Origin of the sequence: Ralstonia sp. Ralssp135, from assembly GCF_047304345.1 — a bacterium.
Classification (GTDB): Bacteria; Pseudomonadota; Gammaproteobacteria; order Burkholderiales; family Burkholderiaceae; genus Ralstonia; species Ralstonia chuxiongensis.
The window spans coordinates 1-114,139 of the sequence record NZ_JBGLYZ010000009.1; the positions used below are offsets into that span (position 1 = coordinate 1).

A 114,139-nucleotide genomic window follows, 5' to 3' on the forward strand; every position below is an offset into this window, starting at 1 on the left:
ATGAACCCGAACATGCTCGTGCCCCACTGGTTGTCGGCGGCGCGCCAGAGGCTGCCGCCCGGCGAGGTCGCGGTGGGGGCGACGTTGTTCTGGTAGTCGATGCCGCTGGCGACGCGGCCGTACAGCGTGACGTTGGTTTGTGCATGCGCGGCGCCAGCGGCCGCGCACACGATTGCCGCGCAGAGCGGCCAAGTTACTCGTTTCTTCATTGTCATCTCCTCTCTCTGGTGTCATGCCGGCCACGGCCGGAATTGCTTCTACTGCTGTTGCTGTTGCAAATCGAAAATGCGGCTCATCGGTATCCACTTCTGCCCCGCGGGCGTCCAGGGTGTGGGCGCCTGAAACTGCCACATCAGCGCTTCCCATTCGCGGATCTTCGGGTCCGTGTCGGTGGCAAGCGCCATGCGCTCGGCGTCGTAGATGGCGTCGTCGGTCTCCATGAGCATCACCATGCGGGTGCCCAGCCGATAGATCTCCATGCCGGTCACGCCATGCACGCGCAGGTGCCGCGCAACTTCCGGCCAGATGCGTTGATGGTGGGCTTCGTACGTGGCGATAAGCGCCGCGTCGTCTTTCAGATCCAGAGCAAGGCAGTAGCGCATGGCAACCTCAGGTCAGGGCGCGGTCGAGGTGCGTGTAGCCGCCGTCGACAAATACCCACTGCCCCGTCGTGTGAGACGCCTGTGCAGAGAGCAGGAAGACCGTGGTACTGGCAATCTCGTCGGCGGTGGTCATGCGATGGCCGAGCGGAATCTTCGATGTAATTGCTGCGAGCTTGGCATCGGGGTTGTCGAACGTGGCGATCCAGCGTTCATACAGCGGCGTCAGCACCTCGGCCGGAATGACCGCGTTGACGCGCACACCGTCCGGCGCCAGCGACGCCGCCCATTCCCGCGTGAGCGACAGCTGTGCACCCTTCGCGGCGGTGTACCCGCTCGTATTGCCTTGCCCCGTCAACGCCGTTTTCGACGAGATATTGACGATGGCCCCTCGGCTCGCTTTCAGGTGCGGCAGGCACAGATGTGCCATGACGTAGTAATGGATCAGGTTCTTTTCCAGCGAGCGCACGAAGGCGTCGCGGCCCGCGTCCAATCCCACGCTGTCGTTGATGCCGGCGTTGTTGACGAGGCCATCGATATGTCCGAACTCGCGCACGGTTTCGTCCACCATGCCGCGGCAATCGACCTCATCTTCCAGGTCGAACTGGAAGAAGCGTGCCTTCGGCTGCCGACGCATCAGCTCGGCTTCAAACGCAGGCGCCATTGGGCTCTTGCCACAGATGACGGGGATGGCCCCTTCGGCCGCCAGTTGCAGCGAAATGGCCGCGCCAATGCCGGCTGCGCCGCCCGTGACGATTACGACTTTGTCTTGCAGATGCAAATCCATGGTTCAAGCCTTGAGTTGCAGGTTGTAGCAGCGGGCGGCGGTGCCACCCCAGAGGTCGGCGCGTTCAGTGGCGCTCAGCCGCTCTTCGGCCCAGACATGCAGCACGTCGTACACCGTGCCGTACGACGCCGCCAATTGGCACACAGGCCAATCCGACCCAAACATCACGCGGTTGGGACCGAAGACGTCGAGTGCCACGTCAAGGCATTGGCGCGCGTGCTGAACGTCGCGCACGGTCACGCCTTTTCGCCAATCGGCTTCGGTCAGCAGGCCGGAAAGCTTGCAGGCGACGTGCGGCATATCTTTCAGTGGCGCAAGCGCAGCCCGCCACCTTGCCAGTGCATGCGCATCACGCTCGAACGCTTCAAGCGGCGGCTTGCCCAGGTGATCCAGCACCAGCAAGTGGCGATCGTGCCGGCCGCAGAAATCCACGGCGGGCTCCAGTTGGTGGCCAAACACCAGCACGTCGTACGTGTAGCCCCAAAGCTGCAGTAACGCGACGCCTTGTTCGAAAGCTGGGTCCGACAAGAACGCCGCGACGTCGGGCTCGTCCTGCACGGTGTGCCGGAAGCCGACCAGTTTGTGCTCACCGCTCCTGGCTTCGAGGCGAGCCTCAAGATCGGCGGCATGCAGGTCTTCCCAGCCGACCACGCCGACAATCCAGTCGTGCGCAGCGGCGAGGCCCAGCAGAAAATCCGTCTCCTCTCGCACGCCGCGCGCCTGCACGGCAATCGCAGCGTCCAGGCGTTGCGCGCGCAGCTCGGGCAGCAAGTTGGCAGGCAGGCGGTCTTCGGCCAGGGCTTCCATGCCGGGGCCGATCCATGAATACGCCTCGGGTTGATAGCGCCAGAAATGCTGGTGCGCGTCTATTCGTGGCACGGGCAGCGCGGGTACCGTCATCGCATCAGCCCCGGAAGCGGTATCGCTCAAGCGATGCCGGTTTCATCGTGATGGAGAAACCCGGTGCCTGCGGCGGCAGATAGGCGGCGTTTCGCACCACGCAGGGGTCGACAAAGTGCTCGTGCAGGTGGTCGACATACTCGACAACACGCCCTTCGCGCGTGCCTGACACGCAGATGTAGTCGATCATCGACAGATGCTGCACGTACTCGCACAGGCCCACACCGCCGGCATGCGGGCACACCGGCAAGCCGTACTTGGCGGCCAGCAGCAACACGGCCAGGATCTCGTTCACACCGCCCAGCCGGCATGCGTCGATCTGCACAACATCGATAGCGCCGCGCATGATGAACTGCTTGAAGAGAATGCGGTTCTGGCACATCTCGCCGGTCGCCACCTTGACGGGGGCGACGGCTTCGCGAACCTTACGATGACCTTCCACATCGTCCGGGCTGGTCGGCTCTTCAATGAACCACGGCTTGGCGAAACCGAGTTCGCGCACCCAGTCGATGGCTTCCTTCACCTCCCACACCTGGTTGGCGTCGATCATCAGTTCACGGTTGGGCCCGAGCACTTCGCGTGCGATCGAGACGCGGCGAATGTCGTCCTTCAAATCACGCCCCACCTTGAGCTTGATATGGCGGAAACCGCTGTCGACGGCCTCGCGGCAGAGGCGGCGCAGCTTGTCGTCGTCATAGCCGAGCCAGCCGGCGGACGTGGTGTAGCACGGGTAGCCTTCCTGCTCCAGCGTGCGGATGCGGTCGGCCTTGCCCGGCGCCTGCTTGCGCAGCAGCTCGAGCGCTTCTTCGGGCGTGATGCCGTCGGTGATGTAGCGGAAGTCGATGCAGCGCACGAATGCTTCCGGTGTGAGATCGGCTACCAGACGCCACAGCGGCTTGCCTTCGGCCTTGGCCCACAGATCCCATGCGGCATTGACGACCGCGCCCGTGGCCAGGTGGATGGCGCCTTTGTCCGGGCCGATCCAGCGCAACTGGCTGTCGGACGTGACATGGCGCCAGAAGCGGCCCATGTCTTCACGAATCCAGTCGAGATCCAGGCCTTCCACCAGATGACGCATCGCCTCGATGGCGGCGCAGCACACCTCGTTGCCGCGCCCGATGGTGAAGGTCAGGCCGTGGCCTTCCAGGCCCGGCTGGTCAGTCTCCAGGATCACGTAGGCCGCGGAGTAATCCGGGTCCGGGTTCATCGCGTCGGAGCCGTCGAGATGCTGGGAAGTCGGAAAGCGCACGTCCAGCACGCGCAGGGATCGGATGATGGTCATGAGTATCGTGTTCGGGATTGCGGAATGCGTGCCTTCAGCCTTGCGCGTTCACCGTGCGCTGGCGCTGCTCGCCCAGACCCTCGATGCCCAGGCGCATCGTCTGGCCGGCGCGCAGATAGACCGGCGGCTTCTGCCCCAGCCCCACACCCGGCGGGGTGCCGGTGGAAATCACATCACCTGGCTGCAGGCTCATGAAGCGGCTCAGATAGCTCACCAGATGCGCCACGCCAAACACCATGGTCGACGTCGATCCGTTCTGGTAGCGATGCCCATCCACCTCCAGCCACAGATGCAGCGCCTGCGGGTTGGGCACCTCGTCTGCGGTGACGAGCCACGGGCCGATGGGGCCAAAGGTGTCGCAGCCCTTGCCCTTGTCCCACGTGCCGCCGCGCTCGAGCTGGTATTCGCGCTCCGACACATCGTTGATGACGCAGTAGCCCGCCACATGCGCGAGCGCATCTGCCTCGCTGATGTACCGGCCGCCCTTGCCGATCACCACGCCAAGCTCGACTTCCCAATCGGTCTTCACCGAGCCCTGCGGAATTTCCACGTCGTCATTCGGGCCGCAGATGGCGCTGGTCCATTTGCCGAAGACGACCGGCTCGGCCGGCACTTCGGCGCCGGTTTCAGCAGCATGGTCGGAATAGTTCAGCCCGATGCAGATGAACTTGCCCACGTTGCCCACGCAAGCGCCCAGGCGCAGGCCGGCTTGCGGCGTGCCGTCGACGATGGGCAGGCGGCTGATGTCCAGCGTGCGCAGGTGAGCCAGGCTCTCGGGCAGCAGCGCCGCGCCGCCAATGTCGTCAATCACGGCCGACAGGTCGCGCACTTGCCCTTGCGCATCGAGCAGGCCGGGCTTTTCCTGGCCCTTGGGGCCGTAGCGGAGGAGTTTCATCGTGTTGTCTTTGTGGACTGCAATCAATCAAACCAATCAGTTGGACCAGCCGCCGTCGATCACGCAGCAAGTGCCGGTCGTGAAGCGGGACTCATCCGAAGCCAGGTAGGTCGCCAGCGCGGCAATCTCGTCTGCCGTACCGACGCGGCCCATCGGCTGGCGCGCAACGAACGCTGCGCGGACGGCGTCGATCGGCACGTTCTGTTCCTGCGCCTGCGTGGCAATGCGCTGCTCGAGCGAGGGGGACTCCACGGTGCCAGGGCAGATGGCGTTGCAACGAATGCCGCGCGCCACAAAGTCGGCGGCAATCGCCTTGGTCATCCCGATGACAGCGGCCTTGGTCGTGCCATACACGAAGCGGTTCGGCACGCCCTTCACGCTTGATGCGGCAGAGGCCATGTTGATGATCGATGCGCCGCCGTTGTCCAGCATCTTCGGCAACAGCGCACGCGTCAGGCGGTACATCGACGTCACGTTGAGCTGCCACGAGAACGCCCAGTCGTCTTCCGAACATTCGAGGATGCTGCCGGGGTGCACGAAGCCCGCGCAGTTGAACAGCGCATCGAACGCGGCTTCTTCGCGTGCCAGGACGGCAACGGCATTGGCGTCCGTCACATCCAGGCGCAAGGTGCGGACGCCGGCGGTCTCTGCCAGCGTGGCCAACGCCTCTGCGTTGATATCGGTGGCGAGCACCTGCGCGCCCTCTTTTGCAAACATCATCGCGCTCGCCCGGCCAATACCCTGCCCAGCCGCCGTCACGAGGATGCGTTTTCCTTGGAGTCTCATTGCGTCTGCGTTCCGGCGCGGGCCACGTTGGCGGTGGCCCATTCCGGCAATGGAGTTAAAACACTGCGCCGTTCAGGAAAGGGATTCAGCCGGCATGGCGGCGAACGACGCTCCGCCACGCCCCTTGTTGCGATGAATCGTCAGTACAGGACGTTCTTGGCCTCGGGCGAATCGAGGTTCTGCTTGTTGACCATCATCACGCCCGTGTCGACCTGCTTCTGTACGGGCTTCTTCTCGATCACGCTAACCACCGTGTCGATGCCCTTGTAGCCCATCTGGTACGAGCTCTGGACGGCGATTGCGCGGATCGTGCCGTCGCGCACGAAGCCCTGCAGGTCCTGGTTGCCGTCAAAGCCGATAGCCGCCACCTTGCCGCTCTTGCCCGACTGCTGCAGCGCGCGCCCCATCCCGACCGCCGTAGGTTCGTTCGCACCAAAGATGCCCTTCAGATCGGGGTTGGCGGCCAGCACGTCGGTCGTCTGGTTCAGCGCCGTGGCCATCTGCGATTGCGAGTAGAACGGCCCAACGATCTGCAGCTTCGAGTGCGCCTCGATGTATTTCTTGAAGCCGCCCACGCGGCCGATTTCGGACCCCGCGCCCGGCACATAAGACATGATCGCAATCTTGCCGGTCTGGCCGACAGCGTCGATCATCGCCTTCGCGCACAACTCACCCGCCTTCGCGTTATCGGTCGACAGGAACGACTGGTAATACTGCTTGCCGGAATCGGACACCATCGAGTCGATCAGCACCACCGGAATGTGCGCCTCCCATGCCTTCTTCATCGCCGGCACCAGCGCGTCCGGGTCTGACGGCGCGAGGACAATGCCCGCGACATGTCGGTTGACGGCGTTCTCGACCATGTTCACTTCGTCGGCAATGGCCGATTCTGCTGCGGGGCCCTGGAAGGTCATCGTGTAGCCCTTCGCCTTGCCCATGGCGGCCGTCGCGCCCTTCTGAACGTTCTGCCAGTAGTTGGAATTTGCCGATTTCACGATCACGGCTATTTCACCGCCTGCCGCCTGCGCATAAGCAGAGAACAGTGCACACGTTGCTGCAACCACCGCCAGTACGGAAAACTTCTTCATGTCTCACTCCTTGGTTTTGGTTTGAACTTCTCGACTCACAACTTGCGGTTTCTGAGCTGATCGATCCAGACGGTGCCAAGGATGACCACGCCGATGATGATCTGCTGGATAAAACTCGATACGCCGTTCATGTTGAGCCCGTTGCGCAACACGCCGATCACGAACGCGCCAATGGCCGTGCCCGAGACCGTTCCGACACCGCCCATCAGCGACGTCCCGCCGATGACGGCGCTGGCAATCGCATCAAGTTCGTACATCACGCCTTCGTTCGGTTGTGCCGTCACCAGGCGAGACATCAGCACGCACCCGGCCATCCCTGCCAGCAAGCCCGATAGCACATACGTGAACAGCTTCACGCCCTGCACGTTCACCCCGGACAAGCGCGCCGCCTCGGCATTCGAGCCGACTGCATAGATGTGGCGACCCAGTGAAGTGCGTGAGAGCAGCACGGAGACAGCGATGAACAGCGCAAGCATGATCACCACCGGATAAGGAATGCCGGGGAAGACCGTGTCCGGGAAGCCGTCTGCCCCGATGTGCGAGATGCGGAACAGCGCGCCGTTGCCGAGTTCGCCGAAAGCATCTCCCAGGCCCGAGACAGGACGGGCGCCCGTGATCTGCAGAGCCACGCCGCGCGCCACCAGCATCATGCCCAGCGTGGCAATGAAGGGCGGCAGGCCCATCCTGGTGATACAGATACCGTTGACCCATCCGCACACGCCGCCAACCAGCACGCCGGCCAGCATGGCAATCGGAACAGGTACGCCCATCTTGACGAGCAAGGCCGCCACCACGCCAGCGAGCGCCAGCACCGAGCCCACCGACAAGTCGATGCCACCGGTGATGATCACGCACGTGGCGGCTACGCCCAGGTAGGCAATCGACGTGACCTGCAGCGCGACGGTCATGAAGTTGCCGACCGAAAAGAATGCTGCGCTGGTTGCAGAAAACGCAATCACAAGCGCCACCAGGCTACCGAGCGCTGCAAACTTTTGGATCAGGTCCCGATGGTGTTGCTTGCTCTGCTTTTTCACGGCCTGCGGCTGATCTGATGTCATTTCAAGCATGTGTTCTTCCTGATGCGTAATGCAGAATTTCTTCCTGGTTTGTCTTCCGTGTTTCCAGGACTGCGGTAATGCGGCCTTCGTGAAAGACGGCAATTCGATCTGTCATGCCCAGCAGTTCCGGCAGCTCCGAGCTGATCAGCACGACACCGACACCGTCTGCGGCGAGTTCGTCCATCAGCCCATAAATCGCGTACTTGGCGCCGACGTCGATGCCCCGCGTCGGCTCATCGAAAAACAGGATGCGCGAACCGCGATACAGCCATTTGCCGATCACGATCTTCTGTTGATTGCCGCCTGAGAGATTGCGCACCGTCTGCCCGACGGACGGCGTGCGGATGTTCAGCTCGCGCACGTAGCGCTGCGCCACGGCGGTCTCTTCGGAAAAGCGCAGGAAGCCATGCGATGAAATCGCCCGGACATTGGCCAGGGTGATATTCACGGCCACCGGCATCGACAACGCCAGACCATCCTTCTTTCTGTCTTCCGACAAGTAGGCAATGCCTTGCCGGATGGCCTCGCGCGGCGAACGGATCGTGACCGGCGTGTCGCCCAGCGTGATCGACCCGGAATCGAGCCGTTCCGCTCCGAAAATGGCCCGTGCCACCTCCGTGCGCCCCGCGCCCATCAAGCCGGCAAAACCGAGAATCTCGCCCTTGCGCAACTCGAACGACACCGGCCCGAAGACGCCTGCGCGGCTGAGTGCGTTCGCGCGCAACAACACCTCGTCGGTCGGCACCGATTTGCGCGCGGGGAACACATCGTCGAGTGAACGGCCGACCATCCGCGCGACGATCTCGTTGACACTGGTGGAAGCAAAATCGCTCGTGGAGATATGGCGGCCGTCACGGAGCACGGTCACGCGATCGACGATCTCGGCCATCTCGTCAAGCCGATGCGAGATGTACAGAATCGCCACGCCATCGGCGCGCAACTCCTTGATGATGCGAAACAGCTGAACGGTTTCGGATTCCGTGAGCGAAGACGTGGGCTCGTCCATGATCAGCACACGCGCGTTGAGCGAGAGCGCCTTGGCAATCTCCACCATCTGTTGCTGCGCGATCGACAGCGCGCTGACCAGCGTGGTCGGCTCGACGGCCAGCCCGATCCGCTGCAGATAGCTGCGTGCGTTGGTGTTGAGCTTGCGGTAATCAATGAACGGGCCGCGCTTGGGCTCGCGTGCCAAGAAGATGTTCTCCGCCACCGACAAGTGCGGCACGAGATTCAGCTCCTGATGGATGATCGCAATGCCGGCCGCCTGCGCCTCGGATGTCGACGCAAACCGTACCGCTTCGCCCCGGTACGAGATGACGCCATCGTCTGCGATGTACTGGCCGCTGATGATCTTCATCAGGGTGGATTTGCCAGCACCGTTTTCGCCGCAGACAGCATGGACTTCGCCCACGCGCAGATCCAGATCCACACCATCCAGCGCAACGACGCCGGGAAAGCGTTTGCCGATGCGCTGCAAGCAAAGAATCTCTTGCGGCATCGACGATCTGGAGCTGCTTACGTGCGTGGGCACGGCATCAGCACTGCTCATCGTGGTCTCCGTTGTGTTGCGAGGCTCTGATCTTCCGCTCGACGCACTGGTAAGTCCAGTTCGGAGCGATTCGAGTAAGCCAAGCATTTTTTGGTCAAGCCAATATCACTTATAACGTACCTGCCTGACCACTAGTGCAAACCCTGAAGTGTTGCTGGCACCAGTCTAGACAACGACTGGCGGTGCCCATGCTAGACTCGAAACACACCTATGCGCGACAACACGCGCACCAAAACACACACCACAATGAAGCAGACAGAGCCAAAGCGGCTTTACCAATCTGTAGCCGCGCAGATTCTCGCGCTGATCCAACAGGAAAAGCTCGGACCGGGCACACGCTTGCCTCCGGAGCGCGAACTGGCACAGACGCTAGGCGTATCGCGCCCGTCGCTGCGCGAGGCGTTAATCGCCCTGGAGATTGGCGGCCAGGTTGAGATCCGTATGGGTTCTGGCGTGTACGTGCAAGAGGCAAGCGCGGCGAGCGAGAGTGCGGCCATTCCGTCGCTGGGCGAAAGCCCCTCCGAACTGATGCAGGCCCGAGCCGTGCTTGAAGGCGACGTGATCACGCTCGCCACGGGGCGCCTGACGGCGGCCACGCTCGACAAGCTCCAGCGCACCATCGACCGCATGAAGAAACTCGCATTGGGCGGGAAGTCGCCCACCGATGCCGACCGCCAGTTCCACATGCTGATTGCGGAGACCGCCGGCAATTCAGTTCTGAGCCGATTCGTGGCCGAGCTGTTCGATAGCCGCCATGACCCGCTGGCCATGGCCATCCGCGACCATGCAGAGGGCGAATCAAGCTGGCATGCGGCGGTGCACGAGCACGAAGAGATTCTCAAGGCGCTGCAGGCGGGCGATCCCATCGCGGCGCAAACCGCCATGCGGGCGCACTTGAAAGCGTCCGAAGAGCGCTGGATCGCGGGCGCCATTCAGCAAGACAGCGCACAGTAGCCGCGCTCACCCCATGCGCGGTCCGCTCGCGGCCGCGCAACCTCTCCCCGGCACCCATGCCGCTCCGCCCCAATGCGGCCTGACCAAATTTCAGGCCGCCTCGCCTTGACCCCTTGAAAACAAGGTATTTTCAGCATCAGGGTTTCCCCCATCAAGGATTTTCTCTCAAGATGTTAAATTGGTCTGACCAATAGGTGAGACCTGTTTGGCATGACCACTTGCCCAGGATGCGGGGAGCGACTCCCTCAACTTGGCACAGTGCGCGCGCAATCAGACGTCACCTCATCACTCAAGGAGACCGGAAGGTGACCCAACGCTTGCCATTACTACGCGCGCATACACAGCCTCTTCAGCAGCCCAGTCGAACGAAGACGGGCGGCGCGACTTCGACCGGAGCCGCATCATGTTGACGGTCGTTTGCGAAACCCCAGGCACCCTGCTCGCGCTGGACCGGCCGGTCCCTAGCCCCGCCGAGGGCGAAGTGCTGCTGCGCGTCAAACGCGTGGGCGTGTGCGGTACCGATCTGCACATCTTCACGGGCAACCAGCCCTATCTCAATTACCCCCGCGTGATGGGGCATGAGTTGTCGGGAATCGTCGAACAGGCACCGCCCGACAGCGCGCTTGCCAAGGGCGACGTGGTCTACGTGATGCCCTACCTGTCATGTGGGCACTGTGTCGCGTGCCGCCAGGGCCGGACAAATTGCTGCGTCAACATCCAGGTGCTGGGGGTGCATCGCGATGGGGCGTTCACTGAATACCTGAGCGTGCCGCAAGCCTTCGTGCACAAGGCGGACGGCGTGAGCCTGGATCAGGCCGCGATGGTGGAATTTCTGGCCATTGGCGCGCACGCGGCGCGTCGTGCCCAGGTGCGCGCCGGGCAGCGCGTGCTGGTGGTAGGCGCCGGCCCGATCGGCATGGCGGCCATGATTTTTGCCAAACTGCGCGGCGCGACGGTCACGGCGCTGGACTCCCGTGCGGATCGCCTCGGCTTTGCGGTGGAGCAACTTGGTGTGGACGCCAGCGTTGCGCTGGGCGATACCGACGAAGCGCAACTCGGTGCGCTCACGGCCAATGAGTTCTATGACGTCGTCTTCGATGCCACGGGCAATCCGAAAGCCATGGAGCGTGGCTTGCGCTTTGTGGCACATGCCGGCACCTATGTGCTGATCTCTGTGGTGGCGGCCAACATCTCGTTCTCCGATCCGGAATTCCACAAGCGCGAGACCACGCTGCTCGCCAGCCGCAACGCCACCACCGAAGATTTTGAGACCGTGCTCGACGCCATGCGCGCGGGCAAGATTCCGACCGCGCTGAACACCCACCGCATGGCGCTGGCGGACGTGCCCAAGCACTTCAAGACGCTGCTCGACCCCGCCGCTGGCGTGGTGAAAGCCATCGTGGAGTGCTGAGCGCATGACCGAGCCGATCCTCCAGTTCGGCACAAGCCGCTTCCTGCAGGCGCACGTCGACTTGTTCGTGTCGGAAGCGCTCGATGCGGGACAGGCGCTGGGTGGGATGACCGTCGTGCAAACCACATCCAACCCGGCCAGCGCAGCGCGTGTGGCGGCGCTGGCAGGCGGCGCGGGTTATCCGGTGCGCATTCGCGGCTTGCAAGACGGCACACCCATTGAGCAGACCGTCACCTGCCGCGCCGTCCGGCGTGCCCTTCAGGCCGAGGCCGATTGGGAACGACTGCGCGAGCTCATGGCAACAGACGTGCAGGTGGTGATCTCCAACACGGCCGACCAGGGCTACCAGCTCGACCCACGCGATGATGCCAGCCTGATCAAGCAGCCATCGCGCGTGCCACACAGCTTCCCCGCCAAACTGGTGGCGCTGCTGCTCGGCCGCTGGCTGCGACAGCCGCAGGCACCGCTGTCGCTGTTTCCGTGCGAACTGATCGAGCGCAACGGCGACACGCTCTGCGAGACTGTCTGCACGCTGGCACAGCAATGGGCACTGCCCGCCGCGTTCGTCGATTGGCTGCGCACGCATTGCGTGTGGGCCAACTCGCTCGTGGACCGCATCGTCTCCGAGGCACTGCACCCCGTGGGCGCCGTGGCGGAACCGTACGCGCTGTGGGCCATCGAGCGCCGCCCCGGGCTGGTGCTGCCATGCACGCATCCGGCCATCGTGCTGACGGATGAGCTGGATCACCACGAGCGGCTCAAGCTCTTTCTGCTCAACGCGGGCCACACTTTTCTGGCCGAGCGTTGGCGCGAAGATGCGCATCCCTCCGATCTGACCGTCGTGCAGGCCATGGAAGACCCGCGCCTGCGTCCGGAGCTGGAAGCCCTGTGGCGCGACGAGATCGTTCCTGTATTCGCCGCCCTGCACAAGCGCGAAGCCGCCGAGGCCTATCTCGTCATGCTGCGCGAACGGCTGTTGAACCCCTACCTTGCCCACCGCCTCGCCGATATCGCGCAGAACCACGCGCAGAAGAAGCTCCGGCGCCTGGCGCCCATCGTCGCGCTGACGCGGCAATTGGGCTTGCACCTCGCCCAGCCGCGCCTGAACGCCGCGCTGGCCAATCCGAATTGAACCTGCGAAGCACCATGTCCGACTCATCCATCATTCTTCTTGCCCCCGACGACGACGTAGCCGTCGCGCGTGTTGCGCTGGCGCCCGGCGCGGCACTTGACGCTGCGGTGACCACGCGCGATGCCATTCCCGCTGGCCACAAGGTCGCGTTGCGCGACATCGCAGCGGGGCAACCGGTGCACAAGTATGGGCAGGTCATCGGCGTGGCCACGGCGCCCATCCGCGTGGGTGAACACGTGCACGTACACAACGTCGGCATGGCCAACTCCGCCGCCGAGCACACTGTGGGCCACGCGTATCGCGCCACCGTGCCGGTCGACACGCCCGCCACGTTCGAAGGGTACGTGCGGGCAGATGGCCGCGTCGGCACGCGCAATTTCATTGGCGTCATCTCCAGCGTGAACTGCTCCGCCACCGTGTGCCGGCATATCGTGCAGGCGGCGCAGGCAGAGGTGGCCGCATTCCCCAACGTGGATGGCATTGTCGCCATCACGCACGGCAGCGGCTGCGGCATGGCCGGCAACGGCGAGGGGCTCGAACTGCTGCAGCGCACGCTGCGCGGGTACGCCGACCACCCCAACTTTGCCGGCGTGCTGATCGTTGGCCTCGGTTGCGAAGTCAACCAGGTCGCCCCGCTCGTACAGATGCTTGGGGCGCGCACGCCGGGCTTGTTTGCCTCGCTGACGATTCAGGAAGAAGGCGGCACGCGTGAGGCGATTGCTGCCGGCTTGGCCATGCTGCGCGACATGCTGCCGATCGCGAACCAGGCGCAACGCAGCACCGTCCCGGCAAGCCACCTGACGGTGGGACTGCAATGCGGCGGGTCGGACGGCTACTCGGGCATCAGCGCCAACCCCGCACTGGGCGCAGCGGTGGATCTGCTCGTGCGACACGGAGGCACCGCAGTGCTATCTGAAACGCCCGAGATCTATGGTGCAGAACACCTGTTGACTGCACGCGCAGCAACGCCTGCCGTGGCCGGTGCGTTGATGGATCGGCTGGCCTGGTGGGAGCATTACACCAGCACGCTGGGCGCCGACATGAACAACAACCCTTCGCCCGGCAACAAAGCCGGCGGCGTCACGACCATCCTGGAAAAATCGCTCGGCGCGGTCGCCAAGGGCGGCAGCAGCGGGCTGATGGCCGTGTATGAATACGCCCAGCCGGTGCAGGCGCACGGCCTCGTCTTCATGGACACACCCGGCTACGACCCTGTCTCGGCCACGGGCCAGGTCGCCGGCGGCGCCAACCTGATCTGCTTCACAACAGGCCGGGGGTCCACCTATGGCTGCAAGCCGGTGCCTTCGTTGAAGCTTGCCACCAACAGCACGCTCTATCGGCACATGGAACTCGACATGGACTACGACTGCGGCGGCATCGTCGATGGCCGCCTCAGCATTGCGCAAGCCGGCCAGGCGCTGTTCCAACTGATGCTGGCCACCGCCTCGGGCAACCACACCAAGAGCGAACTCAACGGTTTGGGCGACAACGAGTTTGTGCCGTGGCAGCTTGGCGCGGTGATGTAAGGCAAGTCATAACAATGCTGCGTAGGCCACCTGAAGCAACCCCGCCACGATGGCCACAGCACCAATGCAGCGGGCTACGCGGTCTCCGGCCGGCACCAGGCGCTCCAGCGTGATCGCCGCTGACACCGCCGCCATTGCGCGCAGATCCATGACGCCGATCACAATCAGGATTGCCGTCAAGCCCGCGCAAGAGCTGGCGCAGCGCATGCCGAGGCGTAAGCCATATCGCCATGCCGTACTGCCCAGCGCAGGCGCTGCTCGGCACCCTGCAAGCTGCCGCGCCTTCCATGCGCTGAACTGCAGTGCTCCCGCCGCAAGAACGACTGCGCCGCTGGCAGCCGGCAACGTGCGCGCTAGCACGGGCCACGTCATTTCAAGCTGGGCCACCGCGGCGCCCAGCGCAAAGACCATCGCGCCGATCAGCCCCCACACGGCAAAGTACGCCGTGCCTGCCAACGCGGTGTGCGCATCAACATTCGGCTTGCCCGCCACGTGAAGCGCAACGCGATACCGCCGCAGCATCGGCAGCAATGACGGCAGCATCATCGCTACCATCATCACTGTCCACATGCCGGTAAACGACGCGGAAAAACTCCACCACGTCTGACCGCACATCGGCATCCAGGCCATTGGCATCTCGCCCATGGCCGACATGGAATCGCACCAAGCCACCGTCGCTGCCGCGCTGGCAATGAACAGCAATGCCGAGACGGCCAAGAAGCCGCGCTCGGACACTGCTTGCTCGCGTGACAGTTCAACGCTGCTGAGCGTACTCGTCATGGCGACGCCACCAGACACCGGTTTCGTTGCGGCCCAGCGGCGCGCGATCGAGCCACTGGTATGCGCCCCACAAGCCATCGAGGCCGCGCGCGTAGGTGGAATATGTGTGGTACACGACGCCGTCTTCCAGCACGAACGCGCTCATGCCGGGCCGGTCGCGCACGTAGGTGGGCGCATCGGTGCCGCACATGCTGGCGAACTCCTGCACGGGTTCAGGTAAGTCGGATGCGTCCATCACGTGGCTGCCGCGCACGTAGTTGTAGTCGGAGTTGCCGGCGCGCTGCTGCTCCTCCGAGATCGAGACGTTGAAGTCGTAGTTGAAATCGCTGCCGACCGACGACACCCACGGAAAGGTCCAGCCCATCCGCTCGCGATACTCGATCAGCTTGGCCAGCGGCCCGCGCGACACCGCGAGCAGCGTCACGTCGTGACTCGCCAGATGCGTGACGAAGCCGTCAAAGCCATCGGCAATCATCGAGCACGATGGGCAGCCCGCCTTATAGTCCGGCCCGAACATGAAGTGATAGACGAGCAGTTGCGAGCGCCCACCAAACAGATCGGCCAGCGAGGCGCTGCCTTTCTCGGTTTCGAAGCGGTAAGTTTTGTCAATGCGGACCCATGGAAGTGCCTGCCGGCGGCGCGCGAGTTCATCGCTGCGGCGCGTCAGTTCCTTCTCGGCCTTGAGCAGCTCAATGCGCTCTGCCAGCCAGGTTGCGCGGGTTGCTGTGGGGTGTGTTGCACTCATGCTTACCTCCGTTTTGGGTGAGTGGTCGTGTGCTAGATTAGGCGCCGACCTCAAACGGCGGGAGTGACAAGTGTGGCGGGATTCGAATGGATTCATTGATCACGGCTGCAGCCCGCGCACTCGCTGCCGGTGACCCATTCGGAGCACTGAACCGCGTCGCCTTGCGTGACGACGCGGCCGCACTGGCCTTGCGCGGCATCGCCATGGCGCAGCTCGGTGACTTGGCGCGCGCCAAGCTGTTGCTGCGTCGCGCGGCTCGCGCATTCGGCTCTCGGGAGGCGCTGGCACGCGCACGCTGCGTCGTCGCGGAAGCCGAAGTCGCCCTCGCCTCGCGCGATCTTGGCTGGCCCGCCAAAACCCTCGACGCGGCACGCGCCACGCTGGAGGCCCATGGGGATCACGTCAACGCAGCGCATGCGCGGTATCTCGACATCCGTCGCCTGCTGCTGATCGGCCGCCTGGACGATGCAGACGCCGCCCTTTCCGCGCTCAATCCGGCGCGTCTTCCACCGGTATTGCGGGCGGCTCATGCGCTCGTCGTCGCGGGGATTGCCATCCGGCGCCTGCAGACGACTGCCGCGCGTGCCGCCTTGGCCGACGCTGATCTCGCGGCGCGTCAGGCCGGTATCCAGACGCTCACCGCTGAAGTGGAACGTGCCGCGCTTGCCCTGAGCGCACCGGCTGCGCGGCTGATCTCACGCGGCGAGGAACGTGTCCTGCGCCTTGAAGATGTCGAAGTCCTCTTTGCATCAGACGCGCTCGTGGTGGACGCGTGCCGGCTCGCCGTGCGGCAAACCGATGCGGTCATCCCGCTCGCCACGCGGCCCGTGCTGTTCACGCTGGCGCGTGCACTGGGCGAAGCGTGGCCGGAAGACGTGCCCAGAGACGCCCTCATCGCCCGGGCGTTCCGCACCCGGCATCCCGACGAATCGCACCGTGTGCGCCTGCGCGTAGAGATCGGGCGTTTGCGCACCGCGCTTGGTGCGTTAGGCACGGTCAGGGCGACCCGGCATGGATTCGCACTCCAAGCGAATGCGGCACAGAGCGTGGTCGTCCTCGCGCAACCCGTCGACGAGCAATATGCCGCGGTGCTGGCCTGTCTGGCCGATGGGGAATCGTGGTCCAGCTCCGCATTGGCGTTGGCGCTTGGTGCCAGCCAGCGCACCGTACAGCGGGCGCTCGACACATTGGCAGCCGCGGGCAAGGTGCAGTTCTTCGGACGCGGGCGGGCGCGCCGGTGGGTGACGCCGCCGGTACCCGGATTCGCGACCACCTTGTTACTCCCCGCACCGCTGCCAAGTGACTAGGATAAAGACTCCACAACCGAATCCAGCGAGCCCAACATGAAACGCTCCACCGCCGAACTCGTGCGCGAATACGGCCCCTTCCCTGGCGCAGAGAACGTCGGCGGCGTGACCTACGATGGTCAACACGTCTGGTTTGCTGCCGGCGGTCAGCTAAAGGAACTCGACCCCGACAGCGGCAAGACGCAGCGCTCCATCGACGTGCCAGCCCATGCCGGTACCGCGTTCGACGGGCGCCACCTGTTCCAGATCGCCGAAGACCGCATTCAGAAGATCGACCCGCAAACCGGGAAGGTGTTGGCCACGATTCCCGCGCCGGGTGCGGGCGGAGATTCAGGTCTCGCCTGGGCCGAAGGCACGCTATGGGTCGGTCACTACCGTGAGCGCAAGATCCGCCAGATCGATCCGGACACTGGCAAGGTGTTGCGCACCATCGAATCCAACCGCTTCGTGACTGGCGTCACGTGGGTCGACGGCGAACTCTGGCACGCCACGTGGGAAGGCGATACGAGCGAGCTGCGGCATATCGATCCGCAAACCGGCGAAGTGCTGGAGCAGCTTGATATGCCGGCGGGTATCACTGTGTCAGGGCTCGAGTCGGATGGCGCCGATCAGTTCTTCTGCGGCGGCGGCACCACCGGAAAGATTCGCGCGGTACGGCGACCCCGCAAGCAGGCGGCATAGGCGCGATACCGCCACACGGAAGGAACGAGGCCCGCTCAAATGCGGGCCTTTTGTTTGCGTGGCCCGCGCATAACATTACAGCTTAACTGCACAGTTAAACTGTATTGATGCTATGCTCGCGGCATGGCTAAATCACCCTCATTCACCGATCCCGCGCCGCCTGGCGCGCTGGCCGGCGATCTGCGCATTGCGCTTGGCAAGCTGTCCCGTCGCCTGCGCGAACAAGTCCATCCGAACGATCTCACCCACGCGCAAAAGTCGGTTCTGCTGCGCCTGGACCGTGATGGCCCAGCCACCGTGTCTGCACTTGCGCGCGCCGGCAGCGTGAAGCCGCAGTCGATGCGGGTCACGGTTGGGGCCCTGGAAGCCATGGGCGCGGTTGCCGGCAAGCCCGATCCGACGGATGGCCGGCAAACGCTCATCGAGTTGACGCCGGGCTTTCGGAAAGCACTCAAGGAAAGCCGCGCTGCGAAGGACGATTGGCTGTTCCGCGCACTGCAGGCGCAACTGTCCGCCGCCGAGCAAGCTGAGCTGGCGAAGGCCGTGACGTTGCTGCAACGGCTCGCAGAGTTTTGAGCCTCTTTTACTGTTCCTGATCCGGAGCGTCGACATGGCATGGCCCCATCTCATCTCTTGGTTTTTCGGCGGCGCCTTCTTCGCCAACGCCGTGCCGCATTTCGTCTTCGGTATCGCAGGCAAACCATTTCAGAGCCCATTCGCAACGCCACCCGGCGAAGGTCTTTCGTCTTCTACGGTGAATGTGCTGTGGGGCGCGTTCGATCTGGCCGTCGGTTACGTCCTCGTTCTGCGGGTTGGTGATTTCCACCTGCGAAACACAACCGATGCCGTTGCGATCGGGTTGGGCATCGTGGCACTCGGCGTGCCGATGGCACGGCGCTTTGGCCGGTTCAACGGCGGCAATCTCGGCGGCGATCTGCCGCAACGCCAATGAACACATCGGCAAGTACGCCAACAACCGGCGTCTTCCGCTCACTGCGCGTTTTCAACTACCGCTTGTGGGCCGTGGGGTCGCTGGTGTCCAACGTGGGCACGTGGATGCAGCGCACCGCACAGGACTGGTTGGTGCTGACACAGCTCACGAACCACAACGCTTCTGCAGTGGGTACGGTGATGGCGCTGCAGTTCGGCCCGCAGCTTCTGCTATTGCCGTGGACGGGCGTTGCCGCAGACCGCTACAACCAGCGCAAGCTGCTGATGGCCACCCAAGCGACATCGGGCGTGCTGGCGTTGATTCTCGGGCTGCTGACCGTGACGGGCATCGTTCAGCTCTGGCACGTCTACCTGCTGGCGTTTCTGTCCGGCTGCGCATCGGCATTCGATGCCCCGGTGCGCCAGACGTTCGTGGCGGAACTGGTGGGCGATGGCGATCTGCCCAATGCGGTCGCGCTCAACTCGACGTCGTTCAACGCGGGGCGCATGGTCGGGCCAGCAGCGGCGGGCATGGCCATCGCCACCATCGGTACAGGCTGGGCATTCCTGGCCAATGGGCTTTCGTTCATCGCGGTGCTGACTTCGCTCTTCTTCCTACGCAAGTCCGAGCTGCGCCCGAACGCGCGTGCACGGCGCTCTCAAGGCGGTTTTGCCGAGGCCATCCGCTACGTGTGGGCCCGCCCCGATCTCAAGGCCATGCTGGTCATGCTGTTCCTGATCGGCACATTTGGGCTGAACTTCCCCATCTTCATCTCGACGATGGCAGCGAGCGTCCTCCACTCAGACGCGCGCGGCTACGGCGTGTTGTCGTCGATGATGGCGATCGGCACGATGTCCGGCGCGTTGTTCGCCGCGGGACGTAAGCAGCCGGAGTTCAAGTCACTGCTGATAGGCGCTGCGATATTCGGGCTGGGGTGCACGTTGGCGGCCATCGCACCGGGCTATTGGCTGTTTGCGGCGGCGCTGGTCATCACCGGCATGGCGGCGCTGACGTTTACCAACACGAGCAACAGCCTGATGCAACTCTCGACCGAACCTGCCATGCGCGGCCGGGTGATGGCGTTACGCGTGGCCATCGCGTTGGGCGGCACCCCGATTGGCGCACCGATTGTGGGCTGGGTGGCAGACCATCTCGGCCCGCGCTGGTCACTTGGTGTGGGAGCGCTCTCGGGACTGCTTTCGGCAGCGGTTGCCGTCTATGTGATGCGACGGCAGATTCACCTGCCGCGGCAAGAGCCACCGACGCTGGAGCAAAGTGCGTCTTGAATACTTTGATGTTGCCGCGAAAAAAAACCCCGCAGAGCGGGGTTTTTCTTGGCAGATGCGACCGATCAGATCGCCTCGATCTTCGTAGCAGCCGGGCCCTTTTGGCCAACGCCTGCAACGTAGCGCACCTTCTGACCTTCTTGGAGGGACTTGAACCCGTTGCCCTGAACTTCAGAGAAGTGAGCGAAGAGATCGTTGCCGCCTGCGTCCGGGGTGATGAAGCCGAAGCCCTTGGAGTCGTTGAACCACTTTACTGTGCCGGTTTCCATGTTGGATATCCTAAAAAGTTCTGCATGAGCCTGTGCTCACCAGGCACGACAATCAAGGAAGAAACATGGAGCAAAGGAAGCACCGCTTGGCGTGACAACCCAGAACATCGGAGTAACTGCTTGAAGATCCTGCGAGGATGGTTTCTACAGACATTCCAGACCCGCGTCAACAAATAATTAGATAAGCTTCACCTTTGACCCACCCCGCACCCCCACCGCTGAGTCAGCACGCCACAGTGGGCATGCGCTCTTGAGAGACCCATCGGCATGACACTCTGCTCGGCTTGCGCCGCAATCGAACTCCATAAACGCGGCGCGCCAGGCCATGCTTTGCTGAGAATCACCGACACGCAGCGCATCAAATCGCCCTCCGCGCGCGCAATCACCGTCAGCACGTTCTCGTGTCCCACATGCGGTGCGCGATGGGTCTATCGCGATGAAAAGAACGTGGACAACCAAGGCTGGTCGCTGGAAGCCTAGACGCGCTGCAGGGCAGTTTTTCTCATGGCGGAATGGCATGTGTTGTCCACGCGTGCCACCGCACCCCGAGGCGCCGGGGCATATAGAACGCTACAGCCTCTCTGCGTCTCGCGTAGGGGCCCGTCCGGTAGCAGGCTAACCGCGTGGCAGACCCCGAATAAGACGTGATATCGGCGCCCTCTGGCCGTACCGCGCACCCAATGCACCGGAAATCTGCCGCGGCTCGCAAGGCGCCTACGAAGGCAGTGCCGCATCAGTACTTGCATGCGGCACCGCCCCGTTTGTCGAGCCGAAGTCGTTCCGGAACACGCCGTCACGCTGCCTTCACAGCGCGTTTGGCGCCGTCCTCCCATTAAGCACCGCAGCGATGTTGTCGAGTGCGGTGAACCCCATCTGATCGCGCGTCTCGATCGTCGCGCTCGCCATATGCGGCGACAGAAACACATTGTCGAGTGCGGCAAAGCGCGGATCGATATTGGGCTCGTTCCGATAGACGTCGAGCCCGGCTGCGAACAGCCGCCGCGACGCCAATGCATCGCACAGCGCATCCTCATCGACGAGACTCCCGCGCGCTGCGTTGACGAACACCGCGCCGTCGCGCAACAAGCCGAACTCGCGGCGCGTCATCAACGGCGTGCCGCCGCCAGGCACGTGCAGCGTGAGGATGTCGCACTGCGGCAGCAGCGTGTCGAGATCCGCGCAATAGCGCGCGCCGGCCTCGATCTCGGGCGGCGCGGGCCGCCGGTCTGTATAGACGATCTGCATTCCGAAGCCGCGCGCACGCTGTGCGACCGCCCTGCCGATCCGGCCGAAACCGACGATCCCGAGCGTCTTTCCGTTCACGCGCATGCCAAGCATGTCCGTCATGCCGAACGACTTTCCCCATCCCGCGCGCACGATGCGCTCGTATTCCGACGCGCGCCGGCACGCGGCGAGGATCAACAACATTGTGAAATCGGCAGTGCAGTCGGTCAGCGCGTCGGGCGCGTTGCTGACAACGATGCCGCGCGCGCGCGCGGCCGCCACGTCCATGTGGTCGTAACCGGCGCTCGCGTTCGCGATGATCTTCACGCTCGGCGGCAATGCCGCGATGTGCTCGGCCTGCAGCCCCGATTTCTTACCGATCAGCACCGCCGGCGTCTCGTGGCGGTTGCAGAATTCGACGACGGACGGCGCGTCCATGTCGGCGTCGGTCACATACGCGTGGAATTCGGCTTCGGCACGTGCGGCCACCGCCGCGGGAACCCGTCGCGCTACTAGGAGACGGGGGCGATTGTTGTCAGGCATGGTCTCGTCCTTGGGTCGGAAAACGGAGCACAGCCTACGAAGCAGGGTCGGCGCGGGTCAATATTGATTGTTTCGATCAATGTATGTGCGTGGCGCGCCGCCGCGGTCTTTCGGCCTCACTCCGGCGGTGTCGTGCACCGCCCATCCGGCCGCGCCAGTCCGCGAGCGACGTCTCGCCGAACTCAGGAAAACCCTGACGCCGCCCCGTCGCGACGGGGCCGTTGATATTGATTGAAAGAATCAAGATTGCTGGGGAATCGTCACCGCGCAATGCTTTTTGCATGTTCAACGCACTGAAGACGAGGTCGTGAAGATGCAGGCAGAGAAAAGAATCGCGGCGGTGACAGGCGCCGGCACCGGCATCGGCCAGGCGGCGGCCGTCGCGCTGGCGCGCGCCGGGTTCAGCGTCGCACTGCTCGGCAGGCGCATCGAACCGCTGCTCGAAACGAAAGAGATTATCGAACGGGCCGGCGGTGTGGCGGCGGCCATTCCGACCGACGTTTCCGACGAAGCATCGGTCGACGCCAGCTTCGCGCAAATCGCGCACGCGTTCGGGCGCCTTGACGTGCTGTTCAACAACGCCGGCCGCAACGCGGGCGCCGTGCCGCTCGACGACTACTCGCTGCAATTCTGGAACGACGTGGTCGCGACCAACCTGACGGGCGTGTTCTTGTGCGCGCGCGCCGCGTGGCGCCAGATGAAGCGCCAGATGCCGCAAGGCGGCCGCATCATCAACAATGGTTCGATCTCGGCACACACGCCGCGCCCGAACACGATCGCGTACACCGCCACAAAGCATGCGGTGCTCGGCATCACCCGCTCGCTTGCGCTTGATGGCCGGCCGTTCAACATCGCGTGCGGCCAGATCGACATCGGCAATGCCGCTACGTCGCTGACGGAGCGAATGGACAGCGGCGTGCTGCAGGCCGACGGCCGCGTCGCGCCAGAGCCGCGCGTCGACGTCGCGCACGTCGCGAACGCCATCGTGCAGATGGCGAGCCTGCCGCTTGAGGCCAACATTCTGAACATGACGATCATGGCCAGCGCGATGCCTTTCGTCGGACGCGGCTGACCCGACGCGCGCCGGCACACACAAGAACCATACGCCGGCCCATCCATCAGACAACAGGAGACAACATTGAAAACTGCAGAAGAACAGGTTCCGGTCATGCGCGAGTTCGACGCGCACGCAGGCGCCGCCAGGCGATCGCGGGTGCGCTACGGCGTGCTGTCGATGCTGCTGGTGGCGACCGTCCTCAACTTCGTTGATCGCTCGGCGCTCGGCATCGTCGCGCCCGCGCTATCGAAGGATCTGGCGCTCACCCGCGTGCAGATGGGCGAGCTGTTCGCCGTGTTCGGACTGGCCTACTCGATCGCGCTGCTGCCCGCAGGCGTGCTAGCCGACATGCTGGGCTCGCGCGTCGCGTATGCGCTGTCGCTCGTTGGCTGGTCGCTGGCCACGCTGACGCAAGGGCTCGCACACGGCTACCACATGCTGCTCGGCTCGCGGCTGGCGATGGGAGCACTCGAGGCACCCGCGTTTCCGTCGAACGCGCGCGCGGTCACGATGTGGTTCCCGGTCCAGGAACGCGGCTTCGCAACGAGCGTGTACGTGATGGGCCAGTACATCGGCACGCCGCTCTTCACCGGGCTGCTGTTGTGGATCTCGTCAGCGTTCGGCTGGCGGGCCGTGTTCTTCTCAACGGGTGCATTCGGCATCCTGTTCAGTGTCGTCTGGTATCGGTTCTATCGCGATCCGTCACGGCATCGCAGCGTCAACGCGGCCGAACTGCAGTACATCACTGAAGGGCGCCCCGTGGTGACCGCGCGCGATCGCTTCGAATGGCGCGTGGCGCTGCGCCTGCTCGGCTACCGGCAAATCCTCGCGATCTGTCTGGGCAAGTTCTGCAACAACACGCTGCTGGTGTTCTTCACGACCTGGTTCATGACCTATCTGGTCGAGGAACGGCACATGTCGATGATCAAGGTCGGTTTCTTCCAGGCGATGCCGTTCATCGGCGCGACGCTCGGCATCCTGATCGCAGGCTATCTGTCCGACCTCTGCATCCGCCGCGGCGTGTCGATGTCGTCGTCGCGCAAGGCGCCACTCGTGATCGGCACCTTCCTCGGCGCGTCGATCGTGCTCGTCAACTTTGTGCACTCGAATGGGCTTGTGATCGCGATCCTCACCGTCGCGTTCTTCGCCCAGGGGATCGGCTCGATGTCCTGGGCCGCCGTGTCTGAGATTGCGCCTAAACGCTATGTTGGGCTCACCAGCAGTATCACGAGTCTCGCCGCGAATATCGCAGCCGTCACCACGCCGCTGATGATCGGCTACGTGACGCAGCACACCGGCAGCTTTTTCTGGGCGCTGAACTTGATGGGCGCGATCTGCCTGGTCGGCACACTCTCGTATTCGGTGCTGCTCGGCAAGCTGTCGCGTATCGAGCTCTAACCCCGTACATGCCATTTGTCTGCCAAGCGCCGACCCCTTCACCCGCAGACCACGACCATGATCGAATTCAAATGGGACCACCTGCAACTCTGCGCGGCCGATGCGGAGGCCACCGCCGCATGGTTCGCGCGCTGCCTGAACGCCGAAATCGTGCGACGCCCCGGTCGCGTCGACCTGCGAATCGGCGCCGTCAACCTGTTCATCACCGCCCAGCCGGACGCGCGTTCGGCGACCGTGACGGAGGGGCGCCGCGTGCAAGGCATCGACCACTTTGGCGTGCTGGTCGATGATTTGGATGCCGCCTACGCGCACCTGGTCGCGCACGACGCCGAGATCGTCCAGCCCATCACGCGGATCCGCGCGGGTGTGCGCGGCTGTTTCGTGCGCGCGCCAGGCGACATCCTCGTCGAAGTGCTTGAGCGGCGCCCAACTGAAATGACATTCAACTGAACCCGGTCTATAGTCGGCGCAAGCGGCCGGACACCGGCCGCATCGTCATCACGACTCCCCATATGCAGAACTGGATCACCCTGACGGAAGCGGCGCGGCGGCTCGGCGTGCGGGCGCAGACCGTCTATGCGTATGCGAGCCGCGGCAGTATCGCCGTGATGCAGGACCCCAACGATCCACGCAAGAGCCTGTATCGCGCGGAGGACGTGGTCACGCTGTGCCGCAAGAAACAGGTCGGCCGCAAGCGCGCGGCGCTGGCAGCCAGCACGATCTTTGGCGCTGAGCCGTGCATCTACAGTGGCATCACCACGTTCTCCAAGGGCCGCGCCTGGTATAGGGGCCGCGACAGCATTCAGCTCGCGGATACCGCCACGCTGGAGGAAACGGCCGCTCTGCTCTGGCAGGCCACCACGCCCGTGTCGTTCGACGCGCCCGCGATCGCGCTGCCATCCGGCGAGCGCGATCGGCAATGTGCGTTCTCGGTACTCGCGATGCTGGCCGCGCACGGCCACTCGACGCTCGGCCGGCTCGACAGCGCTCTGCACATCGAAGCGGGGCAACTCGTCGCGATCGTGTCGAGCGCCTTCGGCGCTCATGGCGATGTCGGTGCAAGTCCGCTCCCGACCCATCAGCGGCTCGCAGCCGGCTGGGGCCTTGACAGCCATGGCGCGGACCTGCTGCGCCGGGCGATGGTGCTGGTTGCGGATCACGAGATCACGAGTTCGGCATTCGCCGCGCGCATCACCGCGTCGACCGGCGCATCGCTCGCCGGCTGCCTGCTGACCGGGCTCGCGACGTTGTCGGGCCCGCTGCACGGCGACGCGTCGGGGCGCGTGCGCGCGGTGTTCGACGATGTGCAGAGATTGGGCGCCGCGCACGTCGTCGATCACTACCTGAAGTCAGCGATCCCGATTCCCGGCTTCGGTCATCATCTTTACCCCGATGGCGATCCGCGCGCGGCCGCGTTGCTCGCGCGGCTCCATCCGCCCGCAGAACTGGCGCATTTCGTCGACAAGGTTACGGAGCTCACCGGCCAGCGGCCGACCATCGATGTCGCGTTCGCGATGTTGTCGGTGCAGCTTCAGTTGCCGTGCGATGCGGCGTTCGGCTTGTTCTCGATCGCGCGCAGCGTCGGGCTGCTCGCACACTGCATCGAGCAACTCCGCGTGGGCAAAGTGATTCGGCCGCGCAGCCGCTACACGGGGCCTGCGCTAGACGAGCGGCATCTGCGCCCCGACATTGAGGACGAAGGCAAATTGCCGAAAGCCGGTGTGATCGAGAAGAATCGGGTGTTCAAGATAGTGGAGTAAGGCTACCTAGCTCCGCTCGGTCGAATCTGTCCGCAATCTCGTACAGAGTTGCACGAGGCTTAAGGTCGCCAAGTGAAAATTCTCACATTGCGTGAGATTGGGTGAAAGCGGTTGAGGCATCATGAGACGCCTCAACCCTTGTCGCACTTGGCTTTCTTGCGATGTTCGTCCCTGCCTGAAACGGCATGAGACGATGCTAGATCACTCCCACTCGATCGTCGCAGGCGGTTTACCCGACACGTCATACACGACCCGGCTCAACCCGCGCACTTCATTGATGATGCGGTTCGACACGCGGCCCAGCAGCGTGTACGGCAGATGCGCCCAATGTGCGGTCATGAAGTCGGTGGTCTGCACAGCACGCAGCGCGGTCACGTAGTCGTACGTGCGACCATCGCCCATCACGCCGACGGACTTGATCGGCAGGAACACCGCAAACGCCTGGCTCGTCAGGTCGTACCAGCTCTTGCCGACATCGCCTTCACCGCACAGGCCGGCGGCCGCGTCCTGCGCCGTGGCCTTGGTGCCGCGCAGCTCTTCGATGAAGACAGCATCGGCGCGGCGCAGCAGGTCTGCGTATTCACGTTTGACCTCGCCCAGAATGCGAACGCCCAGACCCGGCCCCGGGAACGGATGGCGATACACCATCTCATGCGGCAGGCCCAGCGCAACGCCAAGCTCCCGCACTTCGTCCTTGAACAGATCGCGCAGCGGCTCGAGCAGCTTCAACCCCAGCGTTTCCGGCAGGCCGCCCACGTTGTGGTGGCTCTTGATGGTCGTCGCCTTCTTGGTCTTGGTGCCGCCCGATTCCACCACGTCCGGGTAGATCGTGCCCTGCGCCAGCCACTTGGCGTTGCTGAGCTTCTTGGCTTCGGCCTGGAACACTTCCACAAACTCGCGGCCGATGATCTTGCGCTTGGCTTCCGGGTCCGTCACGCCGGCCAGGTGACCGAGGAACTGCTCGGAGGCATCCACGTGCACAACCTTGGCGTGCAGGCGGCCAGCGAACATGTCCATCACCATCTTGCCTTCGTCCAGGCGCAGCAAGCCGTGATCGACGAATACGCAGGTGAGCTTGTCGCCAATCGCACGGTGGATCAGCGCCGCTGCCACCGACGAATCAACACCGCCCGACAGGCCGAGGATCACCTCCTCATCGCCCACCTGCTCGCGGATCGCCTTGACGGCTTCCTCGATGTGGTCGCGCATGACCCAGTCGGGCTTGGCATCGGCAATTTCCAGCACAAAGCGCTCGAGCAGCGCACGGCCTTGCACGGTATGCGTAACTTCCGGGTGGAACTGCACGGCGTAATAGCCACGCGCCTCATCGGCCATGCCGGCGACCGGGCAGCTCGGCGTCGAGGCCAGCAGCTTGAAGCCGGGCGGCAGTTCCGTAACCTTGTCGCCGTGACTCATCCAGACCTTGAGCATGCCGTGGCCTTCCGGCGTGGCGAAGTCCTGGATGTCCTTGAGCAGACGGGTGTGGCCATGCGCGCGCACTTCGGCGTAACCGAATTCGCGGTGGTCGCTCCACTCCACCTTGCCGCCCAGCTGCACGGCCATGGTCTGCATGCCGTAGCAGATGCCGAGCACAGGCACGCCAAGGTCCCACACGGCCTGCGGCGCGCGCAGTTGATGGTCTTCGTACGTGCTGGCGTGGCTGCCGGACAGGATGATCGCCTTGGGCGCGAATTCGCGCACGAAGGCGTCGGACACGTCGTTCGGGTGAATCTCGCAGTAGACGTGTGCTTCACGCACGCGCCGCGCAATCAGTTGCGTGACCTGCGAGCCGAAATCAAGGATGAGGACTTTGTCGTGCATGTTGTGGAGGAATGGAATCGGCAATCGTGTCGACTTCAGTGCCGGGGCCGTAGCCCGGAGGCGGCATGTAGCCAGGTTCTTTGCGCTGCGCCTTTTCTGCGCGCTCGCGTTCGCGCGCTGCCGCGGCGTCTTCGCGGGCCTTCTGGGCGCGCACGCGCTCATTAGTGCGTACGCGGCGCGAGGCGGGAATCTGCACGGCGGAAAACGCCGCCAGCACCGCAGCAAACGTCGGCAGCCAGATGCGGCCGGCGCCGTCCACAGGCAGGTGGAAGAACAGCAGCCAGGCAATCACCAGCACGGCAACAGCCAGGTTCACATGTCCGACCACCTGCGCCACGGCGGTCGTCAGTTGCCCGTTGACGGTGGCATGCCACAGCAGCCAGGCCACGCCAATCAGCGTGACGCCGAGCAGCTGGCCGTACATCGCCGGCTCCGGCTGCGGTAATTGCAGCGCGCCGAAAATGGACGTCATTGGTGAAGCCAGCAGGACGAGACCGACGCACAGTGCGACAGCCGCATCCAGAAACAGAACGAGTCGCAAAAGCGCTTTCATCATCGTCTCCAGTTGCGGGCGGCCGCCCGTGCTTCGGCCACCGGTTAATTCGGCCGGAGCGCCCGCGCGCCCCGGCGGCAGTACTGCTTGCCTTCTATCTTGTATGCGGTGATCGGCAACCGATCAGTCGCGGTGATAGTTCGGCGCTTCCTTCGTGATCTGCACGTCGTGCACGTGCGATTCGTTCATGCCAGCGGCGGTGATCTCGACAAACTGGGCTTTCTCGTGCCATTCGGCAATCGAGGCACAACCGCAGTAGCCCATCGACGAGCGAACGCCACCCGTGAGTTGATGCACGATCGGCAACGCGGAGCCCTTGTACGGCACGCGCCCCTCGATACCTTCCGGCACGAGCTTATCGACGTTGGCGGTGTTGTCTTCCTGGAAGTAACGGTCGGCGGCGCCGTCCTTCATCGCGCCCACCGAGCCCATGCCGCGGTAGCTCTTGTACGAGCGGCCCTGGAACAGGAACACCTCACCCGGGGATTCGTCGGTGCCGGCAAACATGCCGCCCATCATCACGGTGTGTGCGCCGGCAGCCAAGGCCTTGGCGACATCGCCCGAGTAGCGGATACCGCCGTCAGCGATGAGCGGAACGCCGGTGCCCTTCAGTGCCTCGGCCACATTCGATACAGCAAAGATTTGCGGCACGCCCACGCCAGCAACGATCCGCGTCGTACAGATCGAGCCCGGGCCAATGCCAACCTTGACGCCATCCGCGCCGTGGTCGACCAGCGCCCTGGCTGCGTCGCCCGTGGCGATGTTGCCGCCAATCACCTGCACTTGCGGGTAGTTGTCCTTGATCCAGCGCACGCGACTCAGCACGCCCTGGCTGTGGCCGTGCGCGGTATCGACCACGATCACGTCCACGCCGGCCTTGACCAGCAAATCGATACGCAGATCGTTATCCGGACCCACGCCCACCGCCGCGCCCACGCGCAGCGAACCGCGTTCGTCCTTAGAAGCCAGCGGGTATTCGGTGGCCTTCTGGATATCCTTGACGGTGATCAGGCCGCGCAGCTCAAAGGCTTCGCCCACCACCAGCACGCGCTCCAGGCGGTGCTTGTTCAGCAGGCGCTTGGCCTCTTCCAGCGTGGCACCTTCCTTGACGGTGACGAGCTTCTCGCTCGGCGTCATCTTGGCGCGCACCGGGGCGTCCAGTTCCTCTTCGAAACGCAGATCGCGGTTGGTGATGATGCCCACCACCTTCTTGCCTTCCAGCACCGGGAAACCCGAAATGCCGTGCTGTGCCGACAGCGCCATCACGTCGCGGACCTTCATGTCCGGACCAATGGTGATCGGATCGCGCAGCACGCCCGATTCAAAGCGCTTGACCTTGGCGACTTCGCGCGCCTGTTCTTCGGGCTTCAGGTTCTTGTGGACGATACCGATGCCACCTTGCTGCGCCATGGCGATGGCGAGCCGCGCTTCCGTAACCGTATCCATGGCGGCGGAGACGAGCGGAATGGCGAGTTCGATCGAACGGGTGAGCTTGGTGCGAAGGGACGTATCGCGGGGCAGGACGGCCGAATAGGCCGGGACGAGCAGCACATCATCGAACGTGAGTGCTTTCTGGACAAGACGCATAGCAATTTCCTCTAGGCGCAAAATCGGATTATACGGGAATTCGCCCCACGGTTGTAGAGACCCGTGCTATGCTCGATAAATTTTTCTTCGCGCACGCACCTCCAGCGCCCTGCGCCGCCAGCAGCCGCGCGGAATCAGCCTCGCGAGTGTTCGAATGGGAATTGGCGTATTGTGCGCCCTGCTGGCCGGGGCGATGTGGGGCATGGTCTTTATTGCACCCCGCGCGCTGCCCGCGTTTTCACCGTGGGAACTGACCCTCGGCCGCTACCTCGCCTACGGCGCGATCGCAGCCATTGCCGCTGCCCCGATCCTCCCCCGCATTGCCCACAAGATCACCCGCGCCGATTGCCTGGCGCTGTTCAGGCAGTCCTGCAGCGGCAACCTGGTTTACTTTGTTTTCGTGGCGTTTGGCGTGCAACTGGCTGGCGTTGCACCCACCTCGCTCATCGTCGGCATCCTGCCCATCACGGTGACGATGCTTGGCCGGCGCGACCATGGCGCCGTGCCGCTCTCCCGGCTGATCTGGCCGCTATTGGTTGTCGCTGCCGGCATCGTCTGCATCAACGTCGATCTGTTCGGCCATGAAGCGGCAACGGCAGCCGCCAACGTCCGGCCGGTCTGGCAACGCATTGCCGGCATCGCTTGTGCCGTGGGCGCGCTTTGCAGCTGGACCTGGTACGCCGTGGACAATGCCCGCTACCTGCAGCGCAATCCGCATTTCTCCAGCAACGAATGGTCTGCGTTGTACGGCATTTCCAGCGGCATTCTGTCGGCGGCTTTGACCTTGGTGGCCCTGCTCGCGGTCGGTACGAGCTGGGTGAATGCCGACGGGCGCGTCTGGGGCACGTTCTGGGCGGTCAATGCTGCCGTGGCGCTCGGCGCGTCGCTGATCGGCAACAATCTGTGGAACATCGCCTCCCGACGGCTGCCACTCACGCTGTCGGGCCAGATGATCGTGTTCGAGACCCTGTTCGCGCTGGCATATGGCTTCGTGTATGACGGCCGCTGGCCGCGTCCGCTTGAGATGGCCGCAATCGCCTTGCTGATTGCGGGTGTCGGCTGGTCGGTGCGCTTGCACGCCAACAACAACTCTGCGTAAACTGGGCGCCTTGCCGGGGGGCGAGTCGACAGGCCAAGCCAGGCCGTCGGCCTAAATTGGCGAGTGGCGATCACGCCACCAGGCTCCCGTGCGCGTCGAGGGGCCGCCGTCGGGTCGGCCAGCGCGCCGTCGGCAGTCCACGAACGAGAACTCCATGAAACGACTGCACGTCCTGTTGCCTGCCACCGCTGCCCTGATCGCCCTCGCTTGCCCGGTTGCCCAGGCGCAATGGGCTTGGCAATGGCGCGATGACAAGGGCCACATGGTCTACAGCGATGCCGCACCGCCGCCGTCGGTGCCGCCCAGCCGCATCATCCGCAATCCGAACAGCCGCACGGCTACGGCGTATGAAGCGCTGTCCGCGCCGGCCTCGGGCGTCAAGGCGTCGGACCCGAACGCGGCGGCCAAACCCGGCCAGCCAGCCTCGGGCGTCGCCGCATCCAACCCCGATGAAGAGCTGCGCAAGCGTATGGCCGATCGCGCCAAGAAAGAACAGGACGAAGCAAGGCAGGCAGAGGCCGCCCAGCGCAAGCAAGCCGAATGCGCACGCCTGCGCAACGAAACCACGTATATGCAGGATGGCCGCCGTGTCGGCTCGGTGCAGGCCGACGGCTCGATCGCCTATATGGATGACAATCAGCGTGCCGCAGCCGTCCAGCGCAACCAGGCTGCCCTGAGCGCCAACTGCAACTGATCGCCCGTTACTCGAGGACGTCGTCTTTGGGCGGCGCCTCGTTGCGCAGCCACTTCAGCCCTTCGCGCGTGCCGGTGGCCCGCACCTTCTGCACACGCCGCCGGCGTGCAGTTTTCGGATCGGCGATCAGCGGACCCAGGATTTCTACCCGATCGCGCGCATGCAATGCGGCATCCGGCGTCTTGCGCTTGCCGTAAACGCCCAGCCGGCAGGTATCGATGGTCAGATCCAGGCCGTTGAGCACGCCGGACGCATGCACGGCGTCAGCCACCGTCGCCTGCGCCGGCACTTGTACGTTGACGAGCCGCGGCGGCGTGACCGTCGCCAGGCAGACCATCACGTCGATCACGGAATTGGATTCAGGACTCGCCATACACCGCCTCAGCGCGTTTGACGAATGAGTCGACGAAGGTGTTGGCAATCATGCTGAACACCGGACCGATCAGCTTTTCCAGAATCACGCTGGAAAACTCGTAATGCAGGTGGAAGTTGATCTTGCAGGCGTCCGCGCGCAACGGCGTGAAGATCCAGAAACCGGTGAACGACTTGAAAGGCCCATCTGCGAACGTCATATCAATGCGCGTGGGCCGCGCTTGCACGTTACGCGTGCGAAAGAACTGGTGAATGCCCTTGAAGGCGATGTCCACTCGCGCGTCGAGTGACGTTTCCGTCTGCTCGTAGATTTCCACCCCGCCGCACCATGGCAGGAAGTTCGGATAGTCCTTGACGTCGGTGACTAGGTCGAACATCTGTTCGGCCGAGTAGCCTATCAACACGGTTTTTTCAACATCTGCCATGCGTCATCCGAAAGCTTTGCGTGCCGCGTCCCGGCTGGGATTGCGGCGGATTTGTTAAACTCGCCATTTTATCGCAGCGCATGCAGGGATCGTCACCCCAAGGCGCGCACCGCATATTCCAAAAAATGACCATCGCCGACAACAAAAAGGCCTTTTTCGATTACTTCATCGAAGAGCGCTACGAAGCAGGCATGGCTCTTGAGGGCTGGGAGGTGAAAGCCATCCGGGCCAACCGTGCGCAGATCAAGGAAGGCTACGTCGTCATCCGCAACGCCGAACTGTTCCTGATCGGGGCCCATATCAGCCCGCTGCAATCGGCCTCCACGCATGTCAATCCAGACCCCGTGCGCACTCGCAAGCTGCTGTTGCACGCCGAAGAGATCAAGAAGCTCATCGGCAAGGTGGAGCAGCGCGGCTACACGCTCGTGCCGCTCAACCTGCACTACACGCGCGGCCGCGTGAAATGCGAAATCGGCCTCGCTAAAGGCAAGAAACAGTTCGACAAGCGCGAAACCGAGAAAGACCGCGACTGGCAGCGCGAAAAAGCCCGCCTCATGCGCGAGAAGGCTTGAGCCCTCTGGCTTCCCGACTTTTATGCGGCCGGCCGTTGCTGCTTCACAATCGTCAACGCTGACGCAATCATCGTGCTCAGGTCGCCCATGTTGCCCGGCACGATGAGCGTGTTGCCCTGCTTGGCCAGGTTGCCGAACGCGCTGACATACTCTTCCGCCACCTTCAGGTTGACGGCATCGACACCGCCCTCGGTGCGAATGGCCTGACCGATCTTCTGGATCGCCTGGGCGTTGGCTTCTGCCACCGCCAGAATCGCCGCCGCTTCGCCCTGCGCCTTGTTGATCGCGGCCTGCCGTTCCCCTTCTGATTTTTGGATGGCGGCCTCGCGCGCACCGGATGCCAGATTGATCTGCTCCTGGCGCTTGCCTTCGGATGCGGCGATCAGCGCACGCTTTTCACGCTCTGCCGTGATCTGCGCCTGCATGGCGTGCAGGATTTCCTTCGGCGGCGTCAGATCCTTGATCTCGTAGCGCAGCACCTTCACGCCCCAGTTCGATGCGGCCTCATCCAGCGCATTGACCACGCTGTGGTTAATGAAGTCTCGCTCCTCAAACGTCTTGTCCAGTTCCAGCTTGCCGACAACCGAGCGCAGCGTCGTCTGCGCCAGCTGCGTGATGGCGATCACGAAATTGCTCGATCCATACGAAGCCCGCATCGGGTCGGTCACCTGGAAATACAGGATGCCGTCCACTTGCAGCTGCGTGTTGTCCTTGGTGATACAGATCTGGCTCGGCACGTCGAGCGGGATTTCCTTGAGCACGTGCTTGTAGGCCACGCGATCGACAAAGGGCAGCACGATATTGAGCCCCGGCGAGAGCGTCGCGTGATACTTGCCCAGTCGCTCCAGAATCCAGGCGTGCTGTTGCGGCACGATCTTGATGCCTTGCGCGATGAGCACGATGGCGGCAAACAGGACGATGATCGCGAGAGTCCCCAGCTCGAACATAGAACCTCCGTGGTTGGGCTTGTTGGTTGTTTTTGGTTGTTGTTGGTGGCTACCTGGGCGCGACGACAAGCACGTTGCCACGCACTTCGACGATCCGGAATTCGCCAGCGGCGGCCGATGCGTGCGGTGCAAGTTCGACATCCCATGCGGCGCCGCGATATTGCACGCGCGCGCGTCGCTCGGGTGACCAGGCATCGACGCGCAACGTCTCGCCGATGTCCAGATTGACGTTGCGATTGCGCGCGGCATTTTCCCGCGTGGTGCGCCCGTAGCGCGTGCGCCGCAACCCGACGATGCCGAACACCGCCACGATGGCGGCCACGATGGCCTGGGCAGGAAACGCAAGGCCGATCAGCGCGGCGAGACCGCCAGCGACCAGGCCGATTGCCACCATCAGCAGATAGAACGTCCCCGTCATCAGCTCGCCGATCACGAGGAGCACGGCCAGAGAAAACCAGACGGTCTGAGCCGACATACTCCCTCTCCCGGAATCCCATAAAAAAAACCCCGCGACGCTGCACGTCTGCGGGGGCATGTCGCTCGGCCCCCGCCAGCGTAGGACGCCATCGGGCACTTCGCGTTCTTGTTGGCGCGTACCCGTCAGGATACGCGCCTTGTCTTACGACACTCTAGGTCGGAATTAAGCGGAACCCAGCTTCTGCCACGTGGCGATCACCGAATCCGGGTTCAGCGAGATCGACGAGATACCTTCCTTGGCCAGCCACTCGGCAAAGTCCGGATGATCAGACGGGCCCTGCCCGCAGATGCCGACGTACTTGTCCATCGACAGCGCCGTGGAAATGGCACGCTGCAGCATGAACTTGACCGCCGGATCACGTTCGTCGAAGTCCTTGGCCAGCAACTCCATGCCGGAGTCGCGATCCAGACCCAGCGTGAGCTGCGTCAGGTCGTTCGAACCGATCGAGAAGCCGTCGAAATGCTGCAGGAACTGCTCGGCCAGGATCGCGTTGGACGGCACTTCGCACATCATGATCAGGCGCAGGCCGTTCTCGCCGCGCTTCAGGCCGTACTTGGCCAGCAGCTCGACAACCTTCTCAGCCTGGCCGAGCGTACGCACGAACGGCACCATCACTTCGACGTTGGTCAGGCCCATCTCGTCGCGCACGCGCTTCATGGCACGGCACTCCATCTCGAAGGCTTCAGCGAAGTCCTCAGCGATGTAGCGCGAGGCGCCACGGAAGCCCAGCATCGGGTTTTCTTCGTCCGGCTCGTAGCGCGAACCACCGATCAGCTTCTTGTACTCATTGGACTTGAAGTCCGACAGACGCACGATCACAGGCTTCGGATAGAACGCCGCTGCGATGGTGGCAATGCCCTCGGCCAGCTTGTCGACATAGAACGCACGCGGGCTGGCATGGCCGCGAGCCACGCTTTCCACGGCCTTCTTCAGGTCGCTGTCGACCTGCGGGTAGTCGAGGATCGCCTTCGGGTGAACGCCGATGTTGTTGTTGATGATGAATTCGAGACGGGCCAGGCCCACGCCGCCGTTCGGGATCTGGCAGAAGTCGAACGCCAGTTGCGGGTTGCCGACGTTCATCATGATCTTGGTGCTGATCGTCGGCATTTCGCCACGCTGGACTTCCGTGATTTCGGTTTCCAGCAGGCCGTCGTAGATCTTGCCTTCGTCGCCTTCGGCGCACGAGACCGTCACGAGCGTGCCGTCCTTCAGCAGATCGGTCGCATCGCCGCAGCCGACCACCGCCGGCACGCCCAGCTCACGCGCGATGATGGCCGCATGGCAGGTACGGCCGCCACGGTTGGTCACGATGGCCGAAGCACGCTTCATCACCGGTTCCCAGTTCGGGTCGGTCATGTCGGCAACCAGCACGTCGCCGGGCTGCACACGCTCCATTTCAGCCGGGTCGTTGATCACGCGCACCGGGCCCGTGCCGATCTTCTGGCCGATGGCGCGGCCGGTGGTCAGCACCGGTGCCGAGCCCTTCAGGCGGAAACGCTGCTCGACCTTGCCGTGCGACTGGCTCTTCACCGTCTCCGGGCGAGCCTGCAGGATGTAGATCTTGCCATCCTTGCCGTCGCGGCCCCACTCGATATCCATCGGGCGGCCGTAGTGCTTCTCGATGATGACGGCGTACTTGGCCAGTTCCGTCACATCCGCATCGCTGATGGAGTAACGGTTGCGGAGTTCGCCCGGCACGTCGACGGTCTTCACGCGGCCTTCTTCGCCCGGCGCGGTGAATTCCATCTTGATCAGCTTGGAGCCGATCGAGCGGCGGATGATCGGGTACTTGCCGGCGGCCAGCGTCGGCTTGAAGACGTAGAACTCGTCGGGGTTGACAGCGCCCTGCACCACCGTTTCGCCCAGACCGTAGCTGGAGGTGATGAAGACGACATCCTGGAAGCCCGATTCGGTGTCGATCGTGAACATCACACCCGAGGCGCCGCAGTCCGAGCGCACCATGCGCTGGATGCCGGCTGACAGGGCCACCACGTCATGGGCGAAGCCCTTGTGCACGCGGTAGGAAATCGCACGGTCGTTATACAGCGAAGCAAACACGTGCTTGATCTTGTCGAGCACGTCATCGATGCCGAGAACGTTGAGGTAGCTCTCTTGCTGGCCGGCGAACGAAGCATCCGGCAAGTCTTCGGCGGTGGCCGACGAGCGCACCGCGAACGATGCCTCGGCGCCTTCGCGGGCCGACACGCGAGCGTACGACTCGCGAATCTCCTGCTCCAGACGCGGCTGGAACGGTGCGGTAGCGACCCACTCGCGGATCTCCTTGCCGGCGACAGCCAGCGCCTTGACGTCGTCGACGTCGAGGCTGGCCAGACGCTGCGAGATGCGCTCGGTCAGGTTGTTGTGTGCAAGGAAATCGCGGAATGCCAGTGCCGTGGTGGCAAAACCGCCCGGAACGCGCACGCCGGCGCCATCCAGCTGGGAGATCATCTCGCCCAGCGAAGCGTTTTTACCGCCAACGACCTCAACATCGGTCATCCGCAATTGCTCGAACGGCAGCACATAGGCGCCGTCTTGCGACAGGTTAGTCATACAAGCCCCTAAACTAAGTGAAAAACCGGTCGGATGCGCACGGGGCTTTGTTCTTGTCGTCTGGCCGCGCGAATCGCTTGGCTAAATCATCCGGAAGCCCTGCCAGGACTGCCGCAGTGGCATTGCCCGGGAGGCGATTGGCCCGAATTGCTTAGCTAAACGATCGCCGCTATTCTACCGTGCCGCAGCACGATTTCCTGCCGGCGTGCTGGAAAAACCCCTCGTTTTCGATGACCGACCTCGCCTCCGCATCTCCCAACCGCACACCGTTCCGCACCGTTTTCATCGTGTCGGATGGCACCGGGATCACCGCAGAAACGTTTAGCCACTCGATCCTGGCGCAGTTTGAGATGAAATTCCGCCAAGTCCGGATCCCGTTTGTCGACACGATCGACAAGGCGCACGTTGCAGTCGCAAAGATCAACGAGGCATTTCACGTCGAAGGGGTGAGGCCGATCGTCTTCACCACATTGGTGGATGCCGAAGCAAACGAGATCGTCCATCGGGCCAAGGCCACCATCCTGGACATGTTCCAGACCTTCATCGAGCCGCTCGAGAGGGAACTGAACCTCAAGTCCACCCACGCCATCGGCCGGTTTCACCAGAACGCCGACACCGAGGCGTACAAGAACCGCATCGAAGCGATCAATTTTTCACTTGCGCACGATGACGGCCAGTCACACAAGAACCTGGCCGAGGCGGATGTGATCCTGGTGGGGGTATCGCGCAGCGGCAAAACGCCGACCAGCTTGTACCTGGCAATGCAATACGGCGTGAAATCAGCCAATTACCCGCTCATTCCGGACGATTTCGAGCGCGGCAAGCTGCCCACGGTGCTGTACAACTACAAGAACAAGATTTTCGGGTTGTCGATCGACCCTCAGCGCTTGTCGGAAATCCGCAATGAACGTCGCCCAGGCAGCAAATATGCCGCGTTGGAAAACTGCCGCTATGAGGTCAACGAAGCCGAATCGATGATGCGGCGCGAGGGCGTCAAGTGGCTGTCGTCGACGCACAAGTCGATCGAGGAAATTGCCACGACGATCCTGCAGGACATCAAGATGGATCACAACAACTACTGAGCGCGGTACTCCCAAGTCTCAAATAAAACGGCCGGCATTGCACCGGCCGTTTTGCTTTTCTGCGGCCCAGATCAGGCGCGATCGCGCACCCAGTTGCCGCCGTGCGCGGCGGCTTGCGCTGCTGGCGATGTTTCCAGGTAGGCCAGCGCCTGCTCGGTCGAGCCCTCATGATGCGGCGTATAACTGGGTCGGAAATAGCGCAGCGCGGCCCCCAGCATTTTCCAGAACGATGGCAGGCAGTTGCGCCGCGAGCCATGCCACCAGCCACGGATAAAGCCGGGAAACTTGCCCGCGCCCGGATCGCGTTTGTACATGAAGCGGAAGCCCGTCACCAGGAAGTACAGCAACAACAGGATCGTGGTCAGCATGTGGAAGCAGCGTTCGAGATACGAGCCGCCCATGTGCCGGAAGATGTCGAACGCGACGGTGCGGTGCTCAACCTCCTCTGCACCGTGCCAGCGCAGCAGGTCGAGCATGACAGGATCGGCGTGGGCGGCATCCAACCCCTTTGCGTTGAGCACCCAGTTGCCCAGATAGCCGAAAAAGTGCTCCAGCGCAGCGATGATGCCGAGCTGCTGCCGCAGCCAGAAGCGCGTGTGGCCGATCTTCAGGCCCAGCGGCTGTTCGCCTAGCACCTTGGAGAACAGCCAATCGAGGCGTTTGGTGAAGGGCTGGGTATCGATGCCGTGGTCTTTGTAGTAATGCGCAAGCACACCGCCGTGCGAGCGCGAGTGGACGGCCTCCTGGCGCAGGAATCCCTCGGCGTCGGAGCGCAGCTTCGCGTCGGTAATCAGCGGCAACGCCTTGTTGTAGACACGGCAAAACCATAGCTCACCGGCGGGGAACAGCAAGTTCAGGATGTTGATGATGTGCGTGCTGGACGGGTCGCCCGGAATCCATTGGATGGGCGTGTCCTTCCAGTCGAAACGGACGTGGCGGGCCTTGATGAAGTAATCGGGCGCGGTCATGGTGGTCTCCTGATGTTCTTGTCTGCGCGGGCTCAATGCCCGGCCATGCTTACGCGCGCGATCAGCCGGCTGAGCCACTGCGCATAGCGCGAGATGAAGCGCGACGAATGCGCCTCGATACCGATCGTGACAACGGGCTTGTTGCGCTGAACCGCCCTGAACATGGCTTTCGCCACGGTCTCGGGCTTGAGGCCGCGCAGCTGGTAGAGCTTGGTCGCGCGGGCGCGCAGTTGGGCCTGTTGCGCCTCGGTCGTGCCGGTGTAGACGGTGGAGGCCATGATTCCCGTCTCCGCAAAACCAGGGCAGATGGCAGACACGCCGATGCCCTGCCCGGCCAGCTCACCGCGCATGCATTCCGACAGCATTAGCACCGCGGCCTTCGTCGTCGCATAAGCGGCAAGATCGCGCGATGGCGCAAAGGCAGCCGCCGATGCGGTGTTCAGGATGTGCCCGCCCTGCCCGCGCGCCACCATCTGCTTGGCGAACAGCCGGGCGCCATGGATTACACCCCACACGTTCACGTGCAGGATGCGCTGCCAATCGCGCTCGGACGTGTCGACAATGCCGCCCGCCATGCCGATGCCCGCGTTGTTGACGACGATGTCGGCGCCGCCAAGGTCCTTGCCGACCCAGTCGACCAGCGCTTCCATTTGCTCGGTATTGCCGACATCGACGGTGCGCGCCCACGCCTTGCCGCCGGTAAGGCGGATGAGTGTGGCCGTGCGCTGGGCATCTTCGGCGCGGATATCGACAGCGACGATCGCCGCACCCTGCTCCGCGAATTCCAACGCCGCGCAACGACCGATGCCGCTGCCAGCTCCAGTGATAACGGCGAGTTTGCCGGAGAGCGGTTTGAGCTCGCCATGCTGACGCGCGCGTTGCAGCGCTTCGGATTCCGGCTTGCCCTCGGCATGCTCGATCAGGTCGCGCGCCATTTCCGCCATGCGTGTGGCATGGGTAACCGGCAACCAATGCCGCGCCACCACTTCGCGCCGCCAATACTGCGGCACCCAGCGCGAGAGGTCTTCGGACAACGCGGGGCTGACGTACTTGTCCAGCGTCGGCACAATGACCTGCACCGGCGCATGCGCGACACGCTTGCGCGGTGTGAACAAGCTGCGGATGAAATTGGCGCGATACAGCGAGACACCGTGCACGCCGTCACCGGTCTGCGTGGCACGCGGCACGATGGCGGTCTTCTCCACGCGACGCAGCACACGCGGCCACGCGCACCCGAGCCACAGGCGCCAACTCAGCTCTGGCACGATGGGTAAATGGAACAGCAGCACGTACCACGAGCGCACGAGCTGCCCCAACATCTTGCCCAGCGACGACGGCGTCGGCCGCAGCAGCCGCGCGCGCATCCAGTAACCCACGTGGTCCAGGCAAGGCCCTGAGCACGATGTGTATGACGCGATGCGTCCGCGCAGGCGCTCCTCCGTCACGAATTCCCATGACTGGATCGAACCCCAGTCGTGCGCGATCAGGTGCACGGGCTTGCCTGGGCTCAGCGTATCGATCACGGCGATGAAGTCGTCGGTCAATCGCGCGAAGGTGTAATTGCGTATCCCCTTGGGCGAACTCGACTTGCCGGCGCCGCGCACGTCGTAGGCAACGACGTAGTAATCCCGCGCGAGCAGCGGCGCCATCTCGTGCCAGACCTCGCTGTTGTCGGGGTAGCCGTGCACGAGTACGACGGTTGGATGCGCCGGGTCGCCCCAGGTCTTGACGGCGAGCGAGACGTCGCCGGATTGCACCGTGCGCTCCGAATGTCCTGTCGGTAGAACTACGGCGACCGGCTCAAACAACGCCAGCGGAGCCTCTTCAAGAAGCGTTTTCATATGAGCCTCCTCGCGCGTCAGGCGGCGCGCTGCTGCGCAAGCTGGCGTTGCTGCCAGCGGCGCACGTGCGGCAGATCGTCGTCGAGCCAGTAGGCGTCGTCTTCGGTAATGACGAGCAGCTCTTCGAACTTGGCACCGACGCCATGGAAACCCAGGTGCGGCTCAACGGCCCACAGGCCCGGCACCGGCGCGTGCTCAGATCGACGGTCGATCGACCACAACGGCGACCACCCTTCCTGCTTGCCGCTGCGCACCTGGTCGAGGATCAGATTGCGCGTGGCATTCAACCCGAAGCGCGCAACGAAACGCGGTTTGGATGGGCTCTCCAGCTTGGCCACGCGATGCGCCAGAACCTTGAATGGATATGCCTTGTGGCGCGGCTCCACGCCCTGCTTCATGCAAAGCTGGTCCACCGCGCGTGCCACGTCGGCCATTGATCGACGCTCGCGGATCAGGCGCACGATCAGTTCGCGATGCGCCATCAGATCGTCCTGCAGTTGTTCGAGGATGGCGTTCTCGCCAAGGCACATGGCGTAGCCCACATCAGCGATCACGCCATTGCGCACGGGCGCCACGTCGAGGATGACCGGCATGTTCTCCTCCAGCCGCCGCGACGACGGAAAGAACGCCAGGTTGAAGCCGGCCATGTGCGTCAGGCCCGAAAAACCCTGGAACGCAGTGCGATCGCCAAACCAGGCGAACGGCTTGTGCAGCCAGTCGTGGACGCCACGGTCGCCGAGCCACTCAGTGAGCAGCTTGGCTGCATCCTTCTCGGTCATGCCGGGGCGCAGCATGCCGCCGACGGCCTCGACGCACGCGTAGGCGAGTTGCTGGATTTCGCGAAACTGGGCGAGTTCGTCGACATGGACGCGCGCCAGGGTGGGGTTCGGCATGCCGGTCTCCTTGAGTGTGGGTATCGGGGGTGCTCAACGGCACCGCGCTCAATGTTCCATTACTCAATGTCAAAGTCAATGCGGGACTTTTCTGGCGTTTGAAAACGCCGTGTGACCGGTAATCGACAGAAAAAAGAGGGACTTAGCCCGCGCGGCGTTGTCGCACGGCCTCGAACAAACAGATCGCTGCTGCGGCAGCCACATTGAGCGATTCCATGCCGCCCGGCTGCGGAATCGTCACCGGCGTCGTCACGGCAGAAAGCCATTCTTCTGACACGCCCGCGCCCTCGTTTCCGAACACCCAACCGACGGGCGCCTTGAGCGGCACATCAAACACAGCCTGCTTGGCGTGTGAGGACGTCGCCAACAGCGGCACTTGGAGGCGCGAATGCACGCTCTCGAACGTGCAGTGTTCAACGATGTTCAGGTGGAAATGCGCACCCATGGCCGCCCGCAGCGTCTTGGCCGACCACGCGAACGCGCAGCCCGGCGTCATGAACACATCGCGCACGCCGGCGGCGGCCGCACAGCGCAAGATTGAACCGACGTTGCCGGCATCCTGAATGCCATCAAGAATTACGCAGTCCGCATCAATGATTTGCGGCAACTGGCCTTCCGGCGTCTCGACCAAGGCCATCAGATCGACGCCGTTGACGACGGTGGTGAGCTGAGCAAACAGGTTGTCTGCCAGCAGGATGACGATTTCCGGATCAACGCGATCGAGCACCGCAGCCACTTCCGGATGCCGGATATGGCGCTCGGAAACCAGGCATTGCGTTGGCATGTGGCCCGCATCCAGATACGCCGCAACCAGATGCACGCCATCGAGCACGGATTGTCCCGCGCGCCGACGATGCTGCGTCGAGCCCGAAAGCGCCTTGAGATGCTTGAACACCGCGTTATCGCGGGAAGTGATGTGCTTCACGAATGGGCCCAGCAGAAGAAGGTCAGTCGTCCCAGGCGCTGCCTGCAGCGGTGGTTTCGATGCTGATGGCGCTCATGCCCTCCAGCGCACGACGCACGGGCGCGAACGAGCGGCGATGATGAGGCGTCACGCCATGCTGGTCGATCGCCGCCAGATGTTGCGGCGTGCCATAGCCGGCATGGACGTCAAAACCGTAGAGCGGAAACTCGATATGCAGCGCGGCCAATTGACGGTCACGCGTGACCTTCGCCAGGATGGAGGCCGCCGAAATGGCCGGCACCAGCGCATCGCCCTTGACGATGGCCTCCACCGCGAACGCCACCTGCGGGCACCGATTGCCGTCCACCTGCACGAGATCAGGCAGCGTGCCCAGTGCGGCCACGCCCTGCACCGCACGCTGCATGGCCAGCATGGTCGCGTGCAGGATGTTGATGCGATCGATTTCCTCGACGGTGGCTTCGGCCACGTGCCAGGCGAGCGCCTTTTCGACGATCTCGTCGTACAGCGCCTCGCGCTTCTTGGCGGTCAGGATTTTGGAGTCGGCCAAGCCTTTAATTGGCTTGCGCGGATTGAGAACGACCGCCGCAGCCGTCACTGGTCCGGCCAAAGGCCCGCGTCCGGCCTCATCCACGCCGCAGAGGATGCGACGCGCGCGCTTGGCCGCCGGCTCTTGCGAGAGCAGCAGGCCAAGCTGGTCGGGATTGGGTTTGCGGGACGCCATGGGCTCAAAGCTTACCGCGACTGCGCAACAGATCGACCACGACTTTCGCGCCGATCTCCGCCATGTTCTGCTTGAGCGTGAGGTGCATCTGCGTGAAGTGCTCACGCAGGAACGTGGCGTTGCCATGGTCGCTCAGTTGCAGCAGCGTTTCGCGCGCGAGTGCCTCGGGCGTCGCGTCATCCTGCAGCAATTCCGGTACGACAAAGCGGCCGGACAGGATGTTCGGCAGCCCCACGTACGGCAGATAGCCCTTGCGCTTCATGATCTGCGCCGTCAGCCAGGGCACCTTGTAAGTGATGACCATCGGCTTCTTGTACAAGGCCGCTTCCAGCGTGGCCGTACCGCTGGCCAGCAGGATGACGTCAGCCGCTTCCATGGCGGCGTGCGACTGGCCATCGACGACCCACAGATGCAGGCCTGGGTGCTCCGCGCGCATCGCATCGATACGCTCGCGCAGCGTCGCATTGGCCGCCGGCAGCACAAAAGCCAGATCCGGCTCGACCGCCTGCATGCGCGACATCGCCGCAAACAGCGTCGGCCCGAGATGCTTCACCTCGGAATTGCGGCTGCCCGGCAGCACCGCAACGACTTTACGGCCTAACGGCAGGCCAAGGCGCGTACGTGCGCCCTCTACGTCCGGCACCAGCGGAATCTCGTCCGCGAGCGGATGCCCGACGTACGTGGCGGGAATGCCGGCCTTGGCGTAAATCTCAGGCTCGAACGGGAACAGGCAGAGGATATGGTCGACAGCGCGGGCAATCGTCTTGATACGGCCGGCACGCCACGCCCAGATCGACGGGCTCACGAAATGCACCACCGGCACACCCGCCTGCCGCATGGCGATCTCGACGTTGAAATTGAAGTCCGGCGCATCGACGCCGATGAATGCCAGCGGCGGCCTAGCCAGCAGATCCTGTTTGAGTTCCTTGCGGATGGTAAGAATCTCGCGCAGCTGGCCGAGCACTTCCACGTAGCCGTTGACCGACAGCTTGTGCATCGGCCAGTTCGACTGGAAACCCTGCTCCGTCATGCGGGCCCCGCCGATTCCGTTGTAGGCAATGTCGGCAGGCAATTGTGCGTGCAATCCCTTGAGCAGAAGCGAGGCCAGCAAATCGCCGGAAGCCTCGCCTGCCACCATGCCGATGCGGCGCACCGGCGTGGCGTTCTGAAGCTGCTCGCTCAACGCACGATGCCGCGCTTGGTGGCGGCAATGAAATCAGCAAACGCGGTCAACACCTCACGCGTGGGGGCGTCGTCCGTCTGAGCAATCTGGGCAGCGATTTCCGCCTTGGCCTGATCAAAGCTCAGATCGCTCTTGTAGAGCAGCTTGTACGCTTGGCGCAGACCGGTGATCTGCTCGGCCGTAAAGCCACGGCGGCGCAGGCCTTCCACGTTGATGCCGTGCGGTGCGGCCTTGTTGCCACCCTTGTCGCTTGCGGCGATCACGAACGGCGGCACATCCTGCACCAGCGCCGATGCTCCACCGAGCATGGCATGCGCGCCGATACGCACGAACTGGTGCACGCCCGACATGCCGCCGAGAATCGCCCAGTCACCGACTTCCACGTGACCCGCGATCTGCGCGTTGCTCGAGAACACCGTGTGGTTGCCCACGCGGCAATCGTGCGCGATATGCACGTAGGCCATGATCCAGTTGTCGTCACCGATGGACGTGATGCCGGCATCCTGCGCGGTGCCGGTATGGATCGTGGTGAATTCGCGGATGGTATTGCGATCGCCGACGATCAGCTGCGTCGGCTCGTCGCGATATTTCATGTCCTGCGGGCGGCCGCCCACCGATGCGAAGTGGCCGATGCTGTTGTCGCGACCCAGCGTCGTGTAGCCCTCGATCACCGTGTGGTGGCCGACGCGCGTGCCTGCACCCATCCGCACGTTCGGGCCCACGACCGTGAACGCGCCGATCTCGACGCTCGAATCCAGTTCGGCCTTCGGATCGATCTGCGCGGTTGGGTGGATCTTCTGTGCTTGCGTCATGCCTCGCCCTTGGACTTGTCTTCGCGCACGGCACACATGATTTCGGCTTCCACAGCGACTTCACCGTCAACCTTGCCGTACACCTTGAACTTCCACATACCGCTCTTCGAGCGCAGCAGTTCTGCCGTCATCACAAGCTGGTCGCCCGGCGTCACCTGGCGCTTGAAGCGTGCACCGTCAATGCTCACGAACAGGTAGAGCTGGTTTTCCTTGCGCTCGTGATCGGCCTCGCCGAAAGTCAGCAGCGCAGCGGTTTGCGCCAGCGCTTCGAGCATCAGCACGCCCGGCATCACCGGATGGCCGGGGAAGTGCCCGTTGAAGAACGGCTCGTTGAACGTCACGTTCTTGATAGCCGTAATCGACTTGCGCGGCTCCAGCGAAATCACGCGGTCAACCAGCAGCATCGGGTAGCGATGCGGCAGCAGGTCGAGAATCTTCTTGATGTTGAAATCACTGACGGGGCTGGGGGTCGCGCTCGTCGCATTCGTTGCTTCGGTCATGATTGTTGCTGCAGGTCTTTGACCCGCTGTTCCAGTTGTTGCAACCGTTCGCGCATGCGCGTCAGGCCTCGGACGATGGCCGCGTTACGCTCCCAGTCGCCATGCGGCATGAATGGGAAAACGCTGGTGAAATGGCCACCGGGCTTGGTGATGGATTTGGTAATGGAGGTGCCGCCCGAGACGGTCACACGGTCCGCAATCGTCAGATGGCCGGCAAAATTGGCCGCCCCGCCGATGATGCAGTAGCGCCCGATCTTCGTGCTGCCCGAAATGGCAGCGCAGCCGGCGATAACGGTATAGGCGCCCACGTGCACGTTGTGCGCGATCTGCACTTGGTTGTCGATCTTGCAGCCCTGCTCGACCACCGTATCGGCCATCGCACCGCGGTCGATGGCGGTGTTCGCGCCGATCTCCACGTCGTCGCCAATCACGGCCCGACCAACCTGCGGAATCTTCACCCATTCGCCGCCCTGCGGACCGAAGTCGGGTGCAAAACCGAAGCCATCCGCGCCGATCACGACGCCGCTATGCACAATGCAGCGCGCGCCGACCATGCAGCCGTGGTAGATCGAAACGTTCGCGTAAAGCAACGTGTCATCGCCAATGCGGGCACCGGCGCCAACGAAACTGTTGCCGGCGATGCGCACACGCTCGCCGAGCACCGCGCCGGCTTCGATGGTCACATTCGGGCCAATGGAGCACGACGCCGGCACCGTTGCGCCCTCTTCCACGCTGGCCGTCCGGTGAATGCCGGGCACAACCGGGCGCGCCGCCAGCGCGACAAAGCGCTGGGCGACACGAGCAAACGCAGCATACGGGTTGGCTGCGATGAGCCAGTTCCGGCCAGCAGCATGGCCTTGGCTTTCGAGCGTTTCCAGATCACGGGGCGACACGATGATCGCCCCCGCACCGGAACTCACAGCCTGATTGAGGTACAGCGGATTGGAAAGAAAAGCGAGCTGATCGGCGCCCGCTTGATCCAGCGGCGCGATCGACTTGACGATCAGGCCTGCGTCACCCTGGACGGTCGCACCGAGCGACGCAGCAAGTTCACCAAGCGGAAACGACATGCGAACAACCTCATTTGGCCGATTGCGAATTCAGCGCCTTGAGCACTTCGTCCGTGATGTCGATGCGCGGGTTCACGTACACAGCTTCCTGCACGATCAGGTCGTACTTGCGCTGCTCAGCGATCGAGCGGATCACGCGGTTGGCGCGCTCGAGCACCTGGGCCAGCTCTTCATTGCGGCGCTGGTTCAGGTCCTCACGGAATTCGCGCTGCTTGCGCTGAAAATCACGATCCAGGTCCGACAATTCACGCTGACGGCGGGTGCGATCGGAATCGGCCAGCACAGCCGACTCCTTGTCCAGCTTGTCGGACATGCCCTTGAGCTTGGCAGCCATGTCCTGCAGCTCGCGGTCGCGCTTGGCGAACTCGGTTTCCAGCTTGGCCTGTGCGGCCTTGGCAGGCTGCGAGTCGCGCAGGATGCGCTCGGAATTGACAGCAGCGATGCGCGCTTCCTGCGCCGTGGCCGGCAGCGCAAAGCTGGCTGCGGCAAGTGCGGCGAAAGCAGCGGACACGCCCATGCGGGACAAGGTGATGCGCGTGGATTTCATGATGAATGCAGTCATTAGAATGCAGTCCCGATCTGGAACTGGAAGCGTTGCGTTTGATCTTGGGTCTTGCGTTTGATCGGGAAGCCCATGCTGATCTTGAGCGGGCCGATCGGTGACAGCCACGACAGACCGAAACCAGTCGAGTAGCGCATGTCGCCCAGCTTGTACGGCTGACCTTCGGCGAACACGTTACCGTAGTCAAAGAAGGTGAACAGGCGAACGGTGCGGTCCACGCCCGAACCCGGCAGCGGGAAAATGAACTCCACATTGCCGACGAACTTGCTGGCGCCACCGATGGCCACGCCGTTGGCGTCGCGCGGGCCCAGCGTGCTGGTTTCGTAACCGCGCACCGAGCCAATACCGCCGGCGTAGTAGTTCTTGAACACCGGGAAGTCCTTGCCGCCGTAACCGTGGCCGTACCCGATTTCGTTGTTGAACGCCATCGTGAACGACTTCGACAGCGGGTAGAAATACTGGTGCTGATAATACGCACGGAAGTACTGCAGATCGCCGCCCGGAATACCGAACTCCAGATTGGCCTGCTGATAGCGACCACGCGTTGGCACCAGAGCGCTGTCACGCTGATCCTTCGACCAGCCGATGGTGATCGGGAAGTTATTGGTGATACGGCCGTTCTTCGCGACGTAGTTCTGGTAGGCCAGCGGCGTGTTGGCCGTCACGTCGATGGTCGTGCGCTCGTAGCCGATGCCGAAGAAGACGGTATCGGTTTCCGAGAACGGCACGCCGAACTTGACGTTGCCACCCTGTTGCACGACACGGTAGTCCTGGTCACCCGTGTAGTACAGCGGGCGGTACGTGCGGTAGTACAGCTCGGTCGAACGGCTGATGCCATCCACAGTGAAGTACGGATCGAACTGCGTCACGGCAATGGTGCGGTTCGACTTGGACGTGTTCACATCCAGGCCCAGGCTCGTGCCGGAGCCGAACACGTTGTCCTGACGGATACCGGCCGACAGCACCAGCTTGTCGGTCGACGAGAAGCCCACGCCCAGGTTGATCTGGCCGGTCGGCTTCTCGGTCACGTTGACGTTCACATCGACCTGGTCGGTCGTACCCGGCACGTCTTCCGTCGTGATGTTCGCATCGGTGAAGTAGCCTGTGCGGTTCACGCGGTTCTGCGAAAGCTGCAGCTTCTCGCCATCGAACCACGAGGCTTCCATCTGGCGCATTTCGCGGCGCACGACTTCGTCGCGGGTCTTGCTGTTGCCGACAACGTTCACGCGACGCACATACACACGGCGACCCGGATCGACCACCAGCGTGAGTGCAACCGTGCGGTCCTTCTGATTGATCTGCGGCTGCGGGTTGATGGTGGCGAAAGCGTAGCCGTACGTGCCGAGCAGGTCGGTAATCGACTTGGTGGTCGACGACAGCTTGGCCGAAGAGAAGACATCGCCCTGCTTGAGCTTGATGAGCTTCTCCATCTCGGCCTGCTTGCCCAGCAGTTCGCCGGTCAGCTTGATGTCCGATACCTTGTACTGCTCACCCTCGTGGATGTTCAGCGTCAGGTAGATGTCCTTCTTGTCGGGCGTGATCGACACCTGGGTCGACTCGATAGCGAATTCCAGGTAGCCGCGATCCAGATAGAACGAGCGCAGCGCTTCCAGGTCAGCCGTGAGCTTCTGCTTGGAGTACAGATCGTTCTTGGTGTACCACGACAGCCAGTTCGGCGTGGACAATTGCATCTCGTCGCGCAGGTCGCCTTCCTTGAAGGCCTTGTTGCCGACGATATTGATCTGGCGAATCTTGGCGGTCGGGCCTTCGTCCACCGTGAACGTGATCGACACACGGTTGGCATCGACCGGCGTAACGGTTGTCGTCACCTCAGCCGCGTAGTAGCCGCGCGAAACATACTGGCGCTTGATTTCCTGCTCGGCGCGGTCGATGAGGGACTTGTCGTAGTAACGGGCCTCAGCAACACCCACGCCGCGCAGCGTACGACGCAGCGCTTCCTTGTCGAACTCCTTGAAGCCGATGAACTCGAGCTGCGAGATCGCCGGACGCTCTTCCACGCGCACCACCAGCACATTGCCTTCGGAGCGGATCTGAACGTCCTTGAAGAAGCCGGTGTTGTAGAGCGCGCGAATCGATTCGGCGCCCTTCTCGTCGGTAAAGGTCTCACCCACCTTCACGGGCAGATAGCCGAACACGGTGCCCGGCTCGACGCGCTGCACCCCCTCCACGCGAATGTCCTTGACGACGAACGGCTCCACTGCATGAGCCTGACCGGCAGTAACGGTCAGCACGGAAGCCGCCAGCACGCTGAGCGGGAAGCGATGTTGTCTGATCAATCTAATCCCCTAGTTGGATTCAATCGGAATCCACTTCTGAGTGTTTTCAAAACCCTGAGTTGCCCGCTCACGCCGGTGGCAACGAAGGGGCTGACCGACTCAGTTTGAATACGGTCTAGCCACGAGTCAGAAACAACCGACTCAAATCGTTGTACAGGGCGAGCGAAGTGAGAAGCAGGATGCAGGCGACGCCGATCTTCTGAAGGACTGCTTGCCAGGATTCCGGCACGGGTCGGCCAGTCAAAAATTCCACGCAATAATACAGCAAATGCCCCCCATCCAATACCGGAACGGGCAATAAGTTCAGTACGCCGAGACTGACACTGATCAACGCGAGAAAGCTCACAAACGTCTGCCAGCCAAGGCTTGCCGCCTTGCCCGCAAAGTCAGCCACCGTGATCGGTCCGCTCAGGTTCTGCAGCGATGCCTGACCGACGATCATCTTGCCGAGGACCTGCAGCGACAGCGCCGAAGTCCGCCAGACCTCGCCCACGGCATGACCCAGGGCGGCGACCGGCTCATCCCGGATCATCGCCGTTTCCACCTTCTGGTTGAGCTGCGCGCCGAGCTTGCCGATCTTCGGGCCAGTGGGGTTCTTGGGATCGGTGTCTGCATCTGGGCGAACGGGCAAGGTCATGGGCTGATCGTTGCGCAGAATATCGATCGACGCATTCTGCTCGGGCATGGCGCGGATCTGGCGGATGAGGTCCATCGCCTGATCGGCGGGCTGACCCGCGAAGCGAACGATCTGATCGCCGGCCCGCAACCCGGCGCGTGCCGCGGCACTGGCGGGCAGTACGTCGACGATGGTGACGGGGCCGCCAAGCAGGCGCAAACCAATCTGGTCAATCACGTCGGCCTGGGGCGTACGGGCTGCGCTCGGCAAACCATGCAAGCGAACGGTGCGCTCGGCGCCATCGGCACCGCGCACTTGTACAAGCGCGTCGCGGCCCGCGATGCCAGCCGAATACAAGCGCATGCGAACATCGCTCCAGCTGCGCACGGGAGCAGGTGTTTCATCATCCGTACCAATGGCGATCACGCGGTCCTTGGCACGCAGGTCGGCCTGAGCGGCAATGCTGCCCGGCGGCGGAGCACCAAGGATAGGCAACGGCTCGATTGCGCCCACCCACGCCAGCACTGCATAGAGCGCAATCGCGAGCAAGAAATTGGCGATCGGGCCAGCAGCCACGATGGCGAATCGCTTGTAGACCGGCTGATGATCGAAGGTGCGCGGCAGATCTTCGGGGAGGATGGGCGGGTCTTTCTCGGGGTCTCGCGAGCCTTCGCCCAGCATCTTGACGTAGCCGCCGAGCGGAATGGCGCAGATCGTCCATTCGGTGCGGTCAGGGCCGCGACCCACACGGCGGAACAGCACTTTGCCGAAACCAACGGAAAACCGGAGCACTTTAACGCCGCACAGACGCGCGACGCTGTAGTGGCCCAGTTCGTGAATGACGATCAGTACCGCGATCGCAAAGACAAACGCTAAAACGGTCTGCAAAACCTTCTCCGGATGCACTGAAGGGCATGTGCGGGGCTAGCCCCGCACGAAGCCGCTATGTTACCCGCTTGCTCTGACGGGGCGCTTTCAGGCGGCCGGCAGTTGCGCGCATACGGTCGCGATATAGCGCTCGGCCTGCTGACGTGCTTGGGCGTCGGCCGCAAAAACGGTGTCGAGCGAGTCGGCGGGCACGATGGAAGTGCGGGCGAGCGTATCGTCCACCACGGCGGCAATCTCGGTGAACCGGATGCGGCGCTGCAAGAATGCTTCAACAGCCACCTCGTTGGCTGCGTTCAGTGCAGCAGGCGCCGTACCACCGGCGCGCAATGCGTCAAAAGCCAGCGCCAAACACGGGAAGCGACGCAGGTCCGGCGCCTCGAACGTGAGCGCGCCCGTCGTAACGAGATCGAGCAGCGGAACGCCGGCTTCGATGCGTTCGGGATATGCCAAGCCGTAGGCAATCGGCGTGCGCATGTCTGGATTGCCTAGCTGCGCCAGCACCGAGCCATCGTCGTAGCCGACCATCGAATGGATGACACTCTGTGGGTGGATCAGGACTTCGAGATGCTCGACCGGAACGCCGAACAGCCAGTGCGCCTCGATCACCTCCAGCCCCTTGTTCATCATGGTGGCGGAGTCGACGGAGATCTTGCGCCCCATCACCCAGTTCGGATGCGCGCAAGCCTGGTCTGGCGTGACATCCGCAAGAGAATCCACCGCGCGCGTGCGGAACGGACCACCGGATGCCGTCAGCACGATGCGCGACACGCCACGCGCGAACTGCGGAACTTGCTGCGGCAAGCATTGGAAGATGGCGTTGTGCTCGCTGTCGATCGGGAGAACGGTGGCGCCATGCTGACGCACGGCGTCCATGAAGAGCGCGCCGGACATCACCAACGCCTCCTTGTTGGCAAGCAGCACGCGCTTGCCGGCGTGCACGGCGGCAAGCGTCGGGCGCAAACCTGCCGCGCCAACGATGGCCGCCATCACGGCATCGCAGTCGGGGTGGGCGGCCGCCTCTTCCAACGCTTCAGTGCCGGAACGGATTTCGATGCCGGCAGCATCTGCGCCTAGCTGATCACGCAAGGCATCTGCCGCAGCCACCGAACCCAGCACAGCCATCTTCGGGCGAAACTCACGGCAGAGCACCGCGAGCTTGTCAGTCTGTGCGTTGGCAGTCAGCGCAAAAACACTGTATTTGTCGGGATGACGGCGCACCACGTCGAGCGTGCTGTCGCCAATGGAGCCGGTGGCGCCAAGAACGGTCAAACGCATCATGTTCAGACGCCTCAGGAAATCAGCAATGCAGCCAGCGGAAACACCGGCAGCAGCGCGTCGATGCGATCGAGCACACCGCCATGGCCGGGCAACAGGCGGCTGCTGTCTTTCATGCCGACCTGACGCTTGAGCAGGGATTCAAACAAATCACCACCGACGCTCGCGGCTACCAGCAAGATGGTCAGCGCCAGGGCGGCGACCGCGCCGCGCTGGTCGAACTCGTGGGAGAACCACGTCGGGGCAAACCAATGCGTGACGCCGGCCACGGTGGCAATCACCGCAACCAGCACGGCACCACCGATTGCACCTTCCCAGGATTTTCCGGGGCTGATAGTCGGAGCAAGCTTGCGGCGACCAATGGCCTTGCCGACAAAATAGGCGCCCACATCAGCCGCCCATACGAGCAACGCGACAGAAAGCAGAAACGCGATGCCGTGCGTGCGCAATTCAATGGCGCCATGCACGAACGCCGGCAGCATCACCAGGCCCAATAGCGTGAACACGACGCGGCGCGTGCCATGCAATTCGCGCACACCGCCCGCCAGCAACCCCCAAGCGATCACCCACGCGATCACCGCGCCATGGAACAGCGGCTGCACATCACCCCGAACCGGAATGTCATGCCAAGCGATCGTCAGCATGACGACAACGACCGCATAGAGAATTGGCCCCCACGAGCCCGGCAGGCGCACGAGACGCCCCCACTCCCACGCGGCGAGGGCGGCAAACACCGTCACGAGCCCGGCCAGGCCGGCGGGCGGCGCGAAAAACAGAATAGGCAGGATGACAATCAGCAAGCAGACAGCGGTAATGACGCGAGTCAGCAGCATGTGTCAGGCTCCGGCGGATAGCGCGGGGGGAACATCGGGCTCGAGCTGCGCGCTGGTGCGGCCAAAGCGGCGCTCGCGGTTGCGATACCACGCAAAGGCGCGATCGAGTTCTGCGGCATCGAAGTCGGGCCAGTAGCGATCGGTGAAGTACAGCTCGGAATAGGCAAGCTGCCACAACAGAAAGTTGCTGATGCGCTGCTCGCCACCGGTACGGATGAAGAGATCCGGCTCCGGCGCGTAAGACAGCGCCATGTACGGCGCGAGCATCTCTTCCGTGATGGCGTCGGGTGCAATGCCCGGCTGCGCCGCCAACAAGGCGCGCATGGCTTGCAGGATGTCCCAGCGCCCACCGTAGTTGGCGAGAATCGTGACAGTCAGACCGGGGTTGGCAGCCGTCTTGGCCTCAGCTTCGCGAATCAAAAGCTGGATGCGCGGGCTGAACGCAGATAGATCGCCCACCACGCGCAGGCGGATGCCGTTGTCATGGAGCTTGCTCACTTCGCGGCGCAAGGCCGTCATGAACAGCTTCATGAGGAAGGTGACTTCCTCGGCAGGACGACGCCAGTTTTCGGAGCTGAAGGCAAACAGCGTCAGGTAACCGACGCCACGGCGTGCCGCTGCTTCAACGGTTGCTCGTACGGCGTCGAGGCCGCGGCTATGCCCGGCCACACGCGGCAGATGCCGTTCGGTGGCCCAGCGGCCGTTACCGTCCATGATGACGGCGACGTGGCGCGGCGTATCGGCGGTGTCAGGCACCGCCAGTGTCGAACTGATATGCATGAATCGGGCTTCCCACCACTTGCGCCCAATGCGCCGGCGGCGGGAGACGGCCTTACACCGTCATGATTTCCTTGTCTTTCTCGGCGACCAGCTTGTCGATCTCGGCGACGAACTTGTCGGTCAGCTTCTGAACGTCGTCTCCGCCGCGACGCTCGTCGTCTTCCGAGATGGCTTTGTCCTTCACCAGCTTCTTGAGCTGTTCGTTGGCATCGCGACGCAGGTTGCGCACGGCCACCTTGGCATCTTCGCCCTCGCCCTTCACGACCTTGGTCAGTTCCTTGCGACGCTCCTCGGTCAGTGCGGGAGTCGGCACGCGAATGATGTCGCCCATGGTGGCGGGGTTCAGACCGAGGTCCGCTTCACGGATGGCCTTTTCGACGGCCTGCACCATTTTCTTTTCCCACGGCTGCACGCCGATCGTGCGTGCATCCACCAGGGTCACGTTGGCAACCTGGCTGATTGGCACCATCGAGCCGTAGTAATCGACTTGCACGTGATCGAGCAGACCGGTGTGGGCACGGCCAGTGCGGATCTTGGCCAGATCCGCCTTGAGAGCCTCGATCGACTTCTGCATCTTCTGCTCGGCATTCTTTTTGACATCGGCGACGCTCATACTTCCTCCGAACGATAACGGCGGTCTGCCAACTTGCGCCCCGGAAAACGACACAGGGCACCGGCAAGACCAAAAAGACAATAGGCGATTTTACATGGAAGCCGCTCGCCAACGCCATTTACGCAGGGTCAGCGAACGGTAAAAAAGGTGCCTGCAACCAGGCTTGCCGCTGCCTTTAGACGTGCACCAGCGTGCCTTCGTCTTCACCCAGAATCACGCGCTTGAGCGCGCCCGGCTTCTGAATCGAGAACACCTTGATCGGCAGCTTCTGGTCGCGGCACAGCGCGAAAGCGGTCGCATCCATCACCTGCAGGTTGCGCGAGATGGCCTCGTCGAACGTGATGGTCGTATAGCGAGTAGCGCTCGGATCCTTCTTCGGATCTGCGGTGTAGACGCCGTCCACCTTGGTGGCCTTTAGGACGATCTCGGCACCGATTTCCGAGCCGCGCAGCGCGGCGGCGGTGTCGGTGGTGAAGAACGGGTTGCCGGTGCCGGCGGCGAAAATCACGATCTTCCCTTCTTCCAACTGGCGAATCGCGCGTGGACGGATATACGGCTCGACCACTTGGTCCAGGCGCAGCGCCGATTGCACACGGCCTTCGAGGTTGGCATGGCGCATGGCGTCCTGCAGGGCCAGCGCGTTCATCATGGTGGCCAGCATGCCCATGTAGTCGGCCGTGGCGCGGTCCATGCCGGCGGCTCCGCCTGCAACACCGCGGAAGATATTGCCACCGCCGATCACCACTGCCACCTGCACGCCCAGCTTCACGATTTCAGCGATGTCGTTGACCATCCCTTCGATGGTGCTGCGGTTGATGCCAAAGGCATCGTCGCCCATCAGGGCTTCGCCGGAAAGTTTGAGTAGAACGCGCTTATAGGCAGGCATGGAGATCCTCGTGACGATTCCTGGTACGGGAAACAGGAAAAGGGAAATGACGCTGCGGATATGACAACGACGTGCAAAGCGGGGACTTCGCACATCCCGCAACCTTCTTGCGCGGAAGCCGTCAGAAAACATCCCCGACGATGCCCGCGCAAGCAGGCTGCACCTGCAAACAGGGCACCTTTCGGTGCCCTGTTTGTTCGGCATTATACGGCTGCGCCAATGGTGGAAACGACACCTCCCGGCCTGCGCCGGAGTGTGAATCGCCGCACCATCGAAAACGGCCGTCGCAGCATTACGCTTGTTGCTTGGCGGCGGCCACTTGGGCAGCCACTTCAGCAGCGAAGTCGTCTTGCTTCTTCTCGATGCCCTCGCCCACCACGTACAACGTGAAAGCCTTCACGGTCGTGTTGGCAGCCTTGAGCATCTGCTCAACGGTCTGCTTGTCGTTCTTCACGAACGGCTGGTTCAGCAGCGAGACTTCCTTCAGGTACTTCTGCACGCTGCCTTCCACCATCTTGGCAACGATTTCAGCCGGCTTGCCCGATTCGGCAGCCTTCTGCTCAGCAACGCTGCGCTCCTTGGCGACCAGCTCAGCCGGCACATCGTCAGCCGACAGCGACACCGGCTTCATAGCGGCAGCCTGCATTGCTGCGTCCTTGGCCGCCACTTCGTTGCCCTCGAATGCCACCATCACGCCAATGCGGGTGCCGTGCAGATACGAAGTCAGCTGGGTACCTTCGAAACGCTGGAAGCGGCGGATCGTCATGTTCTCGCCGATCTTGCCGATCAGGCGGGTACGCACGGCTTCAACCGTTTCGTCGCCGATCGACAGCGCCGACAGAGCAGCCACGTCAGCCGGGTTCTTCTGAGCGATCAGCTTGGCAACATCGTTCGTGAAGGCCAGGAAATCGTCGTTCTTCGAGACGAAGTCGGTTTCGCAGTTCACTTCGACCAGGGCGCCCGTGGTGCCCTCGACGAAAGCTGCAACCACGCCTTCAGCGGTGACGCGGCTCGAAGCCTTGCCGGCCTTGTTGCCCAACTTCACGCGCAGGATCTCTTCGGCCTTTTCCAGGTTGCCTTCGGCTTCGGTCAGGGCCTTCTTGCATTCCATCATCGGCGCGTCGGTCTTCGCGCGCAGCTCTGCAACCATGCTTGCGGTAATTGCCGCCATTCTCATGCTCCTTGTTTCAGATCGTCGTCCGGTCGCAAGCGGATTCTTCGCCTCGCGCCGGCCTGTCGTCCGGGTTCCATCCGGCCGCCCCACGAAATACGACGCGCGTGGGACATCCGCATGACAAATTTCAAAAAAAAGGGGCGTTTGTTACGCGCCCCTGTCTGGCCATCGGCCCCGATGCGTTGCACCAGGTGCGGCCTAGCACGCGTCCCGCGCAATCAAGCCGCGGGCGCACGCCTTCTTGTCTTTAGCCTTCTTGGACTTCCACGAAGTCGTCGCCACCGCGAGCGGCTTCAACTACTTCCTGCACCGCGTTGGCGCGGCCTTCCAGGATCGCGTCGGCCACGCCGCGCACGTACAGTGCAACAGCCTTGCTCGAGTCGTCGTTACCCGGGATGACGTAGTCGATGCCTTCCGGCGAGTGGTTCGTGTCAACCACGCCGATCACCGGAATACCCAGCTTGGCTGCTTCGGTCACGGCAATCTTGTGGTAGCCAACGTCCACCACGAAGATGGCGTCCGGAATGCCGCCCATGTCCTTGATGCCGCCAATGGACTTCACCAGCTTGTCCATTTCGCGCTCGAACATCAGCGCTTCCTTCTTGCTCATGGTTTCGGTCGCGCCGGCTTCCTTGGCGACTTCCATGTCCTTCAGGCGCTTGATCGAGGTCTTGACCGTCTTGAAGTTGGTCAGCATGCCGCCGAGCCAGCGGCTGTCGACGAACGGCATACCTGCGCGAGCCGCTTCTTCAGCCAGGATCTCGCGCGATTGACGCTTCGTGCCGACGAACAAAATGGTGCCCCGGTTGGCTGCCAGCTGGCGCACGTACTTCAGTGCGTCCTGGTACATCGGCAGCGTCTTTTCCAGGTTGATGATGTGAATCTTGTTGCGATGGCCGAAGATGAAGGGGGCCATCTTGGGGTTCCAGAAGCGGGTCTGGTGGCCAAAGTGGACACCGGCTTCCAGCATTTCGCGCATGGTCACGGACATGAAATTCTCCAATCGGGTTAGGTCTGAAGCCGCCTCAGACATCCGTTGCATGCGTTACGACGGACACCCGCGGTGAAGCGGCTCGCGATTTCAAGCGTCACCGGCCACACGACCAGCGACTGCTTAGCCAGCGATTATAGCGGCAAAAACCCAATCGACTCAAGACCTTCCGAGCATTCGCAGCAAACAGGCCGAGGCTGGCGCCCAGCGCCCGAAAACCCCGGCCGGGGCGCTTTGGTGCGATAATTCACACTTTAGCCACGACGCGGCGCCTCGCGCGCCTGCGTGCAGAAAGAGTCACAGCATGGCCGTTACCATTCACACCGCCGAAGACATTGCGCAAATGCGCGTAGCCTGCCGGCTTGCGTCCGAAGTTCTGGATTACATCACCCCGTTCGTAACGCCCGGCGTGACCACGGGCAAGCTGGACCAACTGTGCCATGCCTACATGCGTGACGTGCAAGGCACGGTGCCGGCGCCGCTGAACTACGCCCCACCGGGCTATCCGCCCTTCCCGGCATCGATCTGCACGTCCGTCAACGATGTGATTTGCCACGGCATTCCGGGCGACAAGGTGCTCAAGAGCGGTGACATCGTCAACCTCGATATCACCGTCATCACCAAGGAAGGCTATTACGGCGACACCAGCCGCACCTTCGTCGTGGGCGAAGGATCGATCCTGGCCAAGCGCCTGACGCAGGTGACGTTCGAATGCATGTGGAAGGGCATCGCCGCGGTGCGTCCCGGCGCCCGCCTGGGCGACATCGGCCACGTGATCCAGCAACATGCTGAAGCAGCCGGCTATAGCGTGGTGCGCGAATATTGCGGCCACGGCATCGGCAAGAAATTCCACGAAGATCCGCAGATCCTGCACTACGGCCGCCCCGGCACCGGGATGGAACTGAAGGCAGGCATGATCTTCACGATCGAACCGATGATCAACGCGGGCAAGCGCGACATCCGCACGATGCCCGACCAGTGGACCGTCAAGACACGCGATCGCAGCCTGTCGGCGCAGTGGGAACATACGCTTCTGGTGACGGAAACCGGCCACGAAGTGCTGACCGTGTCGGCGTTGACGCCGCCGGCACCGGAATTCGTACACGAAGGCGCGCCGGCCACGGCCTGATCCTCGCGGGCGAGCCGCATCGTCAGCGGCAGCACCGTCGCGCTGATCTCGCCTCGCACCGGCTCAACTCTTGCAGCGACCGGCTCGTTCCGGTCGCTGTTTCATTCACGCTCCGCTCATGCCCTCCGCTGCTGCTGCCCCTGCCGAAGAAGCCCATCCGCGCGACGCCCTGAAAGCTGAGCGCGCACACCTGTTCGCGCAGTTCGACCAGCACGCCAACGTTCAGCAACTCGTGACCAAGCTGGCGCGCGCGGTGGACCGTGCGCTGGTGCGGCTCTGGCAGGAAGAGCAGATGCCTGCCACCTGCGCGCTGATTGCCGTGGGCGGTTACGGGCGCGGCGAGCTGTTTCCGCATTCCGATGTGGACATCCTCCTGTTGCTGCCGGGCACCGCAGATAAAGCATTGGAGGCCCGGCTGGAGGCCTTCATCGGCCGCTGTTGGGACATGGGACTGGACATCGGCTCATCGGTGCGCACGGTCGACGAATGCATCAATGAGGCCGCACAGGACGTCACGGTACGCACGTCGTTGCTGGAAGCGCGCCTGCTGACCGGCGACGAAGGCCTGTACCGCACGTTCGAGACGCAGTATCAAGGCCACCTCGACGCGGCAGATTTCTTCCAGTCGAAACTGCTGGAAATGCGCCAGCGGCATGCCAAATACCAGGACACGCCCTACTCGCTTGAACCGAACTGCAAGGAAAGCCCCGGCGGCCTGCGTGATCTGCAGGTGATTCTGTGGATGACGCGCGCGGCCGGTTTCGGTTCGAGCTGGAATGAGCTGCTTGCCAACGGCCTGCTCACGCGCCGTGAAGCGCAGGAGTTGGCCAGCAATGAACGTCTGCTCAAAACCGTGCGGGCGCGCCTGCACCTGCTGGCCGGGCGTCGGCAGGACGTCTTGGTGTTCGACCTGCAGACGCAACTGGCCGAGTCGTTCGGCTACCGCCCAACCACCGCCAAGCGCGCGAGCGAACAGCTCATGCGCCGCTATTACTGGGTAGCCAAGGCCGTCACGCAGCTCAATACCGTGGTGCTGCAGAACATCGAGGCGAAGCTGTTCCCGAGCGAGCTGGGTATTACGCGCAAGATCAACGACCGCTTTGTCGAACGGCAAGGCATGCTCGAAATTGCCGACGCCGATCTCTACCAGCGCGAACCGACGGCAATTCTTGAAACGTTCCTGCTGTACGAGCAGACGCGCGGCATCAAGGGGCTGGCAGCCAGCACGATGCGCGCGCTATACAACGCGCGGACGTTGATGGACGCCAAATGGCGCAAGGATCCGGCCAACCGCGCGCTGTTCCTGTCGATCCTGCAGCAGCCGCAGGGCATCACACACGCTCTGCGCCTGATGAACCAGACCAGCGTGCTCGGCCGCTACCTGGTCAATTTCCGCCGCATCGTGGGGCAGATGCAGCACGACCTGTTTCACGTCTACACGGTAGATCAGCACATCCTGATGGTGGTGCGCAACATCCGCCGCTTCGCCATCGTCGAGCACACGCACGAGTTTCCGTTCTGCAGCCAGTTGATGGCGAACTTCGACAAGCCGTGGGTGCTGACCGTGGCCGCGCTCTTCCATGACATTGCGAAAGGACGCGGCGGCGACCACTCGGTGCTCGGCATGTCCGACGCGCGGCGCTTCTGCAAGGAACACGGCATCGCCAAGGAAGACGCCGACCTGGTCGTCTGGCTCGTCGAACACCACCTGACCATGAGCCAGGTCGCTCAGAAGCAGGACCTGGGCGATCCGGAAGTCATCCGTCATTTCGCCGATCTGGTTGGTACCGAGCGTCGGTTGACCGCGCTTTATCTGCTGACCGTTGCCGACATTCGCGGCACCAGCCCGAAAGTGTGGAATGCCTGGAAGGGCAAGCTGCTGGAAGACCTGTATCGCATGACGCTGCGCGTGCTCGGCGGTGCCACCACCGACCCGCACGCCGTGCTCGAAGGCCGCAAGGAAGAAGCGCGCGCCCTGCTGCGCCTGGCCGCGCTGGACGACACCGCGCACGAGGCGCTATGGAAACAGCTCGACGTGGGCGTGTTCCTGCGCCACGACGCGCGCGACATCGCCTGGTTCACGCGACACTTCTACAACCGCGTCGACACCACGATCCCCATCGTGCGTGCGCGCATTTCACCGGCGGGCGTCGGCCTGCAGGTGGCGGTGTACTCGCCGGATCGGCCCGATCTGTTCGCGCGCATCTGCGGCTACTTCGAGCGCAAGAGCCTGACGATTCTGGACGCCAAGATCCACACCACCAAACACGGCTATGCGCTCGACACCTTCCAGGTGGCCGACCCCAGCAGCGGCTTGGTGGAGCCCGGGCATTACCGCGACATCATCACGCTGGTCGAACACGAACTGGCTGAACAGATCTCGCGCGAAACCGCCCTGCCCGAGCCGCCGCGTGGGCGCATCTCGCGCCAGTCGCGCAGCTTCCCGATCAAGCCTCGCGTCGACCTGCGCGCGGACGAGCGCGGCCAGTATTACCTGCTCTCCATTTCTGCGACAGACCGCACCGGTCTGCTCTACGCGATTGCCCGCGTGCTCGCGCACCGTCGCGTGTCGGTGCACACCGCGCGTATCAACACGCTCGGCGAGCGCGTGGAAGACATCTTCCTGGTCGACGGCACCCGCCTGACCCAGGACAACAAACTGCAGCTCGAGCTTGAAAGCGAGCTGCTTGATGCGCTCGCCATCTGAGCGCCAGCCTTACCGGTCTAGATTCATGACTACCGATTCCGATGATTTCCCCGGCGACGACGACAAGCGCGGCGCCAGCGACCCGACTCAGCGCGCCACCCGCCCGGGCAAGCGCGCCACGCTTGGCGTGCGCCGCGACGACGAAGGTAATGCCGTACGTTCCACGGGCAAGCCGCTGCGCTCGTCTGACCTGAACCGCGAGCGCCAGCCGCTGCGCCCGTCGCAGCGCCGCCCCAAGCCGGAAGAAGGTGCCGGTAAGCCGCCGCGCCCCGCACGCCCTCCGCGCCGCGACGACGACGGCCAGACGCGCGACGCCAAGCCGCGCCGCGTACAAGGCGATCGCCCACCGCGGCGCTTTGATGACGAACGTCCTCCGCGTCGATTCAACGACGACCAGCGCCCGCCCCGTCGCGCTGACGACGAGCGCCCGCCGCGACGCTTCGAAGATCGGCCACCTCGTCGGTCCGACGACGAACGTCCTCCGCGACGTTTCGACGATGAACGTCCACCGCGCCGGTTCAACGACGATCAGCGCCCGCCCCGTCGATTCGATGAAGAACGCCCGCGCCGCTATGGGGACGATCAACGCGCGCCGCGTCGTGATGGCGACCAGCGTCCTCCACGACGCTTTGACGATGAGCGCCCGCCACGCCGATTCGACGACGAGCAACGCCCGCCGCGCAAGTTCGGCGACGATCAACGGCCGCCCCGCCGTTTCGACGACGAACGCCCGCGACGCTATGGCGATGATCAACGCGCGCCCCGTCGTGAGGGCGACCAACGCCCCCCGCGCCGCTACGGTGACGACCAGCGCCCGCCACGCCGATTCGACGACGAGCAACGTCCGCCGCGCAAGTTCAGCGACGACCAACGGCCGCCCCGTCGTTTCGACGACGAACGCCCGCGACGCTATGGCGACGATCAACGCGCGCCCCGTCGTGAGGGTGACCAACGTCCTCCGCGTCGCTTTGACGATGAGCGTCCGCCACGCCGGTACGGTGACGACCAACGTCCGCCACGCCGATTCGACGATGAGCAACGGCCGCCGCGGCGCTATGGCGACGATCAACGCGCACCGCGCCGTGAGGGCGATCAACGTCCTCCGCGTCGTTTTGACAATGATCGCCCGCCACACCGCTTTGAAGATCGTCCGGCCCGTCCGCAACGGCCCGAACGCGAGGAACGCGCTCCGCGCCATGCTGAAGAGCGGGCACCCCGTCAGGCACCGGAAACCGAATCGAGCGGGTTGGTCCGTCTGTCCAAGCGCATGTCCGAACTGGGTCTGTGCTCGCGCCGCGAGGCCGATGAATGGATTCCGCGCGGCTGGGTGCTCGTGGATGGCGAGCCGGTCACTGAGCTGGGTTCGCGCGTCAAGCCGGATGCGATCATCGAAATCCATCAGTCGGCGCGCTCCGAGCAAGGCGAGCGCGTGACCGTGCTGATGCACAAGCCAGTCGGCTACGTGTCGGGCCAGGCAGAAGATGGCTATCAGCCTGCCGTTTCGCTGTTTGTGCCGGAAAACCAGTGGGAGGGCGACCCCACCCGCAAGCGCTTCGCGCCCTGGCAGCGTCGGGCGTTGGCGCCAGCTGGCCGACTGGATATCGACTCCACCGGCTTGCTGGTCTTGACGCAGGACGGCCGCGTGGCGCGCCACCTGATCGGCGAGGATTCGACGGTCGAGAAGGAATACCTGGTGCGCGTGGTGTGGGATTCGCCGAACGGCCTGGTTGAGCGCGACATCTCCAAGGTCTTCCCGGAAGAGTTGATGGAGAAGCTGCGCTTTGGCCTGTCGCTCGACGGCGAAGAACTGAAGCCCGCGAAGGTGAGCTGGCAGAACGAAGAGCAGCTGCGTTTTGTGCTGCGCGAAGGCAAGAAACGCCAGATCCGCCGCATGTGCGAACAGGTGGGACTGGAAGTGGTGGGCCTCAAGCGCATCCGCATGGGCAGCATCGTGCTGGGTGACCTGCCAGTCGGCCAGTGGCGCTTCCTGGGGCCGTTCGAGAAGTTCTGAGGCTGCCTCTGCCCCAAAGAAAAAAACCGGTCAACGCATTGCGCGCTGACCGGTTTTTTTTATGTCTGCCGTCTAGGTTACAGACGCGGAGCCTGGCACGCGGCCCCCGTGGTGTTGGCCGATGCGGGCATGCCAAACACCGCTTGCGCCCCGCAGCGCGAGCCGAACATCTTCGCCTGGTCGTGGCCCACGCCAACCACTTCGTGCGCCTGGTGGTTGACGCGCCTGCGCCCCGCCATGTGCCGCTCGTAGCGCCAGTAGTTGCGTGCGCGATCCAGGCGCGTCGGGCCCTCCGCCTCGGCACCGCAGAGCTTGTCGAGCACGCGGTGGTTCGGGTCGTTGTCGCTGGTGCCGGCCAGGTAGGTTACGTGGCGCTGCGCATATCGGTTGAACAGTTGCCGGCCAGTCTTGCCGGCTGCATACGGGACCATGTCGACCATGCCGTACTTGTAGTGATCGTAGTCCGGGCAGACGCGGGTGCTGTAACGCGCGAAGCCCTTGCCGCGGGGACGCTCCGGCGTGAAATACAGATACGACGACGGATTGGCGACCACGTATTGCAGGTCGATGCCGCGCTTGCGAATGGCTTCGTCCACGTTGTTGAGCACGGCGTAGCGCTGCACGATCTGGCCGCCGCCCGAATGACCTGCCACCGTGACGCGCTTGACGTTGGGTGCACGCGCCGGGTCAGTCACGTACCCGATCAGGTCATCGAGCACCTTGAGCGAGCTCAGATCGGTGTACGGTGCATTGGTGGCGTTGAAGCCGCCGATCCAGCCATCCACCGACCAGACCGGCATGCCGTCAAAACCCTTGCCCTCATCGGGCGTGCCGGGAAAGTTCGGGGCAATCAAAAGGACTTCGTCGGGGTTGCGGCCGCTGGCCTGAAGCAGATCGGCGCCCGCGGTGTAGTAATCGTTGCCGTTGCGCTGCAGACCGTGCTGCACGAATACGACTTCGCGGATGCTGCTCAGGTCACCATCGAGCGGATGGTTGGCGTAGACGGGGAAATCATAGGCCCCGGCATCCGTGCCCAGATGCACGCGTTGCCAGACTGGCCCCTGAGGCTTCTGGGCAACCGGTGCGGCCGCCGGTGTTTCCGGCGCCTGCGGCCCCGCGCACGCAGCCAACCCCAGCATCGCCGTCATGGCGACCCCAAGCGCCAGCCGGCGCCAGCCCCTCAAACCATCGCGCTTCATATCGTCTCCGTGGTGGATGAAACATGCGCCCACCCGCCCCCGCAGGTGCGACGCTCCCGCAGTCTTGATCAGTCGTCGTAATTGGCGGGCAATTCCGGGAACAGCACTTCGGTAAAGCCGAAGCGGGTGAAATCCTTCACGCGCATCGGGTACAACACGCCCTGCAGGTGATCGCATTCGTGCTGCACGACACGGGCGTGGAAGCCCTCGGCTATGCGGTCGATGGCGTGGCCGTGCTGATCGAAGCCGGTGTAGCGCAGGCGTGTGTGGCGCGGCACAACGCCACGCAGGCCCGGCACCGAGAGGCAGCCCTCCCAACCGTCTTCCATCTCGTCCGACAGCGGCTCGATGGTGGGGTTGATCAACACCGTCTTGGGCACGGCGGGCGCATCCGGATACCGGTCGTTGCGATCGAACCCGAAGATGACGACTTGTAGATCCACGCCGATCTGCGGGGCCGCCAGGCCGGCACCCCGTGCCGCATCCATGGTGTCGAACATGTCTTCAATCAAGGCCGTCAGTTCGGGCGTGTGGAAACGCTCGACCGGCTTGGCCACGCGCAGCAGACGGCTGTCGCCCATCTTGAGGATGTTTCGGATCATGCCTGGTCTCCCGCCGGTTTTTTTAACAGCGCGAGCATACCCGCTTCGTCCAGAACCTTCACGTTCAATTCTTCGGCTTTGGCGAGCTTGCTGCCGGCGTCTTCTCCGGCGACAACGTAGTCGGTTTTCTTCGACACCGAACCGGATACCTTGGCGCCCGCCGCTTCCAGCATAGCCTTGGCTTCGTCGCGCGTGAGGTTGGGCAATGTGCCGGTCAACACGACAGTTTTGCCGGCCAGCACGCCTTCTTCGGCGGCTTCAGCCGGCATGGCGGCAAGCAGTTCGTCGCGCAGCGCGTCGAGCCGCTCCAACTGCGTGCGATGGTCGTGCGAGCCCAGCCATTCGAGCAGCGATGCAGACACATCCGCCGGCAGCCCGGCCAACTGGTCGGACTCCACGCTGGCCAACCGGGCAAGCGTGGGCGCTGCCACCGCCAATTGCTTGGCACGCGTGGCTGTCAGCTTGGGCACGCCAAGCGTGCTGTACAGCTCGGCCGGCTCCAGCTTCTCGCGCAGCTTTGCGTTTGGCGCATGCTCGCCTTGCGGTGCAACACCGGCGTCCAGCAGCGCATCAAGTGCCTGCTGATTCTTCGCCTCGGCAAAGAAATCCGCGATGGCTTCAGCCACCGTGGCGCCCACGTCGGGCAGTGCCAGAAGCAGCGGTGCCGGTGCCCGCCGGATGATGGCCAGACTGCCGAGCCAGTCCGCGAGCGTCTTGGCGGTCGATTCGCCCACGTGGCGGATTCCCAGTGCAAACAGGAAGCGCGCCAACGGCGGCGTCTTGCTGGCCTGAATGCCCTCCAGCAGATTCTCAGCCCACTTGGTGGCGATCTTGCCGGCGGCGACGGTTTCCGGTGTCGCGCCATCGCGCTCATCGGCGCGGCGCTTCATTTCCAGGAAATCTTCGAGCTTGAGTTTGTAGAGGTCTGCGATGCCGTGTACGTAGTCCAGCTCGACCAGGTTGTCGATGTAACGCTCGCCCAGGCCTTCGATGTCCATCATGCGGCGGCCGGCAAAGTGGCGGATCGCCTCTTTACGCTGTGCCGAGCAAAACAGCCCGCCTGAGCAGCGGGCCACCGCCTCGCCCTCTTCGCGCACAACGTGCGAACCGCACACCGGGCACGTCTTCGGCAGTTCGAACGGCGGGTACTTAGGCTGCCGCTGCGGATTGAACAAGTCGCTGCCGGGCACGTCATCCATCGGGCGGCGATCGAGCACCACACCCACCACCTCGGGGATCACGTCACCCGCGCGGCGCACGATCACGGTGTCGCCAATGCGCACATCCTTGCGGCGGACTTCGTCTTCGTTGTGCAGCGTCGCATTGGTGACCGTCACGCCGCCAACAAACACCGGCACCAGCCGCGCCACCGGCGTAATGGCGCCCGTGCGGCCGACCTGCACGCCAATCGATTCGACAGTGGTCAGCGCTTCCTGCGCCGGATATTTGTGCGCGACCGCCCAGCGCGGCTCACGCGTGCGAAACCCGAGTTCGCGCTGCAACGCGAGCGAATTGACCTTGTAGACCACGCCGTCGATGTCGAACGGCAAGCTGTCGCGCTTGGCGCCGATCGCCTCATGGAACGTGACCAGCCCGTCTCCGCCCTTCACCGCTGCGCGTTCCGCGCTGACCGGAAAGCCAAATGCCTGCAGCGCATCGAGCATGCCGGAATGCGTCTCGGGCATGCCCTTCCAGCCGACCACCTCGCCCAGGCCATAGGCGAAGAACGACAGCGGGCGCTCGGCAGCCATCTTCGGATCGAGCTGGCGGACGGCACCGGCTGCTGTGTTGCGCGGATTGACGAAGGTCTTGTCGCCGCGCTCACGCTGGCGGGCGTTGAGCTTTTCAAAGTCGTCGCGACGCATGTAGACCTCGCCGCGCACTTCCAGCACGTCGGGCACATGGCCGCCAACAGGCGACAGCCCCAGTGGAATCTGGCGGATCGTGCGGATGTTCTGCGTGACGTCTTCGCCTGTGGTGCCGTCGCCGCGTGTGGCGGCCTGCACGAGATAACCGCGCTCATAGCGCAGGTTGATCGCCAGGCCATCGAACTTCAGCTCGGCGGCATATTCGACGGGCGGATCGGTGTCATCAAGGCCCAGCTCGCGGCGTACGCTGGCGTCGAACGCACGCGCGCCGTTGGCGGTGGTGTCGGTCTCGGTGCGGATCGACAGCATGGGAATGACATGCCTGACCGCTGCAAATTCGGGGAGGACCGCCCCACCGACCCGCCGTGTGGGCGAGTCCGGTGTCTTCAGCTCGGGATGTTCGGCTTCCAGCGCTTCCAGCTCGCGATAGAGCCGGTCATATTCAGCGTCAGGCACGCTGGGCTGGTCGAGCACGTAATACTCATGGGCGTAGCGGTTCAGCTCGGCGCGCAGCCAAGCTGCCCGCGCCTCGGGTGTGGCACCGGACGCGGGTTCTGCAGTCTTGCTCATCGTGCGTGGGTCAGTGGCTAAACAAGCGCACCGCGGTGCTGGAACCGGCCGGGATGCCGCGCGATTCAAGCTTGTCGTACAGCACGCGCAGATGCTTCTGGATGGCGACGAACGATTGTTCCGTCAGCGGACGCAGGTTGTCATCCACCACCTGCGCACCCATGCGCTGCGACAGCGTGTAGGCGTATTCGCACACCAGCTTGAACGGCTTGCTTGCCTCTTCTGCCACCGGCACATCGAGCAACAGCGTGATCTGGCGGCCGGCCTTGGCGGTCAGGTCATCGCGCAGGAAATTGGTGTCGCCAAACTGCAGCGTGAACAGCGCGCGCTGTACACCGTCTGCGCCCGCATGGAAGCGTGTGAAACGCGTGCCGTCGCGCGAGAGCACGAGGCCGTCTTGCGTGGCCACCGTCTGCACGTATGCTGCCGACCAAGGCGCCCCATCGGAGATCACACTCACGCCCAGTTGCACATCACACTCGGCGGCAAAGGCGTCGAGTTCGCGCGCATTGGAAATCGTCTCGCTCATGTCCGGAAGCTCAGGCACGGCATCAGCCGCCTCCGACAGCGGATCGATCGCGTTGATGAATTCCGAGAACTCCAACGCATTCAGCGGGCCCGTGCGGTTGGCCAGTTGCACGGCCACTTGCACGTCAAGGTAGCGCTGACCGGCGCGGATGGCTTCCCACGCATTGGCGGCGGGGTTCAAACCTTCCACGTGGATCTGCTTGGTGCCTGCGCGGCGCAGCTTGGCCAGCGCCGGCAGCAGGCGATCGCCCGACACCTCACGATCCGGGTGCAGCGGCACAATGCAATCGATCAGCGGATCGATCACGCCATTGGCCGGCTCCAGCGAACCCGGGGCAGGTTCGGCAACCTCTTCCGTCTCGGCGGCTTCGAGCGCGGCATCGTCGCCCGAGGGCGTGAGTTCAGCGCCGATCACGCCCGCTTCGGTTTCGGCGCTGCCCGTGGCGGGAGTGTGCGTCTTCGCCGAGAAACCGGGCTCAAGACGCGGTTCAACGCGGTTGGTGTCATCGAGCTCGCCACCCAGGGCGGGTTCGGCGCGCTCAGTCCAACCGTCGCCGCGCGGGGTCTCGTCGACGGGCGGGTTGTACGCTTCGGGGCGGCGTGCCTTGCGGATCTGCCACTGGTTGTACACAACGATCACCAGCACAAACACCACGCCGGCGCCCAGCAGGGCCATCACCAGGTTGTTGTCCTGCATTTATGCTGCCTCCGCCATGGTCAGCGCGGCATCCATATCCACCGCCACGATCCGGGACACACCTTGTTCCTGCATGGTCACACCGATGAGCTGTTGCGCCATTTCCATCGCAATCTTGTTGTGAGAAATAAAAACGAATTGGGTCTTGTCGGACATGCGCTTGACCATGTTGGCGTAGCGCTCGGTGTTGGCGTCGTCCAGCGGCGCGTCCACCTCGTCCAGCAAGCAGAACGGGGCCGGGTTCAACTGGAACATCGCAAACACCAGCGCAATTGCGGTCAGCGCTTTCTCGCCGCCCGACAGCAGGTGAATCGTCGAGTTCTTCTTACCCGGCGGCTGTGCCATCACCTGCACGCCCGCGTCGAGAATCTCTTCGCCGGTCATCATCAGCTTGGCTTGGCCGCCACCGAACAGCGTCGGGAACAGTTCGCCGAAGTGATAGTTGACCTGGTCGAACGTGCCTTGCAGCAACGCACGCGTTTCCTGGTCGATCTTGCGGATGGCGTCTTCGAGCGTGGTGATGGCGTCAGTCAAATCGGCCGATTGGGCATCGAGGAAGCCCTTGCGCTCGCGCGCCGCAGCCAGCTCGTCGAGCGCGGCCATGTTGACCGGGCCGAGCGCGTTGATGGCGTTGTTGATGCGCGTGACTTCACCCTGCAGGTACGAAGGCTTGAGGTCGCCCGTCAGACGTTCGGCCAGCGCGGCTTCGTCCACATTGGCAGCGGTGAGCTGCTCGGTGAACTGCTCCTGATTCAGGCGTGCGGCCTGTTCCTTCAATTGCAGTTCGGTAATGCGATCGCGCAGAGGTTGCTGAGCGCGCTCGGCAGTCAGGCGCTGCTCGTCATGCGTGCGCAGTTGCGCGGTCAGCGCATCCAGTTCCATGCGTGCCAGCCCGAGCTTTTCTTCCTTCTCGGCGCGGCGCTCCAGCGCTTCCTGCAGGCCAGTGTGGGCGGTCTGCTCGTTGATGGTTTCCAGCTCGGCGCGCGCGTTTTCCAGCGTCAGCACGATCTGCTGCGCCTGGTCGCTCGCCACCTGGATGTTGCGCTTCAGTTCGGCAATGCGGTTCTGCAGATTGCGCTCGGCAAAGTGTGCTTCCTGTGCGCCGCGCTCCTGGTCACGCAACGCGTTGCGCGCATCGCTCAGACGAACTTCGAGCGCCTCGAATGCCTGCTGGCTGTCTTCAAAGCGCGCCTGCATGTCGGCTAGCGCCGCATCGTGCTGCTCGAACGTCGCTTCGGATTCTGCGCGGATGGCACGCTGCTCTTCGATCTGCGCGCGAATCTCGTCCAGCTCGCTGTCGATCTGGCCACTGCGCGCGTTGTAGCGCTCCATCGCCTGCGACAGCTTGAGCACATCCATCTGCAGCACGTGCACGCGGCGTGTGGCCTGCTCGGCGCGGGCACGCACCTGCGTGAGGTTTTGGCTGGCCTGGCTGTACGCCGCTTCGGCACGCACAGCAGCGCTCTTGGCTTCGTCGGCCAGCAGCATCTGCGCACGCACCTGCTTGTGCAGGTTCTCGATTTCCTGGGCACGGGCCAGCATGCCGGCCTGTTCGGAATCGGGCGCGTACAGCTGCACCGATGACCGGCCAATCAAGTGCCCAGCCTTGATGACAAACGTGCCGCCTTCCGGCAGCGTCTGGCGTGCAGCAAGCGCAGCCTGCATGTCGTCGGCGATATAGACGTCGGCCAGCCAGTCTTGCAGCACGGCGCGAATGCCCGGCTCTGTCACTTGCACCAGCGACATCAGCGGACGCAACCCGGCCGGCGCCTCCACCGGAAGCGCTGCCGGCGGCGGCGCATAGAAGGCCAGCTTGGCAGGCGGCGCGTCAGCTACAAACGCCTTGATCCAGTCCAGGTTGGAGACTTCGAGCGCGCCCAGCTTCTCGCGCAGCACGGCTTCAAGTGCCGGCTCCCAGCCCTGCTCGATCTGCAGCTTCTTCCAGAAGCGCGGCAGCTCGCTCAGTTCATGCTTGGCCAGCCACGGCTGAACCTTGCCGTCGGTCTGCACGTTCTCTTGCAACTGCTTGAGCGCGGCAAGGCGGGCTTCCAGGCTGGCGATGGCGGCGGCTTCCGATTGCACGCGGTCTTGCGCGGCGCGGCGCGCTTCGTCGAGCAGCGGCACCTGTGTCTCGACGTCTTCCAGCGCAGCTTGCGCTTCGGCCAGCACCTCTTCCTGTTCAGCCAGTTCGGCACGCAGCGTTTCGAGTTGCACGTCGTCCGGCTTGTCGAGGCCGGATGACTCCTGCGTCAGACGTTCGCGGCGCTGCTCAAGCTGCAGCAGGGCCTGGTCGGCATTGCGCTGGTGCGCGGCTTCGAGTTTGAGCGCCTGCTCCGATTGAAGGATCGCAGCGCGCTGATCGTTCAGCGTGGTCTGCGCATCGCGCCATTGCGCTTCCATGCCAGGAAGTTCGTCGGCTTTGCGCGCAACGTCGTCGGCGGCCTGCGCGGCACGCTCCTCGGCCATGGCGAGCTCTTCCTCAGCGGCGGCAAGATCTTCCTGCGCCTGCTCGCCCTGCGTATGCCACTGCTCTTGCTGCGCGGTCAGCGTGGCGATCTGCTGCTGGATGCGGTTGCGCGATTCCACCACGTAGCGGATCTCGGCTTCCAGGCGGCTGACTTCCGAGTTGGCTTCGTACAGCGCGCCCTGTGCGGCGTGCATCGCGTCCGACGACGCGTAATGCGCAACGCGCATCGTTTCGAGTTCGGCCTCGATGTGGCGCAACTGCGCGGTCTGCGCTTCAAGGTCGATCTGCGCCTGTTCGATGGCGCGCTGATGGCGCTCCTGCTCGGCTTGCGCTTCACGCTTGCGCAGCAGCCACAGCAGTTGTTGCTTTTCTTCGCCATCGGCCTGCAGCGCCTGGAAGCGCTGCGCGACTTCGGCCTGGCCCTCGAGCTTTTCGAGATTGGTGCCGAGTTCGCGCAGGATGTCTTCCACGCGCGTGAGGTTTTCGCGCGTATCGGAGAGGCGGTTTTCGGTTTCGCGGCGGCGTTCCTTGTACTTCGACACCCCCGCAGCTTCTTCCAGGAAGATGCGCATGTCATCGGGCTTGGCCTCGATGATGCGCGAGATCATCCCCTGCCCGATGATGGCGTAGGCGCGCGGCCCAAGGCCCGTGCCGAGGAAGATGTCCTGAATGTCGCGGCGGCGCACCGCCTGGTTGTTGATGAAGTACGAGGAGGTGCCATCGCGGCTCAGCACGCGCTTGACCGCCACCTCGGCGTATTGGCTCCACTGGCCGGCGGCGCGGCCTTCCGCGTTGTCGAAGACGAGTTCGACGCTGGCCCGGCCAGCCGGCTTGCGCTGGGTCGAACCGTTGAAGATGACGTCCTGCATCGATTCGCCACGGAGTTCCGCGGCGCGTGATTCGCCGAGCACCCAGCGCACGGCGTCGATGATGTTGGATTTACCGCAACCGTTCGGGCCGACGATGCCGACAAGCTGGCCCGGAACATGAAAATTGGTCGGATCGACGAAAGACTTGAAGCCTGCGAGCTTGATCGAAGAGAGGCGCACGTTGTGTTCGTCTCGAAGGGATCAGAAAAGGGGATAAAGCGGGCGCCCAAGGAACGCGCCTTTATCGTCACATCTGCACCGTAAAGCGCGAAGTGGCAAGGCACGCCCCAAGGGCGCGGATGGCGCCATCATACCATTCGCACCCCTGCCTCCCGCCAATCAAATCGCTACAAAAATGGACGAAATTTGCAGCACAGAAGGGCAAATTGCTGCGGATTTGTAAGCAGTTTCACCTTCGTGACAAATCACGTCAGTCCGGACGGCGCGTGCGCGAGCGTTCCGGTGTGGCGAGCCAGTCAAGCAGCGCATTGTGCACCGCATCAGGATCCTGGATCTGTGGCGCATGGCCCGCATCGGGGAATTCCACCAGCGTGGCGCGAGGAATGGCTTTTGCCGCTGCCCGCCCAAGCTCCGGGTAATGGCCGAGCTGCGCACGTGCTTCCGGCGAGGCGGTGTCTTTCCCGATGGCGGTGGTGTCTTTCTGGCCGATGAGCAGCAACGTCCAGGGACGCAACAGGCCGAATTCATAGACGACGGGCTGTGTGTAGATCATGTCGTACAGCAGCGCGGAATTCCACGCCACCAGATCGCGCCCCGGGCCGCGGTACATCCCGGCCAACATCTGTACCCACGGTTCGTACTGCGCGCGCCATTGCCCGGCGTAGTACGTCGACTGCTCATAGGCGCGGATGCGCTCGGCGGTGGTCTGCTTCTCGCGCGCGAACCACTGGTCGACGGTCATGGACGGCACGCCTTTGGCTTTCCAGTCTTCCAGGCCGATCGGGTTGATCATCACGAGCCGGGACACCGCGCTCGGATACATCAGCGCGTAGCGCGTCGCCAGCATGCCGCCTGTCGAATGGCCAATCATGATGGCCTGTTCGATCCCGAGCGAGGCGAGCAACGCATGTGTATTGCTCGCCAGTTGCTGAAAGGTGTACTGATACGCGCGCGGCTTGCTCGATTTGCAGAAACCGATCTGATCCGGTGCGATCACGCGGTAACCGGCGCCCGTGAGCGCGGCAATCGTGCTCTCCCAGGTGGCGGCGCAGAAGTTCTTGCCGTGCAGCAGCACCGCCACCTGACCGTTTGGCTGCTTGGGCGCGACGTCCAGATACGCCATCTCCAGCGCGTTGCCCTGCGACTCGAACTTGAAGAGCTTGACCGGAGCCGGGTAATCGAAGCCTTCCAGGCGCGGGCCATACGCGGGGCCGGTCTCTGCCGGAGCGGCGTGCACGGCCGTCGCGGCCATCGACAGCGCAACCGCCAGCGCCGTGGAAATCGAACGAAGCAACATCAGCAACTCCTCGGTTGATTTGCGAAACACCGGCAGCCTACTTTCGCCGCGACAGCCCCGACAGCGCGCCCGCCAGGATGATGCAGCCACCGCCCACCATCTCCTGGGGGGACAGGCGCTCCGCCGTCAGCAGCGCCGACGACACGGCCGCGACCACAATTTCGAACAGCATGAGCAGCGCCGCGCGATTGGCCGGCAACCGTTGCAGGCCGCGCTGCACCATCGCATTGCCGCCCACCAGCACGCATGCCATGCCCACCAGCAGCAGCCACGTATCGCCCTGCGAAAACGCCGCCGGCACCGCGTGCACGCCATCGAGCAGCAGCGCAGCCGGAAAACCCACCAGCGCGCACCCCGTGAAGACGACCACGGTGCGCATTTCCGGGCGCATGGTGGGATGACGTTGCCCCGCCAAGCGGGACAGAACGTTGTTGCACGCAAAAGCGAGCCCTGCAACCAGCCCCGCCCATTCCGCCGCTGAACCCGGCCACGGCGTGCCGGCCTCGCCCGACCACAGCATCATCATCGCGCCCGACAGTGCCAGCGCGAGCAGCACACCGCCGCGCCACCCCAGCCGCTCGTGCAGCCACAGGCGCGCCAGCAGGGCCGTCCATACCGGGGTCAGATAGAACAGGAGCAGCACCCGCATGACCGTGCCGTGCACAGTGCCCCAGACAAAACCCGCGTTGGTGATACCCGCCGCGATCCCGAGCGCCGGAATCAGCCACGACCACTGGAACGTTGAAAAGTGACGACGCAGCACTACGGCGGCCAGCACGGCCGCAGCCGCGCCCGTCATCGACGACGCCAGCATGCTGCCGAGCCCCCAACCAGCCAGCAGGCGGTATGGATACCAGGAAATGCCCCAGACCGACGCGCCTACAAGGATGAAAAGTGCCGCCGCCCATTGCGGCTCGTGATGGCTGGCGCTATCCGCTGCGGGCGCCGAAGAAGCAATCGTTGTCATGTGACCAATAAAAAAACGGCGGGAATCCGCCGCTTCCTGCAATGTCCGAGGTGACTGGCCACGCGGCCAGCACACGTTGGCCGTATAATTTCGGGCTCCCCGGCAAGCGCCAAGCTTGCCCGCTGACCAGCCCAACACCGCCGCCCAACACCGTGAATCCGCGCCTGTCCGCCCTGCAGCCGTATCCGTTCGAGAAACTGAAAGCGCTCGTCAAGGACGTGACGCCCAGCGCCGTCCATACGCCGATCAGCTTCGGCATCGGCGAGCCCAAGCATCCGACGCCGGCCCTGGTGAAAGACGCGCTGACGGCAGCGCTCGGCGGGCTGGCGAATTATCCCACGACGCTCGGCTCCGATGCACTGCGACAGTGCATCGCCGCATGGCTGGAGCGCCGCTACGGCTTGCCGAAGGTCGATCCGGCCACCGAGGTCATCCCGGTCAACGGCTCGCGCGAGGCGCTGTTCTCGTTCGCGCAGACCGTGATTGACGGCAGCAAGCCCGGCGCGCGCGTGCTGTGCCCGAACCCGTTCTACCAGATCTACGAAGGCTCGGCGCTGCTGGCCGGCGCCACGCCGCTGTTCGCGAACAGCGACCCGGCGCGCAACTACGCGCCCGATTTCGCGGCGATCACGCCGGAAGAATGGCGTAACGTGCAACTCGTCTTCGTCTGCAGCCCAGGCAACCCGACCGGCGCCGTGCTCACGCTGGAAGACTGGAAACAGCTCTTCGCGCTGTCCGACGAATACGGCTTCGTCATCGCCTCGGACGAGTGTTATTCCGAAATCTATTTCGACGAGGCCAACCCGCCGCTGGGCGCGCTGCAGGCCGCACATCAGCTGGGCCGCAGCTTTGACCGCCTGGTGATGTTCTCCAGCCTGTCCAAGCGCTCCAACGTGCCGGGCATGCGCTCTGGTTTCGTGGCAGGCGATGCCAAGCTGCTCAAGGCCTATCTGCTGTATCGCACGTATCACGGCAGCGCGATGAGCCCGTCGGTGCAATCCGCTAGCATCGCTGCGTGGAACGACGAGACCCACGTGCGCGACAACCGCGCGCAGTACGTCAAGAAGTTCCAGCAGGTCACGCCAATGCTCGCCGAGGTGCTGGACGTGGCCCTGCCCGACGCAGCCTTCTACCTGTGGGCCAACGTCAAACGCACAGGCCTGTCGGACACCGAATTCGCGCGCCAACTGCTGGCGGCCAAGAACGTCGCTGTGCTGCCGGGCAGTTACCTCGCCCGCGAGGCGCACGGCACGAATCCGGGCCAGGACTACGTGCGCATCGCGCTGGTAGCCGGCGTGGACGAATGTATGGAAGGCGCCCGCCGGATCGTCGAGTTCTGCCAGCAGCGCTGACCCCTTACCCTTTTTCGAATTTCTCCTAGAGCGAACACAGCCATGACGCAACAACTGCAATCCCTGATCGATCAAGCGTGGGAAGACCGCGCCAACCTGTCGCCCAAGGCCGCTCCGGCCGATGTCCGTGAAGCCGTCGCCAACGTGATCGGCCAGCTCGATCGTGGCGCGCTGCGCGTGGCCGAGAAGAAGGACGGCGAGTGGATCGTCAATCAGTGGATCAAGAAGGCCGTGCTGCTGTCGTTCCGCCTGGAAGACAACGCCCCGATGGCTGCCGGTGGCTTCACGCAGTTCTACGACAAGGTGCCGAGCAAGTTCGCCAACTACACGGCTGAAGACTTCGCCGCTGGTGGCTTCCGCGTGGTGCCGCCGGCTGTGGCGCGCCGTGGCTCGTTCATCGCCAAGAACGCCGTGCTGATGCCGTCGTACGTGAACATCGGCGCTTACGTTGACGAAGGCACGATGGTCGACACGTGGGCCACCGTCGGTTCGTGCGCACAGATCGGCAAGAACGTTCACCTGTCGGGCGGCGTGGGCATCGGCGGCGTGCTGGAGCCGCTGCAGGCCAACCCGGTCATCATCGAAGACAACTGCTTCATCGGCGCGCGCTCGGAAGTGGTGGAAGGCGTGATCGTTGAAGAAAACTCGGTGATCTCGATGGGCGTGTACCTGGGCCAGTCGACCAAGATCTACGACCGCGAAACCGGTGAAGTCAGCTACGGCCGCATCCCGGCGGGCTCGGTGGTGGTGGCGGGCAACCTGCCGTCGAAGGATGGCACGCACAGCCTGTACTGCGCCGTGATCGTCAAGAAGGTCGACGCGAAGACGCGCGCCAAGGTTGGCCTGAACGAGCTGCTGCGCGGCGATTAAGCGCCGGCGCAAGGCATGCCTGCTAGTCTTGCGGGCATGCCAACCACCTGAAGCGCAGCCATGTCCGAACTCAATGCCAGAGGCACCCGCTTCGGCAAGCTGCGCCAACGCATCATGGGTCTTGATCCAAACACCATCGGTACTGTCTTGTCGCTGCTGCCCACTATCCTGGAGCAGGCAAACAAGACCATCGACAAGTTCAAGAACCGCAAGAAAACCGGCACCGAACCTGCCCGCGCAGAAGGCGCCGCGCCCGACCCGAATACACGGATTGCCGAGCTGGAAGCGGCGATCCTGCAGCAGGCCGAATCCGTCAAGCTGCTGGCCGAACAGCACGCCATCACCATCGATGCCCTGCGCGATGAAGCCGCGCGCCTGGAGCGCCGCCTCAAGCGCATGACGTGGCTGGCGTCGGTCGGTTTTGCACTGGCCGTTGCAGCCCTCGCCTTTGCCCTGCAAGCCTCTCGACACTGATTGCGAATCCCACCATGACGACCCTGCATGGCATCCCCAATTGCGACACCGTGAAGAAAGCCCGCACGTGGCTCGAATCGAACGGCGTTGCCTACACCTTTCACGATTTCAAGAAGCAAGGCGTGAGCGCCGACATGCTGTCCGGCTGGCTCAAACATGTGCCGCTCACCACGCTACTCAACCGCAAGGGCACCACGTGGCGCGCCCTGTCGGATGCCGACAAGACTCGTGCCGAAGACGAGGCTGGCGCCATCGCGCTGATGCAGGCCAACCCATCGCTGATCAAGCGTCCGGTGCTGGTGCACGGCAAGACCGTCAACGTCGGCTTCTCGGCGGATCAGTACGCCGCCCTGTTCTAATCACAACAACATCACCGTGACCGTCGTCATGTCGAACATGCTGCCCACGCTTGCCCTCACCGAAGACCTGATCCGCCGCCGCTCCGTCACGCCCGAAGACAAGGGCTGCCAGGACGTGCTGATCGAACGCCTGACCGCCGCCGGTTTCGAATGCGAAACCGTGGTCAGCGGCCCCGACCACTTTCGCGTGACCAACCTGTGGGCCGTCAAGCGCGGCCGTGCGGGCACCGACGGCAAGCTGCTCGTCTTCGCCGGCCACACCGATGTGGTGCCGACCGGCCCCGTCGAGCAATGGCACTCCGACCCATTCGAGCCCACGCACCGCGACGGCAAGCTCTACGCCCGCGGCGCGGCAGACATGAAGACGTCGATTGCCGGCTTCGTGGTGGCATCGGAAGAGTTCGTTGCCAAGCATCCCGACCACGCCGGCTCGATCGGCTTCCTGATCACCAGCGACGAAGAAGGCCCAGCGCACGACGGCACCGTCAAGGTGTGCGACCTGCTGCGTGCACGTGGCGAGCGCCTCGATTACTGCGTGGTCGGTGAACCGACGTCGGTGTCGACACTCGGCGATATGGTGAAGAACGGGCGGCGCGGTTCGCTGTCGGGCAAGCTCACGGTCAATGGCGTGCAAGGCCACATCGCCTATCCGCATCTGGCCAAGAACCCGATCCACTTGGCCGCGCCTGCGCTGGCGGAACTGGCCGCTGCCAAGTGGGACGACGGCAACGCCTACTTCCCGCCGACCACATGGCAGATGTCGAACATCCACGGCGGCACGGGCGCGACGAACATCATTCCCGGCCACGTCACGATCGACTTCAACTTCCGCTTCTCGACCGCGAGCACACCGGACGGCCTGAAGGCGCGCGTGCACGGCATTCTCGATGCGCACGGCCTCGACTACACGCTCGACTGGACCCTGGGCGGCGAGCCCTTCCTGACCGAGCGCGGCGACCTGTCCGAAGCCCTTGCCTCCGCCATCCAGGCCGAGTGCGGCGTGACGACCGAGCTTTCGACCACGGGCGGCACGTCGGACGGCCGCTTCATCGCCAAGATCTGCCCGCAGGTGATCGAGTTCGGGCCGCCGAATGCGAGCATCCACAAGATCGACGAACACGTGGAGGTGGCTTTCATCGAGCCGCTGAAAAACGTGTATCGCCGCGTCTTGGAAACCTTGATCGCCTGAGGTCGCCCAGATGGCGCGCAATGTCGAGATCAAGGCGCGTGTGCGCGATGTGGCAGCCCTCATTGAGCGCGCGGCTGCCATTGCGGATTCGGGCCCCGAACGCATCGAGCAGGACGACACGTTCTTCGCCTGTGCGAATGGACGCCTGAAGCTGCGGCAGTTCTCGCCCGAGCGCGGCGAGTTGATCCACTACTTCCGCGCCAACAGCACCGGCCCGCGTGTGTCGAACTACCACATCGTTCCGACCAGCGCGCCCGACGCCCTGCGCGACACGCTGGCCGCTGCCATCGGCACCGCCGGCCGGGTCATCAAGGTGCGCCAGCTTTATCTCACCGGTCAGACGCGCATTCATGTAGATGCGGTGAAAAACCTCGGCGATTTCGTCGAGCTTGAAGTCGTGCTGCACGATGCGCAATCCGAAGACGACGGTGTGAAGATCGCCCATCAACTGATGCACTCCCTCGGCATTGCCGAATCCGACCTGCTCGACGTAGCCTACGTCGACCTGCTCGCTGCCACCCAACGCTGAGCCACATTTCACGCCACCCATGACCACGCCTACCCTGCCCGCCTCCCACCCGTTCACGACGGTTCGCGACCTGCTGCGCTACGCCGTATCGCGCTTCACCGCCGCCGGCCTTGTTTTCGGCCATGGCAGCGAAAACGCCTACGACGAAGCCGCATACCTGATCCTGCACACGCTGCATCTGCCGATCGACACGCTGGAGCCGTTCATGGACGCGCGCCTGCTGCCCGAAGAAGTCGCTGCCGTGCTCAAGGTGATCGAGCGCCGCGCCGTCGACCGCGTGCCCGCCGCGTACATCACGCACGAGGCGTTCATGCACGGCATGCGCTTCTACGTGGACGAGCGCGTGATCGTGCCGCGCAGCTTCATCGGCGAATTGCTGGAAGACGGGCTGGAGCCGTGGATTGACCAGGAGGACGGCCCGACCGATGTGCTGGAGCTGTGCACCGGCTCGGGCTGCCTGTCGATCCTGGCTGCGCTGCAATGGCCCAATGCGACCATCGACGCGGTGGACCTGTCGCCGGACGCACTGGTGGTAGCCAATCGCAACGTCGCGGATTACCACCTGGAGGAGCGCATCCGCCTGCACGAAGGCGATCTGTATGCGCCGCTGCCGCCGGGCGTGCATTACGACGTGATCCTGACGAACCCGCCGTACGTGAACGAGACGTCGATGCAGGCACTACCGCCGGAATACCGCGCCGAGCCGCGCATGGCCCTGGCAGGCGGCACCGACGGCATGGACATCGTGCGTCGCATTCTGGCCGACGCACCACGCCATCTGAAGCCGCACGGCGTGCTCGTGGTGGAAATCGGCAACGAGCGTGAAAACGTTGAAGCGGCGTTCCCCGATCTTGATTTGGTCTGGCTGCCGACAAGCGCCGGCGAAGACCAGGTATTCCTGGTCACGCGCGAGGCGCTTTAAGCGCATGGGGTTCCGAACTCCACGCACCAGGTTCGGAACCCAACAGGTTGGCGTTCGGAACCTCATGATCGGGGTTCCGAACCCGGCGTTTCGGGTTCCAGACGCCAACATTGAGGTTCCGAACTCGATGTCTGGCGATCGGAACGCCGAGTCTCCGAGTTCCAAGCCCCACACATCGGGTCCAGAACTCGGTGATTGCCGTTCAGAACCTCATACGCCGAGTTTTGAACCCGCCATTTGAAGTTCGGAACCCGGCGCGCTGAGTACAACACTCGGACAATGCCGCGGTTGCCGCAACGGCGTCACGACTTCACCTCGTCACACGCGTCTTTCACGACGCAGATACCAAAACGTTTGTCGAATACCTGGCCGCTCGGGCAATGGTCGAAGACCGCCTGCGACTGTGCGTCGCAGGTGGCGTAGGCGGTTGTGCAGTTGGTGCGGACCGGTTGTTTGGGACCACGGTTGGTGCCGTCGTCCAACATGAAGCGCGCGGATGGCCCGGGGCATTTGAACTCTGCGGCGGCTTTGGCCAGGGCGGCGGCGGCCTTTTCGACCTTCGACGTCTGCGGCGTAGGCGGATTGGCCGGTGACGGGCGGCGGTCGCAGGCCGTTAGTGCTAGCGCACACAGCAGCATGCTCAGTGTGAGTGCGCGGGTCATGAGGGGCTCCTTCGGGGTTGGATATCCTGAAGTTTACGCTGGGGTTGGCGTTTTTGGTCCCCCCCTGTTTCGTCCCCTGCCGGGGCCGACCTACTTTCTTTGTCTTGCCAAAGATAGGTAGGCAAAGAAAGGCGCGCCCGAGATGGCGAAAGATTCCTTGAATTTCCGTAACCGGGCGGAGAAGGACCGAAACTCGCTGCGCTCAGGCAGCGGTCCTTCTTTTTTCCGCCCGCTTACAGAAATTCAAGGCGCCATCTAGGGCAGGAACGTCAACGGCCAAACCGTCGGGGTGCGTGCGCTGGCGCTGTGATGTGCTGAGTGACGCTTAACGCAGCATCGCGGACATGGCGGAGAGGCTGTTGAGCATGCGCACGGCATGCTCTACGGAGTCGGCGGCGAAGCGCAGCATCGTGCCGTCTACGCGTTCCAAGGCGGGCCACTGGCAGAACAGGTCAGCCAGTACCGGCGTTTGCGTTTGCAGGCGGCACACGATCGGGGCCTGGATGCGCAGCGGCATGCTGAAGTGCCCGCGCTGTACCGTCGCCTTCACCGCTGCGTAAATGGCTTCGCACGACTGCTCTGGCGAGAGCGATGTCCCTGCATTCTGGCCCTCGGCCTGCTTGGTCTCGACAAACGTGGTATGCGGGAGCAGCGGCTTCGTTTCTCTGATGAACACATCGTCGCCGCTGGCAACGGCAACCGGCACGCCACGCTCGCCGGCCAGGGCGCCGTAGAGGCCGGCTTCGCCCAGTTCCTGCTCGTTGAACCAGACGCGCGCAAACGCAAAGCTGTTGATGGTGTGCGCCAGCACGCCGCGGCTACCGGCACGGGCGTGGTAGCCGATCATGCAGACGGCGTCGCAGCCGTCCACGCCGGCCATCATGCTCAGGTAACGCGGCTTGCCGAGCACGAAGCGTGCACGACGGTCGATGGAATCTGGGATGAGGTTGCGGAAACCGCCGTGCGAATCGTTGACGAGCACATCGGTCGCACCACCGTCGAAGGCGCCACGGACAGCGGCGTCGGCTTCCGCGGTCATCCAGCGGCGGGCGCGTTCGTATTCACCATTGCCGGCGCGCGTCTGCTCGGGGTGGAACACGTTGGCTACGCCTTCGATGTCGGCGGAAATCAGGATTCGCATGAGGTCAGGTCAGAGCAATTCAGTCAGTGCGCGGCGCGTGTTGCCGTCGCGGCCGGTGACGGCTGTGGCTTGGAACAGCGCGTGCACGATGGCCTGTTCGACGCTGTCGGCGGCGGCCTGGAATAGCGGGTCGAGATGCGATTCGTGCGTCATGGCGACAGCCGGCATGGCGCGGCTGCCTTCGTGCGGCACGGTGTAAGCGGTGGAGAATGCCAGCGCGATATCGCCGCTGCCATGGCCAAAAACAGAGCCAGTGCGTGCCAGACCGGCTCCTGCGCGCAAGGCGAGACGGCGCAACTGGCGCGCATCCAGCGGCGCGTCGGTGGCAAGCAGCATGATGATCGAGCCCTTCTCCGGCTCCGGGGTACTTGCGGCCAGCGCTTTCGCCAGATCTGCACCGACATTGCGCCCGCCAAGCGTCAGGTTTTCCGCCACTCCAAAGTTGGACAGCACCAGCGCGCCGACCGTGCGTTGCGCGCCGTCAGCGAGCGTCACCACGCGTGACGCAGAACCGATACCGCCCTTCACGCCAAACGACGACATCCCCCGCCCTGCCCCAACCGCACCTTGCTCGAACGCCTCGGCCGCCGCAGCGTAGGCCGCGTCGTAGTGCACGTCCTGCACAGCAAATGCCTGCAGGTCGTTCAGATAACCGTCATTGCATTCGAAGACGAGCGGATTGACGGTCGACCATGCACGACCGATCTGCGGGTTGGCTGCAACAGCCTGGCGGATCTGCGCCTGCGCCACGGCGCCCACGGCAAACGTGTTGGTCAGCGCAATCGGCGTTTCCAGCACGCCCAGCTCATCCACCTGCACCAGGCCGATGCTCTTGCCGAAGCCGTTGAGCACCGCGCTGGCCGCGGGCACCTTGTCGCAGAACGGGTCGCCCGCATGCGGGCGTACCACCGTCACGCCGGTCTGGATGTCACCGCCGGCAATGGTGGCATGGCCGACGGCCACCCCGGCCACGTCGGTGATGCTGTTGCGTGCGCCGGCTGGCAATGCGCCGATGTGAGGAAGGCTCAGAGACATATGAACAACTCAGCGACGGTCGATCTTCGGGTCCAGCGCGTCGCGCAGGCCGTCGCCCAACAGGTTGAATGCCAGCACGGTCAGGAAGATCGCCAGGCTCGGGAAGATGGCCACGTGCGGCGCCGTCACCATGTCGGCGCGTGCCTCGTTGAGCATGGCGCCCCACTCTGGCGTGGGCGGCTGTGCGCCCAGGCCCAGGAACGAGAGGCTGGCCGCGGTGATGATCGAGGTGCCGATCCGCATCGAGAAATACACGACGATGGACGAAATCGTGCCCGGCAGGATGTGCCGCATGATGATCGTCCAGTCGGACGCGCCAATGCTGCGCGCGGCTTCCACATACGTCAGGTGTTTGAGCATGAGCGTGTTGCCGCGCACCAGCCGCGCAAATGCCGGAATGCTGAACACCGCCACGGCAAAGATCACGTTGATCATGCCGTTGCCCAGGATCGCCACGATGCCGATGGCCAGCAGAATGCCCGGGAAGGCGAACAACACGTCGGAGATGCGCATGACGATGCGGTCCCACCAGCCTTCGTAGTAGCCGGCCAGCAGGCCCAGCATGGTGCCTATGATGGCGCCGATGATGACCGACACAAAGCCCGCTTCCAGCGAGATGCGCGTGCCCATCAGGATGCGGCTGAAGATGTCGCGGCCCAGCGAGTCGACGCCGAACCAATGCTGTGCCGACGGGCCCGCGTTGAGCGCGTCGTAATCGAAATAGTTTTCCGGGTCGAACGGCACGATGTGCGGCGCGAGGATGGCGATCACCACCAGCGCGATCACGAACACACCGGCGCCCATCGCCAGATGCTGCCTGCGGAACTTGCGCCAGAACTCCGTCCACGGGGTGCGGACAGGTTCGGTGGTGGCTTGCGGCGCGACCGCCGGGCTTGCGGCTTGTGTCATGGCGGTCTCCTTACTTCTTGTAGCGGATGGTCGGGTTGATCACGGTGTACAGCATGTCCACCACCAGGTTGATCAGGATGAACTCCAGCGAGAACAGCAGCACCTCGGCCTGGATGATCGGGTAATCGCGCATCTCGACCGCATCCACCAGCAGGCGACCGAGGCCTGGCCAGTTGAACACCTTTTCCACAACGATCGAGCCGCCGAGGAGGAAGCCGAACTGCAGGCCCATCATCGTCACCACCGGGATCATCGCGTTGCGCAGGCAATGCTTGATGACCACCACCGTCTCGCGCACGCCCTTGGCACGGGCGGTGCGCACGAAATCTTCCTGCAGCACTTCCACAAACGATGCACGCGTGAAGCGCGCCATCACGGCGGCCACCGCAGCGCCCAGCGTGAGCGACGGCAGGATGTAGTGCTGCCAGGTGTCCGCACCGATGGCCGGCAACCAGCCAAGCTGGACCGAGAACACTTCCATGAGCAGCATGCCCAGCGCGAACGCAGGAAACGAGATGCCCGACACGGCGAGCGTCATGCCCAGACGGTCCGGCCACTTGTTGCGCCATACGGCAGACGTGATGCCGATCACCATGCCGAAGATCACCGCCCACACCATGCTGGCAATCGTCAGGTTGAGCGTGGGCCAGAAGCGCTCGCCAATCTCTTCGCTCACCGGGCGCTTGGTGCGGATCGAGTTGCCAAACTCGCCGCGCAGCGCGTTGGCGAAGAAGCGCACGAACTGCTCGTGCATCGGCTTATCGAGCCCGAGATCGGCGCGGACCAGCTCGACGGTGGCCGGGTCCGCTTCGGGGCCGGCAGCCAGTCGCGCCGGGTCGCCCGGCAACAGGTGCACGAACAGGAACACCAGCACTGCCACGATCAGCAGTGTCGGGATCACGCCCAGCACACGTTTAATGAAGTAGTTCAGCATGGCAAATCCACCGCAGGCGGCAATTCAATGGCCCGCGCAACGGGTGCGCGGGCCGGTACGGCAATGAGACTTATTGCTTGATGTCGATGTCGTCGAAGCTGAACGAACCGTCCGGCGCCACGTAGGCACCCGACAGACGCTTCGAGCGCGCGTAGACGATCTTTTCCGTCACCAGGAAGGCCCACGGTGCGTCTTCCCAGATGCGCTTCTGTGCATCGGTGTAGAACTTCGACTTCTCAGCGCGATCGGTCGTGCGCAGTGCGCCAGCGATGTCGGCATCCACCTGCTCGTTCTTGTAGTACGCGGTGTTGAACGACTTGGGCGGCATGGCTTCCGATGCCAGCAGCGGACGCAGCGCCCAATCCGACTCACCCGTCGACGACGACCAGCCTGCGTAGTACATGCGCACGCCGGCGTCTTCCGGCTTGGGCACGCTTTCCACACGCTCGACACGCTGGCCGGCTTCCAGCGCCAGCACCGACGTCTTGATGCCAACCTGGGCCAGTTGCTGCTGCACGAACTGGATGATCTTCTGCGCCGTCGTGTGGTTATAGGCCGACCACAGTTGCGTCTCGAAGCCGTTCGGGTAGCCGGCTTCCTTCAGCAACTCTTTCGCCTTGGCCGGGTTGTACGGCCACGGGCCCAGCTTGACGGAGTAATCCACGCCCGGCGGCACCACACCTTCGGCCGGCACGGCGTAACCGGCAAACGCCACCTTGGTCAACGCATCCTTGTTGATGGCGTAGTTGATGGCCTGACGCACCTTGGGATTGTCGAACGGCTTCACCTTGGTGTTGAAGCTGACATAGCGCTGGATGATCGACGGCGCGGCAATCAGATCAACCTTCGGGCTGCTCTTGAGCACCGCAGCCTGCTCGAACGGAATCGTGAACGCGAAGTCGGCCTCGCCCGTCTGCATGATGGTGGCGCGCGTGTTGTTGTCGACCACCGGCTTCCAGGTAATGGTGTCGATCTTCGGCAGGCCGTGCTTCCAGTAGCCGTCGAACTTCTTGCCCTTCAGGTAATCGGTCTGCTTCCACTCGACAAACTCGAACGGGCCCGTGCCGACCGGGTGGAAGGCGATGTCCTTGCCGTATTTCTTGAGCGCCGTTGGCGAGATCATGGCCGCTGACGGGTGGGCCAGCACGTTGATGAACGGCGAGAACGGCTCCTTGAGCGTCACGCGTGCGGTGTACGGATCAACGACTTCGGTTTTGGCCACGCGGTTGAACAGCACGAAACGCTTGAGCTTGTTGGCCGGGTCCGTCACGCGGTCCAGGTTGGCCTTGACGGCGTTGGCATCAAACGTGGTGCCGTCGTGGAACTTCACACCCTTGTGCAGCTTGAACGTATAGACCAGGCCATCCTTGCTGACTTCGTAGCTGTCGCACAGCACGTTGACCAGCTTCATGTCCTTGTCGAAGCCGAACAGCCCTTGATAGAACGACTTGGCGGCGCTGAACGACAGCGTGTCGTTGGCGTCGTACGGGTCCATCGTGGTGAAGGTCGAGTAGACCGCCATCACGGCGTCCTTGGCGGCAAAGGCCGGCACGGTGAATGCCGCCAGCGCCAGGCCGCTGGCAACCATAGCTGCACGCGGGGCCGAAGTAAGCCGATGCGAGAATCGATTGAACATGTCCTTCCTCCTCAAAGAAGTTTTTGACTTCACTGCGTTCTTCATTGCTTTCAATACGCGCCGCCAATCGAATGGCGGGCAACAAAGTGGTCTGGCGCCACTTGCACCAACGGCTGCACCACCGGCATGTCGCCAATGGCACGGATCGGGCTGGGAATTTCGTGCGTGGAGAGTTCTCGCTTCAGATGGCGGCGTGCCGGGTCCGCAATCGGCACCGCCGACATCAGCTTCTTCGTGTAGGGATGCTGCGGGTTTTCGAAGATGGCGCGGCGCGGGCCGATCTCGACGATCTGGCCGAGGTACATCACCGCCACGCGATGGCTGATGCGTTCCACCACCGCCATGTCGTGCGAGATGAACAGGAACGCGACGCCAAACTCCTTCTGCAGGTCGAGCATCAGGTTGACGATCTGCGCCTGGATCGACACATCGAGCGCGGACACCGACTCATCGGCAATCACCACCTTCGGATTCAACGCCAGCGCGCGCGCAATGCAGATGCGCTGGCGCTGGCCGCCCGAGAACTCGTGCGGATAGCGCGACGCGTGCGCGGCCTGCAGGCCCACCTTGTCGAGCAGCCACTCCACGCGTTGCTGCGCCTCTTTGCCGGAGGCCACCTTGTGCACCAGCAGCGGCTCCATGATCGAGTAGCCGACCGGCACGCGCGGGTCCAGCGAGGCGAATGGGTCCTGGAAGATGAACTGGATGTTTCGGCGCAGCGTCTGGAGCGCAGGCCCCTTCAACTCGCCGATGTTCTGGCCGGCAAATTCGATGCTGCCGCTCTGGCACTCCACCAGACGCAAGAGCGACCGTCCCGTCGTCGACTTGCCGCAGCCCGATTCGCCGACCAGCGCCAGCGTCTCACCAGGGTAGAGATCAAAGCTGACCTGCTCCACCGCATGCACCCGGCGCGTGACGCGGCCGAAGATGCCCGTGGGCACATCAAAGCGCGTGACGAGATCCCGCACACGCAAAATGGGTTGCACTTCGTGCGACGCAGCCGGTTGCGGTGTCGTATCCACCGCAGCGGACGTGCCGTCCACGCGCAACAGCGGAAAACGCGCCGGGCCATCGGTGCCTTGCATCGAGCCCAGGCGCGGCACAGCTGACAGCAGCGCACGCGTATACGGATGCGCCGGTTGTGCGAACACGGTGGCCGACGGGCCCTCTTCCACGCGGTCACCCTTGTACATGACAAGCACGCGGTCGGCCACTTCCGCCACCACACCCATGTCATGCGTGATGAACACCACGGCCATCTGCAGCTCCTGCTGCAGCGCGCGGATCAGTTGCAGGATTTCCGCCTGGATGGTCACGTCCAGCGCGGTGGTCGGCTCGTCGGCAATCAGCAGTGACGGCTTGCATGACAGCGCCATCGCAATCATCACGCGCTGGCGCATGCCGCCCGACAGCTGATGCGGATAGCGCCCCAGCACATTGCGCGCTTCGGGAATGCGCACCAGTTCCAGCATGCGCAGCGCTTCGGCCTTGGCCTGGCTATGCGTCTTGCCCTGGTGCAGACGAATCGATTCGGCAATCTGCTCGCCCACGGTGAACACCGGGTTGAGCGAGGTCATCGGCTCCTGGAAGATCATCGCGATATCGGCGCCGCGCACACCGCGCATGGCGGCTGGGCTGGCGTTGGCCAAGTCCAGCACTTCGCCGTTGCGGCGGCGCAAGTGCATCTGCCCGCCGACGATCTTGCCGCCCCCGTGCTCCACCAGCCGCATCAGCGCCAGCGACGTCACCGACTTGCCCGAGCCCGATTCGCCCACCACGGCCAGCGTCTCGCCCCGATCGACGTGGAACGACAGGTTGCGCACCGCGTCGACCACGCGCTCGGACGTGGCAAAGCGCACGCTCAGGTCTTGCACCTGCACGATGCGCTGATCGGGCATCGCAATGACGCTGTTGGCACGCGGCTGTTTGGTTGCTGTCACGAAAAATCTCCTGCTGTCCTGCTTGGCGGCTTCAGCCTCTTACCGATAGATCGACACAACGGGCGCTTGCGCGCCGCGTGCGAACCCGCGGTACATCCCTTCTGTGTTGAACGGCAACGCGACGTTGCCTTGCGCGTCCACGGCAATCAGGCCGCCGCGGCCGTTGATGGCCATCAGCTTGCGCATGACCACGTCGTCGCTCGCGTCAGCCAGCGACTTGCCGGCGTATTCCATCTGCGCGGCAACGTCGTAGGCAGCCACGGCGCGGATGAACATCTCGCCCGTGCCGGTACACGACACCGCCGCAACGTTGTTCGCAAAGCAACCCGCGCCGACGATGGGCGTGTCGCCCACGCGGCCGACCTTCTTGTTGGTAACGCCGCCCGTGGAGGTGGCGGCAGCCAAGCGCCCTTGCGCGTCGCATGCCACGGCACCCACGGTGCCGAACTTGCTGTCCGGGTCGATGGGAGCGGCTTCCTTGGCCACGAGCGACGCGGCATCGTGATCGAGCAGCGCCATGCCATCTTGCTGGCGGGCGCGCTGCCATTGGGCGTAGCGCGCTTCGGTGTAGTAGTAGTCGGGCTCGACAAACTCCAGGCCCTGCGCTCGCGCGAAAGCCTCGGCGCCCTCGGAGGTGAACAGCACGTGCTCGCTGCGCTCCATCACGGCGCGGGCCGCGAGAATCGGGTTGCGCAAGCGCTTGACGCAAGTGACTGCGCCGGCGGCCAGCGTGGCGCCATCCATGATCGACGCATCAAGTTCGTACGTGCCGGCGCTGGTCAGCACCGCGCCCTTGCCGGCGTTGAACAGCGGGCACTCTTCGAGCAGGCGCACGGCTTCGGTCACGGCATCCAGAGCGCTGCCGCCATCCACGAGGATGCGTTGCCCTGCGGCCAGGATGTCGTTAAGCGCCTGCTGGTAAGCGGCTTCCTTGTCGGCACTCATGGCCGTGCGGGTGATGGTGCCGGCGCCGCCGTGAATGGCGAGGATGGGCGTAGTCATGCGTGGCTCGATGTAAATCAGTTTTCAGCGGTGCGTTTGCGGCCGCGTGGGGTCTTCGTGGGGGCGTCGGCAGTGTTCGTCGCGTCGTTGGCGCGCGGCGCCTGCCCGGTATGCAGCCACGGCAATACGAATTCAGTCAGGCGTTCGGCCGATTCCAGCGAATGCGCCGAGCGATGCGCCACTGCGCCGCACAGCGCTTCGAAAAGCGCCACGGCAGCGGTGTCAGACGTGGCCGAGAACTGCCGCTCTGGCCGCGCATACAACGCAATGTCGGCCAGCGGCGCGAGCGGCGATGTGGGGCTGTCTGTCAGAGCCAGCAGTTGGCAGCCTTGCTTGCCCGCCTGCTTGGCCAGCGTGATGGTGTCTGCCGCATAGCGCGGGAATGCGATGGCGATCAGCAGATCCTTCGGCCCGATCTTGCGCAGTTGGCGCGCCGCATCCGAAGCGCCGCCCGGCTGCGAAACGGAGATCACCGTGTCGCAGTACAGGTCGAGCCCATGGCGCAGCAGGCCCGCCAGGTAACCGCTGGCGCCAAAGCCCATCACGTAGATGCGCTGTGCGCCCAGGATGGCGTCGACCGCGCGCTCACACGCTGCGGGGTCGAGCATGCGGCGCGTGGCGTCAAGGTTGGCGATGTCTTCGTTGAGCGAGGCGGCAAAGATCTCGGCACTGGTGGCGGGGCGTGCCAGCTCGTGGCGCAGCTTTTCCACCGGTGCGAGCGTCGCTTCAAAGCCCCGCAACAGCCCGGCACGGAACTGCGGATAGCCGTCAAAGCCCAGCGCCAGCGCAAAGCGGTTGGCCGTGGCAATCGACATGTCCACCGCGGCAGCAAACTCGTCGATGCGCATGGTGGCCGCGCGGAACGGATTCGCCAGCACGTATTCCGCCATGCGCTGGTGCGCGGGCGTGAGCGTGGCAAGGGCCGCTCCGATGCGCTCGGAGACCGTCGCATCGGCGGCAAATGCGCCTTTCGACACATCCGTACGCTTGCTGGTGGATTTCGCCATGTTCCTGGGTCGTGAAAATTTTGTGTAAATGTATTTTCACGAATCGGCCATGTAAAGAAAAAAACTTTCACAGGGGCATATGGTTTTCCCTAGGTCGAAGGCCCACGCACGAATCGGGGGCGAGCGCGGCCTCGCCACGGTGCAATGCACCAGTCCAAACGCCGGCGTTGCGCCAGGATCGTGCGACGCAGCACGCTACAATCGCACCCTTCTCCGATTTGCCTTCAAGCGCAGTTTTTCGTGATCCGATTCGACGACCTCGTCCTCCAGCGTGGCACCAAGGTGCTGTTCGACCACGCCACCGCCACACTCAACCCCGGTGAACGGGTCGGCCTTGTCGGCGTGAATGGCAGCGGCAAATCCACGCTGTTTTCCATGCTGCGCGGCGAGCTGCACGCCGACGGCGGCGAAGTCGCCATCCCGCCTACCTGGCAGGTCGCCCACGTGGCGCAGGAAACGCCGGCAGTCGACCGCAGCGCGCTCGACTACACGCTCGACGGCGACACCCGCCTGCGCGACATCGAACGCCGCCTCGCTGCGGCCGAAGCCGCGCACGACGGCCACGCGCAAGCTGAAGCCCACACCGCCTTCGCCGATGCCGACGGCTACACCGCTCCGGCACGCGCGCAGGCGCTGCTGCTCGGCCTCGGTTTCACGATGGCGCAGACCACGCAACCCGTGGCGAGCTTCTCGGGCGGCTGGCGCATGCGCCTGAATCTGGCCCAGGCGCTGATGTGTCCGTCCGACCTGCTGCTGCTCGATGAGCCGACCAACCACCTGGATCTGGATGCCGTGGTCTGGCTGGAAGACTGGCTGTCGCGCTACGCCGGCACGCTGGTGATGATTTCGCACGACCGCGAATTCCTCGACGGCGTGTGCAACGTCACACTGCATATCGAGAACCAGAAACTCAAACGCTACGGCGGCAACTACACGCAGTTCGAGACGCAACGCCTGCAGCAGATGGCGCTGCAAGAAGCGTCGTACGCGCGGCAGCAGAAGCAGATCGCGCATCTCGAATCGTTCATCACGCGCTTCAAGGCCAAGGCCAGCAAGGCCAAGCAGGCGCAGAGCCGCGTCAAGGCGCTGGAGCGCATGGAGCGTCTCGCGCCCGTGCACGCGGCGGCGGGCTTCTCGTTTGAATTCCGCGAGCCCGATGCGGCGCCCAATCCGATGCTCACGTTTGAAGGCGTCGATTGCGGCTATCCCGGCCCAAGCGTCGACGAGCCCATCACCATCCTCAAACACCTGACGTTTTCGATCCAGACCGGCCAGCGCATCGGCCTGCTGGGTGCCAACGGCCAGGGCAAGTCGACGCTGGTGAAAACGCTGGCAGAAACACTGGCACCGCTGTCCGGCACGATCCGACGCGGCAAGGGCCTGCAGATCGGCTACTTCGCTCAGCACCAGTTGGAAACGCTGGACGACCACGCCTCGCCGCTGCTGCACTTGGCGCGTCTGGCGCCGGACGTTCGTGAGCAGGAGCTGCGCGACTTTCTCGGCAGCTTCAACTTCCGCGGCGACATGGCGACCTCGCCCATCGAGCCGTTCTCGGGCGGCGAGAAGGCGCGCCTGGCGCTCGCCCTGATCGTCTGGCAGCGCCCCAACCTGCTGCTGCTTGACGAGCCGACCAACCACCTGGATCTCGACACGCGCGAAGCGCTGACGATGGCGCTGGCCCAGTTCGACGGCACGCTGATCCTCGTCTCGCACGACCGGCATCTGCTGCGTGCCACGACCGACCAGTTTTTGCTCGTCGGCCAGGGCACCGTCGCCCCGTTCGACGGCGATCTGGACGACTACCGCGATTGGCTGCTCAAGCAAGCCGCCGCCAAGCGTGCTGCTGCCAGCGCACAGGCTGCTCCGGCCGATGCGGATGGCGCACCGACCACCAACCGCCGCGACCAGAAGCGCGAAGAGGCCGCCGAACGTCAACGCTTGAATGCGCTACGCAAGCCGCTGCAAAAGAACGTCGACGCGATCGAAAAACGCATGGCGCCGCTGCAAAAGGAAAAGGCCGACATCGAAGCCTTCCTCGCCGACGGCGCCGCGTATGAAGAGGCCAACAAGACACGCATGATGGAAAGCCTGCGCCGCCAGGCTGAACTGAACGCTGAACTCGACGAGCTGGAAGAGCGCTGGCTCGAGCTGCACGACCAACTCGAACAAATCAATTGAGGCTGGCGTGCCCGGCCAAGGAGACCTGTTGATGACATCGCCCTCGCCGGACACCGCCACGCACCAGCCTCTGGCCGGCGTGCGCGTGCTCGACCTCACGCGCCTGCTGCCCGGCCCGGCCGCCACGCGCCACCTGGCTGACCTCGGTGCAGAAGTCATCAAGATCGAAGACCCCGGCCCCGGCGACTACGCCCGCGACATGATGCGCTCCTCCGCTGATCGCGCGGCCGAGCGTCCGAGCCTGTTCTTCCGCTCACTCAATCGCGGCAAGACCGAAATGCGGCTCGACCTCAAGCGCGCCGAAGACCGCGAAGCCCTGATCGAACTCGTGCGCCACGCCGATGTGCTGATCGAAAGCTTCCGCCCTGGCGTCATGGCGCGTCTCGGCGTTGGCTGGGACACGCTGCGCGCGGCCAACCCCGCGCTCGTCATGTGTTCCATCAGCGGCTACGGCCAGGACGGACCGCTCGCACAAGCCGCAGGGCACGACATCAACTACGTCGGCTACGCGGGCATGCTCGATCAGCTCGCCGGCGCAGACGGCACGCCCATCGTCCCGAACGTGCAGATCGGCGACCTGCTGGGCGGGGCGCTCACGGCGGTGGTCGGCATCCTTGCCGCGCTGGTCGATGCGCGCGCCACGGGCCACGGCCGCTATGTCGACGTTTCAATGACGGACTCGGTGTTCGCACACAACCTGATGGCGTTCTTTGCCGTCGGCACGCGCGGCAAGGCGAGCCCCGCAGGCACCGATCTGCTCAACGGCGGCGTGCCATGCTACGGCGTGTATCGCACCGCAGACGACCGTTTCATGGCCGTCGGCGCACTCGAATTGAAGTTCTGGCAGGTGATGTGCGAAGTCATCGGCAAGCCTGCATGGAAAGACAAGCACTGGGCGCTCGGCCAGCGCGTTGGCGGCGATGAGGCACGGGCCATTCGCGATGAACTTGCTGCGCTGTTCCTGACCGCCACGCAAGCCGAATGGACCGAACGTTTTGCCGATGCCGATTGCTGTGTCACGCCCGTGCTGCGCATGGAAGAAGCGCTGCAACATCCGCTCTTTGCTGAGCGCAACAGCGTGGTGAAGGAGAACGGCGAGCCCGTGCAGCTCGCCCTGCCACTAAGGTTTGCCGACTGACGAGTCGGCACGATCCAGCGCATCGAGCAGGCGCGCGGCTTCTTCCAGTTGATGCTGGCTGAACACGCGGATGCCGTGCTGGCGCAGCAGCGCCGCGGTGACGCCCTCGCCGGGTTGCAGTTGGCTGGAAAACGTTCCGTCGTAGAGAAATGCAGAACCGCAGGACGGGCTGCGCTCGGTAAGCACGGCGACTTGCGCGCCGGCCGCCTGCGCCGCCTCCAGGGCGCGTTGCGCGCCCCGCACAAAGGCCTCGGTGACATCGTGGCCGTGGTGCTCGACGACACGGGCCACGCCGCGCAGCACCGCCGCACCACCGCCTTCGCCGTGAATTTCTGCGGGCAGTCGCGGCACCGGCAAACCGCCGGCCATCTCGGGGCACATCGGCACGATGCGCCCTTCCATCTGCCAGCGCGCCAGGATACCGCCTTCAGTGACGACCGTGCCGCCGTCATAGCGCACCGGCTGGCCTAGCAGGCAGGCACTCACCAGCACGCGTTGCATGATCTGCGGCTCCGGCTTAGCGGCGCTCGCGGCGGATCATCCCCACCACCAGCGTCAGCGACAGAATCACCAGCCAGATCAGCGACCACACCGGCACCGACAGGCCCATCACCGGCGGCATCGGCCCGACGCACAGGCCATCGGCTTCGAACACCTGCGGCAACCATTTGGCAGTGGGCAGCGCGTTGACCCAGTTCTCGATCGGGTCGATACCGCACGTTGCCTTCGGGTTCAGCAGCAGCGATACGTGATACCCCGCCACGCACAGGCCTGCCAGGCCCGACAGCATCCCCAGGCCATGCCACAGCAGCCGCGTGGCCGATGACAGCGCCGCCAGCAGCGAGAACACGCCAATGCCGAGGAAAGCGAACCGCTGCAAGATGCACAGCGGGCACGGCTGGAGCCCTTCGACGTGCTGCAGGTACAGCGCATAGCCGACCACCCCGAAGGAGATCACGGCAATCAGCAGGAAAAAGGCGCGCGAGTTGGCTTGCATGGCGGCGTCAGTTCAGAGGAGTCGTAGAGAAAAGTTGGCGGATTATCGCACCGCAACGGCACACGCATTTTCAAATGGCATCAGCGATACCGTTGCGAAATTTTGAACGATCAAGCCTCCAGCGCCCGCACGCGGTCGATGGCCTGCTCGATACGTTCAACGGCAATGACCTCCAGCCCGTCGATCGCCTGCTTCGGGGCGTTGGATTTCGGGATCACGGCAATCGAGAAGCCCAGCTTGGCGGCTTCCTTCAAGCGCTCCTGGCCGCGCGGCGTCGGGCGGATTTCTCCGGCAAGGCCGATCTCGCCAAACACCACCAGCCCACGCGGCAGCGCCTTGTTGCGCATCGACGAATGGATCGCCAGCAGCACCGCCAAGTCCGCCGCCGGCTCGGTAATCTTCACGCCGCCCACCGCGTTCAAAAACACGTCCTGGTCAAAGCACGCAATGCCGGCATGACGGTGCAGTACCGCCAGCAACATCGCCAGGCGGTTCTGCTCCAGGCCCACCGCAAGGCGGCGCGGATTCGGCACATTGGCGGTATCCACCAGCGCCTGGATTTCCACCAGCAACGGCCGCGTGCCCTCCTGCGTGACCAGCACGCACGAACCCGGCACCACCTGCTCGTGCTGAGAGAGAAACAGCGCCGACGGATTGGCCACGCCACGCAGGCCACGCTCCGTCATCGCAAACACGCCCAGCTCGTTAACGGCGCCAAAGCGGTTCTTGAACGCGCGCACCAGGCGGTAGGCGGAATGCGTATCGCCCTCGAAATACAGCACCGTATCGACGATGTGTTCGAGCACACGCGGGCCCGCCAGCGCGCCTTCCTTGGTCACATGGCCGACAAGAATGGTGGTCACATCCAGTCGCTTGGCAATGCGCGTCAGTTGCGCCGCGCATTCGCGCACCTGGGCCACCGAGCCGGGCGCCGAGGTCAGCGCCTCGGAATACAACGTCTGAATCGAATCGATGACGACCACCTCGGGCTTTTCCACCTCGATGGTCGCCTGGATGCGCTCAAGCTGGATCTCAGCCAGCAACGCCAGGTTCGGGCTCTCGATGCCCAGGCGGCGCGCACGCAGCGCGATTTGCGAGCCGGATTCTTCGCCGCTCACATACAGCACGCGCCGATCGGCCGACAGGTTGGACAGCGCTTGCAGCAACAGCGTCGATTTGCCGATGCCCGGATCGCCGCCGATCAGCACCACTCCGCCGCTGACCAGGCCACCGCCCAATACGCGGTCAAATTCGTCGATACCGCTGGAGAAGCGCGGCACATCCACCGCGTCGATGTCCGACAGCTTGCGCACCGTCGCGCTCGATGCCAGCGACTGGAAACGCGCGCCGGCGCCGGACGTCGGCTGCGCAACAGTTTCCACCAGCGTGTTCCACTGCTGGCAATTCGGGCACTGCCCCGCCCATTTCGGCGCCGTGCCCCCGCATTCGGTGCACGTATAGACCGTCTTGCTCTTGGCCAAACAACCCCCTGCTTACGGCGCCGCGCATGGGCGGCGGCCGCTTGATCTTTGTATTGACGGTGCCGCGCTCAAGCGGCCTTGCCCAGGTCGCTGGCGTCTGCTGTGCTGACCGGTTCGACCGATACCGGCACGCGCGGCGCCAGTGCGCACATCAGCTCATAACCGACCGTGCCGGAGGCCTGCGCAACATCGTCGATCGGCAAGCCTTCGCCCCACAGCGTGACGGACGTGCCGACACGCGCCTCGGGCACGCCGGTCAGGTCAACGGTAATCATGTCCATCGACACGCGGCCCACGATGTGCGTGCGCGTGCCATTGACCAGCACCGGCGTATGGTTGCCGTCCCAGCCCGGCGCATGGCGCGGGTAGCCGTCGGCATAACCGCACGCGACGATGCCGATGCGCATCGGGTGCTCCACGGTAAAGCGCGAGCCGTAACCAATCGTCGCGCCCGGCTGCAGATCCTGAATGGCGATCAGCTCGCTCTTGAGCGACATGGCGGGCATCAGGCCCGTGCCGTCAATGTCCGCCGCCACGCCCGTCGGGGATGCGCCGTACATGATCACGCCCGGGCGCACCCAGTCGCGATGTGCCTTCGGATGCCAAAGCGTGGCCGCGGAGTTGGAAAGCGACGCCTCGCCCGGCAAACCTTGCGTGGCGTGTTCAAACGCGGTGAGCTGATGCTCAATGCCGCGCGGGCCATCGGCATCGGAAAAATGCGTCATGTGGACAATCGTGCCGACGCCCGAAATGGCTCGGGCGCGTTCCCATGCGGCGCGGTAGGCGGCGGGCGCGAAGCCCAGGCGGCTCATGCCCGTATTGATCTTGAGCTGCACGCTGATGGGGCCTTTCAGGCGCGCCAGTTCCAGCATGCGCAGTTGCTCTTCGCAGTGAACGGTGGTGGTCAGGCGGTACTGCTCGACGATGGCCAGATCTTCCGGCTTGAAGAAACCTTCGAGCAGGAGAACCGGCCCCTGCCACCCGAGTTGGCGCAGGCGGACGGCTTCGTCCAGGTCGAGCAGACCGAAACCATCGGTCTGGCGCAGACCTTCATACGCGCGTTCGATGCCGTGGCCGTAGGCGTTGGCTTTGACGACAGCCCACACGCGCGAATTTGGCGCATGGCGGCGGGCAACCTGGAGATTATTGGCAAGTGCTGGGCCGTGGATGACGGCCTGGATGGGTCTTGGCATGACGGCAAACCTGCAAAAACGTGAATGCGATGGCGCGCTCGTGGCGCGGCGTCGGTGCTGCAATGCAACATGCAAATAGGCTGTGAGCGGGCCGTGCGCCCGGCCTCACGCAGTGAGCGTTCTATTTGACCACAGGACGCCAACTGGTTCGCGCCTGTCATGAGCCTGCCAAAAAAGAAAGTGCGCCGCCGTCACCGGAAGCGCACAAGTTTCGTGATATAAAGCCGTTCAATTTAGGCATGGGAAAACCGTCGTGATGCGCTGCCAGCATGGAGAAAGTTGGGCACCGGCCACTTCTTTTTTCGCGATGGCGTCACATCCGGTTTGACTATGCAAACAGGCGAGACCAAAACAAGCTGCGGGCGGAACGCATGGCCCCAACGCCTGTCAGTGAAGATTCCCGCGGTTGCCCGGCGATGCATCTCTTGCAGCACCGGACGGGCCCCGTCCAAGGGAACCACAATCCGGGGAGCCCGCGCGGGCGCTGGCATCAAGGCCGCCACCGCGCACCTGTGCGCTGCGCGGCCAGTCAGCCGACGCATCGCCTGGCCGGCACCTCCGGAAGGCGCTTCCGAGTGCCGGCACGCTGCCGGCAAGACGTGAAGACGAACATGGCACCGCGGTCTACGGGGACGAATTCGAAGGTATGAAGAAGGGCTTTTACATCATCATGGCGGCGCAGTTCTTTTCGTCGCTCGCCGACAATGCGCTGCTTATTGCCGCCATCGCCCTTCTGACAGAGATGCATGCGCCGCAGTGGATGACCCCGCTGCTCAAGTTGTTCTTCGTGCTCTCTTACGTTCTACTTGCCGCGTTCGTGGGCGCGTTCGCCGATTCCCGGCCCAAGGGCAAGGTGATGCTCATCACCAATGCCATCAAGCTGGTCGGTTGCGGCGTGATGCTTTCCGGCCTGCACCCGTTGCTCGCCTACGGTGTGGTCGGCTTCGGTGCGGCGGCGTATTCGCCGGCCAAGTACGGCATCCTCACCGAACTCCTTCCCCCTGAAAAGCTCGTCGCCGCCAATGGGTGGATCGAAGGCCTGACCGTCGGCTCGATCATCCTGGGCACCGTGCTGGGTGGGGCGTTGATCTCGAACCATGTCTCGGCGTGGCTGCTGTCGTTCGACATTCCTGGGCTGGAGCGCATCGACACCCCGGCCGAAGCGGCCATGCTGGTGATCATGGTGATCTACCTGATCGCGGCACTGTTCAACACGCGCATTCCCGATACCGGCGCGCGCTATCCACAGCAGGAAAAGAACCCGGTACGTCTCGTTTCAGAGTTTGCCGACTGCTTCAACGCCCTGTGGCACGACAAGCTAGGCCAGATATCCCTGGCCGTGACGACACTGTTCTGGGGTGCCGGCGCCACGCTGCAATTCATCGTGCTGAAGTGGGCTGAGCAATCACTGGAACTGAACCTCTCGCAGGGCGCCATTCTGCAGGCCGTTGTGGCCGTGGGGGTGGCTGCCGGCGCCATGGCTGCCGCCGTTAAAATCCCGCTGCGCCGCTCGCTCGATGTGCTGCCGGTGGGCGTGGCAATGGGCGCGGTGGTCATGCTGATGGCGTTCTACACCAAACACACGATCCCGGAAATCACGTTCCACATCGGCGGGATGAAGCTGCCGCTGTACATGATGATCGCCTACCTGTTCCTGATGCTCGTGGGCGCCATGTCGGGCTTTTTCGTGGTGCCGATGAACGCGCTGCTGCAGCACCGCGGGCATGTGTTGCTCTCTGCCGGGCACTCGATTGCGGTGCAGAACTTCAACGAGAATGTCTCGGTGCTGCTGATGCTGTGCCTGTACGCGCTGCTCATCAAGCTGAATGTGTCGGTGGGCGTGGTGATCGTGTCGTTTGGCATCTTCGTCTGCCTGACGATGGCGCTGGTGATGCGCCGGCATCGCGTCAACGAAAAGCTGTTCCACACCGCCGCGCTCATCGGCGAAGACAAGCACCACTGACGCAGTGCCCGCCCCGCCGGCCGGGGCTTACTGGCCGCCGCGCTCCGCGTAGATCTTGCGCGCCAGACACAGGTCTTCCCATGCACGCGCCTTGTCTGTCAGCGTACGCAGCAGGTAGGCCGGGTGATAAGTCACCACCACGGGCACGCCTTCCACTTCGTGCACCTTGCCGCGCAGTTTGCCAACCGGCGTCTGCGTCTGCAGCAGGTTTTGTGCGGCAATGCGACCCAGCACGACGATGATGCGCGGCTTGACCAGCGCAATCTGACGTTTGAGATACGGATCGCACATCGCTGCCTCGTCCGGCTCCGGATCGCGATTGCCGGGCGGGCGGCACTTGAGCACGTTGGCGATGAATACGCCCTTCTCGCGCGACAAGCCGATCGATCGCAGCATGCTGTCGAGCAGCTTGCCGGCCTGGCCGACGAACGGTTCGCCCTGCTTGTCTTCCTGCTCGCCCGGCGCCTCGCCGATCAGCATCCATTCGGCCTGACGGTCGCCAACGCCGAAAACGGTGTTCGTGCGGCGCTCGCACAGCTTGCACGACGTGCAGTTGGAAACAGCGGCTTCGAGCTGCGCCCAATCGAAGGCGGCAATGCGCAGGGCGCGCGGGGCGGCCGAATCCGATGGCGCCTCGATGACAGGCGGCTCGATTCGCGCAGCCGCAGGCTCCGCAGCCAAAAACGAAGCGGCCTCAACCTCCACGGCGACTGGCTCGACGACGGCAGCTTCGACGGCCTCGGCTGCCTCCAACGCAGCCGGCTCAGCCCCGCGCAATGTCCATTCGGTCGAAACGCCCAGCGCTTCCAGCATTCGGGATCGACGATTCATGCAGCCTCCACCCCGCTCGCTTCACACACCATGCGCATGACGAGCGCATCTTCGCGCGTGTTGTTTTCGGCCGGGTAATAGCGCTTGCGCCGGCCGATCTCGGAAAACCCGACACGGTGATACAGCGAAATCGCGCCGGTGTTGGAGGGGCGCACCTCCAGCAACAGGCTGCCGAATCCATGCACCAACGTCAGTGCCGTAGCCAGACGCAGCAGCCAACGGCCCAGCCCTTGCCGCTGCCACGCCGGTGCCACCGTCACATTGAGCAGGTGCATCTCATCGACCACCGGCATGAGGATCAGGTAGCCCGCGACCTCGTTGCCGCCGTCACGCAGAACAATGCCGATGTGGCCGGACTTGAGCGAATCCTCAAAGTTACCGCGGGACCAGGGAAACGTGAACGCCGCCTGCTCGATCGCCGCGACGCCCGCCAGATCGAGTGCGGTCATGCGCTCGGCGCGCCAGCCTGCAGGCAACGGCGCTTGCGCGATGACGCCGGCCAGCGCGTTCTCGATCAGGCTCATGGCTGTGCACCCGCGGCTGCAGCCTTGGCCTGCTGCACAGCCTGCCGCTCTTCAATGGTGAGCGCGACCTTGTCACGCACATAGAGCGGCGCCGCGTCTTCGGGGCGCACCGTATGGCCGGCAGCCAGGAGGCGCAGACCCACGGCGATGATCTCGCGAGCGTGCGGCGCGACTTCCGGCAACACGGCGGCGGCGCCTGCTGCAATGCTCAACTGATCGCCGAACACTGCTGCGGCGTTGCCCGCCAGCCAGTACGGCTGCGGCGGCGCGGCAACGCTCTGCGGCCCGCTCACCTGAATGGCGGAAAGCGCGTGCCAGCCGGAGGCATCCTGCGTCGCATCAACCGGCACGAAGCTGGCCCAGTAGCACTCGTCCATGCGCGCGTCGAGGGCGATGGTCACGGCTGTGCCGGCCGGCAACGTAGCGCGCGTCTGTTCCGCGCAGGCGACGAGGGAATTGACTAGCACGACGGGCAAGTCTGCACCAAACGCCAAACCCTGCGCCACGCCGCACGCTGTGCGCAGACCGGTGAACGAGCCAGGGCCGGCGCCAAAGGCAATCGCCGCGCAATCGGCCAGGGCGATACCCGCCTCGGCCAGCAATTCGGAAGCCGCCGGCAGCACGCGGCTACTGGAGCGCGGACCGGTATGTTCATGGCGGAACAGCGTGCGCGTGCCGTCACCAAGGGCGACGGAGCAGAACTCGGTGGAGGTGTCGAAAGCAAGAATCCAGGGCATGGCGGCATTGTACCGGCTGGTGTGGTGCCCGAAGGCGCAAACCCGTGGCCGCCCATGGGGAAAACGCGCTAAAAATCGACCGGAAAACCGAAGCCATCCTCGAATTCAAACGGCCCGGCTGTGCAACCCCGGCGCTATCATCGCCAGACCATTGTTTTCAGCCGGGAATCATCATGAGCGACCTGCAAGCCCGTTTCGACCAAGCCCAAATCGATGTCAAGGGCCTCTCCGAACGCCCCGCCAACATGACGCTGCTGCGCCTCTACGCGCTGTACAAGCAAGGCGCCGAAGGTGACGCACATGGCGACAAGCCGGGCTTTACCGACATCGTCGGCCGCTACAAATTTGAGGCATGGGAAGGCCTGAAGGGCACGTCGCAGGACGAAGCCAAGCAAAAGTACATCGACCTCGTCGAAGAACTGAAGAGCGGCGCGACGACCTGATCGTCGAATCGCCAAATGAAGGACCGGGCTCTGCGCCCGGTTTTTTATTGCGCTGCAGGAATGGCGGACGGCAGCTCTCGGCGGCGCATGCGCCACGCGGCCAGCACGGCCAGTGCGCACAGCGTGCCGAGAAAGATGAACGTCTCATCGAAGGCCAGGATGCGTGCCTCTGGGTCAACCGCGGCGCCATGCACGGTTTCGATACCGCGCGCGGCGAGCCGCCATTGCAGAAAAATGCCTGTGGCCGACACCCCAATCGCCCCGCCCAATTGACGCAGGAAATTGACGGCGCTGGAGCCTTGCGGGATCAAGGTGAAATCGACGCCGCGCATGGCGCCCAGGCTCAGCGACGGCAGCACAAAACCGAGCCCGATCCGCCCGACGATGGCAATGGCAATCAACAACAGGTAGCTGGTGGCACGCGTGTTCGTTGCCATCAGGAAGAACGAAAGCGCCAGCGCCGCCAGACCGAACGAGACCAGCCGAAACGGTTCGATGCGATTGGTCAGCCGCCCTGCCAGCATGATCGTCACGGCTAGCACCAGCCCTGCAGGCAGCAGCACCAACCCGGCACGCGACGGCGCGTAGGCCAGCGCGACCTGCATATACACCGGCACCAGATACGTTGAACCGTACAGCCCCGCCCCGTAGATGAACGCCACCACCGCCCCCATCGCAAACTGCCGGTAGCTGAAGAGGCGCAGGTTCAGCAGGGGCGACTCCACCCGCCGCTGCCAGAATACGAAGCCCGCGACACACACGGCTGATACGAGCATCAGCACGATGCCGTGCGTAGCGTCGCTGTGCAGCGCGACCAGGCCGTTAAGCAGCGTGACCGTCGCGCCGCCGATAAGCAGCAGGCCGCGCCAATCAAGCGGTTTGGGCTCGCCCGCCATCGACGAGTTAACGGCCATGAAGCGCCGGGCCATCGCCCAGCCGATCAGCGTAAACGGCATCACCACGAAGAAGATCGAGCGCCAGCCGAACAGCTCCACCAGGAAGCCGCCCACGCTCGGGCCCACGGCCGGTGCCAGCACGACGCCAAAACCGAACAGGCCGAACGCCTTGCCCTGCTCCCGTTCGGGAAACACACGCAGGATCAGGATGTTGGGCAGCGGCTGCATGATGCCGGCCGCAATGCCCTCCACGACCCGCATGGCGATCATCACTTCGTAATTGGGCGACAGACCGCCGGCCAGCCCACCCACGCCAAGCAGCAGCAACGCGCCGATGAACGTGCGCCGCAGTCCGAAACGCAGCAGCAGCCAGGGCGTCAGCAGCATCGACAAGGTCATCGCCACCATGAAGCTGGCCGACACCCACTGCGCGCGTTCTTGCCCGAGCACGAAGTGCCGGCTCAGATCAGGAATCGCCACGTTGACGATGGTGGCCGAGATGACGGACGACACCGCCCCGACCATCAGCGTAAAGAGCACGAGCCACTTGAAGCGCTCGCCGTAACGCGCGCGAAGGGCCTCCAGGGTGGGCGTGAATGTCGTCATGGTCTCGTTGTAGTGATGTGTGAGACGACCAGTGGAGCGAAAACCTGGCCGGCGCCTCCTCCAGCGCCGGCCAGGTGGGACACGTCAGCCGAGGCGGCCGGTGGCGGCGATCTCGCGGATGCGGCGCACGGTGTCGATGTCGGATTCGCGATAGGCGGATTTGACGATCTCAGCGTAGCGCGTGTCGCCGGTTTCGTCGGCGCTGGGTAGCGTGGTGTCGTAGACGAAGCGGATGAACGCGGCGTTGGCCTCGTTGCTCTCGATCGTCATGGTCAGCGACCCGCCGGCGTGTTCACCGGTGGCTGCGGTGGTGTAGGTCACGCGCTTGTGCGGCTCGAGCGTCACGCGATCCTGGATGCGCGCCTTGCCGAAGACGAGTTCGCGCTCGACCCAGCCGTCACCCTCAGCGGTGATGATGCATTCGTCCAGGCTTTCGACAAATTCGGTTTGCTCCCGCACGCGCAGCACCAGGCCTTGCCAGATCTGGTTCAGGGTCAGCGTGTCGATGAGGGGGTTCAGTGGATCGTTGACTTCCACCAGGTGTTCAAAGCGCAAAGCGGCCTCCGAAAGATTTCGTGACATTATCGCGCGGCTTTGCCGGCCCTGCGCCGAATGAAAAAACGCCGGCGGGTTGCCCCAACCGGCGTTTCCGTTGCGACCCAAGCGTCGCTTGAACCTGTTCACGATCCGTAGCGAGCGGTCCGAGGTTGGCTCGAGAAGCGCAGCCGTACACGGGTACGGCGAGCATCACAGGGCCAAGATCGGGGCGCGCAGTAGGATCTCGTGGGCAGGTTTTAGATTTCTTCGTACAGCGGCAGGGTCAGGAATTCCGCAAAGTCTTCCGACGTCGACATCTGTTCGAAGATTTCTGCAGCGCGGTCAAAATGGCCCACCGCGCCCGTCTCCTTCACCTTGGCCAATTCTTCCGGGATCAGCTTGCGCACCAGCTCAGCCGTGACCTTGGTGCCGTCTTCCAGCTTGCCCTTGGGCGAGCGGATCCACTGCCACACCTGCGAGCGCGAGATCTCGGCCGTGGCGGCATCTTCCATCAGGTTGTGGATCGGCACGCAACCGTTGCCGGCCAGCCAGGCACCCAGGTAGTGGATGCCGACGTTGATGTTCATGCGCAGGCCGGCTTCGGTGATCGGCGTTTCCGGCTGGAAGTCCAGGAGGTCAGCGGCCTTCACTTCGACGTCCGGGCGTTGCTTCTCGAACTGGTTCAGCTTGTCGCCCAGCACTGCCACGAATTCCTTCATGGCCGGCTCGACCAGGCCCGGGTGAGCCACCCAGCCGCCGTCGTAACCGTCGGTCGCGTCGCGCTTCTTGTCGCCGATGATGCCAGCCATGGCGATGGCGTTCTTCTCCGGATCATTCTTGATCGGGATCAGCGCGCTCATGCCACCAATGGCGGGCGCACCACGCTTGTGGCAGGTCTTGAGCAGCAGCAGCGCGTAGGCGCGCATGAACGGCGAGGTCATCGTCACCTTGGCGCGATCGGCCAGGCAGAAGTTCTTGTCGACCTTGAACTTCTTGATGCACGAGAAGATGTAGTCCCAGCGGCCTGCGTTCAGACCTGCGCTGTGCTCACGCAGTTCGTACAGGATTTCTTCCATCTCGAACGCGGCGAGGATGGTTTCGATCAGCACGGTGGCCTTGATCGTGCCTTGCGGCAGGCCGATCTCGTTCTGCGCCATCACGAAGATGTCGTTCCACAGACGCGCTTCCAGATGGCTTTCCATCTTCGGCAGGTAGAAGAACGGGCCGGCGCCGCGGGCAATTTGCTCCTTGGCGTTGTGGAACAGGAACAGCGCAAAGTCGAAGATGCCGCCGGAAACACGCTCACCGTCGATCAGCACGTGCTTCTCGTCCAGGTGCCAGCCGCGCGGACGCACTTGCAGCGTGGCGATCTTGTCGTTGAGCTTGTAGGTCTTGCCGTTCTGCTCCAGCGTGAGCGTGCGGCGGATGGCGGCCTTCAGGTTGACCTGACCCTGGATCTGGTTGTGCCAGCTCGGCGAATTCGAATCTTCGAAGTCGGTCATGTAGCTGTCCGCGCCCGAGTTGAACGCGTTGATGACCATCTTGGCATCGACGGGGCCGGTGATTTCCACGCGGCGGCAATGCAGTGCCGGCGGAATCGGAGCAACCTTCCAGTCGCCTTCACGCACAGCCTTCGTTTCAGCCAGGAAATCCGGGCGCTCGCCAGCGTCAAGGCGCTTGGCGCGCTCAACACGGGCCGCCAGCAGCTCTTTGCGACGCGGCTGGAACGCACGGTGCAGCTTGGCAACCAGCGCCAGTGCTTCGGGGGTCAGAATGTCTTCGTAGACCGGCAGAATTTCGGCCTTGATCTCCATGCCTTGGGGCAGCGTGAGCGCCATGGTTGTTCTCCAGAGGGTGATGTGAGGGTTGAACGGGTTCGGTCCTATGGCTGGGCCGATTGAATGCAATGCCTTATGTCGCTTGTGTTGCCTGCACGAACTGCAGCAGATCGCGCATGTCGTGGCCGGCCGCGGTGGGCGCCACGTCGAGCGCCTCGGGCGGATGCCCCAGGCGATTGATCCAGAACGTTGCGAAGCCGTACCACGTCGCGCCGCAGGCATCCCAGCCGTTGGACGAGACAAACAGAATCTGTTCCGCAGGCACACCAAACGCTTGTGGCGCCAACGCATAAGCTTGCGGCGCAGTCTTGTAGAGCTTGACCGCGTCGACCGACAGCACGTGATCGAACAGGCCAGACATGCCAGCACTCTTCACGGCAATGTCGAGCATCTGCGGGTTGCCGTTGGAGAGGATGCCCAGCGGCAGCCCCATCTCGCGCAGGCGACGCAGCGCGGGCACGTTTTCGGGAAACGCCGACAGGCACGCATATTCGCGCATCAGCGTGGCTTCGTCGTGGGCGGAAAGCTCTACGCCCAGGCGCGCCGCCGCATAGCGCAGCGCATCGACGGTGATGTCCCAGAACGGCTTGTAGTGTTCGCCCGAGGGGCCGGCCAGCGAGCGGATGCGCGTGTAGTCGATCTGCTTGTCGCGCCACAGCACCGACAGCGCTTCGCCCTTGCCGGCAAACAGTTGCTCGGCGCGCGCGGCCACGGAATACACGTCGAACAACGTGCCATAGGCATCGAAAACCACCGCGCGAATCGAACTCATCAGAAGCTCCACGGACCCGAAGGTCCCGCATTTACGCGTTCCACTACGCAGAACGCCTTGCCGACCTTCGCAACGAGGGCCATTGTAGAAAAGCTGACGCACCGCACAAAGACGGCAATGGTCACTTGATCTTTAACTTTTACCGATGGAATGACGAGTGATAACCTTTATATTCGTCACAATCCCGCAGGCCCCGGTTGCCACGGTATACATCAGGCATGGATCATTTCAAGCAGCTCGAAACATTTGTCGCCGTTGCAACACGCGGCAGCCTATCCGCCGCCGCCGCCGCTGAGGGCGTGGCGCCTGCCATCATCGGGCGCCGCATCGATGCGCTGGAAGAACGCTTGGGCGTCAAGCTCCTGGTGCGCACCACGCGGCGCATCACCCTCACGTTCGAGGGTTCGGCGTTCCTGGAAGATTGCCAGCGCATTCTCAATGACCTGCACAACGCCGAGGCCAGCGTCTCGGCCGGTGGCGTAAAAGCCAGCGGGCACCTGCGCGTGACCGCCCCCGCCGGCTTTGGCCGCCGCCATGTCGCGCCGATGGTGCCGGACTTTATTGAGGCCCACCCGGATGTCTCAATGACGCTGGACCTGGGCGACCGTGTGGTCGACCTCGTCAACGAAGGTTTCGATTGCGCGATCCGCCTGGGCGACCTGCCGGATTCGAGCCTCGTGTCGATCCGCCTCTGGGAAAACCGCCGCGTGGTGGTGGCTGCGCCGTCGTACCTGGAGCGCCGGGGCGTTCCAACGCAGGTGGAGCAGCTTTCGACGCACAACTGCCTGGCCTTCGGCGCCAGCGCCAACGTGCAGCGCGGCTGGGTCTTCCAGCAAGGCGGCAAGGCCGTCACCGTGAAGGTGTCCGGCACGATGGAATGCACGGACGGCGCCGTGCTGCGCGAGTGGTGCCTGCAAGGCTACGGCTTGGCGTGGCGCTCGTGGTGGGAGGTCGGGCATGACATTGCCACAGGCAAACTGGTGACGGTGCTCGACGCCTTCGAAGCGCCGCCGATCGGCATCCACGCGGTGTTCCCTCAGCGCAAGCATCTGCCGCTGCGCGTGCGCCTGTTTATCGATTTCCTTAAGAACACGTATGGCAACCCGGCCTACTGGCGCCGGGCGGACGCCGTTATCGGGATCGATTAGCAATCACCCCAAGTGGGTGAAACACCGCGTGCGGCCTACAATCAAGACAAGACCGTCTTCCGCATCCCACCTCAGGAGGCCGCATGTTCCAGCACATCCTCATCCCCACCGATGGTTCCGAGCTGTCGCGCAAGGCGGTGGCGGGCGCGCTCGATTTTGCCAAGACGCTGGGCGCACGCTTGACGGCCTACACCTGCCTTGAGGAATACCCATACACACCGTTCTCCGAGATCGTCGTCGAGACGCCGCAGGCGTTCAAGGAGCGCGTCGAAGCGCAGGCGCGCGTGGTGCTCAAGGACGTGGAGGACGCCGCCGTCAGCGCCGGCATCAACTGCGACACCGACATGAGCTGCTTTGCCGTGCCCTACATGGGAATCATCGACGCGGCCGAGCGCCATGGCTGCGACGTTATCTTCATGGCATCCCACGGCCGGCGCGGGTTGGCGGGGCTGCTGCTCGGCAGCGAAACGCAAAAGGTGCTTACGCATACGGAGATTCCGGTGATCGTCTATCGCTGAAATTCCACGCTGCCCGCACGACATCCAGCCGCCTTTTCAGGCGGCTTTTTTTTCTCCTTGACTCTTGTCTTGCTGGCGCATACAACTTTGTACACAAAACAAAAACATCTTGTGTACATTTTTGCGCACAAAGACTGCACGGCCTGGAAACCGGCAAAAAAAGCCAAAGGAGACAGCATGACCAGCACCACCGCTTCGGCGGCGCAGGCGGTTGATTCGCCACACGCGCATCCCAACGTCGTCATCAAGCCGCACTACGACCCGCGGCTTACCAACGAAGACCTCGCCCCGCTACGCAAGCAGACCTGGGGCACTTACAACATCTTCGCGTTCTGGATGTCCGACGTGCATAGCGTGGGCGGGTACCTGACGGCAGCCAGTCTGTTCTCGCTGGGCCTGTCGAGCCTGCAGGTGCTGTTTGCGCTGCTGGCGGGCATCGTGATCGTGCAGGTGTTTTGCAACCTCGTCGCCAAACCCAGCCAGGCGACCGGCACGCCGTATCCGGTGATCTGCCGCGCCTCGTTCGGGGTGCTGGGCGCCAACATTCCGGCCATCATCCGGGGGCTGATTGCGGTGGCGTGGTACGGCATCCAGACCTATCTGGCATCGAGCGCATTCCTCGTGCTGGCGCTGAAGTTCATGCCGCAACTCGCGCCGTATGCAGACGCCACGCAGCACGGCTTTGTCGGCCTGTCGACGCTCGGTTGGTCGGCGTTCATGCTGCTGTGGGTGCTGCAGGCGTTCGTGTTCTGGCACGGCATGGAATCGATCCGCAAATTCATCGACTGGGCGGGCCCGGCGGTGTACGTGGTGATGATTGCGCTGGCCGCATGGCTCGTGCATAAGGCGGGCTGGAACAACATCAACCTGACGCTTTCCTTCCTCAAATACGAGGGCTGGGATGCGGTGCCGGTGGTGCTGGGCGGGATCGCGCTGGTGGTGTCGTACTTCTCCGGCCCGATGCTGAACTTCGGTGACTTCTCCCGCTACGGCAAGGATTTCACCTCGGTCAAACGCGGCAACTTCTGGGGGCTGCCGGTCAACTTCCTCGGCTTCGCGCTGCTGACCGTCATCACCACCTCGGCCACGCTGCCGGTGTTTGGCGAGATGATCTCCGACCCGGTCGCCGTCGTTGCGCGCATCGACAACATCACGGCCGTCGTCCTGGGCGCGCTCACGTTCATGATTGCGACCATCGGCATCAACATCGTCGCCAACTTCGTGTCGCCGGCATTCGACTTTTCCAACGTGGCGCCGCAGCACATCAGCTGGCGCACCGGCGGCATGATTGCGGCGGTGGCGTCGATCTTCATCACGCCCTGGAACCTCTACAACAACCCCGAGGTGATTCACTACACGATCGACGTGCTGGGCGCGTTCATCGGTCCGCTGTTTGGCATCCTGATCGCCGATTTTTACTTCGTGCACCGCCAGCAGGTGCATGTGGACGATCTCTACACGCTGCGCCCCACCGGCCGCTACTGGTACCGCAACGGCTACAACCCGGCTGCGGTCTGGACGCTGATCCCCTCCGCGCTGATCCCGATGGCATGCGTGGTCTTCGAACGGCTGCACGCGCTGGCCAACTACAGCTGGTTCATCGGCGTGGGCATCGCGCTGGTGCTCTACACCGTGCTCAGCCGCAAGCAAGGCACCCTCACCCGCTAATCCGTGTTATCCACGCATCAAGCACATGGACATCCGCATCATCAATCCCAACACCACGGCGAGCATGACCGCGCTCATCGGCCGCTGCGCCCAAGCAGCAGCCGCGTCGGGCACGCGCATCACGGCGGTGAGCCCAAAGATGGGCCCGGCTTCCATCGAGAGCCACTACGACGAGGCGCTCTCGGTGCCCGGCATCCTGGAGGAAATCCGCCACGGCGAATGCGATGGCGCCGACGCCTACGTCATCGCCTGCTTTGGCGACCCCGGCCTCTACGCCGCACGCGAACTGGCGCACGGCCCCGTGGTCGGCATCGCTGAAGCGGCCATGCACATGGCCAGCCTGATCGGCAACAGCTTCAGCGTGGTGACGACACTGGAGCGCACCGTCGGCATGGCCTGGCACCTGGCCGAGCGCTACGGCATGCGGCATGCGTGCCGCAACGTCCACGCAAGCGACTTGCCCGTGCTCGACCTAGAGAAACCCGGCTCCAACGCGCGCCAGATCATCTTGGAAGCGTGCCAAAGCGCGCTCGCACAAGACCGCAGCGACTGCATCGTGCTCGGCTGTGCAGGCATGGCAGACCTGTGCGAAGACCTGAGCGCCGAACTGCGCGTGCCCGTCATCGACGGCGTGGTTGCGGCGGTGAAACTGGTCGAGGCGCTGGTCGGCATGCGGCTTTCCACCAGCAAGCGCGGCGATTGGGCCCGGCCGCTTCCGAAACCCTACACAGGAATGCTTGCTCCGTTTGCGCTGGCGTAGTGCAAAGCGGAGTGGCGCATTTGCTACCATGCACCATTCCGCTTTTTCTTCTGCACTGCCACCTGCCATGCCCGCACCCGCCCGGGAACCTGCCGACGGCCAACCGGCCGCCGAACCGATCTACCAGGGCCTGCTGACGGCCATCATGGAGCACCGACTGCCGGCCGGCACCAAGCTGGTCGAGGAGAGGCTGTGTGAAGCCACCGGCGCGGGCCGGCCGCGCATCCGCCAGGTGCTGGCGCGGTTGGCGCATGAGCATCTGGTGACCCTCGTGCCCAACAAGGGCGCTTTCGTCGCGCAGCCTTCCGTGAAAGAGGCACGCGACGTTTTCCAGACCCGCCGCATCATCGAACCCGAACTGGCCAGCATGCTGGCAAACGCCTGCACGCCCGCCAAGGCCAAACGCCTGCGCGAACACATCGCGGCCGAACACGCAGCACGCGAAAGCGGCGACCGGGCGGCGACCATCCGTCTGTCCGGCGAATATCACGTCCTGATTGCCGAGATGGCCGGCAACCATGTGCTGGAACGGCTCACGCGCGAAGCCGTCTCGCGCACGTGCCTGATCATCACGCTCTATGACCGCCCGGGCCTGCCCGCCTGCCCCGAGCACGAGCACGACACCCTGACCGAAGCGATTGCCACCGGCGATGCCGCACGTGCGCACGACCTGATGCGCGAGCATCTGGAGCACATCGAGCACTCGCTCGACCTGCACGCGACACCCACATCGGCGCTGGATCTCGAATCGATCTTCAAGCGCGCCTGATCAGCCGCGCCGCAATCGCACAGACGAAAAAAAACCGCGCCGTTGCAGAGGCGCGGTTCGAGAGGCCGGCGTGTGGTCAGCACGGCCGGCCCAGGTACCTAGGTGCCGGATGCGTCGGCAACCTCAGGCAACCTTCTTGGCTTGCGCCGTTTCTTCGAAGAATTGTTCGTCTTCCGTCGAGCCCTTCAGCGCCGTGGTCGACGCCTCGCGTTCGATGGTCTGCGTCACGGCGTCGAAATAACCCGTGCCGACTTCGCGCTGGTGCTTCACAGCCGTGAATCCCTTTTCCGCTGCCTTGAATTCGGCCTCTTGCAGCTCCACGAAAGCGCTCATCTGGTTGCGGGCATAGCCGTAGGCCAGGTTGAACATCGAGTAGTTCAGGGCATGGAAGCCGGCCAGCGTGATGAACTGGAACTTGTAGCCCATGGCGCCAAGTTCCTTCTGGAATCGGGCGATCGTGACATCGTCCAGGTTCTTCTTCCAGTTGAACGACGGCGAGCAGTTGTAGGCCAGCATCTTGCCCGGGAACTTGGCGTGGATGGCTTCGGCAAACTTCTTGGCGTATTCCAGATCCGGCTTGCCGGTTTCGCACCACACGAGGTCGGCCACCTCTGCGTAGGCCAGGCCGCGCGAGATAGCTTGCTGCAAGCCCGGCTTGGTGCGATAGAAGCCTTCGACGGTGCGCTCGCCGGTGCAGAACGGCTTGTCGTTCTCGTCCACATCGGTGGTCAGCAGATCAGCGGCTTCTGCGTCGGTGCGGGCGATCAGCACGGTCGGCACGCCCATCACGTCGGCAGCCAGACGCGCGGCCACGAGCTTGCTCACCGCTTCGCGGGTCGGCACCAGAACCTTGCCGCCCATGTGGCCGCACTTCTTCACGGCGGCCAGCTGGTCTTCAAAGTGCACGCCTGCGGCACCGGCCTCGATCATGGCCTTCATCAGTTCGAATGCGTTCAGCACGCCGCCAAAACCCGCTTCGGCATCTGCCACGATCGGGGCAAAGAAGTCGATGTCGTCCTTGCCTTCCGACCATTGGATCTGGTCAGCGCGCTGGAACGTGTTGTTGATCTTCTTCACAACCTTGGGCACCGAATCCACCGAGTACAGCGATTGATCCGGATACATCTCGCCGTTGCTGTTGGCATCGCCCGCCACCTGCCAGCCCGACAGATAGATCGCCTTCAAGCCGGCCTTGACCTGCTGCATGGCCTGGTTGCCCGTCAGAGCGCCGAGCGCGTTGACGAAGGGCTCGTTGTTGATCAAGTCCCACAGCTTTTCGGCACCACGCTTGGCCAGCGTGTGTTCGATCTGCAGCGAACCGCGCAGGCGCACGACATCTTCAGCGGTGTAACCACGCTTGATGCCTTTCCAACGCGGGTTGGTATCCCATTCCTTCTGCAGCTTTTGCACTTCGAGTTCGCGTGACATCGCACTCTCCTGTTTGATCGCATCCATCAAATAAAAACCGGGTAACTCGCTCTGCTCCCTGAGCCGCTCGCACCTTCTTGGGGCGCAGCCAGGTGGCTCAGGTCATATGTCTTATATAAGAGTGTAGAAATGGCCGGTGCAGCGCAACAAGGAGAACATGCGCAGGAGTTGAAGTTTTTACATCATAATTTTCAATGACTTATCTCCGTCGTTTCATAATGCGGAAAGATTTTTTCTATCATGAAAGAAGGGGATGGTGCTGTGCGATGCAGAATTTTTGCGGGCCAAAACCCCTTTCCGCATTGTGAAAAATCATGGACATCTGTCCGCCACATCGCAGGGGCACAAAAAACGCCGCAGACGCGGCGTTCAGGATGGTGATTGGGCGCGGGACTCAGGACGGCCGCTCTACTTCCGCCAAGACATCCCACTGCAGAAGATCGGGCGCCTTGCCCTGCAGGGCTGCAGCTATAAACAGATAGATCGCATCGATGAAACCGGCCCGAAACTCGCGCGGCAGCGCGTGCGTGATGCCGTCGATCTTCGAGCGCAGCCGCATGGCCGCGAAGGGCCGGCCGGCACGCGCGTCGATGTGCGTGCGACAGAGGAAATCCTTGGCTGCGAGGGCGCCCGATTGGTAGTGGCGTAAAGCGCTCAACGTGCACCTCCGTAAGACGGATGCCAGGAGATGCAGGGCGGTGGCGAG

General features: G+C 63.7%; 107 protein-coding genes. 38 read left to right on the plus strand and 69 right to left on the minus strand.

The window, feature by feature from the left end; genetic code table 11:
* The 10 genes from ACCD03_RS08950 to ACCD03_RS08995 all read right to left on the minus strand — a co-directional run.
* Window positions 1-209 (minus strand): porin (locus ACCD03_RS08950; RefSeq protein WP_413411359.1); only part of this gene is annotated, 209 nt, incomplete at its 3' end.
* A 48-nt stretch (window positions 210-257) separates the two neighbouring features.
* Window positions 258-602, minus strand: a complete 345-nt coding sequence (locus ACCD03_RS08955; protein ID WP_045204069.1) for an L-rhamnose mutarotase — start codon at window positions 600-602, stop codon at window positions 258-260.
* 7 nt (window positions 603-609) lie between these two features.
* Window positions 610-1,386 (minus strand): SDR family oxidoreductase, encoded by a 777-nt coding sequence (locus tag ACCD03_RS08960; RefSeq protein ID WP_024975744.1) that lies wholly within the window; start codon window positions 1,384-1,386, stop codon window positions 610-612.
* Between the two features lie 3 nt (window positions 1,387-1,389).
* Window positions 1,390-2,271, minus strand: a complete 882-nt coding sequence (locus tag ACCD03_RS08965) for an amidohydrolase family protein (RefSeq protein ID WP_325649975.1) — start codon at window positions 2,269-2,271, stop codon at window positions 1,390-1,392.
* Window positions 2,272-2,290: 19 nt separating this feature from the next.
* A complete protein-coding gene (locus ACCD03_RS08970) occupies window positions 2,291-3,568 on the minus strand; it encodes an L-fuconate dehydratase (protein ID WP_045204071.1) in 1,278 nt (425 codons plus the stop codon).
* 34 nt (window positions 3,569-3,602) lie between these two features.
* Window positions 3,603-4,463: an ureidoglycolate lyase gene (locus ACCD03_RS08975; RefSeq protein WP_045204072.1), complete on the minus strand. Its 861-nt coding sequence runs from the start codon at window positions 4,461-4,463 to the stop codon at window positions 3,603-3,605.
* A 36-nt stretch (window positions 4,464-4,499) separates the two neighbouring features.
* Window positions 4,500-5,249, minus strand: coding sequence for an SDR family oxidoreductase (locus ACCD03_RS08980; protein WP_413411360.1), 750 nt, complete (start codon window positions 5,247-5,249; stop codon window positions 4,500-4,502).
* A gap of 140 nt (window positions 5,250-5,389) precedes the next feature.
* Entirely contained in the window at window positions 5,390-6,337 is a 948-nt protein-coding gene (locus ACCD03_RS08985) for an ABC transporter substrate-binding protein (RefSeq protein WP_045204074.1), read from the minus strand.
* Between the two features lie 35 nt (window positions 6,338-6,372).
* On the minus strand, window positions 6,373-7,404 hold the full coding sequence (locus tag ACCD03_RS08990; protein ID WP_413411361.1) for an ABC transporter permease: 1,032 nt from the start codon (window positions 7,402-7,404) through the stop codon (window positions 6,373-6,375).
* Window positions 7,397-8,893, minus strand: coding sequence for a sugar ABC transporter ATP-binding protein (locus ACCD03_RS08995; RefSeq protein WP_413411414.1), 1,497 nt, complete (start codon window positions 8,891-8,893; stop codon window positions 7,397-7,399). The genes ACCD03_RS08990 and ACCD03_RS08995 overlap by 8 nt, the downstream gene beginning before the upstream one ends.
* A 297-nt stretch (window positions 8,894-9,190) precedes the next feature.
* Here ACCD03_RS08995 and ACCD03_RS09000 point away from each other — a divergent pair, with 297 nt between their 5' ends.
* The 4 genes from ACCD03_RS09000 (at window position 9,191) to ACCD03_RS09015 (ending at window position 13,967) form a co-directional block, all read left to right on the plus strand.
* On the plus strand, window positions 9,191-9,898 hold the full coding sequence (locus ACCD03_RS09000) for a FadR/GntR family transcriptional regulator (RefSeq protein ID WP_045204652.1): 708 nt from the start codon (window positions 9,191-9,193) through the stop codon (window positions 9,896-9,898).
* A 403-nt stretch (window positions 9,899-10,301) separates the two neighbouring features.
* Complete coding sequence (locus ACCD03_RS09005) at window positions 10,302-11,309, plus strand: zinc-binding alcohol dehydrogenase family protein (RefSeq protein WP_413411363.1); 1,008 nt, start codon at window positions 10,302-10,304, stop codon at window positions 11,307-11,309.
* A 4-nt stretch (window positions 11,310-11,313) separates the two neighbouring features.
* Window positions 11,314-12,441, plus strand: a complete 1,128-nt coding sequence (locus tag ACCD03_RS09010; RefSeq protein WP_413411364.1) for a mannitol dehydrogenase family protein — start codon at window positions 11,314-11,316, stop codon at window positions 12,439-12,441.
* Window positions 12,442-12,455: 14 nt separating this feature from the next.
* The gene (locus ACCD03_RS09015) at window positions 12,456-13,967 is read left to right on the plus strand and encodes a UxaA family hydrolase (protein ID WP_413411365.1); all 1,512 of its coding nucleotides are present in this window, start codon (window positions 12,456-12,458) and stop codon (window positions 13,965-13,967) included.
* 6 nt (window positions 13,968-13,973) lie between these two features.
* Here the strand turns inward: ACCD03_RS09015 and ACCD03_RS09020 are convergent, their stop codons facing one another.
* Together ACCD03_RS09020 and ACCD03_RS09025 are read right to left on the minus strand one after the other, a co-directional pair.
* Window positions 13,974-14,747, minus strand: a complete 774-nt coding sequence (locus ACCD03_RS09020; RefSeq protein WP_413411366.1) for a DUF2182 domain-containing protein — start codon at window positions 14,745-14,747, stop codon at window positions 13,974-13,976.
* Complete coding sequence (locus tag ACCD03_RS09025) at window positions 14,722-15,492, minus strand: DUF899 domain-containing protein (RefSeq protein WP_413411367.1); 771 nt, start codon at window positions 15,490-15,492, stop codon at window positions 14,722-14,724. The genes ACCD03_RS09020 and ACCD03_RS09025 overlap by 26 nt, the downstream gene beginning before the upstream one ends.
* A gap of 86 nt (window positions 15,493-15,578) precedes the next feature.
* On the opposite strand from ACCD03_RS09025, the gene ACCD03_RS09030 reads away from it, so the two are divergent.
* The 5 genes from ACCD03_RS09030 to ACCD03_RS09050 all read left to right on the plus strand — a co-directional run bounded on the left by ACCD03_RS09030 (window position 15,579) and on the right by ACCD03_RS09050 (window position 19,697).
* Window positions 15,579-16,799 (plus strand): helix-turn-helix domain-containing protein, encoded by a 1,221-nt coding sequence (locus tag ACCD03_RS09030; RefSeq protein ID WP_413411368.1) that lies wholly within the window; start codon window positions 15,579-15,581, stop codon window positions 16,797-16,799.
* A gap of 36 nt (window positions 16,800-16,835) precedes the next feature.
* Entirely contained in the window at window positions 16,836-17,480 is a 645-nt protein-coding gene (locus ACCD03_RS09035; RefSeq protein ID WP_413411369.1) for a DUF5074 domain-containing protein, read from the plus strand.
* Window positions 17,481-17,603: 123 nt separating this feature from the next.
* On the plus strand, window positions 17,604-18,056 hold the full coding sequence (locus tag ACCD03_RS09040) for a MarR family winged helix-turn-helix transcriptional regulator (protein ID WP_413411370.1): 453 nt from the start codon (window positions 17,604-17,606) through the stop codon (window positions 18,054-18,056).
* A 34-nt stretch (window positions 18,057-18,090) separates the two neighbouring features.
* Entirely contained in the window at window positions 18,091-18,432 is a 342-nt protein-coding gene (locus tag ACCD03_RS09045) for a hypothetical protein (RefSeq protein ID WP_413411371.1), read from the plus strand.
* Complete coding sequence (locus tag ACCD03_RS09050; protein WP_413411372.1) at window positions 18,429-19,697, plus strand: MFS transporter; 1,269 nt, start codon at window positions 18,429-18,431, stop codon at window positions 19,695-19,697. Before ACCD03_RS09045 ends, ACCD03_RS09050 begins: the two co-directional genes overlap by 4 nt.
* Before the next feature lie 65 nt (window positions 19,698-19,762).
* On the opposite strand, the gene ACCD03_RS09055 is transcribed toward ACCD03_RS09050, so the two are convergent.
* Window positions 19,763-19,966: a cold-shock protein gene (locus ACCD03_RS09055; RefSeq protein ID WP_004626726.1), complete on the minus strand. Its 204-nt coding sequence runs from the start codon at window positions 19,964-19,966 to the stop codon at window positions 19,763-19,765.
* Window positions 19,967-20,233: 267 nt separating this feature from the next.
* Here ACCD03_RS09055 and ACCD03_RS09060 point away from each other — a divergent pair, with 267 nt between their 5' ends.
* Window positions 20,234-20,446, plus strand: a complete 213-nt coding sequence (locus tag ACCD03_RS09060; RefSeq protein ID WP_004626724.1) for a hypothetical protein — start codon at window positions 20,234-20,236, stop codon at window positions 20,444-20,446.
* 324 nt (window positions 20,447-20,770) lie between these two features.
* On the opposite strand, the gene ACCD03_RS09065 is transcribed toward ACCD03_RS09060, so the two are convergent.
* A complete protein-coding gene (locus tag ACCD03_RS09065) occupies window positions 20,771-21,733 on the minus strand; it encodes a 2-hydroxyacid dehydrogenase (RefSeq protein ID WP_413411373.1) in 963 nt (320 codons plus the stop codon).
* 313 nt (window positions 21,734-22,046) lie between these two features.
* Between ACCD03_RS09065 and ACCD03_RS09070 the strand changes: the two genes are divergently transcribed.
* From ACCD03_RS09070 to ACCD03_RS09085, 4 genes are all read left to right on the plus strand, one after another.
* Window positions 22,047-22,805 carry an SDR family oxidoreductase gene (locus ACCD03_RS09070; protein WP_045204653.1) on the plus strand — a complete coding sequence of 253 codons (759 nt, stop codon included), beginning with the start codon at window positions 22,047-22,049 and terminating at the stop codon, window positions 22,803-22,805.
* A gap of 96 nt (window positions 22,806-22,901) precedes the next feature.
* Entirely contained in the window at window positions 22,902-24,188 is a 1,287-nt protein-coding gene (locus tag ACCD03_RS09075) for an MFS transporter (RefSeq protein WP_253537511.1), read from the plus strand.
* A gap of 57 nt (window positions 24,189-24,245) precedes the next feature.
* Window positions 24,246-24,638, plus strand: a complete 393-nt coding sequence (locus ACCD03_RS09080; protein WP_413411374.1) for a VOC family protein — start codon at window positions 24,246-24,248, stop codon at window positions 24,636-24,638.
* A 62-nt stretch (window positions 24,639-24,700) separates the two neighbouring features.
* Window positions 24,701-25,948 carry a citrate/2-methylcitrate synthase gene (locus tag ACCD03_RS09085; RefSeq protein ID WP_413411375.1) on the plus strand — a complete coding sequence of 416 codons (1,248 nt, stop codon included), beginning with the start codon at window positions 24,701-24,703 and terminating at the stop codon, window positions 25,946-25,948.
* Window positions 25,949-26,149: 201 nt separating this feature from the next.
* On the opposite strand, the gene guaA is transcribed toward ACCD03_RS09085, so the two are convergent.
* The 3 genes from guaA to guaB all read right to left on the minus strand — a co-directional run bounded on the left by guaA (window position 26,150) and on the right by guaB (window position 29,909).
* Window positions 26,150-27,769, minus strand: a complete 1,620-nt coding sequence (guaA, locus tag ACCD03_RS09090) for a glutamine-hydrolyzing GMP synthase (protein WP_413411376.1) — start codon at window positions 27,767-27,769, stop codon at window positions 26,150-26,152.
* A complete protein-coding gene (locus ACCD03_RS09095; protein WP_045204090.1) occupies window positions 27,744-28,322 on the minus strand; it encodes a hypothetical protein in 579 nt (192 codons plus the stop codon). Before ACCD03_RS09095 ends, guaA begins: the two co-directional genes overlap by 26 nt.
* Window positions 28,323-28,445: 123 nt before the next feature.
* On the minus strand, window positions 28,446-29,909 hold the full coding sequence (gene guaB / locus ACCD03_RS09100) for an IMP dehydrogenase (RefSeq protein WP_045204091.1): 1,464 nt from the start codon (window positions 29,907-29,909) through the stop codon (window positions 28,446-28,448).
* Between the two features lie 154 nt (window positions 29,910-30,063).
* Here guaB and ACCD03_RS09105 point away from each other — a divergent pair, with 154 nt between their 5' ends.
* A complete protein-coding gene (locus ACCD03_RS09105; protein WP_413411377.1) occupies window positions 30,064-31,008 on the plus strand; it encodes a DMT family transporter in 945 nt (314 codons plus the stop codon).
* A 154-nt stretch (window positions 31,009-31,162) separates the two neighbouring features.
* The gene (locus tag ACCD03_RS09110) at window positions 31,163-31,702 is read left to right on the plus strand and encodes a hypothetical protein (RefSeq protein ID WP_413411378.1); all 540 of its coding nucleotides are present in this window, start codon (window positions 31,163-31,165) and stop codon (window positions 31,700-31,702) included.
* Between the two features lie 7 nt (window positions 31,703-31,709).
* Here the strand turns inward: ACCD03_RS09110 and ACCD03_RS09115 are convergent, their stop codons facing one another.
* The gene (locus ACCD03_RS09115; protein ID WP_413411379.1) at window positions 31,710-32,075 is read right to left on the minus strand and encodes an RnfH family protein; all 366 of its coding nucleotides are present in this window, start codon (window positions 32,073-32,075) and stop codon (window positions 31,710-31,712) included.
* Window positions 32,062-32,499, minus strand: a complete 438-nt coding sequence (locus ACCD03_RS09120) for a type II toxin-antitoxin system RatA family toxin (protein WP_413411380.1) — start codon at window positions 32,497-32,499, stop codon at window positions 32,062-32,064. Before ACCD03_RS09120 ends, ACCD03_RS09115 begins: the two co-directional genes overlap by 14 nt.
* Before the next feature lie 125 nt (window positions 32,500-32,624).
* Between ACCD03_RS09120 and smpB the strand changes: the two genes are divergently transcribed.
* Window positions 32,625-33,071: an SsrA-binding protein SmpB gene (smpB, locus tag ACCD03_RS09125; protein WP_004626709.1), complete on the plus strand. Its 447-nt coding sequence runs from the start codon at window positions 32,625-32,627 to the stop codon at window positions 33,069-33,071.
* Window positions 33,072-33,091: 20 nt separating this feature from the next.
* Here smpB and ACCD03_RS09130 read toward each other — a convergent pair whose 3' ends face one another.
* The 3 genes from ACCD03_RS09130 to ppsA form a co-directional block, all read right to left on the minus strand.
* Window positions 33,092-34,018, minus strand: coding sequence for an SPFH domain-containing protein (locus tag ACCD03_RS09130; protein ID WP_045204096.1), 927 nt, complete (start codon window positions 34,016-34,018; stop codon window positions 33,092-33,094).
* A gap of 49 nt (window positions 34,019-34,067) precedes the next feature.
* Window positions 34,068-34,493, minus strand: a complete 426-nt coding sequence (locus ACCD03_RS09135) for an NfeD family protein (protein ID WP_045204097.1) — start codon at window positions 34,491-34,493, stop codon at window positions 34,068-34,070.
* A gap of 165 nt (window positions 34,494-34,658) precedes the next feature.
* Window positions 34,659-37,046, minus strand: coding sequence for a phosphoenolpyruvate synthase (ppsA, locus tag ACCD03_RS09140; RefSeq protein WP_045204098.1), 2,388 nt, complete (start codon window positions 37,044-37,046; stop codon window positions 34,659-34,661).
* A 230-nt stretch (window positions 37,047-37,276) separates the two neighbouring features.
* Between ppsA and ACCD03_RS09145 the strand changes: the two genes are divergently transcribed.
* Window positions 37,277-38,128, plus strand: coding sequence for a pyruvate, water dikinase regulatory protein (locus ACCD03_RS09145; RefSeq protein WP_045204099.1), 852 nt, complete (start codon window positions 37,277-37,279; stop codon window positions 38,126-38,128).
* Between the two features lie 71 nt (window positions 38,129-38,199).
* Here ACCD03_RS09145 and ACCD03_RS09150 read toward each other — a convergent pair whose 3' ends face one another.
* The 19 genes from ACCD03_RS09150 to rpsB all read right to left on the minus strand — a co-directional run bounded on the left by ACCD03_RS09150 (window position 38,200) and on the right by rpsB (window position 57,956).
* Window positions 38,200-39,096 carry a metal-dependent hydrolase gene (locus tag ACCD03_RS09150; protein WP_045204100.1) on the minus strand — a complete coding sequence of 299 codons (897 nt, stop codon included), beginning with the start codon at window positions 39,094-39,096 and terminating at the stop codon, window positions 38,200-38,202.
* A gap of 32 nt (window positions 39,097-39,128) precedes the next feature.
* Window positions 39,129-40,937, minus strand: coding sequence for an SDR family oxidoreductase (locus ACCD03_RS09155; protein ID WP_045204101.1), 1,809 nt, complete (start codon window positions 40,935-40,937; stop codon window positions 39,129-39,131).
* A gap of 17 nt (window positions 40,938-40,954) precedes the next feature.
* Window positions 40,955-41,830: a M24 family metallopeptidase gene (locus ACCD03_RS09160; protein ID WP_045204102.1), complete on the minus strand. Its 876-nt coding sequence runs from the start codon at window positions 41,828-41,830 to the stop codon at window positions 40,955-40,957.
* Between the two features lie 142 nt (window positions 41,831-41,972).
* On the minus strand, window positions 41,973-42,755 hold the full coding sequence (locus tag ACCD03_RS09165) for a TrmH family RNA methyltransferase (protein ID WP_045204103.1): 783 nt from the start codon (window positions 42,753-42,755) through the stop codon (window positions 41,973-41,975).
* Window positions 42,756-42,777: 22 nt separating this feature from the next.
* Window positions 42,778-43,476 carry a ribonuclease HII gene (rnhB, locus tag ACCD03_RS09170; RefSeq protein WP_413411381.1) on the minus strand — a complete coding sequence of 233 codons (699 nt, stop codon included), beginning with the start codon at window positions 43,474-43,476 and terminating at the stop codon, window positions 42,778-42,780.
* 4 nt (window positions 43,477-43,480) lie between these two features.
* A complete protein-coding gene (gene lpxB, locus ACCD03_RS09175) occupies window positions 43,481-44,614 on the minus strand; it encodes a lipid-A-disaccharide synthase (RefSeq protein ID WP_045204655.1) in 1,134 nt (377 codons plus the stop codon).
* Between the two features lie 41 nt (window positions 44,615-44,655).
* A complete protein-coding gene (gene lpxA / locus ACCD03_RS09180) occupies window positions 44,656-45,471 on the minus strand; it encodes an acyl-ACP--UDP-N-acetylglucosamine O-acyltransferase (protein WP_024975785.1) in 816 nt (271 codons plus the stop codon).
* Window positions 45,468-45,971: a 3-hydroxyacyl-ACP dehydratase FabZ gene (fabZ, locus tag ACCD03_RS09185; protein WP_045204105.1), complete on the minus strand. Its 504-nt coding sequence runs from the start codon at window positions 45,969-45,971 to the stop codon at window positions 45,468-45,470. The genes lpxA and fabZ overlap by 4 nt, the downstream gene beginning before the upstream one ends.
* On the minus strand, window positions 45,968-47,041 hold the full coding sequence (lpxD, locus tag ACCD03_RS09190; RefSeq protein ID WP_045204106.1) for a UDP-3-O-(3-hydroxymyristoyl)glucosamine N-acyltransferase: 1,074 nt from the start codon (window positions 47,039-47,041) through the stop codon (window positions 45,968-45,970). Before lpxD ends, fabZ begins: the two co-directional genes overlap by 4 nt.
* A 10-nt stretch (window positions 47,042-47,051) precedes the next feature.
* Window positions 47,052-47,603 carry an OmpH family outer membrane protein gene (locus tag ACCD03_RS09195; protein ID WP_024975788.1) on the minus strand — a complete coding sequence of 184 codons (552 nt, stop codon included), beginning with the start codon at window positions 47,601-47,603 and terminating at the stop codon, window positions 47,052-47,054.
* On the minus strand, window positions 47,603-49,900 hold the full coding sequence (bamA, locus tag ACCD03_RS09200; protein WP_045204107.1) for an outer membrane protein assembly factor BamA: 2,298 nt from the start codon (window positions 49,898-49,900) through the stop codon (window positions 47,603-47,605). The genes ACCD03_RS09195 and bamA overlap by 1 nt, the downstream gene beginning before the upstream one ends.
* A 115-nt stretch (window positions 49,901-50,015) precedes the next feature.
* Window positions 50,016-51,404 (minus strand): RIP metalloprotease RseP, encoded by a 1,389-nt coding sequence (gene rseP / locus ACCD03_RS09205; protein WP_045204108.1) that lies wholly within the window; start codon window positions 51,402-51,404, stop codon window positions 50,016-50,018.
* Window positions 51,405-51,491: 87 nt separating this feature from the next.
* A complete protein-coding gene (ispC, locus tag ACCD03_RS09210) occupies window positions 51,492-52,682 on the minus strand; it encodes a 1-deoxy-D-xylulose-5-phosphate reductoisomerase (protein ID WP_045204109.1) in 1,191 nt (396 codons plus the stop codon).
* An 11-nt stretch (window positions 52,683-52,693) separates the two neighbouring features.
* Complete coding sequence (locus ACCD03_RS09215) at window positions 52,694-53,512, minus strand: phosphatidate cytidylyltransferase (protein ID WP_045204110.1); 819 nt, start codon at window positions 53,510-53,512, stop codon at window positions 52,694-52,696.
* 3 nt (window positions 53,513-53,515) lie between these two features.
* Entirely contained in the window at window positions 53,516-54,292 is a 777-nt protein-coding gene (gene uppS / locus ACCD03_RS09220) for a polyprenyl diphosphate synthase (protein WP_012761898.1), read from the minus strand.
* 52 nt (window positions 54,293-54,344) lie between these two features.
* Window positions 54,345-54,905, minus strand: coding sequence for a ribosome recycling factor (frr, locus tag ACCD03_RS09225; RefSeq protein WP_027677472.1), 561 nt, complete (start codon window positions 54,903-54,905; stop codon window positions 54,345-54,347).
* 175 nt (window positions 54,906-55,080) lie between these two features.
* The gene (gene pyrH, locus ACCD03_RS09230; protein ID WP_009238238.1) at window positions 55,081-55,791 is read right to left on the minus strand and encodes a UMP kinase; all 711 of its coding nucleotides are present in this window, start codon (window positions 55,789-55,791) and stop codon (window positions 55,081-55,083) included.
* Between the two features lie 292 nt (window positions 55,792-56,083).
* Window positions 56,084-56,962 (minus strand): translation elongation factor Ts, encoded by an 879-nt coding sequence (gene tsf, locus ACCD03_RS09235; RefSeq protein WP_024975795.1) that lies wholly within the window; start codon window positions 56,960-56,962, stop codon window positions 56,084-56,086.
* A gap of 250 nt (window positions 56,963-57,212) precedes the next feature.
* The gene (gene rpsB, locus ACCD03_RS09240) at window positions 57,213-57,956 is read right to left on the minus strand and encodes a 30S ribosomal protein S2 (RefSeq protein WP_004626667.1); all 744 of its coding nucleotides are present in this window, start codon (window positions 57,954-57,956) and stop codon (window positions 57,213-57,215) included.
* Window positions 57,957-58,260: 304 nt separating this feature from the next.
* Between rpsB and map the strand changes: the two genes are divergently transcribed.
* The 3 genes from map (at window position 58,261) to ACCD03_RS09255 (ending at window position 63,803) form a co-directional block, all read left to right on the plus strand.
* A complete protein-coding gene (gene map, locus ACCD03_RS09245) occupies window positions 58,261-59,085 on the plus strand; it encodes a type I methionyl aminopeptidase (RefSeq protein WP_024975796.1) in 825 nt (274 codons plus the stop codon).
* 118 nt (window positions 59,086-59,203) lie between these two features.
* On the plus strand, window positions 59,204-61,792 hold the full coding sequence (locus tag ACCD03_RS09250; protein ID WP_413411383.1) for a [protein-PII] uridylyltransferase: 2,589 nt from the start codon (window positions 59,204-59,206) through the stop codon (window positions 61,790-61,792).
* On the plus strand, window positions 61,776-63,803 hold the full coding sequence (locus ACCD03_RS09255) for a pseudouridine synthase (RefSeq protein WP_413411384.1): 2,028 nt from the start codon (window positions 61,776-61,778) through the stop codon (window positions 63,801-63,803). The genes ACCD03_RS09250 and ACCD03_RS09255 overlap by 17 nt, the downstream gene beginning before the upstream one ends.
* Window positions 63,804-63,880: 77 nt before the next feature.
* On the opposite strand, the gene ACCD03_RS09260 is transcribed toward ACCD03_RS09255, so the two are convergent.
* The 7 genes from ACCD03_RS09260 to ACCD03_RS09290 all read right to left on the minus strand — a co-directional run bounded on the left by ACCD03_RS09260 (window position 63,881) and on the right by ACCD03_RS09290 (window position 75,047).
* A complete protein-coding gene (locus tag ACCD03_RS09260) occupies window positions 63,881-65,002 on the minus strand; it encodes an alpha/beta fold hydrolase (protein ID WP_316672576.1) in 1,122 nt (373 codons plus the stop codon).
* A gap of 68 nt (window positions 65,003-65,070) precedes the next feature.
* Window positions 65,071-65,604, minus strand: coding sequence for a peptide deformylase (gene def, locus ACCD03_RS09265; RefSeq protein WP_045204116.1), 534 nt, complete (start codon window positions 65,602-65,604; stop codon window positions 65,071-65,073).
* The gene (gene ligA / locus ACCD03_RS09270) at window positions 65,601-68,042 is read right to left on the minus strand and encodes an NAD-dependent DNA ligase LigA (protein WP_413411385.1); all 2,442 of its coding nucleotides are present in this window, start codon (window positions 68,040-68,042) and stop codon (window positions 65,601-65,603) included. The genes def and ligA overlap by 4 nt, the downstream gene beginning before the upstream one ends.
* 10 nt (window positions 68,043-68,052) lie before the next feature.
* A complete protein-coding gene (locus tag ACCD03_RS09275; RefSeq protein WP_413411386.1) occupies window positions 68,053-69,267 on the minus strand; it encodes a cell division protein ZipA C-terminal FtsZ-binding domain-containing protein in 1,215 nt (404 codons plus the stop codon).
* Window positions 69,268-72,783 carry a chromosome segregation protein SMC gene (gene smc / locus ACCD03_RS09280; protein ID WP_413411387.1) on the minus strand — a complete coding sequence of 1,172 codons (3,516 nt, stop codon included), beginning with the start codon at window positions 72,781-72,783 and terminating at the stop codon, window positions 69,268-69,270.
* A 250-nt stretch (window positions 72,784-73,033) separates the two neighbouring features.
* Window positions 73,034-74,080: an alpha/beta fold hydrolase gene (locus tag ACCD03_RS09285; RefSeq protein WP_413411388.1), complete on the minus strand. Its 1,047-nt coding sequence runs from the start codon at window positions 74,078-74,080 to the stop codon at window positions 73,034-73,036.
* A gap of 37 nt (window positions 74,081-74,117) precedes the next feature.
* The gene (locus tag ACCD03_RS09290; RefSeq protein ID WP_316672563.1) at window positions 74,118-75,047 is read right to left on the minus strand and encodes a DMT family transporter; all 930 of its coding nucleotides are present in this window, start codon (window positions 75,045-75,047) and stop codon (window positions 74,118-74,120) included.
* Between the two features lie 152 nt (window positions 75,048-75,199).
* Between ACCD03_RS09290 and dapC the strand changes: the two genes are divergently transcribed.
* The 7 genes from dapC to prmB are packed head-to-tail and all read left to right on the plus strand — an operon-like array spanning window position 75,200 to window position 80,742.
* Entirely contained in the window at window positions 75,200-76,399 is a 1,200-nt protein-coding gene (gene dapC, locus ACCD03_RS09295; protein ID WP_413411415.1) for a succinyldiaminopimelate transaminase, read from the plus strand.
* Between the two features lie 42 nt (window positions 76,400-76,441).
* Complete coding sequence (gene dapD, locus ACCD03_RS09300) at window positions 76,442-77,269, plus strand: 2,3,4,5-tetrahydropyridine-2,6-dicarboxylate N-succinyltransferase (RefSeq protein WP_024975807.1); 828 nt, start codon at window positions 76,442-76,444, stop codon at window positions 77,267-77,269.
* A 60-nt stretch (window positions 77,270-77,329) separates the two neighbouring features.
* Window positions 77,330-77,743, plus strand: coding sequence for a hypothetical protein (locus ACCD03_RS09305; RefSeq protein WP_413411389.1), 414 nt, complete (start codon window positions 77,330-77,332; stop codon window positions 77,741-77,743).
* Window positions 77,744-77,757: 14 nt separating this feature from the next.
* Window positions 77,758-78,102 carry an arsenate reductase gene (locus ACCD03_RS09310; protein WP_045204123.1) on the plus strand — a complete coding sequence of 115 codons (345 nt, stop codon included), beginning with the start codon at window positions 77,758-77,760 and terminating at the stop codon, window positions 78,100-78,102.
* Window positions 78,103-78,139: 37 nt separating this feature from the next.
* Window positions 78,140-79,291 carry a succinyl-diaminopimelate desuccinylase gene (dapE, locus tag ACCD03_RS09315; RefSeq protein WP_045204657.1) on the plus strand — a complete coding sequence of 384 codons (1,152 nt, stop codon included), beginning with the start codon at window positions 78,140-78,142 and terminating at the stop codon, window positions 79,289-79,291.
* Window positions 79,292-79,301: 10 nt separating this feature from the next.
* Window positions 79,302-79,820, plus strand: coding sequence for a class IV adenylate cyclase (locus tag ACCD03_RS09320; protein ID WP_045204124.1), 519 nt, complete (start codon window positions 79,302-79,304; stop codon window positions 79,818-79,820).
* Between the two features lie 19 nt (window positions 79,821-79,839).
* Window positions 79,840-80,742, plus strand: a complete 903-nt coding sequence (gene prmB / locus ACCD03_RS09325; protein ID WP_045204125.1) for a 50S ribosomal protein L3 N(5)-glutamine methyltransferase — start codon at window positions 79,840-79,842, stop codon at window positions 80,740-80,742.
* A 302-nt stretch (window positions 80,743-81,044) separates the two neighbouring features.
* Here prmB and ACCD03_RS09330 read toward each other — a convergent pair whose 3' ends face one another.
* The 9 genes from ACCD03_RS09330 to ACCD03_RS09370 all read right to left on the minus strand — a co-directional run bounded on the left by ACCD03_RS09330 (window position 81,045) and on the right by ACCD03_RS09370 (window position 91,008).
* A complete protein-coding gene (locus tag ACCD03_RS09330) occupies window positions 81,045-81,404 on the minus strand; it encodes a chitin-binding domain-containing protein (RefSeq protein WP_045204126.1) in 360 nt (119 codons plus the stop codon).
* 325 nt (window positions 81,405-81,729) lie between these two features.
* Entirely contained in the window at window positions 81,730-82,545 is an 816-nt protein-coding gene (locus ACCD03_RS09335) for a M55 family metallopeptidase (RefSeq protein ID WP_045204127.1), read from the minus strand.
* Window positions 82,546-82,554: 9 nt separating this feature from the next.
* Window positions 82,555-83,580, minus strand: coding sequence for a P1 family peptidase (locus ACCD03_RS09340; protein WP_413411390.1), 1,026 nt, complete (start codon window positions 83,578-83,580; stop codon window positions 82,555-82,557).
* 9 nt (window positions 83,581-83,589) lie between these two features.
* Entirely contained in the window at window positions 83,590-84,489 is a 900-nt protein-coding gene (gene gsiD, locus ACCD03_RS09345) for a glutathione ABC transporter permease GsiD (protein ID WP_045204129.1), read from the minus strand.
* A gap of 10 nt (window positions 84,490-84,499) precedes the next feature.
* Window positions 84,500-85,423, minus strand: a complete 924-nt coding sequence (gsiC, locus tag ACCD03_RS09350; protein ID WP_045204130.1) for a glutathione ABC transporter permease GsiC — start codon at window positions 85,421-85,423, stop codon at window positions 84,500-84,502.
* A 70-nt stretch (window positions 85,424-85,493) separates the two neighbouring features.
* The gene (gene gsiB, locus ACCD03_RS09355) at window positions 85,494-87,059 is read right to left on the minus strand and encodes a glutathione ABC transporter substrate-binding protein GsiB (RefSeq protein ID WP_413411391.1); all 1,566 of its coding nucleotides are present in this window, start codon (window positions 87,057-87,059) and stop codon (window positions 85,494-85,496) included.
* Window positions 87,060-87,109: 50 nt separating this feature from the next.
* Window positions 87,110-88,957: a dipeptide ABC transporter ATP-binding protein gene (locus tag ACCD03_RS09360; RefSeq protein WP_413411416.1), complete on the minus strand. Its 1,848-nt coding sequence runs from the start codon at window positions 88,955-88,957 to the stop codon at window positions 87,110-87,112.
* Window positions 88,958-89,038: 81 nt separating this feature from the next.
* A complete protein-coding gene (locus ACCD03_RS09365) occupies window positions 89,039-90,001 on the minus strand; it encodes an isoaspartyl peptidase/L-asparaginase family protein (RefSeq protein ID WP_045204133.1) in 963 nt (320 codons plus the stop codon).
* Between the two features lie 17 nt (window positions 90,002-90,018).
* Window positions 90,019-91,008, minus strand: a complete 990-nt coding sequence (locus ACCD03_RS09370; RefSeq protein WP_045204134.1) for a MurR/RpiR family transcriptional regulator — start codon at window positions 91,006-91,008, stop codon at window positions 90,019-90,021.
* Window positions 91,009-91,248: 240 nt separating this feature from the next.
* On the opposite strand from ACCD03_RS09370, the gene ACCD03_RS09375 reads away from it, so the two are divergent.
* Window positions 91,249-93,186: an ATP-binding cassette domain-containing protein gene (locus ACCD03_RS09375; RefSeq protein ID WP_045204135.1), complete on the plus strand. Its 1,938-nt coding sequence runs from the start codon at window positions 91,249-91,251 to the stop codon at window positions 93,184-93,186.
* 31 nt (window positions 93,187-93,217) lie between these two features.
* A complete protein-coding gene (locus ACCD03_RS09380) occupies window positions 93,218-94,324 on the plus strand; it encodes a CaiB/BaiF CoA transferase family protein (RefSeq protein WP_045204136.1) in 1,107 nt (368 codons plus the stop codon).
* Here ACCD03_RS09380 and ACCD03_RS09385 read toward each other — a convergent pair.
* From ACCD03_RS09385 to alr, 4 genes are all read right to left on the minus strand, one after another.
* The gene (locus ACCD03_RS09385; protein WP_045204137.1) at window positions 94,307-94,825 is read right to left on the minus strand and encodes a DUF523 domain-containing protein; all 519 of its coding nucleotides are present in this window, start codon (window positions 94,823-94,825) and stop codon (window positions 94,307-94,309) included. The genes ACCD03_RS09380 and ACCD03_RS09385 overlap by 18 nt on opposite strands.
* Before the next feature lie 16 nt (window positions 94,826-94,841).
* The gene (locus tag ACCD03_RS09390) at window positions 94,842-95,321 is read right to left on the minus strand and encodes a disulfide bond formation protein B (protein WP_045204138.1); all 480 of its coding nucleotides are present in this window, start codon (window positions 95,319-95,321) and stop codon (window positions 94,842-94,844) included.
* Window positions 95,322-95,431: 110 nt separating this feature from the next.
* Window positions 95,432-96,802 carry a DNA repair protein RadA gene (gene radA, locus ACCD03_RS09395; RefSeq protein WP_024975828.1) on the minus strand — a complete coding sequence of 457 codons (1,371 nt, stop codon included), beginning with the start codon at window positions 96,800-96,802 and terminating at the stop codon, window positions 95,432-95,434.
* A 68-nt stretch (window positions 96,803-96,870) separates the two neighbouring features.
* A complete protein-coding gene (alr, locus tag ACCD03_RS09400) occupies window positions 96,871-97,995 on the minus strand; it encodes an alanine racemase (RefSeq protein WP_413411392.1) in 1,125 nt (374 codons plus the stop codon).
* 646 nt (window positions 97,996-98,641) lie between these two features.
* Between alr and lplT the strand changes: the two genes are divergently transcribed.
* A complete protein-coding gene (gene lplT, locus ACCD03_RS09405) occupies window positions 98,642-99,958 on the plus strand; it encodes a lysophospholipid transporter LplT (RefSeq protein WP_045204140.1) in 1,317 nt (438 codons plus the stop codon).
* Window positions 99,959-99,985: 27 nt separating this feature from the next.
* On the opposite strand, the gene ACCD03_RS09410 is transcribed toward lplT, so the two are convergent.
* From ACCD03_RS09410 to tsaB, 3 genes are read right to left on the minus strand one after another with little or no spacing between them, the layout of a single operon-like run.
* On the minus strand, window positions 99,986-100,789 hold the full coding sequence (locus ACCD03_RS09410) for a uracil-DNA glycosylase (protein ID WP_413411393.1): 804 nt from the start codon (window positions 100,787-100,789) through the stop codon (window positions 99,986-99,988).
* Window positions 100,786-101,313, minus strand: coding sequence for a ribosomal protein S18-alanine N-acetyltransferase (gene rimI / locus ACCD03_RS09415; RefSeq protein WP_045204142.1), 528 nt, complete (start codon window positions 101,311-101,313; stop codon window positions 100,786-100,788). The genes ACCD03_RS09410 and rimI overlap by 4 nt, the downstream gene beginning before the upstream one ends.
* A complete protein-coding gene (gene tsaB / locus ACCD03_RS09420; RefSeq protein ID WP_045204143.1) occupies window positions 101,310-102,050 on the minus strand; it encodes a tRNA (adenosine(37)-N6)-threonylcarbamoyltransferase complex dimerization subunit type 1 TsaB in 741 nt (246 codons plus the stop codon). The genes rimI and tsaB overlap by 4 nt, the downstream gene beginning before the upstream one ends.
* 173 nt (window positions 102,051-102,223) lie before the next feature.
* Between tsaB and ACCD03_RS09425 the strand changes: the two genes are divergently transcribed.
* Window positions 102,224-102,493: an acyl-CoA-binding protein gene (locus ACCD03_RS09425; protein WP_004626591.1), complete on the plus strand. Its 270-nt coding sequence runs from the start codon at window positions 102,224-102,226 to the stop codon at window positions 102,491-102,493.
* Between the two features lie 44 nt (window positions 102,494-102,537).
* Here the strand turns inward: ACCD03_RS09425 and ACCD03_RS09430 are convergent, their stop codons facing one another.
* The 4 genes from ACCD03_RS09430 to ACCD03_RS09445 form a co-directional block, all read right to left on the minus strand.
* Complete coding sequence (locus tag ACCD03_RS09430) at window positions 102,538-103,995, minus strand: DHA2 family efflux MFS transporter permease subunit (protein WP_045204144.1); 1,458 nt, start codon at window positions 103,993-103,995, stop codon at window positions 102,538-102,540.
* Window positions 103,996-104,079: 84 nt separating this feature from the next.
* Window positions 104,080-104,550 (minus strand): SRPBCC family protein, encoded by a 471-nt coding sequence (locus ACCD03_RS09435; protein ID WP_045204145.1) that lies wholly within the window; start codon window positions 104,548-104,550, stop codon window positions 104,080-104,082.
* A gap of 239 nt (window positions 104,551-104,789) precedes the next feature.
* Window positions 104,790-106,370, minus strand: a complete 1,581-nt coding sequence (aceB, locus tag ACCD03_RS09440) for a malate synthase A (RefSeq protein WP_413411394.1) — start codon at window positions 106,368-106,370, stop codon at window positions 104,790-104,792.
* Window positions 106,371-106,443: 73 nt separating this feature from the next.
* Entirely contained in the window at window positions 106,444-107,142 is a 699-nt protein-coding gene (locus ACCD03_RS09445) for a haloacid dehalogenase type II (RefSeq protein WP_413411395.1), read from the minus strand.
* Between the two features lie 218 nt (window positions 107,143-107,360).
* Between ACCD03_RS09445 and ACCD03_RS09450 the strand changes: the two genes are divergently transcribed.
* The 5 genes from ACCD03_RS09450 to ACCD03_RS09470 all read left to right on the plus strand — a co-directional run bounded on the left by ACCD03_RS09450 (window position 107,361) and on the right by ACCD03_RS09470 (window position 112,005).
* Window positions 107,361-108,290, plus strand: a complete 930-nt coding sequence (locus ACCD03_RS09450; protein ID WP_045204148.1) for a LysR family transcriptional regulator — start codon at window positions 107,361-107,363, stop codon at window positions 108,288-108,290.
* Between the two features lie 83 nt (window positions 108,291-108,373).
* Complete coding sequence (locus ACCD03_RS09455; RefSeq protein WP_045204149.1) at window positions 108,374-108,808, plus strand: universal stress protein; 435 nt, start codon at window positions 108,374-108,376, stop codon at window positions 108,806-108,808.
* A gap of 177 nt (window positions 108,809-108,985) precedes the next feature.
* On the plus strand, window positions 108,986-110,476 hold the full coding sequence (locus ACCD03_RS09460) for an NCS1 family nucleobase:cation symporter-1 (RefSeq protein ID WP_413411396.1): 1,491 nt from the start codon (window positions 108,986-108,988) through the stop codon (window positions 110,474-110,476).
* Between the two features lie 25 nt (window positions 110,477-110,501).
* Window positions 110,502-111,236, plus strand: a complete 735-nt coding sequence (locus ACCD03_RS09465) for an aspartate/glutamate racemase family protein (protein ID WP_413411397.1) — start codon at window positions 110,502-110,504, stop codon at window positions 111,234-111,236.
* Between the two features lie 67 nt (window positions 111,237-111,303).
* Window positions 111,304-112,005, plus strand: coding sequence for a GntR family transcriptional regulator (locus ACCD03_RS09470; RefSeq protein ID WP_045204152.1), 702 nt, complete (start codon window positions 111,304-111,306; stop codon window positions 112,003-112,005).
* A 123-nt stretch (window positions 112,006-112,128) separates the two neighbouring features.
* Here the strand turns inward: ACCD03_RS09470 and aceA are convergent, their stop codons facing one another.
* A complete protein-coding gene (aceA, locus tag ACCD03_RS09475) occupies window positions 112,129-113,433 on the minus strand; it encodes an isocitrate lyase (RefSeq protein ID WP_024975843.1) in 1,305 nt (434 codons plus the stop codon).
* Between the two features lie 253 nt (window positions 113,434-113,686).
* Here aceA and ACCD03_RS09480 point away from each other — a divergent pair, with 253 nt between their 5' ends.
* Window positions 113,687-114,082 (plus strand): hypothetical protein, encoded by a 396-nt coding sequence (locus ACCD03_RS09480; RefSeq protein WP_413411398.1) that lies wholly within the window; start codon window positions 113,687-113,689, stop codon window positions 114,080-114,082.
* The last annotated feature ends 57 nt before the right edge of the window (window positions 114,083-114,139 follow it).

Coding starts and splice junctions, on each gene's coding strand:
- ACCD03_RS09050 (WP_413411372.1), top strand. CDS start 18,429: ATGAACACATCGGCAAGTACGCCAACAACCGGCGTCTTCCGCTCACTG.
- ACCD03_RS09430 (WP_045204144.1), bottom strand. CDS start 103,995: ATGACGACATTCACGCCCACCCTGGAGGCCCTTCGCGCGCGTTACGGC.
- guaA (WP_413411376.1), bottom strand. CDS start 27,769: ATGCACGACAAAGTCCTCATCCTTGATTTCGGCTCGCAGGTCACGCAA.
- gsiC (WP_045204130.1), bottom strand. CDS start 85,423: ATGCTGAACTACTTCATTAAACGTGTGCTGGGCGTGATCCCGACACTG.
- ACCD03_RS09215 (WP_045204110.1), bottom strand. CDS start 53,512: ATGCTGCTGACTCGCGTCATTACCGCTGTCTGCTTGCTGATTGTCATC.
- ACCD03_RS09460 (WP_413411396.1), top strand. CDS start 108,986: ATGACCAGCACCACCGCTTCGGCGGCGCAGGCGGTTGATTCGCCACAC.
- ACCD03_RS09310 (WP_045204123.1), top strand. CDS start 77,758: ATGACGACCCTGCATGGCATCCCCAATTGCGACACCGTGAAGAAAGCC.
- ACCD03_RS09025 (WP_413411367.1), bottom strand. CDS start 15,492: ATGAGTGCAACACACCCCACAGCAACCCGCGCAACCTGGCTGGCAGAG.
- ACCD03_RS09305 (WP_413411389.1), top strand. CDS start 77,330: ATGTCCGAACTCAATGCCAGAGGCACCCGCTTCGGCAAGCTGCGCCAA.
- ACCD03_RS09425 (WP_004626591.1), top strand. CDS start 102,224: ATGAGCGACCTGCAAGCCCGTTTCGACCAAGCCCAAATCGATGTCAAG.
- ispC (WP_045204109.1), bottom strand. CDS start 52,682: ATGATGCGTTTGACCGTTCTTGGCGCCACCGGCTCCATTGGCGACAGC.
- ACCD03_RS08990 (WP_413411361.1), bottom strand. CDS start 7,404: ATGCTTGAAATGACATCAGATCAGCCGCAGGCCGTGAAAAAGCAGAGC.
- def (WP_045204116.1), bottom strand. CDS start 65,604: ATGATCCGAAACATCCTCAAGATGGGCGACAGCCGTCTGCTGCGCGTG.
- ACCD03_RS09085 (WP_413411375.1), top strand. CDS start 24,701: ATGCAGAACTGGATCACCCTGACGGAAGCGGCGCGGCGGCTCGGCGTG.
- ACCD03_RS09135 (WP_045204097.1), bottom strand. CDS start 34,493: ATGTCGGCTCAGACCGTCTGGTTTTCTCTGGCCGTGCTCCTCGTGATC.
- ACCD03_RS09040 (WP_413411370.1), top strand. CDS start 17,604: ATGGCTAAATCACCCTCATTCACCGATCCCGCGCCGCCTGGCGCGCTG.
- ACCD03_RS09145 (WP_045204099.1), top strand. CDS start 37,277: ATGACCGACCTCGCCTCCGCATCTCCCAACCGCACACCGTTCCGCACC.
- ACCD03_RS09105 (WP_413411377.1), top strand. CDS start 30,064: ATGGGAATTGGCGTATTGTGCGCCCTGCTGGCCGGGGCGATGTGGGGC.
- ACCD03_RS09110 (WP_413411378.1), top strand. CDS start 31,163: ATGAAACGACTGCACGTCCTGTTGCCTGCCACCGCTGCCCTGATCGCC.
- smpB (WP_004626709.1), top strand. CDS start 32,625: ATGACCATCGCCGACAACAAAAAGGCCTTTTTCGATTACTTCATCGAA.
- rnhB (WP_413411381.1), bottom strand. CDS start 43,476: ATGGCGTCCCGCAAACCCAATCCCGACCAGCTTGGCCTGCTGCTCTCG.
- ACCD03_RS09480 (WP_413411398.1), top strand. CDS start 113,687: ATGGTGCTGTGCGATGCAGAATTTTTGCGGGCCAAAACCCCTTTCCGC.
- ACCD03_RS09365 (WP_045204133.1), bottom strand. CDS start 90,001: ATGACTACGCCCATCCTCGCCATTCACGGCGGCGCCGGCACCATCACC.
- ACCD03_RS09130 (WP_045204096.1), bottom strand. CDS start 34,018: ATGTTCGAGCTGGGGACTCTCGCGATCATCGTCCTGTTTGCCGCCATC.
- ACCD03_RS09115 (WP_413411379.1), bottom strand. CDS start 32,075: ATGGCGAGTCCTGAATCCAATTCCGTGATCGACGTGATGGTCTGCCTG.
- guaB (WP_045204091.1), bottom strand. CDS start 29,909: ATGCGTCTTGTCCAGAAAGCACTCACGTTCGATGATGTGCTGCTCGTC.
- ACCD03_RS08970 (WP_045204071.1), bottom strand. CDS start 3,568: ATGACCATCATCCGATCCCTGCGCGTGCTGGACGTGCGCTTTCCGACT.
- ACCD03_RS09005 (WP_413411363.1), top strand. CDS start 10,302: ATGTTGACGGTCGTTTGCGAAACCCCAGGCACCCTGCTCGCGCTGGAC.
- ACCD03_RS09075 (WP_253537511.1), top strand. CDS start 22,902: ATGCGCGAGTTCGACGCGCACGCAGGCGCCGCCAGGCGATCGCGGGTG.
- ACCD03_RS09455 (WP_045204149.1), top strand. CDS start 108,374: ATGTTCCAGCACATCCTCATCCCCACCGATGGTTCCGAGCTGTCGCGC.
- lpxA (WP_024975785.1), bottom strand. CDS start 45,471: ATGACGCAAGCACAGAAGATCCACCCAACCGCGCAGATCGATCCGAAG.
- ACCD03_RS09290 (WP_316672563.1), bottom strand. CDS start 75,047: ATGACAACGATTGCTTCTTCGGCGCCCGCAGCGGATAGCGCCAGCCAT.
- ACCD03_RS09095 (WP_045204090.1), bottom strand. CDS start 28,322: ATGAAAGCGCTTTTGCGACTCGTTCTGTTTCTGGATGCGGCTGTCGCA.
- ACCD03_RS09055 (WP_004626726.1), bottom strand. CDS start 19,966: ATGGAAACCGGCACAGTAAAGTGGTTCAACGACTCCAAGGGCTTCGGC.
- ACCD03_RS09120 (WP_413411380.1), bottom strand. CDS start 32,499: ATGGCAGATGTTGAAAAAACCGTGTTGATAGGCTACTCGGCCGAACAG.
- alr (WP_413411392.1), bottom strand. CDS start 97,995: ATGCCAAGACCCATCCAGGCCGTCATCCACGGCCCAGCACTTGCCAAT.
- ACCD03_RS09445 (WP_413411395.1), bottom strand. CDS start 107,142: ATGAGTTCGATTCGCGCGGTGGTTTTCGATGCCTATGGCACGTTGTTC.
- gsiD (WP_045204129.1), bottom strand. CDS start 84,489: ATGACACAAGCCGCAAGCCCGGCGGTCGCGCCGCAAGCCACCACCGAA.
- ACCD03_RS09015 (WP_413411365.1), top strand. CDS start 12,456: ATGTCCGACTCATCCATCATTCTTCTTGCCCCCGACGACGACGTAGCC.
- ACCD03_RS09010 (WP_413411364.1), top strand. CDS start 11,314: ATGACCGAGCCGATCCTCCAGTTCGGCACAAGCCGCTTCCTGCAGGCG.
- ACCD03_RS09065 (WP_413411373.1), bottom strand. CDS start 21,733: ATGCCTGACAACAATCGCCCCCGTCTCCTAGTAGCGCGACGGGTTCCC.
- ACCD03_RS09070 (WP_045204653.1), top strand. CDS start 22,047: ATGCAGGCAGAGAAAAGAATCGCGGCGGTGACAGGCGCCGGCACCGGC.
- ACCD03_RS09060 (WP_004626724.1), top strand. CDS start 20,234: ATGACACTCTGCTCGGCTTGCGCCGCAATCGAACTCCATAAACGCGGC.
- aceB (WP_413411394.1), bottom strand. CDS start 106,370: ATGGCGCTCACGCTGCCCCAAGGCATGGAGATCAAGGCCGAAATTCTG.
- rpsB (WP_004626667.1), bottom strand. CDS start 57,956: ATGTCCGTGACCATGCGCGAAATGCTGGAAGCCGGTGTCCACTTTGGC.
- ppsA (WP_045204098.1), bottom strand. CDS start 37,046: ATGACTAACCTGTCGCAAGACGGCGCCTATGTGCTGCCGTTCGAGCAA.
- ACCD03_RS08975 (WP_045204072.1), bottom strand. CDS start 4,463: ATGAAACTCCTCCGCTACGGCCCCAAGGGCCAGGAAAAGCCCGGCCTG.
- gsiB (WP_413411391.1), bottom strand. CDS start 87,059: ATGTTCAATCGATTCTCGCATCGGCTTACTTCGGCCCCGCGTGCAGCT.
- prmB (WP_045204125.1), top strand. CDS start 79,840: ATGACCACGCCTACCCTGCCCGCCTCCCACCCGTTCACGACGGTTCGC.
- fabZ (WP_045204105.1), bottom strand. CDS start 45,971: ATGACCGAAGCAACGAATGCGACGAGCGCGACCCCCAGCCCCGTCAGT.
- ACCD03_RS09030 (WP_413411368.1), top strand. CDS start 15,579: ATGGATTCATTGATCACGGCTGCAGCCCGCGCACTCGCTGCCGGTGAC.
- ACCD03_RS08995 (WP_413411414.1), bottom strand. CDS start 8,893: ATGCCGCAAGAGATTCTTTGCTTGCAGCGCATCGGCAAACGCTTTCCC.
- dapE (WP_045204657.1), top strand. CDS start 78,140: ATGCTGCCCACGCTTGCCCTCACCGAAGACCTGATCCGCCGCCGCTCC.
- ACCD03_RS08985 (WP_045204074.1), bottom strand. CDS start 6,337: ATGAAGAAGTTTTCCGTACTGGCGGTGGTTGCAGCAACGTGTGCACTG.
- lpxB (WP_045204655.1), bottom strand. CDS start 44,614: ATGGTGGCAGGCGAGGCTTCCGGCGATTTGCTGGCCTCGCTTCTGCTC.
- ACCD03_RS09155 (WP_045204101.1), bottom strand. CDS start 40,937: ATGAAAACGCTTCTTGAAGAGGCTCCGCTGGCGTTGTTTGAGCCGGTC.
- ACCD03_RS09370 (WP_045204134.1), bottom strand. CDS start 91,008: ATGGCGAAATCCACCAGCAAGCGTACGGATGTGTCGAAAGGCGCATTT.
- ACCD03_RS09020 (WP_413411366.1), bottom strand. CDS start 14,747: ATGACGAGTACGCTCAGCAGCGTTGAACTGTCACGCGAGCAAGCAGTG.
- ACCD03_RS09250 (WP_413411383.1), top strand. CDS start 59,204: ATGCCCTCCGCTGCTGCTGCCCCTGCCGAAGAAGCCCATCCGCGCGAC.
- ACCD03_RS09470 (WP_045204152.1), top strand. CDS start 111,304: ATGCCCGCACCCGCCCGGGAACCTGCCGACGGCCAACCGGCCGCCGAA.
- ACCD03_RS09035 (WP_413411369.1), top strand. CDS start 16,836: ATGAAACGCTCCACCGCCGAACTCGTGCGCGAATACGGCCCCTTCCCT.
- rimI (WP_045204142.1), bottom strand. CDS start 101,313: ATGAGCCTGATCGAGAACGCGCTGGCCGGCGTCATCGCGCAAGCGCCG.
- lplT (WP_045204140.1), top strand. CDS start 98,642: ATGAAGAAGGGCTTTTACATCATCATGGCGGCGCAGTTCTTTTCGTCG.
- ACCD03_RS09450 (WP_045204148.1), top strand. CDS start 107,361: ATGGATCATTTCAAGCAGCTCGAAACATTTGTCGCCGTTGCAACACGC.
- tsaB (WP_045204143.1), bottom strand. CDS start 102,050: ATGCCCTGGATTCTTGCTTTCGACACCTCCACCGAGTTCTGCTCCGTC.
- ACCD03_RS09285 (WP_413411388.1), bottom strand. CDS start 74,080: ATGTTGCTTCGTTCGATTTCCACGGCGCTGGCGGTTGCGCTGTCGATG.
- dapD (WP_024975807.1), top strand. CDS start 76,442: ATGACGCAACAACTGCAATCCCTGATCGATCAAGCGTGGGAAGACCGC.
- ACCD03_RS09275 (WP_413411386.1), bottom strand. CDS start 69,267: ATGCAGGACAACAACCTGGTGATGGCCCTGCTGGGCGCCGGCGTGGTG.
- map (WP_024975796.1), top strand. CDS start 58,261: ATGGCCGTTACCATTCACACCGCCGAAGACATTGCGCAAATGCGCGTA.
- ACCD03_RS09255 (WP_413411384.1), top strand. CDS start 61,776: ATGCGCTCGCCATCTGAGCGCCAGCCTTACCGGTCTAGATTCATGACT.
- ACCD03_RS09260 (WP_316672576.1), bottom strand. CDS start 65,002: ATGAAGCGCGATGGTTTGAGGGGCTGGCGCCGGCTGGCGCTTGGGGTC.
- ACCD03_RS09330 (WP_045204126.1), bottom strand. CDS start 81,404: ATGACCCGCGCACTCACACTGAGCATGCTGCTGTGTGCGCTAGCACTA.
- ACCD03_RS09385 (WP_045204137.1), bottom strand. CDS start 94,825: ATGCAACGCGTGCTGGTGAGTGCCTGCCTGCTAGGCCAGCCGGTGCGC.
- ACCD03_RS08960 (WP_024975744.1), bottom strand. CDS start 1,386: ATGGATTTGCATCTGCAAGACAAAGTCGTAATCGTCACGGGCGGCGCA.
- ACCD03_RS09335 (WP_045204127.1), bottom strand. CDS start 82,545: ATGCGAATCCTGATTTCCGCCGACATCGAAGGCGTAGCCAACGTGTTC.
- ACCD03_RS09320 (WP_045204124.1), top strand. CDS start 79,302: ATGGCGCGCAATGTCGAGATCAAGGCGCGTGTGCGCGATGTGGCAGCC.
- frr (WP_027677472.1), bottom strand. CDS start 54,905: ATGAGCGTCGCCGATGTCAAAAAGAATGCCGAGCAGAAGATGCAGAAG.
- ACCD03_RS09360 (WP_413411416.1), bottom strand. CDS start 88,957: ATGCCCGATCAGCGCATCGTGCAGGTGCAAGACCTGAGCGTGCGCTTT.
- ligA (WP_413411385.1), bottom strand. CDS start 68,042: ATGAGCAAGACTGCAGAACCCGCGTCCGGTGCCACACCCGAGGCGCGG.
- pyrH (WP_009238238.1), bottom strand. CDS start 55,791: ATGCCTGCCTATAAGCGCGTTCTACTCAAACTTTCCGGCGAAGCCCTG.
- ACCD03_RS09390 (WP_045204138.1), bottom strand. CDS start 95,321: ATGCAAGCCAACTCGCGCGCCTTTTTCCTGCTGATTGCCGTGATCTCC.
- uppS (WP_012761898.1), bottom strand. CDS start 54,292: ATGCATATCAGTTCGACACTGGCGGTGCCTGACACCGCCGATACGCCG.
- ACCD03_RS08955 (WP_045204069.1), bottom strand. CDS start 602: ATGCGCTACTGCCTTGCTCTGGATCTGAAAGACGACGCGGCGCTTATC.
- lpxD (WP_045204106.1), bottom strand. CDS start 47,041: ATGTCGTTTCCGCTTGGTGAACTTGCTGCGTCGCTCGGTGCGACCGTC.
- ACCD03_RS09195 (WP_024975788.1), bottom strand. CDS start 47,603: ATGACTGCATTCATCATGAAATCCACGCGCATCACCTTGTCCCGCATG.
- ACCD03_RS09000 (WP_045204652.1), top strand. CDS start 9,191: ATGAAGCAGACAGAGCCAAAGCGGCTTTACCAATCTGTAGCCGCGCAG.
- ACCD03_RS09080 (WP_413411374.1), top strand. CDS start 24,246: ATGATCGAATTCAAATGGGACCACCTGCAACTCTGCGCGGCCGATGCG.
- ACCD03_RS09160 (WP_045204102.1), bottom strand. CDS start 41,830: ATGCCGAACCCCACCCTGGCGCGCGTCCATGTCGACGAACTCGCCCAG.
- tsf (WP_024975795.1), bottom strand. CDS start 56,962: ATGGCGGCAATTACCGCAAGCATGGTTGCAGAGCTGCGCGCGAAGACC.
- ACCD03_RS09410 (WP_413411393.1), bottom strand. CDS start 100,789: ATGAATCGTCGATCCCGAATGCTGGAAGCGCTGGGCGTTTCGACCGAA.
- aceA (WP_024975843.1), bottom strand. CDS start 113,433: ATGTCACGCGAACTCGAAGTGCAAAAGCTGCAGAAGGAATGGGATACC.
- ACCD03_RS09045 (WP_413411371.1), top strand. CDS start 18,091: ATGGCATGGCCCCATCTCATCTCTTGGTTTTTCGGCGGCGCCTTCTTC.
- ACCD03_RS09380 (WP_045204136.1), top strand. CDS start 93,218: ATGACATCGCCCTCGCCGGACACCGCCACGCACCAGCCTCTGGCCGGC.
- ACCD03_RS09340 (WP_413411390.1), bottom strand. CDS start 83,580: ATGTCTCTGAGCCTTCCTCACATCGGCGCATTGCCAGCCGGCGCACGC.
- ACCD03_RS09465 (WP_413411397.1), top strand. CDS start 110,502: ATGGACATCCGCATCATCAATCCCAACACCACGGCGAGCATGACCGCG.
- ACCD03_RS09150 (WP_045204100.1), bottom strand. CDS start 39,096: ATGACCGCGCCCGATTACTTCATCAAGGCCCGCCACGTCCGTTTCGAC.
- ACCD03_RS08980 (WP_413411360.1), bottom strand. CDS start 5,249: ATGAGACTCCAAGGAAAACGCATCCTCGTGACGGCGGCTGGGCAGGGT.